The sequence below is a fragment of the Nocardioides lianchengensis genome (assembly GCF_900101465.1).
GTDB classification, from domain to species: Bacteria; Actinomycetota; Actinomycetes; order Propionibacteriales; family Nocardioidaceae; genus Nocardioides; species Nocardioides lianchengensis.
Map to the genome: position 1 here is coordinate 182,957 of NZ_FMZM01000007.1, position 91,214 is coordinate 274,170.

The window sequence follows — 91,214 nt, forward strand, 5'->3', positions numbered from 1 at the left end:
CGTCCGGCGCGTCCTGGAACGTCACCGGGCGCAGCCAGCGGCGGATCGCGGTCGCGCCGACGGAGGTGTGCTGCGCCGAGGTGGTGGACGGCCAGGGACCGCCGTGGGTCTGCGCCCAGCTGACGGCCACGCCGGTCGGCCAGCCGTTGAACAGCACCCGGCCGGCACGCGCGGCGACCAGGCCGACCAGCTCGTCGAGCGGGAGCGAGTCGTCGTCCTCGACGTGCAGGGTCGCGGTCAGGCTGCCCTCGACCGAGCGGAGCGCGACGGCCAGGTCGTCGAGGTCGTCGTACTCGACGACGACGGAGACGGGGCCGAAGACCTCCTCGGCGACGGCCGGGTCGGCGGCGACGGTGGCGGCGGAGGTGACGAAGACCGACGGCGAGGCCCAGGACCCCTCGGCCGGGGCGTCCTCGCCGCCGGCGAGCCGGGTCGCGGCCGCCGACAGCGCGGCGACCCCGTCGTCGAGGGCGGTGCGGATCCGGGCGTTGAGCAGCGGCGCGGGGGCGGCGGCGCCGACCCGGGCGGCCAGGGCGTCGGCCAGACCGTGGCCGCGGGGCAGGAAGAGCAGGCCGGGCTTGGTGCAGAACTGTCCGGTGCCGAGGGTGAAGGAGTCGACGTACCCGTCGACGATCGCGGCGCCGCGGGCGGCCACGGCCGAGGGCGTGACGATCGTGGGGTTGATGCTGCCGAGCTCGCCGAAGAACGGGATCGGGTCGGGCCGCGAGGACGCGGCGTCGAAGAGCATCCGGCCCACGTGCGTCGAGCCGGTGAAGCCGGCCGCCTTGATCCGGGGATCGCGCAGGGCGGTGAGGGCCGCGTCGTTGCCGCGCACCGCGCCGATCACGCCGGCGGGCAGGCCCTGCTCGGCGACGACCGTCGCGGCCAGGTCGAGGACGGTGGCCGACAGGCCCGGGTGCGAGTCGTGCACCTTGGCCAGCACCGGCGAGCCGCACGCGAGCGCGGAGGCGGTGTCGCCGCCGAGGACGCTGAAGGCCAGCGGGAAGTTCGAGGCGCCGAAGACCAGCACCGGGCCGAGGGACACCAGGACCCGGCGCAGGTCGGGCCGCGGCGGCGTCGCGGTGGGGACGGCGGGGTCGAGGGTCGCCTCCAGGTAGGACCCCTCCTCGACCACCGTCGCGAACAGCCGCAGCTGCCCGGACGTCCGGCCGACCTCGCCGGTCAGCCGGCCCAGCGGCAGGCCGGACTCGAGGCTGCCCAGCTCGGCCAGCGCGACGGCGTTCTCGTCCAGCCGGTCGGCCAGCGCGCGCAGCAGCCCGGCGCGCACGCACGGCTCCGAGGCGGCGTACGACGGGGCCGCGGCGGCCGCGGCCGCGAGCAGCGCCTCCAGCTCGTCGGGGGTGGTCGCGGCGTAGGCCTCGCCGACCGGCTCGCCGGTGCGGGGGTCGGTGCCCTGGATGAGCGTCATGAGTCCTTCTGGGTCGGGTCGGGGGTGAGGTGCCAGCGGGCCCCGGCGAGGCCGCGGCGGGCCAGGTCGTCGAGGTGGGCGCGGGCGAGGGAGACGGTCTGCAGGTTGGGCCCGCCGAACGGGCCCAGGTCGCGACCGATGGCGATCGCCAGGTCGCGCACGCCGACCACCTCGTGGCGGGTCAGGTGGTCGTGGACGAAGTCGGTCGCGCGGTCGACGAAGTCCAGGCTCTCCTGGATCCGCGCGCGCCCGGCGGCGGGATCGAGCGGGTCGCCGTGCGAGGGGACCAGCGCGGCGAAGTCGAGGTCGAGCAGCCGCCGCAGGCCGGACCGGTAGCGGTCGACGTCGTGGTAGAGCGGGGCCAGCCACTCGGCCGAGCCGGAGATCGGGACGCCCGCGCCCTGCACGTCGTCGAAGGTGAAGAGCAGCCCGCGGTCCAGGTCGCGCACCGCGATGTGGCCGGGGGAGTGGCCGCTGGTGGTGACCACCTCCAGGCGGCCGAACGAGCCGTCCAGGACGTCGCCGTCGCGCAGCAGCCGGTCGATCCGCACGCGCTCGCCGTACAGGCCGGCGATCTCGGCGCGCTCCTCGGCGCTGAGCCGGTAGGCGTCCGGGTTGGCCTCCCACAGCTCGGTGATCACCCGGTCGTTGTCCTCCAGCCACGCGGCCTCGGCGGCCGGAGCGGCGAACACCGCGTCGCTGACCGCGGCCAGGGCCGCGTTGCCGCCCATGTGGTCGGGGTGCGCGTGGCTGTTGACGACCAGCGAGACGTCCTCGATGCGGTGACCCGCGTCGGCCAGCCGGCCGCGCACCGAGGTCTCCGGCGTGATCGACGTGCCGCTGTCGAGCAGCACCAGCCCGCCCTCGTGCGGCAGCGCGTGCAGCCAGAGCGGGAGCCCGCAGGCCTGGAGGTACTCGGTCTCGATCCGGACCCAGTCCCCGAAGACCGACGCCGGCAGGCTCACGGCCGCCGCGCCGGGTCGGGGGTCAGCCAGGCGAAACGCTCGGCCGACGCGGGCAGGACCGGGTTGCGCAGGGTGCCGACGCCGGCGACCGAGACCTCGACGACGTCGCCGGGGACCAGGTCGAAGTCCAGGTCGGGCACCAGGCCGGTGCCGGTCGAGAGCAGCGCCCCGTCGGGGAACGTCGACTGCCGGCGCAGGTGCTCGACGAGGTCGTCGTACGTGCGGTGCAGCAGCTTGGTGGACGTCTCGCCCTTCCAGCGCACGGTGCCGTCGGCGCCGGTGACGACCAGGGTGACGCCGAGGTCGTAGAGGTCCGGCACCTCCCAGACCGGCCGGATGCCGGGGCCGACCGCGCAGGCGCCGTGGTAAAGCTTGGCCTGCGGCAGGTAGAGCGGGTTCTCGCCCTCGATCGAGCGCGACGACACGTCGTCGCACACGCTGACGCCGACCGTCTCGCCGGCGGCGTTGACCACCACGACGACCTCGGGCTCGGGCACGTTGACCGGCGAGTCCTCGCGGACGCCGATCGGCTCGCCGTCGCCGACGGCCCGCCAGGCGACGGACTTGAAGAACAGCTCGGGGCGGGCGGCGTCGTACACCCGGGAGTAGACGTCGGGCACGCCCGACTCCTCCTGGCGCGCCTCGCTGGAGCGCTGGTAGGTGACGCCGGCGGCCCACACCTCGGTGAGGCCGTCGACGGGCGGCAGCAGCCGCACCTCGTCGAGCGGTACGGCGGGCGCCGTGACCGCCTCGCAGACCGCGCGGAGCTCGGCCAGGGGCAGCCGCAGCAGCTCGGCCAGGGTGGCCACGGGCAGCGCCCGGACCTGCCCGTGGCTCTCGAGGCCGACCAGCACCTGGTCGTCGTGGACGTAGCGGATGATCAGCATTCTCGGGACTCCTTAGCGGCCGGTGAAGACCGGCGGTCGCTTCTCGGCGAAGGCGCGCCGCCCCTCGGCGGCGTCCTGGGTGGCCATGCAGATGGCCTGCATCTCGCGCTCGTACTGGATGGCCGGCTCGAGCGCCATGCTGCGCGCGGCCAGCAGGTTGGCCTTCGCCGACTGCGCGGCGATCGGGGGCCGGGACGCGATGGTGCGGGCCAGCGTGCGGGCGGCGTCGAGCAGCCCGTCCGGCTCGTGCAGCCGGCTGACCAGCCCGGTCCGGAGCGCCTCCGGGGCGTCGACGGGGTCACCCGTCAGCAGCATCAGCGCCGCGTCGCTCGAGGACACGGCGTTGGACAGCAGCGCGGTCACGCCGCCGCCGCCGATCCAGCCCAGCTTGATCTCGGCCGCGCAGAAGCGGGCGGTGGTGCTGGCCAGGCGGACGTCGCAGGAGAGCGCGAGCTCGAGGCCGCCGCCGTACGCGAGGCCGTTGACGGCCGCGATGACCGGCAGGCGCAGGGCGCGCAGCGCGTCGCAGTAGTCGCGGCGGTTCCGGAACTGCCACGGGTCGGGGTAGCCGTCGACCTCGCCGATGTCGCTGCCGACGCAGAAGGAGCGCTCGCCGGCGCCGGTCAGCACCAGCGCCCGCACGTCCTCGCGGTCGTCCATCGTCTCGACGAGCTCCAGCAGCGTGGAGCTCATGTCCTTGGTGACGGCGTTGAGCTTCTCCGGCCGGCGCAGGGTGATCACCCCGACGCCGTCGGCGACCTCGAAGCCGATGTGCTCGCTCATGCGCTGCGGAACCTCTCGTTGATCTCGGTGACGACCGCCGCGGCGCGGGCGCGGCCGTCGACGACCTCGCGCACCAGCTCCGAGGCCTCGTCCTGCAGGGCGACCCAGCCGTCGTACCGGGGACGGACCCAGGCGGTGTCGACCGAGCGGCGGGTGGCGGAGTAGTAGCCGCCCCAGTCACGGTCGACCTCGGGGCTGTCCCAGGCGCCGCGGTGCGCGGGCTGGCCGGAGGTCGAGGGCACCAGGTCGGTCTGGACGTCGTCGGCGAGGAAGGCGGTCACCCAGCGTCGTACGTCGTCCAGGTCGGTGTCGCGGTGGGCGGACAGCGCGAGGCCGGTGCCGCCGAGGACGCTGCCCGGCCGGTCGGTCGCGAACGACGGCGCGCCGGCCCAGGCCAGCGGGCGGGCACCGGTGCGGCCGGCGGCGTACGACGCGTAGCCGTAGGCGAGCGGGCACCAGTCGGCCGCGCCGGCGGCGATCGCCTCGTGCACGGTGATCGGGTCGCCGAGCGAGGTCGTCCGGTCGACGGTCCGCCACAGCCAGGTGAGCAGGTCGAGGGCCTGCTCGGCGACCTGCGGATCGAGCAGGTCGGGGGAGCGGCGGTCGTCGTCGGCGCACATGGCGAGCAGCATCAGGAAGGCGTGCGGGCCGCCCAGGCACAGGGTGGTCGCGATCTCGCGGCTGGCGTCGGGGACGTCGGTCCAGGCGGTGGGCAGCGGCGTCGCCAGGTCGGCGGCGCGCACGCCCACCTGGGTGGCGGCGTCGATCGGGAGCGCCCACTGCTGGTCGTCGAGGGTGTAGCTGGCCCAGGTCGGACCCACGCTCGCCGCGGCCCAGGCGGCCAGCTCGTCGCCCGTGAACACCTTGTCCCACGGCAGCAGCGCGCCGGTGGCGATCGCGTGGCCCAGGCCGGGGTGGTCGACGACCAGGAAGTCGTACGACGGCGCCAGCGTCTCGAGCGGTCGGGCCTCGAAGTCGGCCAGCGACTGCCGGTCCCAGGTGATCCGGGGCGCCGCGAGGCGCTCGGCGAAGGCCTGCAGCGGCAGGTAGGCGCGCGGGTGGTCCCAGGTCATGCCGCGGAGTCCGGTCATCGGCGCACGACCCCCGCCTCCACGAGCGCGCCGACCTCGGCGGCGCTGAGCCCGACCTCGGCCAGCACCTCGTCGGTGTGCTGCCCGACCAGGGGCGCCGGACGGGCCACGGTGGCCGGCGTCGCAGCCATCCTGAACGCGAAGCCCGGCGTGGTGACCTCGCCCTCGGTGGGGTGGTCGTAGGTGACGAACGAGCCGTTGTGCTGCACCTGCGGGTCGTCGAGCAGGTCGTCGTAGGAGTTGACCGGACCGACCCACACCCCACGGCCGCCGAGGTCCTCCAGCCACCACGCGGTGGTCCGGGTGGCCAGGCAGCGGGCCACCAGCGCGGAGATCTCGTCGCGGTGGGTGAACCCGTCGCGCTCGGCGTCGAACGCCTTCAGCTCGGGCTCGTCGAAGGCCTCGGCCAGCACCCCGAGGTCGGCGAACGCGAGCGCGACGTACCCGTCGGAGGTGGCGTAGATGCCGTACGGCGCCCGGATGTAGGTGTGCGCGTGCACCTCGGTGCTGCGGCTCTGCGGGACGCCGCCCACGGTGCGCACCGACAGCTCCTGCATCTGCATGGCGATCAGCGCGTCGAGCATGTTGACCTCGACCAGCTGGCCCTCGCCGGAGCGCTCGCGGTGCAGCAGCGCGGCGAGCACCGCCTCGAAGGCCGAGTAGCCGGTGATCGCGTCGGCCAGGAAGTACGGCGCCGCCTGGGGCGGCTGCTCCGGCGTGCCGGCGCTGTAGAGCGCGCCGCCGAGCGACTGCAGGAGCAGGTCCTGGCCGGGGCGGGCGACGTACGGACCGGACTCGCCGTACCCGCTCATGGAGACGTAGACCAGGTCGGGCTTGATCGCGCGCAGGGTCTCGTAGTCGACGCCGAGCCGGGCCGCGACGCCCGGGCGGTAGTTCTGCAGCACGACGTCGGCGGTCGCGACCAGCCTGGCCAGCAGCGCCTTCCCCGCGTCGCTCTTCAGGTCGACCGCGAGGCTGCGCTTGTTGCGGTTGAGGGAGAGGAACGAGGCGTTGACCTCGTTGCCGACCGCGCCGCCGGCGCTGACGTGGCGCTGCCACTCGCCGGTGGTCGGCTCGATCTTGATGACGTCGGCGCCGAGGTCGCCGAGGCGCATGGTGGCCAGCGGGCCGGCCATGGCGATCGAGAGGTCGAGGACGCGGTAGCCGTCGAGGACGGGCATGGGATCTCCTGGGTTCAGCGGGTACGGCGGTCGCGCCGGATGTCGTGGGCGGCGCCGGTGACGACCTCGCGCATCAGCGCCGACGCCTGGTCGGCGTCCTTGGCGACGATCGCGTCGAGCACGGCGCGGTGGGCGGGCAGCGTGCGCTTGTTGCGGCGCACGTTGCGGGTGTGCACCTGGCGGGCGGCCGCGAGCGCGACCTCCATCACCGAGTGCAGGTGGACGAGCAGGTCGTTGCCGCCGGCCTCGACCACGGCCCGGTGGAAGGCCAGGTCGTGGACGATGAAGGCGTCGGGGTCGTCGAGCGTCTCCTCCATCCGGTGGTAGCTCTCCTGGATGGCGCGCACCACCGTCCGGTCCTTGGTCCGCGCGGCCAGCCGCGCGGCCTCGGGCTCCAGGACGACCCGCATCTCGGCGAGGTGGTCGAGGTGGAGCGCCGTCGGGTCGTTCTCGTAGCGCCAGGCCAGCACGTCCGGGTCGAGCAGGCTCCAGGCGGTCTCGGGCTGCACGATCGTGCCGACCTTGCGCTTGGAGACCACGAGCCCCTTGGCGACCAGCACCTTGGTCGCCTCGCGGACGGCCGAGCGGCCCGAGCCGTAGACCTTCCCGAGCTGCTCCTCGGTCGGCAGCGGCGCGCCGACCGGCAGCTCGCCGGTGACGATCTGGCGGCCGAGGTCGTGGACCAGCTGGCCGTGCAGGCCGTCACGGCGGTACGCCGTCGCGCGCTCGGTCATCGGTCCTCCTCGGGTGGTCTGCGACCGACTGTAGACCTTTCGTCAGACAAAAGCATCAAAAAGTCTGACAAAAGTCTGGACGCGGTCGCCGGACCGGATGACACTGGACGGCGTACGACGTCACGACCCCTTGTGGACCCCTGAGGAGCAGCACGATGAACCGGTTCGACGGCCAGGTAGCACTCATCACCGGAGGGGCGTCGGGCATCGGCCTGGCCACCGCCCGGCGGCTGCTCGACGAGGGGGCGCAGGTGGTCCTGCTCGACCGCGACGAGGCCGCGCTGAGCGCCGCGGTGGCCGAGCTCGGGTCCGGCGCGCACGCCCGGGTCGCCGACGTCGCGGACGCGGCCGGCATCGACGCGCTCGTCGCCGAGGTGGCCACGACGCTCGGGCGGATCGACGTACTCGTCACCGCCGCGGGCGTCGACCGCTGCGACACCGTCGTCAACACCTCGCTGGAGGAGTGGCGCACGATCATGGACGTCGACCTCGACGGCGTCTTCTACATCTGCCGCTCGACCATCCCGGTCTTCGTGCGCCAGGGCGGCGGCGCGATCGTCACCATCTCCTCGGCCATCGGCACGGTGGGCGAGCGCAACCGCTCGGCGTACTGCGCGGCCAAGTCCGGCGTCGAGAACCTCACCCGCGCCATGGCCCTCGACCACGGCGCCGAGGGCGTCCGGGCCAACTGCGTCGCCCCCGGCCTCATCGACACCCCGCTGATCGCCAACGGCAAGGTCGCCGGCGGCAGCGACACCGCCCTGATGGACTCGATGATCGCCGCCCACCACGCCATCCCGCGGATCGGCCAGCCGTCCGAGGTCGCCAGCGCCATCGCCTTCCTCGCCAGCGCCGACGCCTCCTTCGTCACCGGCGCGATCCTCGCCGTCGACGCCGGCTGGACCGCCGCCTGAGCCGACCCGTCACTCAGATACCTGTTCTGTCGGCGTGTCGGTCGCCGATCGACGGGTCGTCGTACGGCGTCCGTCGGGCCGACCCGTCGATCGCTGACCGACACGCCGCGAAAAGTGGTCATCCAGTGACGGGTCGGCGGGGGTGGGCGGCCTGGTCGCGGAGTGCGGCGAGCAGTGCCCGGGCGGCGGCGCCCGGCGGCGGCGTGCGTCGTACGGCGACGTGCAGCTCCCAGTCGTCCGGTCCGTCGACGACCGGCACCCGGGCGCAGCCGTCCATCGGGACGGCGTCCGGCAGCACCGCGACGCCGAGCCCGGCCCGCACGAACCGCGCGGCCGAGGGCAGGTCGCCCGCCTCGACGACCAGGCGCCGGGTCAGGCCGCGCTGACGCAGGGTCTCGTCGAGGACCACCCGGTTGCCGAAGCCCGGCGGGGTGTCGACCCAGTCCTCGTCGGTGAGGTCGGCGAGCCGCAGCCGGCGGCGCCCGGCGAGCCGGTGCCGCTCGGGCAGCACGGCGACGAACGGGAAGGACCGCAGCGGGTACGACGCCAGCTCGGTCTCGCCGTGCGGGCTGACGAGCGCGACGTCGAGCCGACCGCGCAGCAGGTCCTCACGGAGGCCGGTCGAGCCCCGCGGGGAGACGCCCAGCGTCAGCTCGACCCCCGGGTGCTGGCGGCGGAACCCGGCGATCACGGCGGGCAGGTCGATCAGGTCCATCGCGCTGAACGTGCCGAGCCGGACCTTCCCGCGCAGCCCGGCCGACGACTCCCGGGCCAGGTCGCGGGCCTCCTCGACGGCGGCGACGGCGGCCCGGGCGGCCGGCAGGACGCGCTCGCCGGCCGGGGTGAGCCGGACGCTGCGCGTCGTCCGCTCCAGCAGCGTGGCGCCGAGCTCGCGCTCCAGGCTGCGCAGCGCGGCCGAGACCGTCGACTGGGCCGCGTGGACGCGCGCCGCTGCCCGGGTCACGTTGAGCTCCTCGGCCACGGCCACGAACTGCTCCAGCGAGCGGATGTCCATGCATCGATCCTATCGATGAGTGAGTCCATGATTCTGCGTTGGACTCGCACGATCTCGACGCGCACGCTGGAGCCATGACCAGCACCCTCGCCGCGCCGTCCGTCCCCGATGCCCCCTGGCGACTGCGCCACGGCCTCGGGTTCTGGGTCGTCGCCGCGGCCTTCCTCGCCGTGATGGCCTTCGCGACCGTCCCCACCCCGCTCTACGCGATCTACCAGCAGGTCGACGGCCTGGAGCCGCTCGCGATCACCGCCGTCTTCGCCGCCTTCGCGGTCGGGGTGATGGCCAGCCTCTACCTCGCCGGCCACCTCAGCGACGTGCTCGGGCGCCGGCCGATGATCCTGGTCTCGGTGCTGGTCGAGGTGGTCTCCGCGATCGTCTTCCTGCAGTCCACCGCCCTGCCGGTCCTGCTGGCCGCCCGGCTGCTCTGCGGGCTCGGCGTCGGCACCCTGGCCGCCACCGCCACGGCCCACCTCAGCGAGCTCCGGCTGGCCGCCCGGCCGGAGGACGGCCCGGGGACGGCCGGCACCGTCGCGGGCGTCGTCAACATCGGCGGGCTGGCGCTGGGCGCCCTCGTCGGCGGGGTGCTGGCCGAGACCGTCGACCGGCCGCTGCACACGCCGTACCTCGTGTTCCTGGTGCTGCTCGTCGTCGCCGCGCTGGCCGTGGCCCTGGTGCCCGAGACCGTGGTCCGGGCCGAGCAGCGGCCGGCGTACCGGCCCCAGCGCGTGGCCGTCCCCGCAGCCGCGCGGTCCACCTTCGCGGCGGCCGGCGCGGCGGCGTTCGCCGCCTTCGCGGTCCTCGGGCTCTTCACCTCCCTCACCCCGACCTTCCTGGTCACCGTCTTCGACCAGCGCGACCACCTGGTCGCCGGGGCCGTGGTCTTCGGCGTCTTCGGCTCCGCGTCGGCCGCCCAGGTCGTCGCCGCCCGCTGGCCCCTGGCCCGCCAGCTCGGGTACGGCGCCGCCGCGACCGCGGTCGGGCTCGCCGGCGTGGTGGCCGGCGCCCTGCTGCCGGCGCTCCCGCTGTTCGTCGTGGGCGGTGTGGTGGCCGGTGCCGGGGTCGGCCTGGTGTTCAAGGCGTCGGTCGCCCTGGCCGCGGGCCTGGCGCCGGCCGAGAGCCGCGGCGAGGTGCTGGCTGCCGTCTTCCTGGTCGCCTACGCCGGCATCACCCTCCCGGTGCTCGCCGTCGGCGCCGCGCTGCTGGCGGTGTCGCCCGAGCCGGTCCTGGTCGTCTTCGCCGCCCTGGTCGCCGCCGCCGTCGCGGCCACGACCACCCGCCTGCGCCGTACCCTCGCCGCCTGACCTGTGGACGATCCCGCCGAGTCGGCGCACAGGTGCGCCGACTCGGCGAGCCCGTCCACAGGCCGGCTATTCGGACGACCCTTGTCCCGAAGGTGGGGCGGGCCTACGTTGCCCGGCATGATCCGCGTCTTCCAGGTCGCCACGGGCAACGTCGGCACCGAGATGGTCAAGCGGCTGCAGACCCACCGGGAGCTGGAGCTGGTGGGGCTGCACTGCTACTCGCCCGAGAAGATCGGCCGCGACGCCGGGGAGATCGCGGGCATCGGCCCGATCGGGGTGCGGGGCACGGGGACGGTCGAGGAGATCCTGGCCGCCGAGCCGGACGTGCTGACCTTCCACGGGGTGTGGCCCGACGTCGACCTCTACGTGCGGGTCCTGGAGGCCGGCATCGACGTCGTGACGACGGCCGACTGGATCACCGGCCACCACCGCGACGCGAACCACCGGCGCCCCGACGGGGCCACCGAGACCGAGCTGATCGCCGCCGCCTGCGAGCGGGGCGGGTCGACGTTCTACGGCACCGGCATGAACCCCGGCCTGGCCCAGATCCTCACCACCGTGCACTCCGCCGACGTCGCCGACATCGAGAACGTCACCTGCCTGGAGTCCGTCGACGTCTCCTGCCACCACTCCGCCGACACCTGGGCCAACTGCGGCTTCGGCCGCCCGGTCGACGACCCGGAGGTGCCGCGGCTGCTGGAGCTCGGCACCCGCGTCTTCGGCGACGGCGTGCACCTGATGGCCGACTGCTTCGGCATCGAGCTCGACGAGGTCACCTTCGACTACCAGCTCGGCGCCTGCACGAAGGACGTCGACCTGGGCTGGTACGTCCTCCCCGAGGGCTCCGTCGGCGGCGCCGCCTTCCAGTACGTCGGCCGAGTCGCCGGCGTACCCCGGGTCGAGCTGCACCTGGAGTGGCAGATGACGCCGCTGACCGAGCCCAAGTGGGACGTCCAGGGCTGCTACGTCACCAGGATCCAGGGCGACCCGGTGATCCACAGCAAGCACCTGATCCTGCCGAAGCCAGGCACCGACTTCTCCTCGGTCGAGGCGTTCGCCGCGATCGGCATGACGGTCACCGGCATGCCCGCCCTGAACGCGATCCCCGCGGTCGTCGCCGCGCCTCCGGGGATCGTCACCAGCGCCGACCTGCCGCTGCGCGCGTTCGGCGGCCGGTTCGTCGAGGCGGCGTACGCCGGGCGTGGCTGACTTCCCGCACCTGCTCCGGCCCGGCCGGATCGGGGAGATGACGACCCGGAACCGGATCGTCATGTCGCCGATGGAGACGATGTACGGCACGCCCGACGGGCTGCCCTCGGAGCGCACGGTCGCCTACTTCGCGGAGCGGGCCGCGGGCGGCGTCGGGCTGGTCACCCTGGGCGCCACGGGGATCGACCACCAGCACCCGGAGACCCCCGGCGGGCTGCACCTCGGCACCGACGAGGCGGTCGCCGCGCACCGCCGGCTGGTCGAGGCGGTGCACGCCCACGGCGCGCGGATCCAGCCGCAGATCGTGCACGCCGGACCCGACGGGCTCGGTCCGGAGATGCACGGCGTGACGTCGCTCGGGCCGAGCGCGATCCCGTCGTACCTCACCGGTCGGCCCTCGACGGAGATGACCAAGGCCGACATCGCGGCGCTGCTCGACCGCTACCGGGCGGCGGTGCGCCGCGTCGCCGAGGCGGGGTACGACGGCCTCGAGCTGCACGCCGCGCACGGCTACATGATGATCGGCTCGTTCCTCGCCCCGCAGCGCAACCGGCGCACCGACCGCTACCGCGGCACCAGCCCGGAGGGCCGGCTGCGGCTGCTGCTGGAGGTGCTCGCGGCGATCCGCGCCGAGGTCGACCTGCCGGTCACGCTGCGCATCTCCGGCTACGAGCGGGTGGCCGGCGGGCGGCCGGTCTGGGAGACCGCCGGGTCGGCGCCGCTGCTGGTCGAGGCCGGTGTCGCCGCGTTCCACATCAGCGGCGGGGTGATCGACCGGCTGGTCACCCGGATGGTCAACGGCGCCGACGACGGCGACGGGCTGAACGTGGGCGCGGCGGCCGCGGTGAAGCAGGTCGTCGACGTGCCGGTGATCGCGGTCGGCCGGCTGCACGACCCGGTGCTGGCCGAGCGGGTGCTGGCCGAGGGGCGGGCCGACTTCGTGGCCCTGGCCCGGCCGCTGCTCGCCGATCCCGACCTGCCCCGCAAGCTCGCCACCGGCCGGCACCAGCGGGTCCGCCGCTGCATCTCCTGCGAGAACTGCATCGACTCCCTGGAGCAGCGCTTCTCGGTCGACTGCGCCGTCAACGCCCGGACCGGCCGCGAGCTCGAGCTGCTCCCGACCCCGACGACCCGGGCCCGGCACGTGGTGGTCGTCGGCGGCGGGCCGGCCGGCCTGGAGGCCGCCCGCGTCGCGGCCGGTCGCGGGCACCGGGTCACGCTCCTCGAGCGGGGCCGGCGGCTGGGCGGGGCGCTGGTCTGGGCGTCGGTCGTGCACCCGGAGAACGAGCCGTTCCTGACCTGGCTGCGTGACGAGGTCGGGCGCGCGGGGGTCGACGTACGCCTGCGGACCGCGGCGACGCCGGACCTGGTCGCCGCGCTGGCGCCCGACGTGGTCGTGGTCGCGACCGGAGGGCGGATCGAGGTGCCGGAGCTGCCCGGCGCCCACCTGCCCCACGTCCGTCGCGGTGTCGAGCTGCGCGAGCGGCTCGCGGGACTCCCGCTCGTCCGGCCGGGACTGGTCCGCGCCGCGAGCCGCGCCTGGCTCCCGCTCGGGAACCGCGTCGCGCTGGTCGGCGGCGACCTGGTGGCGATCGAGCTGGCCGAGCTGCTGGCCACCCGCGGCCGGCTCGTCACGGTGCTGGAGGCCGGCCCCGAGCTCGCGCCCGAGGTCGGCTGGAAGCGCCGGACCGAGCACATGGACCGCCTCGACCGGCTCGGCGTCACCTGCCACGTCGGCGCGGTCGTCGAGCGGATCACGCCGGGCGGGCTGGCCTTCCGCCCCGCCGGCGGTACGACGCGCGCGCTCGCCGCGGACTCGGTCGTGCTGGCCGGCGAGGCCCGCCCCGACCTCGCGCTGCACGACGCCCTGGTGGCGCGGCTGCCCGGCGTACCCGTCACGCCGGTGGGGGACTGCACCGGTCTCGGGCTGATCCGCGGGGCGGTCGAGGACGGCGCCCGCGCGGGTTGTGTGATCTGAGACCCATCCGGGAGGTCGGCGGCTCCGAACAGTGGGCACCAGCTCCCTCTCGAAAGGTCGTCCTCATGCGCCGTCCCACCCCCAGCCTGATCGTGTCCGTGCTCGCCCTCGTGGTGGCCACCGGCGGCACGTCGTACGCCGCTGTGCAGCTCACCGGCAAGGACATCAAGAACGGCTCGATCTACTCGGCCGACATCGCCGACCAGTCGCTGCGCGCGCGCGACTTCCGCGACGGTGTGCTGAAGCCGGGCCCGAAGGGCGACCGCGGGCCCGCGGGCGAGAAGGGCGACGCGGGTCCCGCCGGCACCGGCCGCTGGGCGCTCGTCGCCGCGGACGGCACCATCGAGGCGCAGTCCGGCGGCTTCACCGTCGCCTCGGCGTACGACGCCCCCGGGGCCCCCGCCGGCGCGGTCGGCAACGTCTACATCGACGCCAACGAGGACCTGAGCGACAACGCCGTGATCGCCACCATCGCCCTGCAGAACCAGGTCGACCAGAACGGCGACACCATCACCAACGGCCGCTCGCTGAACCCGGACGCCAACCCGGAGTTCTCCGGTGAGATCACCGCGACCCAGTGTGCGATCGCCGGCGTCGTGGCCTGCGCCCCGACCGGCACCAACACCGCCGAGCACCTCGTCGTCAGCCCCCGCCTCAGCGACGGCCAGGTCACCACGGCCCCGAACCGCAAGCGGTTCTACGTGGTCGTCACCGGCGACTCGACCGACTACGTGGCCCCCGCCGCCTGACCCCACCACGTCGAGGGCCGAGTCAGCACCAGTGGTGCTGACTCGGCCCTCGACTTCTGCTGACTCGGCGAGGGCCGGGGGTCAGCGGGGCTCGTGGCTCTCCAGCTCGTTGTTGAAGGCCGAGTCCTTCCGGGACAGGTGCTCGCGGCGCTCCTCGTGGGTGAGCGCCTCGACCTGGGACCGGACGTCGGAGGGGAAGCCGGTCAGCTCCGGCGCCTCGGCCAGCGGGACGATCGTCTGCACGACGCGGTCGTCGTACACGTGGGTCATCGTGAACGACTGGTGGCCGTCCACCCCCGACACGAACCGCTCCAGCGGCGCCGGGTCGGAGGTGTAGCAGGTCGCCGAGGCCACCGAGACCGGGATGCCGGCGAAGGTGGAGTACGTCGAGTAGTGCAGGTGGCCCGCGAGGATCGTGCGGACGTCGGTGCCGCGCAGTACGTCGGCGAGCCGGTGCTGGTCGGCCAGCTCGATCACCTCGGCCGCCGGCAGCATCGGCGTCGGCACCGGCGGGTGGTGCATCGCCACGATCGTCCCGTGCTCGGCGGGCGTGGCCAGCACGTCGGCCAGCCAGGCCAGCTGGTCGTCGGTCAGCTCGCCGTGGTGGTAGCCCACCACGCTGGTGTCGAGGGCGACGATCCGCAGCCCGGCCACCTCGTGCACCCGGTCCTGGCACGCGTCCGGGTCGTCGGGGTCGACGTCGAAGAGCCCGCGCGAGTACGCCGCCCGCTCGTCGTGGTTGCCCATCGTCCAGATCACCTCGGCGCCCAGCGCCGCGGCGGCCGGCTCGACGACCTCGCGCAGCCGGGCGTACGCCGCCGGCTCGGCCTTGTCGGCGAGGTCGCCGGTGAAGACGAGCGCCTGCGGGGGGACCGGCAGGTGGGCCAGCCGCTCCAGGGCCCGTCGCAGTCCTTGCTCGGTGTCGACGACGCCGTACTGACGGACGCCCTCGGCGAGCAGGTGGGGATCGCTCAGGTGGGCGATCGCGTGGCTGGGGGCGGGATGCTGACCGAACGACACCCGGAGAAACCTACGTCCTCGGGGCCAGCTCGAAGACGGGAATGACCCGGTCCGTGCGCTTCTCGTACGTCGCGAAGTTCGGCCAGGTCCGCAGCATCACCTGCCAGAGCTCGGCCCGCTCGTCACCGGTCACCTCCCGCGCCGTCACGTCGTACGACGTCCGCCCGACGCGGACCGTCGCCTCGCCGGCCGCGCGCAGGTTGTGGACCCAGACCGGCATGTCGGGACCGCCGAAGTAGGACCCCGCGACCAGCCAGCGGCCGTCGTATGGGACGCAGAGCAGCGGGGTCGAGCGGGGCAGGCCGGACTTGCGGCCTACGACGGTGAGCACCAGGTTCGGCAGCCCGGCGATGTCGAGCACGCTGTAGCGCCCGCCGGTCAGCGACTGAAGGCGCCGATCGGTCCACACCACCTGCGGGAGCAGCTTCGGCATCCACGGGAGGGCGCCGATCCGGACGGCGAGCGGGGTGAGCAGACCCATAGCCGGATCGTAGGGGGTTCGTGGTCACCCCGACCGGTGGAGTTCACGCGCGAGAAAGACGCCCTTCCTAGCCTCCGCACATGCTCACTCGTGGTCTGGCCGGCAGCGTGCTGGTCCTGCTCGGCGGCCTGGTGGTCTCCACGCTGCCCCGGTCGACCCAGCTGCTGAGGTCGGAGTCCCTGGTCGCGATCCGCGGCTCCGAGGCCGGGCGGATGGTCGGGCTGACCGTCGTCCTGCTCGGGCTGGGGCTGCTCGCGGCCGCCTGGCTGGCCCTGTGCCGGCACGTCGCGGTGGCGGTCGGCGAGGAGCAGGACGACGCGCTCGCGCTGGTCCGGCACGCCGTCGTCGTCTGGTCCGCGCCGCTGGTGATCGCGCCGCCGCTGTTCTCCCGCGACGGCTGGTCCTACGCCGCGCAGGGGATGATGGCCCACCTCGGGATCTCGCCGTATGACCACGGTCCGTCGGTCCTGCACGGGCCCGTCGTCCAGGCCGTCGACCCGATGTGGCTCGAGACGGTCACGCCGTACGGGCCGCTGCCGCTGGTCGCGGGCGACTTCTTCGCCGACTTCACCGGCAACCCGTGGATCCTGGCCATCGGGCACCGGGCGGTCGCGCTGCTCGGCCTGGTGCTGCTGGCCTGGGCGGTCCCGCGGATGGCCCGCTGGACCGGCCTCAACCCGGCGATGGCCTCGGCGGTCGCGCTGGCCTCCCCGTTGATGCTCGCGAACGGCGTCGGCGGCCTCCACAACGACCTGCTGATGGTCGGCCTGATGGCGGCGGCGCTGGTCGTGGCGGCCGAGCGGGGCTGGGTCGGTGCGGCCGTGCTCGGCGGGTGCGCGGCAGCGGTCAAGGCGCCGGGCGGGCTGGTCTGCCTCGCGGTCGCGCTGGTCTCACTGCCGCTGCTGGCCTCCACCGCCGAGCGGGTACGACGCCTCGCCGCGGTCGCGGCCGTCTCGCTGGGGACCCTGGTCGGGCTGAGCCTGGTGACCGGGCTCGGCCTGGGCTGGCTCGGTGGGCTGACCGTGCCGGCCACCGTCAACACGCCGCTGTCCCTGACCACCCTGGTCGGCGGCGCGTTCGACTGGGTGGCCCGGGTGGCCGGCACCGGGCTCCCGAACGCGCTCTTCCTCGACCTGGTCCGCCAGACCGGCACCCTCACCGCCGTCGGCGTCGCGGTCTGGGTGGCGCTCACCTGGCCCACCGGGCGCCGCGACACGGCCGTCGCCGCGGTCGCCACCGTCATCGGCACCCTCGTCGTGCTGAGCCCGGTGGTGCACCTCTGGTACTTCCTCTGGGTCACCCCGTTCCTGGCCGCGATGCACCTGAGCCGGGTCGCCGCCAGCGGCCTGCTCGCCGCGTCCGTCGTCCTCGGGCTGGTCGCGCCGCTCGACTCCTCGCTGCACGGCGCCTACCTGGCGATCGTGCTCGGCAGCATGACGGTGGCCGTCCTGGTCCCCGTCCTGCTGCTCACCCGCCGCGCCCGCGTGCGCCTCGACAAGATCGTGAGGTCACGGTGGCTCGCCGTCCCCTGACGTGGCTGCTCCTCCTGGTCGCCGCCGTCATCGCCGGCCGGATCGAGCAGTTCCGCGGCTTCATCGACCTCGAGGTCTACCGCTTCGGCGGCGCGACGCTCGCCTCCGGCGCCGACCTGTACGACGGGGGCGCGGTTGAGGCGGCCGGCCTCCCGTTCACCTACCCGCCCTTCGCGGCGGTCCTGATGGCGCCGCTGACCGAGCTGCCGCCGGTGCTGCTGGCCGCCGGCTGGGCGGCCGCCAGCGTGGCCGCACTGCTGGCCGTGCTGCGGCTGCTGCTGCCCGCGTGGCCACCGTCCGGTGTGGTTGCGCTGACCGCCGGCGCGCTGCTGCTGGAGCCGGTCTGGCAGTCGCTCTCCTTCGGCCAGGTCAACCTGTTCCTGCTCCTCCTGGTCTCGTACGACGTGCTGCGGCCGGATCGTCGTACCGCCGGGGTGCTGATCGGCGTCGCCGCCGGCATCAAGCTCACCCCGCTGGTCTTCGTCGCGCTGCTGGTGCTCGCGGGCCGGCGGGTGCCGGCGGTCCGAGCGGTGGCCGCCTTCGCGGGCACCGTCGCGGTCGGCTTCCTGGCCGCCGGGAGCGACTCGGCGACGTACTGGACCCACACGCTGTGGGACCCGACCCGGATCGGCGGCCTGTCCTTCACCAGCAACCAGTCGGTGAACGGGGTGCTGGTGCGGCTGCTTGGCCACGAGCCGCCGACGCTGCTCTGGCTGGCGGCGGCCGGCGCCGCGGCCGGGGGCCTGCTGGTCCTGGGCGGGCTCTGGTGGCGGCGCGGCGAGCCCGGCCTCGCCCTGGTGCTGGGCGCGCTCGCGATGCTGCTCGCCTCACCTGTCTCGTGGAGCCACCACTGGGTCTGGGCGGCGCCGGCGGCGGTGGTGCTGTGGCGGCGCTCCCGCCCGATCGCGGTGGCCTGGACGGCGCTGTTCACGTCGGCCTGCATCTGGTGGCCGCCGCACCGCGAGGACCGCGAGCTGGCCTGGGGCCTGCCCGAGCACCTGGTCGGCGACGCGTACGTCTGGGCCGCGCTCCTGGTCGGGGGCTGGGCCGCGGTGACCTACGTGCGCGCCGGCTCGACCCGGCCGCGCACCTCGCCCAGCGACAGCCGCGCCCCGCTGGTCGAGGGCGCGGTGTAGCGCAGCACCACCTCGGCGCCGTCGGCCAGGAACCGCTCGCCCCACCACAGCTCCAGGAACGACCCGCGCTGGTCCTCCGCCGGCCCGCTGATCGTCCCCGACGCGAACAGGTCGCCGGTGCGCAGCGAGGCGCCGTTGGAGGTCAGGTGGGCCAGCATCTGCGCCGGCCCCCAGTAGGTCGTGCGGTACGGCGGCCGGCTCACCACCTCGCCGTCCAGCTCCACCTCGACCTCGATGTCCAGCCCGCGGGGGGGCCCGACCGCCGGCAGCAGGTGGGGGAGCGGCTCGGGGTCCTGGCCCGGCAGGTCGCACCAGGCCGCGTCGAGCGCCGCGAGGGGCGTCACCCAGGCGCCGACCGAGGTGGCGAAGGACTTGCCGAGGAACGGTCCGAGCGGCACGTACTCCCACGCCTGCACGTCGCGCGCCGACCAGTCGTTGAGCCCGACCACACCGAACACGTGGTCGCCGAAGGCGTCGTACGCCACCGGGGTGCCGAGCGGGCTCGGGGCGCCGACCACGAAGCCCAGCTCGGCCTCGATGTCCAGCCGCTCCGTCGGGCCGTACGACGCGCCGCCGGGCCGCTGTCCCTGCGGGCGTACGACGGGCGTCCCGCTGACCACCACCGTGCCGGCGCGGCCGTGGTAGGCCACCGGCAGGTGCTTCCAGTTCGGCAGCAGCGGCTCCTGGTCGGGGCGGAACATCCGCCCGACGTTCGTCGCGTGGTGCTCGGAGGCGTAGAAGTCGACGTAGTCGGCGACCTCGAACGGCAGGTGCAGGACGACGTCGTCGACCGGGACCGACGGGGCGTCGGGCACCCGCTCGGTCAGCTCCTCGCGGGTCTGCCGCCAGACCTCCGGGCCCAGGCCCAGGAAGGCGTTCAGCGACGGCTGCGCGAACTCCGGTCGCCCGGTCAGCTCAGACAGGTCGACGACCGCGTCGTCCAGACGTACGCCGACGCGCCGCTCACCGCCCGCCACCGAGAAGACGCCGTAGGGGAGGTGGTCGATCCCGAAGCCGCTCATGCGAGGCCCAGTACCCGCAGGTCGGCCAGCGGCTCGTCGACCGAGCAGGACCCGAACGAGGTGAACCAGCGCCGCCCGCGGGCCAGCTCGTCGGCGTCGAGGTCCGGTGCCCGGTCCTCGAGGGTCGCGACCACCTCGTCGGCGCTCGCGCCGTCGAAGGCACGCACCGTCGCGAGCAGCACGTTGAGGAAGCCGTGGCCGGCGTCGTGTCGACCCGGGTCGTGGCGCAGCGCGCGGTGCAGGCCGGCGGTGCACTTGAACGGCGTCTCGCGGTCCAGGGCCGCGTCGATCCAGGCCGCGAGGTCGCGGGCCGGCGCCTCGTTGGTGCGGTACTTCAGCCGCAGCTCGGCCCCGGCCACCTCGTCGGCGGCCGCGAGCCAGCCGTACGACGGCGCGGTCGGCGGCAGCTCGACGTACACCGGAGCGTCCTCGGCGAGCGCGCCCTCCGCGCGGGCGGCGTCGACCGCGGCGACGACCCGGCGCGCGTTGCCGGGCAGGTCGTCGGGGTCGCGCAAGGCGACCTCCAGGCCGGCCAGTCGGATGCCGTTCCGGGTGCACAGTGCGGCGGGCCCGGCGACCTGGCCGGCACCGCCGGTGAGGACGACGGAGACCGGGAGGTCGGTCCCGATCGCCGCGGCCACGACGGGCAGGTCGGTGTCGCGGAGCACGAAGCTGCCGACGAGCGGCTCGTCGCGGACGGCGTAGGCGTGGGCGGCCTCGACGAGGTCCGCGTCGCCGGGCGGGAAGATCGCTGCGTCGTCGACCAGCGCGGTCCAGAAGGGTTCCGTGGTGGGAGGCACGCGACTACCCTACCGGCACATATCGGCACCAAATGTCCGATAAACGGACACACCCGGAGGGTGGATCGTGGCGTACTACCGGCAGGTCGGCGAGGTCCCGCGGCAGCGGCACACCCAGCAGCGCGGCCCCGACGGGCGGCTGCACCGCGAGGAGCTGGTGGGGGAGGAGGGCTTCTCGTCCGACTCCTCGCTGCTCTACCACCGCGGCGTCCCCTCGGCGATCACGGCCAGCGAGGTCTGGGAGCTGCCGTCGCAGCGGACGGTTCCCAACCACCCCCTGAAGCCCCGCCACCTGCGCCTCCACGCGCTCTTCCCCCCGGTGGTGGAGGAGGTTGCGCAGCAACCGTCTCGACACCCCGACGCGGTGGTCGACCGCCGGCTGGTGCTCGGCAACGCCGACGTCCGGATCTCGTACGTCGTCACCGGGGACGCGCCCTCGGCGTACTACCGCAACGCCACCGGTGACGAGTGCGTCTTCGTCGAGTCCGGCAGCGGGGCGGTCGAGACGGTCTTCGGCGTGGTGCCCTACCGCTCCGGCGACTACGTCGTGATCCCGCGGGCGACCACGCACCGGTGGGTGCCGGCGTCGTCCTCCCGTCTCTACGCGATCGAGTCGAACAGCCACGTCGCCCCGCCGAAGCGCTACCTCTCCCGCTACGGCCAGCTGCTGGAGCACGCGCCGTACTGCGAACGCGACCTGCACGGCCCCTCCGCACCCCTGCTGGTCGAGGGCGCCGACGTCGAGGTGCTGGTCAAGCACCGCACCAGCGCCGGCGTGGTCGGCACCCGGCTCACCTGCGCGACCCACCCCTTCGACGTGGTCGGCTGGGGCGGCTGCCTCTACCCCTACACGCTGAACATCGAGGACTACATGCCGATCACCGGCAAGGTCCACCAGCCGCCGCCGGTGCACCAGGTCTTCGAGGGCCGCAACTTCGTGGTCTGCAACTTCCTGCCCCGCAAGGTCGACTACCACCCGCTCGCGATCCCGGTGCCCTACTACCACTCGAACGTCGACAGCGACGAGGTGATGTTCTACGTCGCCGGCGACTACGAGGCCCGCAAGGGCTCCGGCATCGGCCTCGGCTCGATCTCCCTGCACCCCGGCGGCCACGCCCACGGCCCCCAGCCCTCGGCCATCGAGGCCTCCCTCGGCGCCGAGTTCTTCGAGGAGTCCGCCGTCATGGTCGACACCTTCGCCCCGCTCGAGCTCGGCGAGGGCGGCCTCGCCGTCGAGGACGACGCCTACCCCTGGACCTGGGCCGCCGACACCGGTGGTTGAGCAGCGACGAGGTCCCGGTGGTTGAGCAGCGAAGGACGACGTCCTGAGCGTGTCGAAACCCCCGCAGCCCACAAGTGACGTCCACCCCGACCCACCCCCGCGCGTGACACCCGCATGCCCCTGCGCCGCCGTACGACGACCGCGCCGCGGGTCCAGGGGCAGCGGTGAGCAGTCCACCGATCCGGGCAGGCGATCGGTGGCTGGCGCACCGCCGCAGCGGCGGGTCCGTGCGACACGCCCGATCCGCGGTGGCCGGCCCACCTGCTGCGCGATCACAACTTTGGACAGCTCACCGCCGCCACCGCCCCCTACGCCCCCAGCGGTACGACGAGCCGCCCGGCGTGCACGCCGAGCATCCGGTCGACGGTCGCCGACCAGGGGAAGAGCGACGCTCGCGCCCGGGCCGCCGCCCGGCGGACCGGGACCGGTCGGGCCGCGACCTCCAGCACCGCGTCGGCCAGCGAGGTCGCGTTCGGAGCCCCCCAGCCGCCCGAGGTCGCGTCGACCAGCTCGCGGGCACCGCCCCGGTCCGCGGTGACGACCGGGGTGCCGCAGGCCAGCGCCTCCAGCACGGCCAGGCCGAAGGTCTCGCCGGGGCAGACCGACAGCGCGACGTCGGCGGCGGCGAGCCGGCGGGCCAGGTCGGCGCGGCCGTCGACGAACCCGTGGAAGACGACCGGCGCGGCGCCGGCCAGGGCGAGCAGCTCGTCGCGGTGCGGGCCCTCGCCGTACACGTCGAGGCGCAGCGGCACCCCGCGCCGGTGCAGCTCGACGGCGGTCGCGACGGCCAGGTGGGGCGACTTCTCGCGCGACAGCCGCCCGGCGTGGACCAGCCGCAGCACCCCGTCGACGGGGCGCGACGCAGCCGCGAGCGGCGGGCGGAAGGTGTCCAGGTCGACCCCGAGCGGCACCTGCTCGACCGGGCACCCGGCGGAGTCGGCGAGCGCCTGGAACTCCCGGCGGGCGTACGCCGACGTCACGACCACGGTGTCGAAGCTGCGCACCAGCAGCCGGTTGAGCAGCGCGATGGACACCTTCGAGGTGGCGTCGAGGCCGGTGCGCATCGCGAGCATGTCGCCCAGCCGCTCGTGCGAGAACAGCACCGTCCGGACCCCGTGCCGCCGGGCCCAGCGTGCGACCGGCAGCAGGGTCAGCTTGTCGCTCGACTCGACCGACGTCGGCCCGAACTCCTCCAGCACGTCGATCACCCGCCACGGCTCCACGATCAGCCGGTAGCCGCCCCCGACCCGCGGCGCCCGCAGCTGCACGACGAGGCCCTCGGGTGTGCGGGTGCGCGCGTCGACGGGACCCGGTACGACGAGCAGACGCTCGGCCCCGGCGCCGGCGTACCCCCGTCCGAGGGCGGCGACGGCGGTCTTCATCCCCCCGGAGGCGGGGCCGATGAAGTTGGCCAGCTGGGCGATGCGCACGCCCGCACCCTCTCGGCGAGCGGTGAACGGACGGCGACCACGACACGTGCGGGCGTGAAATGCCGGACGCCGTACCCGCCGAGGTGGCGGGTACGGCGTCCGAGCGGATGCGCGTGGCTCAGGCCACGACCTGCTGGCCGGTGAGCTTCTTGTAGGTGTACGCCGTGCCGATCAGCACCAGCGGGTAGGTCACCAGGACACCCACACCGCAGGCGATGGCGCCGGCGCCGGCGACCAGGTAGCCGACGATCGCCCAGACCAGGGCGTTGCCGAGGTTGTCCTTGACGAGGTTGATGCTCGCCTTGATCGCGTCGACCGGGGCGAGCCCCTTGTCGATCACGAAGTAGAGGCTGTAGCTGCTCGCGATGGCGAACGCGATGCCCGGGAGGAAGCAGAGGAGGTAGCCGACGAAGGTGCCCGCCGCGATCAGCAGGCTGGTGACGACGACCGGGCCCAGGTTGTCGAGCTTGAAGATCGAGGCGGCCTGGAAGGGCCGTCCCTCGGTCACGCCGAGCGCGCCGCGGATGAGGCCGGCGCCGATCACCAGGCTGGCGAAGAGGATCAGGGCGATCAGGATCGCGGTGGCGATCATGGTGACGATGAAGCCGGAGCCGTCGGTGCAGGTGGACGAGAACGTCTCGGGGTCGTAGGTGCACTCGGCGGGGCTGGTCAGCAGCATCATGATCACGAAGCCGATGCCGTAGGCGATGCCGACGCCGACGAAGAGCACCAGGCCGGCGATGATCCACTGGGCGGCGCCCTCCTGGAACTTCTTCCAGCCGTAGGACAGAGCCGCGCCCAGCTCCCAGGAGGCCGGACCGGTCGGGGGCGCGCCGTACGGGGTTCCGGCCGGAGGCGGAGGCGGGGGCGGCGGCGTCGCGCCGTACGGCTGGTAGCCCCCGGCGGGCGGCTCCTGCGGCGGCGGTGCGGGCGGGTCGACGGGGGGCTCGTTCGCGGACATGCGGGCTCCTCGGGGGACGGGCCGGGCAGGGGCCGGCACTCAACAGGAAGGTAGTGGTGACCCCAGGGCCGGGAAATGACCCGTTCGGGGGGTGGCGCGACGCTGCTGCCAGGGGGTGCTCATACCGGTACGGCGGTCCGGGTAAACATGGGTCATGGCCCGACGTTCACGACAGCGCGAGATCGACGAGGCCGACGTCGAGGTCGGCGCCCCGCAGGACCACGCGGCGGGGCCGACGGCGGTGGCCGTGAGCATGAAGCGGGCGATCGGCCACATGGGGGTCAAGCGCACCGCCCAGACCCTGCTGCGGCTCAACCAGGCCGACGGCTTCGACTGTCAGGGCTGCGCCTGGCCGGACCCGAGCCCGGACCACCGGCACACGGCCGAGTTCTGCGAGAACGGCGCCAAGGCGGTCGCCGATGAGGCGACCCGCGACCTGATCGGACGGGAGTTCTTCGCGCAGCACCCGGTGGCCGAGCTGGCCGAGCACACCGACTACTGGCTCAACCAGCAGGGCCGGATCACCGAGCCGATGGTGCTGCGCGCCGGCGGCACCCACTACGAGCCGATCACCTGGGGCGACGCGTTCGCGACGATCGGTCGCCACCTCACCGCGATCGAGCCCGACCAGGCCGTCTTCTACACCTCGGGCAAGACCTCCAACGAGGCCGCGTTCCTCTACCAGCTCTTCGCCCGCGCCTACGGCACCAACAACCTCCCGGACTGCTCCAACATGTGCCACGAGTCGACCTCGGTGGGTCTCGCCGAGGTGATCGGCATCGGCAAGGGGTCGGTCTCGCTCGAGGACGTCCATCGGGCCGAGCTGATCGTGATCCTGGGCCAGAACCCCGGCACCAACCACCCGCGGATGCTCTCCGCGCTCGAGGAGGCCAAGGGCAATGGCGCCAGGATCGTGGCCGTCAACCCGCTCAAGGAGGCGGGCCTGGTCCGGTTCAAGAACCCCCAGAACGTACGCGGCGTCGTCGGCCACGGCACCGGCCTCGCCGACCGCTACCTGCAGATCCGCAGCAACGGCGACCTGGCCCTCCTGCAGGCGCTCGGGGCTCTGCTGATCGAGCGCGGCGCGGTCGACCGCGACTTCGTCGAGCGCCACACCACCGGCTTCGAGGAGTACGCCGCCGCGCTGGCCGACCTCGACTGGGACAAGGTGCTCCGCTCGACGGGCCTGACCCGCGCCGAGATCGAGGACACCGCCGACCTGCTGGCCGCGTCCGAGCGGACCGTCTTCTGCTGGGCGATGGGCATTACCCAGCACCACAACGCCGTCGCCACCGTGAAGGAGATCGCCAACCTGGCCTTCCTCCAGGGCAACATCGGCAAGCCCGGCGCCGGCCTCTGCCCGGTCCGCGGCCACTCCAACGTGCAGGGCGACCGCACCATGGGCATCTGGGAGCGCCCGCCGGGTCACTTCCTCGACAGCCTCCAGCGCGAGCTGGGCTTCGACCCCCCGCGCGAGCACGGGTACGACGCCGTCGCCGCGATCCGGGCGCTGCGCGACGGCGACGCGAAGGTCTTCATCGGCATGGGCGGCAACTTCGTCTCGGCCGCGCCGGACACCTCCGTCACCGAGGAGGCGATGCGCGCGGCCGACCTGACCGTGCACGTCTCGACCAAGCTCAACCGCTCCCACGTCGTCCACGGCCGCGAGGCGCTGATCCTGCCCGCCCTCGGGCGCAGCGAGCGCGACCTCACCGGCGGGCGGGTGCAGCGGGTCAGCGTCGAGGACTCGATGTCGGCGGTGCACACCTCGCACGGCCCGCTGAAGCCGGCGTCGCCGTACCTCCGCTCCGAGGTCGACATCGTCTGCTCGATCGCCGAGGCCACCCTCGGGCAGGGGCACCACCTGCCGTGGGCGGCGTACCGCGCCGACTACGCCGAGGTACGGCGCACGATCGCCAAGGTCGTCCCCGGCTGCGCGTCGTACGACGAGAAGGCCTCGCAGCCCGGCGGCTTCGTGCTGCCCCACCCGCCGCGCGACACCCGGACCTTCCCGACCAAGCTGGACAAGGCGATCTTCACCGTGAGCCCCGTCGAGGTGCTGGAGGTGCCGCCCGGCAAGCTGGTGCTGCAGACGATCCGCTCGCACGACCAGTTCAACACCACGATCTACGGGCTCTCGGACCGCTACCGCGGCATCGAGAACGGCCGCCGCGTCATCTTCCTGCACCCCGACGACATCACCGCCCTGGGCTTCGCCGAGGGCGACCTCGTCGACATCATCAGCGAGTGGGAGGACGGCTCGGTCCGTCAGGTGCCGACGTTCCGGGTGGTGTCCTACGACCAGCCCCGCGGCTGCGCGGCGGCGTACTACCCCGAGACCAACCCGCTGATCGCCCTCGACCACACCGCCGAGGGCAGCAACCAGCCGGCGTACAAGTCGATCATCGTCCGCCTCACCCCCTCCGACGGCGGCTCGACCGGGGTCGTCTCCACCCTGGCCAGCACCTACACCCGCGGCGACGAGGCCAAGCGGACCGTCGAGCCCGACCAGCTCTCCTGACCCGTCTCGGCGGTGGTCGCGGGGGCCGGCGAGAGTTTCATCGGCTGGCCGACGAACCTCACGCCGGGACGACGAACGTTCATCGTCCCGGCGTGAGTTTTATCGGCTAGCCGATAAACCTTTGCGGCCCGCCCAGCCACGAACGAGGCGGCGTATCGAGACCCGGTGCGAGAATCACCCCATGCTGGAGCTGCGACCCAACTGCGAGTGCTGCGACAAGGACCTGCCGCCCGACGCACCGGACGCGATGATCTGCACCTTCGAGTGCACCTGGTGCCGCGACTGCGCCGAGAACGTGCTGCTCGGGGTGTGCCCGAACTGCCAGGGCGGCTTCGCGCCCCGGCCGATTCGCCCGGCGGCCGCGCTCGAGCGCCACCCCGCCTCGACGGTCCGCGTGCTCGCCCAGGACTGCGGGGCGCGCGCATGACCAACCCCGAGCGCGACCCCGACGTCCTGACCTGCGAGGCGCACGTGGTGCCCGGCGTCGAGATCATGACGCCGCGCGACGTACCCCTGGGCGGTCCCCGCGCCATGGGCGTACGACGCACGCTGCCCCAGCGCGGTCGCTCGCTGATCGGCGCCTGGTGCTTCCTCGACCACTACGGCCCCGACGACGTCGCCGACACCGGCGGGATGAAGGTCGCCCCGCACCCGCACACCGGGCTGCAGACGGTCAGCTGGCTGTTCACCGGCGAGATCGAGCACCGCGACAGCGCCGGCCACCACGCGATGGTCCGGCCGGGCGAGGTCAACCTGATGACCGCCGGGCACGGCATCAGCCACTCCGAGGTGTCGCCGCCCACCACGACGACCCTGCACGGCGCCCAGCTCTGGGTCGCCCTCCCCGACGCCGCCCGCGACACCGCGCCGACCTTCGCCCACCACGCGCCGGCGCCGATCACCCGCGACGGCCTCGAGGCCCGGGTGTTCCTCGGCTCGCTGCTGGGGGAGACCTCGCCGGTCGCGACGTTCACCCCGCTGCTCGGCGCCGAGCTGCTGCTCGACCCCGGCACCGAGCTGGTCCTCGACGTCGACCCGTCGTACGAGCACGGCGTCCTGGTCGACGCCGGGACGGTCACCGCGGCCGGCACCGTCGTGGCCAAGGACGAGCTCGCCTACGTCCCGCCCGGCTCCGCCACCCTCGCGCTGCGGGCCGGCGCCGACCCGGTCCGGCTGCTGCTCCTCGGCGGCCCGCCGTTCGGCGAGGCCATCGTGATGTGGTGGAACTTCGTCGGCCGCAGCCACGACGAGGTGGTCGCCTTCCGGAAGGAGTGGCAGGCCCAGATCACCCCCGACGGGCTGGTCGACGGCCGGTTCGGCATCCCCGTCGACGACCCGCTCCCGCCGATCCCGGCCCCGGCGCTGCCCAACGCGAGGCTGCGCGAGCGCCGCTAGCGACGCGCGTACTCGTTCACCACGACCCCCGAGCGGTACGGCGTGCTGCGCTCCAGCCGGTAGTCCGGCGCGACCACCGGGTCGCGGAACAGCGGCGTCCCGTCGCCGAGCACGACCGGGTTGACCTTCAGCACCAGCCGGTCGATCTCTCCGGCGAGCCGCCCCGCGAGCGCCCCGCCCCCGCACAGCCAGATGCCGGTGCCGGGCTCGCTCTTGAGCCGTCGTACGACGGCGACCGGGTCCTCGTCGGTGACGGTGATCGAGTCCGGCGCGTCCGCCGCGGTGCGGGTGCGCGAGAAGACGACCTGTCGGGTGTGGGGGTAGGGGTCGCGGGTGTGCTCGAAGCCGGCGGCGTAGGTCCGCCACCCCATCAGCGTGGTGTCGAAGCGCTCACCGGTCGCGACCAGGCCCAGGGCCTGCAGGCCGACGTCGGGCAGGGTGTCGACGTACTCGCGGAGGATCATCTCGATGTGGTCGCCCTCGACCGGGAAGCGGCTCACGTCCCCGTCCGGGCCGTCGATGAAGCCGTCGAGGGAGACGGCGACGTAGTAGGTGAGCTCGCGCACGGCAGGTCCTTTCCACGACAGATGTAGTGGTGGGGAGAGTAGGACACCTGTAGTGGTTGCGTCTACTCTGGGCGGATGGCGCGCAACAGCTCACGGCGGACCGAGCTGGCCGATGCCGCGATCACCGTGCTCGCCGCCGAAGGGGCGCGCGGTCTGACCCACCGCGCGGTCGACCGGCAGGCCGGCGTGCCGGCGGGCACGACCTCCAACTACTTCCGCTCGCGGGCGGCGCTGCTCGAAGGGCTGGTCGGACGCATCGGCGAGCGGCTGGCGCCCGAGCCCGAGGTGCTGGCCTCCCTGGCCGCGGACCCGCCGGACCGGGCGTCGTACCTGCGTCACCTGCGCGACATCGCCCGGCGGCTGCTGCGGGACCGGGACGTGACCCTGGCCTGGTTCGAGCTGCGGTTGGAGGCGGCCCGTCGACCGGAGGTGGGTGCGCTCATGGAGCGGGTGCTGGTGGCCGGCTTCGCCGGGGACGTCGCCTACAACGAGGCCGCCGGCCTGCCGGGCGGGGCTCGCGAGATCGCGCTGTTCCACTACGCGATGGATGGGCTGGTGCTCGACCGCCTGACCGTCTCGATCGACCCCGCGACCGACGTGGACGACGTGGTCGCGACCCTGGTCGACCGGCTGCTGCCCTGACCGGCCGCCGCGGACTGTCGGCGGCGTACGTCAGGATGCCCTCATGGGACCCGTGACCGGCGAGGACGGCATCGCCCGCTGCCCGTGGGGCAGCGGGCCCGGGGTGATGCGCGACTACCACGACACCGAGTGGGGCAACCGCGTCCACGGGGAGTCGGCCTACCTGGAGCGGCTCACCCTGGAGGCGTTCCAGTCGGGGCTGTCGTGGTCGACGATCCTCAACAAGCGCGAGAACTTCCGCGCCGCGTTCGCCGGCTTCGACGCCGAGGTCGTGGCGGCCTACGACGACGCCGACCGCGCGCGGCTGATGGCCGACGCCGGCATCGTCCGCAACCGGCTGAAGGTCGACGCCGCCATCATCAACGCCGCGGCCACCGTCGCGCTGCGCGAGCGGGAGGGCCTCGAGGCGTTCGTGCTCTCCTTCGCGCCCGACGAGCCGCCGGCCTGGGCCGACACCGCCGAGATGGCGACCACCTCGCCCGAGTCGAAGGCCCTGTCGAAGGCCCTGAAGAAGGTCGGCTTCGCCTTCGTCGGCCCGACCACGATGTACGCGCTGATGGAGGCGATCGGGGTCTTCGACCCGCACCTCGTCGGCTGCCACCGGCGGGGTGCCAGCGGGGCTCAGCCCAGCTGAGCCGCCTCCGCGGCGAGCGCGCTGACCCGGTCCCAGTCGCCCGCGGCCAGCGCCGACGCCGGGGTGATCCAGGAGCCGCCCACGCAGCCCACGTTCGCCAGCGAGAGGTACGACGGCGCGGACGCGGCCGTGATCCCGCCGGTCGGGCAGAACCGCGCGGCCGGGACGACGGAGGCGAGCGACCCGAGGTACGCCGCCCCGCCCGAGGCCTCGGCCGGGAAGAACTTCAGCTCGGTGCAGCCGGCCTCCAGCGCGGCCAGCGCCTCGGACACGGTCGCGGTGCCGGGCAGGAACGGCAGCCCGGTGTCGCGCATCCCGGCCAGCAGAGCCGGGGTCGCGCCGGGGGAGACCAGGAACTGTGCGCCGGCCTCGGCCGCGGCGGCGGCGAGGGCAGGCGAGGTGACCGTGCCGGCGCCGACCGTGATGTCCGGGACCTCGGACGCGATCGCCCGGATCGCGTCGAGGGCGACCGGCGTGCGCAGGGTGAGCTCGATGACCGGCAGGCCACCGGCCACCAGGGCGCGCGCGACCGGGACGGCGTGCGCGAGGTCGCTCACGACCACCACCGGCACGACCGGGGCGAGGGTGAGGAGCGAGGACTCAGACGGGCTGGACAACGGGGGCCTCCTGGAAGGGCGTGGGCACGCCGGGGAAGATACTGGCACCCGCGTCGGCCGGGCCCACGCTCGCCCGGAACATGGCGAACAGCTCGCGGCCGGTGCCGGCCCACTCGTCGCCGAGCGGCGCGCGCCCGGTCGACTCGCGGTGGGCCAGGTCCTCGGCGGAGACGTCGATCGACAGCAGGCCGCCGTCGGCGTCGACGGTGATCAGGTCGCCCTCGCGCACCCGCGCCAGCGGGCCGCCGAGCGCGGCCTCGGGGGTGACGTGGATGGCGGCCGGCACCTTGCCCGACGCCCCGGACATCCGGCCGTCGGTCACGATCGCCACCCGCCGCCCGCGGTCCTGGAGGACGCCGAGGGCGGGCGTGAGCTTGTGCAGCTCGGGCATGCCGTTGGCCGCCGGGCCCTGGTAGCGCACCACCGCGACCAGGTCGCGGCCGTCGAGCTCGCCCGCGCCGAACGCGGTGAGGAAGTCGTCCTGGTGGTCGAAGACCATCGCCGGCGCGGTGACCAGCCGGTGCTCCGGCTTCACCGCCGAGGTCTTGATGACCGCGCGGCCGAGCGGTCCGGAGAGCACCCGGACGCCGCCGTCGGGCGCGAACGGGTCGGACGCCGGCCGCAGGACGTCGAGGTCGCCGCTGACCTTGGCGCCCTCCTCCCAGCTGACGGAGTCGCCGGAGAGCTTGGCCTCGGCGGTGTGCCGCCACAGGCCGCGACCCGAGACGGTGAGCACGTCCTCGTGGAGCAGCCCGTGGCGCAGCAGCGTCTGGACCAGGAACGGCACCCCGCCGGCGGCGTGGAAGTGGTTCACGTCGGCCGACCCGTTCGGGTAGACCCGGGTCAGCGACGGCACCACGGCCGACAGGTCGGACAGGTCGTCCCAGGTCAGCTCGATGCCGGCGGCCTTGGCGATGGCCACCAGGTGCAGGGTGTGGTTGGTCGAGCCGCCGCTGGCCAGCAGCGCGATGCAGGCGTTGACGACGGCCTTCTCGTCGACGACCTCGCCGATCGGGGTGTACTCGCCGCCCTGTCGGGTGATCTCGACCGCGCGGGTCGCGGCCGCCCGGGTGAGGGCGTCGCGCAGCGGGTTGTCGGGGTTCACGAAGGACGAGCCGGGCAGGTGCAGCCCCAGCACCTCCATGATCAGCTGGTTGGAGTTGGCCGTGCCGTAGAACGTGCACGTCCCGCGCGAGTGGTACGACGCCGACTCGGCCTCGAGGAGCTCCTCGCGGGTGGCCTTGCCCTCGGCGTACAGCTGGCGGATCCGCGCCTTCTCGCCGTTCGGCAGCCCGGAGGCCATCGGGCCGGCCGGCACGAACACGGTCGGCAGGTGGCCGAAGGAGAGCGCCCCGATCAGCAGGCCGGGGACGATCTTGTCGCAGACGCCGAGCATCAGCGCGCCGTCGAACATGTCGTGCGAGAGCGCGATCGCCGTCGACATCGCGATCACGTCGCGCGAGAACAGCGACAGCTGCATGCCGTCGCGGCCCTGGGTGACGCCGTCGCACATCGCCGGCACGCCGCCGGCGACCTGGGCGATGCCGCCCGCCTTCACGACCGCCTTCTTCAGCGCCCGCGGGTAGGTCTCGAACGGCTGGTGCGCCGAGAGCATGTCGTTGTAGCTGGTGACGATGGCCAGGTTGGGCTTCACCGACCCGATCAGCGCCCGCTTCTCGGCGGGCTCGGAGGCGGCGAAGCCGTGGGCCAGGTTGGCGCAGGCCAGCCGCCCGCGGGCGGGGCCGCGCTCAGAGGCGGCGCGGATCCGCGCGAGGTACGCCGTACGCGTCGGCTCGCTGCGAGCGACGAGCCGGGCGGTGACGGCGGCGATCTCCGGGTGGAGGGGAGTGGTCACGAGTCGAGCTCCTGCCAGGTACGGCCGTCGCGCTCCAGGAGCGCCGCGGCGGCGGTGGGGCCGGCGGTTCCGGCGGGGTAGCCCAGGGGCTGCTCGGGCGTCGAGGCCCAGCGGTGCAGGACCGGCTCGGCCCAGGCCCAGGCGGCCTCGACCTCGTCGCGCCGCATGAAGAGGGTCGGGTTGCCCTTCATCACGTCCATCAGCAGCCGCTCGTAGGCGTCGGGCAGGCGCTGGTCGAACGCCGTCGCGTAGGCGAGGTCCAGGGAGACGGGCCGGAGGCGGTAGCCCCCGGGACCCGGCTCCTTGGCGGTGAGGTGCAGGCGCATGCCCTCGTCGGGCTGGACCAGGATGTGCAGCCGGTTCGGCGTGGTCACGCCCTCGGCCTGCGGGAACATCGAGTGCGGCGGCCGCTTGAAGACCACCACGATCTCGGACGCCCGCCGGTCCATCCTCTTGCCGGTGCGCAGGTAGAACGGCACCCCGGCCCAACGCCAGTTCTGCACCTCGGTCTTCAGGGCGACGAAGGTCTCCGTGCGCGAGCCCGCGCCGACCTCGTCGTCGTACGACGCCACGACCTCGCCGTCGACCTGCCCGGCGTCGTAGCGGCCGCGGACGGTGTCGCGGTCGATGACCTCCGGCGTCATCGGCTTCAGCGCCTGGAGGACCTTCAGCTTCTCGTCGCGCACGGTCTCGCGGTCGACGTACGTCGGGGGCTCCATCGCGACCAGGCAGAGCAGCTGCAGCAGGTGGTTCTGCACCATGTCGCGCAGCGCGCCGGCCTGGTCGTAGTAGCCGCCGCGGGAGCCGACGCCCAGCGACTCGGCCACGGTGATCTGCACGTGGTCGACCCAGCTGGAGTTCCACAGCGGCTCGAGGAAGGTGTTGGCGAAGCGCGTGACCAGCAGGTTCTGGACGCTCTCCTTGCCGAGGTAGTGGTCGATCCGGAAGATCTGCCGCTCCTCGAAGACCCGCCCGACCGACTCGTTGACCGCGCGGGCCGACTCCAGGTCGTGGCCGATCGGCTTCTCCATGACGACGCGGGCGTGCTCGTCGACGGCGCCGATCTCGTCCAGCCGCTCGCAGACCTGCCCGAACATCCGCGGCGCGACGGCCAGGTAGTAGACGCGGACCGTCTCGTCGTACGACGGCCGGTCCTTCAGCAGCCCGTGGAAGAGGTGCCAGCCGTCGGGGTCGGAGAAGTCCAGCGTGACGTGGTGCAGCCGCGCGAGCAGCCGCTCCAGCACGTCCTCGCGCAGCACCCCGGGGGCGAGGTGCTCGGCGAGCGCGGCCCGGACCTGCAGGCGGTACGCCGCGTCGTCGAGGTCGCTGTGCGACACGGCGATGATCCGGGTGTCGGGCGGCAGCTGGCCCTCGTGGTCGCGCATGTAGAGCGCCGGCAGCAGCTTGCGGAGCGCCAGGTCGCCCGTGCCTCCGAAGACGGTGAAGTCGCAGGTCTCGGGCATCTCCATGCCTCCACGGTACGGAGACTTAGGTACGCCGCGCAACCGAACTTAGGACTTTCCTAGATCGAAGGGTCCCGGACTTGGGTTCCGGCGTGATTCAATCCCGGCCATGAACGCGCCGCTGGACCCGACGACCGGGAGTCTCGTGCTGCCCGGCTCGTCGGCCGCGGACCTGTTGCAGCTGGTCCGGACCGGCCAGGCCACCACCCGCGCCGAGCTGCGCCGGCTGACGGGGCTCTCGCGGACCGCGATCGTCACCCGGGTCTCCGCCCTGGTGGACTCGGGCCTGCTCCAGCTCGGGGAGGAGCTGCCGTCCACCGGCGGTCGTCCCCCCGGGGCGCTGGTCTTCAACCAGGACGCCGCCGTGGTCGTGGCGGCCGCGATCGGCCGCTCCCGCAGTCAGCTCGGGATCTTCGACCTGGACGGCCGCGAGCTGGTGGGGGACACCCGCGACCACGAGGTCGGGATCGGTCCCGACGAGCTGATGCCCGCGGTCGTCGAGCGGCTCGGCAAGCTGCTGGTCGGGATCGAGCCCCCGGTCGCCGGCATCGGGATGAGCCTGCCGGGCTCGGTCGACCCGGTCCGGGGCGCGAGCGTCGACTCGCCGATCATGGGTCGCTGGGAGGGCATCGAGCTGGCGCCGTACCTCGCCGACGTCTGTCCCGCGCCGCTGCTGGTCGCCAACGACACCGAGGCGCTGGCCCGCTCCGAGCTGTTCCCGAGCTCGTCGGTCCGCGACCTGCTGGTGGTCAAGGCCTCCACCGGGCTGGGGATGAGCACGGTGTCCGGCGGCCGGATCGTCACCGGCCGGGTCGGCACCACCGGCGAGATCGGGCACACCCGGGTGCCGGACGCCGACGGGCTGGTCTGCCGCTGTGGGGCGACCGGCTGCCTGGAGACCCTCGCGGGCGGCTGGGCCCTCGCCCAGCGACTCACCGCCTCGGGCCGGCCGGCCACCCACGTCCGCGACCTGGTCGCCCTCGCGCTGGAGGGCGACGCGGTCGCCCGTGGTCTGATGCGCGACGCCGGCCGCCACGTCGGCGAGGTCCTCGCCGTCGCGGTCAACCTGCTCAACCCCCAGGCCATCGTCATCGGCGGCGACCTGGCCTCCGCCTTCGACCTCTTCGTCGCCGGCATCCGCGAGAGCGTCTACGCCCTGGCCACCGCGACCGCCGTCCGCGACCTGCAGTTCCTCCCCGCCGCCCACGGCGACTCCGCCGGCCTGGTCGGCTGCGCCGCCCTGGCCATCGAGCACTCCCTCCGTCCCGCCGCCGTCGAGGCCCGCATCAACCCCTGACCCACCCCCCCCCGGGCCTGGGCCGAGTCAGCACCACTGGTGCTGACTCGGCCCACCACTTCTGCTGACTCGGCGCGGGGCGGCCAGGATGGGGGCGTGATCACCGGACTGACGTGGCTGCTGGGGTGCCAGCTGGTGGGGGAGGTCCTGGTCCGGCTGACCGACGCGCCGGTGCCGGGGCCGGTGGTGGGGATGGTGGTGCTCTTCGTCGTCCTCCAGGTACGGCGGGCCGCGGATGACGTACCCGTCGTGCGGGTGAGCGACGCCCTGCTGCGCCACCTCCAGCTGCTGTTCGTGCCGGCCGGAGCCGGGGTGGTCGGCTACCTGTCCGTGCTGCGCGAGGACGCCCTGCCGGTCACCGTCGCGCTGGTCGGCTCGTGGGTGCTCGGCCTGGCCGTCGTGGGCTGGACGGTCTCCCTGCTGGGCGGGAGGGAGCGATGAGCTGGCTGACCGACTCGCCGCTGTTCCCGCTGGTGCTGACCCTGCTGGCCTACCAGGCCGGCCGGTCCCTGCAGGCCCGGACCGGCCACGCCCTCGCCCAGCCGGTCCTGGTCGCGGTGGTGTTGGTCGGCGCGGTGCTGCTGGTCCTCGACGTGGACGTGGCCGACTACCGCGACGGGACCGCGCTGCTGACCTTCCTGCTCGGTCCGGCGACGGTCGCGCTGGCCGTCCCGCTGCACCGCCAGGCCCACCGGCTGCGCGGGCTGCTGGTCCCGCTGCTGGTCGCCGTACCGCTGGGGGCGCTGGTCAGCGTCGGGTCGGCGGTCCTGGTCGCGCGCGGCCTCGGCGGCGACGAGCTGCTCCAGCGCACCCTGGCGCCGAAGGCGGCGACCGCGCCGGTCTCGATCGCGCTGTCGGGCGAGAACGGCGGCATCCCCCAGCTCACCGCGGCCCTCACGATCGTCGCCGGCATCCTCGGTGCCGTGGCCGGCCCGGCCGTGCTCACCCTGCTGCGCGTCCGCTCGCGCACCGCCCGCGGCATCGCGATGGGCTCGGTCTCACACGGCATCGGGACCTCCCGGGCCCTCGCCGAGGACCGCACCGAGGGCGCCTTCTCCGGCCTGGCCATGGGGCTCATCGCCCTCGCCACCAGCCTGGTCCTGCCGATCCTGCTGGCCCTACTCCTGTAGCCCCGCCCCGATCCGCTCGATGATGCGTCGCCGGGCCTGCTCGCCCTCCGGCACCGGCAGCAGCGGTACGACGTGCAGCCCGCCGGGCAGCTCGTGGAAGTCGACCGGCACCACGCCGGCCAGCCGGTCGCGCAGGATCCGGGCGTCCGGCAGCGTGATGTCGCGGGTGCCGACCCACAGGTCGACCGGCGGCAGCCCGTCGACCGGGCCGAGGAGCGGGCTGACCCGCGGGTCGTCCAGCGACAGGCCGGCCGCCCAAGCGTCGGCGATCGGGCGCAGCGCGGCCCGCGCGAGCCACGGGTCGTGCGGCTCCAGCGCGTCCACCTCGGGGTTGCGCATGCCGAGGTCGAGCCACGGGGCGATCAGGGTCAGGCCGCGGACGGTCGAGCGGCCGCGGGCGACCGCTCGCTGGGCGGCCGCGAGGGCCAGCCCGCCGCCGGCCGAGTCCCCGGCGAGCCAGCAGTCGCGGCCCGCGTCGTACAGCTCCTCGAGGAGGGCGGCGACCAGGTCGTGGGCCTGCTGCGCGTAGTGGTCCGGGGCCAGCCCGTAGACGGGCACCCAGACCTCGACGTCGAGCTCGGCGGCCAATCGCCGCACGAGCGCCCAGTGCTGGCTGACGATCTCGTTCACGTAGGCGCCACCGTGCAGGTAGACGACGACCGGCCGCGACCCGGCGGAGTCCGGGCGACGGACCTGGTGGACGTCGAAGCAGCCCACTGTCCGGGACTCGACCGACATCCGACGGGTCACCGAGCGCGGCGGGTCCGAGGGACCCTTCGCGCGGGCCAGCATGTCGTGGCCGCCCTCGGTCGTCAGGAACCGTCGCTTGCGGGTGCTGCGCATCAGCGCCGCCACACCCCTCATCTGCCAGGACACCACGTGCGGAGCGTAGTTGGATGAGGGACATGACTCGCGTGCACGCCTTCCGTGACGACGCCCTCGGCGACCTCGACGCCGTCGGCCTGGTGACCGCCCTCCACGCCGGCGAGGTGTCGGTCCGCGAGGCCGTCGAGGCCGCCGTCGCCCGGACCGAGGAGGTCGACCCCGCATTGGGCGCGGTCGCCTACCGCGCCTACGACCGGGCCCGCGCGGAGAGCCTCGACCCGCGCGGCGGGTTCTTCTCGGGCGTGCCGACCTTCGTCAAGGACAACGTCGACGTCCAGCACCTGCCGACCCAGCACGGCACCGACGCCTTCGAGGGGCGACCGCGGCGGGCCGACGGCGACCTGGCCAGGATGTACCTCGCCACCGGGCTGGTCCCGCTGGGCAAGACCCGGCTCTCGGAGTACGGCTTCAGTGCCGCCGCCGAGCACCCGCGGCAGGGCCCGGTCCGCTCGCCCTGGTCGACCGACCACAGCGCGGGGGCGTCGTCCGCGGGCTCGGCCGCCCTGGTCGCCGCTGGCGCCGTCCCGATCGCCCACGCCAACGACGGCGGCGGCTCGATCCGGATCCCGGCCGCGGTCAACGGCCTGGTCGGGCTGAAGCCGACCCGCGACCGGCTGGCCCAGGACGCGCTGACCCGCCAGATGCCGCTGCGGATCGTCGCCGACGGCGTGGTGACCCGATCGGTCCGCGACACCGCGGCGTTCCTCCGCGAGGCGGAGAAGGTCTACCGCGCCCTGCACCTGCCGCCGGTCGGCGACATCACCCGCCCGGGTCGCGGCCGGCTCCGGATCGCCGTCAACACCGCCGGCATCGGCCGCGGCGCGAGCCCCGAGGTCACGACCCTCACCCTGAAGGTGGCCGAGCAGCTGGAGGAGCTCGGCCACGCCGTCGAGGAGGCGCCCGCCCCGGCCGACCCCGGGTTCCCCGACGACTTCGTCCTCTACTGGGCGTTCCTGGCCCTGGTCATCGTCCGCACCGGCCGCCGCGTCAACGGCCGCAGCTGGGACCCCGACCGCCTCGACAACCTCACCCGCGGGCTGGCCCGGCACGCCCTCCGCAACCTGCACCGGGTCCCCGGGGCGATCCGTCGGCTCACCCGTGCGCGGCACGCCGCGGCCGCCTTCCACGAGCGGTACGACGTCGTGCTGACCCCCACGCTCGCGCACGAGACGCCGCGTGTCGGTCACCTCGACCCCACCCAGGAGTACGACGCGATCATGGACCGCCTGCTCGACTGGGTGGCCTTCACGCCGTGGCAGAACGTGACCGGCGACCCGGCCGTCTCGCTGCCCCTCGCGACCACGGCCGCGGGCCTCCCGCAGGGGATGATGCTCGGCGCCGGAGCGGGCCGCGAGGCCACCCTCCTGGAGCTCGCCTACGAGCTCGAGGAGGCCTTCCCGTTCGCCCGGATCGTGGCTCCGTAGGGCGAGGATCGAGCCGATTTCTCGTTCCCGGGAGGGCTGTGTATCGTTCTCCGTCGTTGCCCCTTTAGCTCAGTCGGCAGAGCGTCTCCATGGTAAGGAGAAGGTCTACGGTTCGATTCCGTAAAGGGGCTCTGGGTGAGGGTTGTGCGGCCGGTTAACCTGGCCGTACTCCCATGCCCTCGTGGCGGGGTAGCTCAGGTGGTTAGAGCACACGGCTCATAATCGTGGTGTCGCGGGTTCGAGTCCCGCCCCCGCTACTCACCACCGAGCAGCACCGCACCACCCTCGACCCCAAGGACTTCCCGTGGCCAGCAAGAGCTCCGACGTTCGCCCCAAGATCACTCTCGCGTGCGTTGAGTGCAAGGAGCGCAACTACATCACCAAGAAGAACCGCCGCAACGACCCCGATCGTCTCGAGCTGGCGAAGTTCTGCCCGCGGTGCCGCAAGCACCAGGCGCACCGCGAGACCCGCTGACCCGTCAGCGTCTCCGCTTCCCCGACGACCCGTCCGAGCCTGGCTCGGGCGGGTCGTCGGCGTTCCCGCCCCGTCGATAGGCTGACCGGCATGCCAGTCGATGCCTCGCTCGTCGGACGGGTCTTCCCGCCGACCGCCCCGCTCACCGTCTCCGAGGAGCGGGTCCGCGCCTTCGCCGCGGCCACCGGCTCCTCGTACGACGGGGGCCCGGCGCCGGCCACCTTCCCGATCGTGCTGGCCTTCGACGCGATGAACGCCTTCCTCGAGGCCGAGGCCATCGACCTGTTCCGCATCGTCCACGGCGAGCAGCGGTTCGCCTACGAGCGGCCGGTCGTCCCCGGCGACGTGCTGACCGCGACGCTCACCGTCGCGTCGCTGCGCCAGATCGCCGGCAACGACATCATCGGCACCACCTCCGAGGTCACCGACGCCGACGGCACCCTGGTCTGCGCGACCAGCGCGACCCTGGTCCACCGGGGGGCCGCGGCATGACGCTCGACACCCAGACCTACGCCGTCACCCGCGCCGACCTCGTGGCGTACGCCGAGGCCAGCGGCGACCACAACCCGATCCACCAGGACGAGGACGTCGCCCGCAGCGTCGGCCTGCCCGGCGTGATCGCTCACGGCATGTACACGATGGCGCTGGCCGCCCGCGCGGTCGCGACCTGGTTCCCGGGTGCCGAGGTGGTCAGCCTCGGCTGCAAGTTCACCAGCCCGGTCGTGGTGCCTGCCGAGGGCGCCGTCGACGTCGTCGTCGCGGGCGAGGTGAAGAGCAGCGAGGACGGGCTCACCACCGTGGCCCTCACCGTCACGAGCGCCGGCCAGAAGGTCCTCGGCATGCCCAAGGCGGTCGTGCGCGCCGATGGCTGAACTGCTCGCCGACCACACCACGCTGCGCGTCGGGGGAGCGGCCGGCAGCTACGTCCGGGCCACCACCGAGGACGAGCTCACCGAGGCCGTCACGGCCGCGGAGATGGCCGGCGAGCCGGTGCTGGTGCTCGGGGGCGGCAGCAACCTCCTGGTCGCCGACGAGGGCTTCCCCGGCACCGTGGTGGAGGTCGCGACCACCGGGCTCGAGCTCGACGTCGAGGACGACGACCCGACCTGCGGCGGGGTGCTCGCGACGGTCGCCGCCGGCGAGACCTGGGACGACCTGGTGGCGCTCGCCGTCGAACGCGGCTGGGTGGGCGTGGAGGCCCTCTCCGGCATCCCCGGGTCGGTCGGCGCCACCCCGATCCAGAACGTCGGCGCCTACGGCCAGGAGGTCGCCCAGACCATCGCCTCCGTGCGGGTCTGGGACCGCCGCCTGCGGGGCGTGCGCACCTTCGCGGCCGCCGACTGCGGCTTCGGCTACCGGTACAGCCGGTTCAAGGCCGACCCCGGCCGGCACGTCGTCCTGAGCGTCACCTTCCAGCTCCGCCAGGGCAGCCTCGGCGCACCCGTCGCGTACGCCGAGCTCGCCCGGACCCTCGGCGTCGAGGTCGGTGCCCGGGCGCCGCTGGCCGACGTCCGCGCGGCGGTCCTCGGCCTGCGCCGGGGCAAGGGCATGGTGCTCGACCCGGCGGACCACGACACCTGGAGCGCGGGCTCCTTCTTCACCAACCCGGTCGTCGCGGCGGGCGCCGTACCCGAGGGGGCGCCGGCGTGGCCCCAGCCCGACGGGTCGGTGAAGACCAGCGCCGCCTGGCTGATCGACCACGCCGGCTTCGCCAAGGGGTACGGCGAGGGCCCGGCCCGGCTCTCCACCAAGCACCCGCTGGCCCTGACCAACCGCGGCTCGGCGAGCGCCGACGACCTGCTCGCCCTGGCCCGCGAGGTCCGCGACGGGGTCGAGGCGCGGTTCGGCATCCGGCTCGTCAACGAGCCGGTGCTGGTCGGCTGCGTGCTCTAGCCGGAGCTCTAGGTCCCGGAGTAGTCGGTCGAGTAGTCCGGCGATGAGTCGACGGCGAGCACCAGCACCACGAACGCGATGATCGCCAGGATCGCCAGCACGAGCAGCACCGTCGTGACGATCCCGAGGATCATGCCGGTGTTGGCCTCGCTCTCGCCGCGGTAGGCCCCGCCGCTCGCGGCGATCTCACGCTTGACCTTCGCGCCCATCGACCAGGCGAACGGCCCGAGGACGACCAGGACGCCGCACAGGAACGTGCCGGCGAGGCCGACGATGCCGAGGATCAGCGCGGTGTTGGCCTGCGGGTGGACCGGCGCCGCCATCGGCGGGGTGTAGCCGTAGGCGTAGCCGGGCTGCTGCTGGCTGTACTGGGGCCACTGCGGCTGGCCGGGCTGGCCGGGCTGCTGCGGGGCGGGCTCGTCGGGACGGCGCTGGTACCCGGGGTGGTCGGGGTGCTCGGGACCGATGGTCATGGGGACATCGTGCCCGAGGGAGCGGCGACCCAGGCATCGATCTCGCGGAGCACGCCGGCGCGGACGTCGTCGGGGGCCCGCGAGGCCCGCACCGACATCCGGGCCAGTTCGGCCAGGGTCGTATCGGAGAGGTCGTGCGCGGCCCGCATGGTGGCGTACTGGCCGGCCAGCCGGGAGCCGAACAGCAGCGGGTCGTCGGCGCCGAGCGCGACCGTGGCCCCGGCGGCCAGCAGGGTAGGCAGCGGCACCGAGGTCAGGTCGGAGTAGACGCCCAGCGCGACGTTGGAGACCGGGCAGACCTCGAGCGCCACGCCGGCCGCGACGATCCGGTCGAGGAGCGCCGGGTCCTCGGCCGAGCGGACGCCGTGGCCGAGCCGGTCGGCGTGCAGGGTGTCCAGGCAGGTGCTGACGTGCTCGGGGCCGCGCAGCTCGCCGCCGTGCGGCACCAGGGCCAGCCCGGCCCGCTCGGCGATCGCGAAGGCGCCCGCGAAGTCGGCCGTGGTGCCCCGGCGCTCGTCGTTGGACAGCCCGAAGCCCACCACGCCCCGCCCGGCGTACTGGACGGCGAGCCGGGCGAGGGTGCGGGCGTCGAGCGGGTGCCGGGTGCGGTTGGCGGCGATCACGACCGCCATCCCGAGCCCGGTCGTCGCCGACGCCTCCCGGACGGCGTCGAGCACCAGGTCGGTGAAGGCGGTGATCCCGCCGAAGCGGGCGCCGTACCCGCTCGGGTCGACCTGGATCTCCAGCCACCGCCCGCCGTCGCGCACGTCGTCCTCGGCGGCCTCGAGCACCAGCCGTCGTACGTCGTCCTCGGTGCGCAGCACTGAGCGCGCGACGTCGTAGAGCCGCTGGAAGCGGAACCAGCCCTTCTCGTCGGCCGCCGAGAGGGTCGGCGGCCACTCGGACACCAGCTGGTCGGGCAGCGAGATGCCGTCCCGCTCGGCGAGCTCGAGCAGGGTCTGGTGCCGCATCGACCCCGTGAAGTGCAGGTGCAGGTGCGCCTTGGGCAGTGCGTGCAGGTCCCTCACTCAGCCGAAGAGCTTCTGCAGCCGGGTGATCCCCTCGACGATGTCGTCGTCCCCGAGGGCGTAGGACAGTCGCAGGTAGCCCGGCGACCCGAACGCCTCGCCCGGCACGATCGCCACCTCGGCCTCGTCGAGGATGTACTCGGACAGCTCGGCGGAGGTCTCGATCACGCGGCCGCCGTACTCCTTGCCGAGCAGGCCCTTGACCGACGGGTAGGCGTAGAACGCGCCGCCGGGCAGCGGGCAGACGACGCCGTCGATCTCGTTGAGCATCGACACGATCGTGCGCCGGCGCCGGTCGAAGGCGACCTTCATCTCGTCGACCGCGGACAGGTCGCCCTCGAGCGCGGCGATGGCGGCGCGCTGGGAGACGTTGGCGACGTTGGACGTGGCGTGCGACTGCAGGTTGGTGGCGGCCTTGACGATGTCCTTCGGGCCGATGACCCAGCCGACCCGCCAGCCGGTCATCGCGTAGGTCTTGGCGACGCCGTTGACGATCACGGTGTGGTCGGCCAGCTCGGGGCAGAGCACCGGCAGCGAGCCGGTCTCGATGCCGTCGTAGACGAGGTGCTCGTAGATCTCGTCGGTCAGCACCCACAGCTGGTGCTCCTCGACCCAGGCGCCGATGGCCCGGATCTCGTCGGCGGTGTAGACCGCGCCGGTCGGGTTCGACGGCGAGACGAACAGCAGCACCTTGGTCTTCTCGGTGCGCGCGGCCTCGAGCTGCTCGACGGTGACCTTGTAGTCCTGGGTCTCGTCGGCCAGCACCTCGACCGGGACGCCGCCGGCCAGCGCGATCGACTCGGGGTAGGTGGTCCAGTACGGCGCGGGCACGATCACCTCGTCGCCCGGGTCGAGCATCGCGGCGAAGGCGCCGTAGATGGCCTGCTTGCCGCCGTTCGTGACCAGCACCTGGGCCGGCTCGATCACGAGGCCGCTGTCACGGCGGGTCTTCTCGACGATGGCCTTCTTCAGCTCGGGCAGCCCGCCGGCCGGGGTGTAGCGGTGGTTCTTGGCGTCGCGGGCCGCCTCGACGGCCGCCTCGACGATGTAGCCGGGCGTCGGGAAGTCGGGCTCGCCGGCGCCGAACCCGACGACCGGGCGGCCCTCCGCCTTCAGCGCCTTGGCCTTGGCATCCACCTTGAGCGTCGCGGACTCGGCGATGGCGCCGATCCGCTGGGACACGCGACGGTCACGAGGGCTTCCGGGAGAGGTCATGGCGCCCATCGTAGAGGCCGCCCTCGTCACCGACGCATCACCTTTCGCGCCAGGCCGTTGCCGGCGAACTGGGCGATCTGGACGAGCGCCACGATGATCAGCACGGTCGTCCAGGTGACCACCGTGTCGAACTGCCGCCAGCCGTACTGGAGGGCGAAGGCGCCCAGTCCGCCGGCCCCGATCGCCCCGGCGATCGCGGACATGTCGATGATCGCGACCACGACGAAGGTGTAGCCCAGGATGAGCGGGCCGAGCGCCTCGGGCAGCAGCACGGTGAGCACGATCCGCAGCCGCCCGGCCCCCATCGAGCGGGCAGCCTCGATCACGCCGGGGTCGACGCTGACCAGGTTCTGCTCGACGATCCGGCTGATGCCGAACGTCGCGGCCAGGGTCATCGCGAAGATGATCGCCTTCTCGCCGATGCCCGTGCCGACCACGACGCGGGCGAAGGGCTGCACGGCGCCGATGAAGATGACGAACGGGATCGGCCGGAAGAAGTTGACCAGCAGGTTCAGCACCACGAAGACCGGCCGGTTGGCCAGCAGCCCGCCGCGCCGGGTCGTCGAGAGCGCCAGCCCCAGCGCCAGGCCGAGCAGGCCGCCGACCAGCAGCGTCAGTCCGACGATGTAGAGGGTGGTGAAGAACTCCTCGCGGAGCAGGTCGGTGAGGTCGAGGAGACGGGTGTCGTCGAACATCAGGCCGCCACCTCCCGCACGTCGACCAGGGCCCGTACGGCGCCCAGCGCCGCCTCGACCTGCGTCGGGTCGCCGGTCAGCGACAGCGTGAGGTTGCCGAAGGTCTCGCCCTGGATGTCCTCGATGCCGCCGTAGACGAGCTCGAACGCCACGTCGCGGGAGATCAGCTCGGCGAACACCTGAGACTGGCGGACGGCGGGGTCGCGGAAGGCGAGCGTCACGAACCGGCCGTCGTGCCGCTCCCGCAGCACCTGCAGGGCCCGCTCGGGCGGCTGGTCGGCGACGAGGGTGGAGACGAAGCGGCGGGTCGCGGGGTGCTGCGGACGGGAGAAGAGGTCGAAGACCGGTCCCTGCTCGATGACCTTGCCGTCCTCCATCACCGCGACCTTGTCGGCGATCGTCTTGATCACCTCCATCTCGTGGGTGATCAGCACGATGGTGATGCCGAGCTCGGTGTTGACCTGCTTCAGCAGGGCCAGCACCTCCTGGGTGGTCTCCGGGTCGAGGGCGCTGGTCGCCTCGTCGGCCAGCAGCAGCTTCGGCGAGGTGGCCAGTGCGCGGGCGATGCCGACCCGCTGCTTCTGGCCGCCGGAGAGCTGGTCGGGGTAGGCGAGCGCCTTGTCGGCGAGACCGACGAAGTGCAGCAGCTCGGAGATCCGCTTGCGGTGCTCCGACTTCGGGACGCCGGCGACCTGGAGCGGGAAGGCGATGTTGCCGTAGACGGTGCGCGAGTTCATCAGGTTGAACTGCTGGAAGATCATGCCGATGTCGCGGCGGACCCGCTGCAGGCTGCGCTCGCCCAGCCCGACGATCTCGGTGCCGTCGACCCGGATCGAGCCCGACGTCGCGGGCTCGAGCGCGTTCACCAGCCGCACGAGCGTCGACTTGCCGGCGCCGGAGTAGCCGACGATGCCGAAGATCTCACCCGCCTCGACGTCGAGGTCGACGCCGTCGACGGCGACCGTCGGCGAGCCTCCTCGGGAGCGGGCGGGGAACTCTTTGCGGACGTCGCGGATCTCGACGAGGGGCATGCTGCGGGTCCTTCGGGTGGGGCGGTGGATGGTCCGGGAGCGGTACGACGGGGGCAGGGTGCGCCCCACCCCCGTCGTACCCGGTGTCCTGCGGTCAGCGCATCACTGCTGGGCGCGGGTGTCCTCCTCGACCTGCGCCAGCGACTCCTCGAGGTCGGCGACGGGGGTCTTCAGCAGCACGGCCGTGTTGCCGGAGGCCTCCTGCACGCCCGCCTGGACCTTCTCGTTGGTCTGGTAGATCTCGACCAGCTTGCGGTAGGTCTCGTTGTCCTGGTCCTCCGCGCGGGCGGCGAAGATGTTGACGTAGGGCAGCGCGTTCGGGTCCTCGGGGTCGTCCTGGGCGATGGCGTCCTCGAACGTCAGGCCGGCGTCCTCGACGAAGTCGTTGTTGATGATCGCCGCGGCGACGTCCGGCAGCGAGGTCGGCGTGAGGTTGGCGTCGAGGGCGGTGACCTTGACGCGCGAGGCTTCCTCGTCGATCTCGTCGAGGGTGGAGTAGATCGAGCCGCCACCCTCGAGGGTGATCAGGCCGGCCGACTGCAGCACGAGCAGGCCGCGGGCCAGGTTGCTGTCGTCGTTGGGCACGGCGACGGTCGAGCCGTCCGGGATGTCCTCGACGGAGTCGAACTGGGTCGAGTAGAGCGCCAGTGGGTAGATCGCGGTCGCGCCGATCGGCACCAGGTCCTCGTCGGCGTCGACGTTGTAGCCGGCCAGGTAGACGATGTGCTGGAACTGGTTGAGGTCGAGGTCGCCCTCGCTCAGCGCGGGGTTGGGCTGGGTGTAGTCGGCGAAGTTCTTCAGCTCGACCGTGATGCCCTCGTCGGCCGCGGCGTCGACGTAGGTGTCCCAGTACGGCTCGCTGGCGTCGACGACGCCGATCACGACGGTGTCCTCGTCGTCACCGCCCCGGAGGGCGAAGAACGCGACGGCCGCGACGACCGCGAGGACGACGACCCCGACGACGACGTAGAGGCCGGTGCGCGAGCGGGGTGCTTCGACGAGCTGGTCAGACATGGTGGATCCTTTCCGTTCCGGCTGGTGGCCGGATGACTCACGTGCGGGCGGTGGCCCGCGTCGTGAGAGATTAGTACCTAAAGTCGATCAACTAACAATTGATTCGACAGGAGGGGCCGGACGGTCGGTCCGGTGCACCCGCCCCAACGGCGGGCCACCCGACGGGATTCCCGGGTGGTTTGGACTGTGTCGAGGTCCACCCCGTAGACTTCCGTGCTGGTGGATTTCCCACATGCTTCGGCGTGCCCGGAAAGCCCATCGGAGGGCACTAGCTCAACTGGCAGAGCATCGGTCTCCAAAACCGAAGGTTGGGGGTTCAAGTCCCTCGTGCCCTGCAGGACAACTGGTCAACCGGCCGGACGGAAACGAACGAGGAGAGGTGGCGTCGGTGTCGGACAGCACGCCGGACAGCAAGGCGGTCCGCGGTCCACGCGACAGCAAGGCCGACAAGCGCACCAGCCTCCCCACGTTCTACCGACAGGTCGTCGCGGAGCTCCGCAAGGTCGTGTACCCGACCCAGGAACAGCTGGTCACGTACTTCTTCGTGGTCATGGTGTTCGTGGTCGTGATGATCGCGCTGGTCTCGGTGCTCGACCTGGCCTTCGGAAAGCTCGTGTTCTCGATCTTCACGGGGCCCGGCCAGACGTGATCGAGCCGCCCGCGGGCTGACCGCGGGCCTCGGTCCACCGGTACCGGCGACCTGCCGGACCGACGAGCACAGCGAAGTGATGGAGCAGCACGTGTCGGAGCAGCAGGAGCCCGAGGTCACCCTCGAGGACCAGTACGGCGAGCCGAACGACGGCCCGGAGATCCTCGACGACGACCCGCGCCTGGACGCCGAGGTCACCGACGAGGACACCGACGAGGCCCTGGGTCTCGACGACACCGACGCCGAGGGTGCGACCAGCCACGACCTCAGCCTCGCCGAGGGTGACGAGGAGCCGGAGGCCGCCGACGAGGAGGCCGCCGACGAGGAGGCCGCCGACGAGGACCCGCTGGAGGCGTTCCGCCGCGAGCTGTGGGCCAAGCCGGGCGACTGGTTCGTCGTGCACACCTACTCCGGCATGGAGAACCGGGTGAAGTCGAACCTGGAGAACCGCATCATCTCCCTCAACATGGAGGACTACATCCACGAGATCGTGGTCCCCACCGAGGAGGTCGCGGAGATCAAGAACGGTCAGCGCAAGATGGTCAAGCGCACCGTGCTCCCCGGCTACGTCCTGGTCCGCATGGACCTCACCGACGAGTCCTGGTCCGCCGTGCGCCACACGCCGTCGGTGACCGGCTTCGTCGGCCACAGTCACCAGCCGGTGCCGCTGAGCATGAGCGAGGTCGAGAGCATGCTCGCGCCCGCCGTGGTCGCGCAGGCCGAGGCCGAGGCCGCTGCGGCCGCCTCCGCCGCCGGCACCCCGGCGCCCGCCGGCACGACGACCAAGCGTCCGGTCGAGGTCGCCGACTTCGACGTGTCCGACTCGGTCATGGTCGTCGACGGTCCGTTCGCCACGCTGCACGCCACGATCACCGAGATCAACGCGGAGTCGCAGCGGGTCAAGGCGCTCGTCGAGATCTTCGGCCGCGAGACCCCGGTCGAGCTCTCGTTCTCGCAAATTCAGCGAGTCTGAGAGGTCCGAGGCCCTGCCCCGAGCTTGCGAGGGGCAGGACAGCCGAGGAGGTCGAGTAGCGCCGACGCGGACCTGAGCGAAGCGAAGGAACGGGTGGCGCGTATCGAGACCATGATCCAGTTCGCGCAAGCACCTCCGGCTCGATTCGCCACCACGCGACTCGGGCTCGCACAATAGACCGGTTGCCCGGCGCGACCGAGCAACAGCAGGTGGCAGAGGCCGTCGTACGACGTCCTCGTCATGACCACGGAACAGAAAGAGAAGCAACATGCCTCCCAAGAAGAAGATCGCTGCGCTGGTCAAGGTGCAGCTGCAGGCCGGTGCCGCGACGCCGGCCCCGCCGGTCGGTACCGCCCTCGGTCCGCACGGCGTGAACATCATGGACTTCTGCAAGGCGTACAACGCCCAGACCGAGGCCATGCGCGGCAACGTGATCCCCGTCGAGATCACCATCTACGAGGACCGGTCCTTCACCTTCATCACGAAGACCCCGCCGGCCGCCGAGCTGATCAAGAAGGCCGCCGGCCTCCAGAAGGGCTCGGGCGTCCCGCACAAGGACAAGGTCGGCAAGCTGACCAAGGACCAGATCCGCGAGATCGCGCAGACCAAGCTGCCCGACCTCAACGCCAACGACATCGACGCCGCGATGAAGATCGTCGAGGGCACCGCCCGCTCCATGGGCGTCACCACCGACTGAGAGCCCCGGGCTCACCCATCCGGCCCCCTGTGGCAGAGCCGCGCTGGCTCACCTAGACCACGACTGGCACTGAAGAAACGAGAGAACCAGACATGCAGCGCAGCAAGACCTACCGCGCGGCCGCGGAGCAGTTCGACAAGGACGAGCTCTACGCCCCGCTGTCCGCGATCAAGATCGCCAAGACCGCCAGCAAGAAGAAGTTCGACGAGACCGTCGACGTCGTCATGCGCCTCGGTGTCGACCCGCGCAAGGCCGACCAGATGGTCCGCGGCACGGTCAACCTCCCGCACGGCACGGGCAAGACCGCCCGCGTCCTCGTGTTCGCCGTCGGCGACAAGGCGCAGGCCGCCCTCGACGCCGGTGCCGACGAGGTCGGTGGCGACGAGCTCATCGACAAGGTGGCCGGTGGCTACCTCGACTTCGACGCCGTCGTCGCGACCCCGGACCTGATGGGCAAGGTCGGCCGCCTCGGCCGCGTGCTCGGTCCCCGTGGCCTGATGCCGAACCCGAAGACCGGCACCGTCACCCCGGACCCGGCCAAGGCCGTGACCGACATCAAGGGCGGCAAGATCGAGTTCCGGGTCGACCGGCACGCGAACCTGCACTTCATCATCGGCAAGGCCTCGTTCGCCGAGGTCCAGCTCGCGGAGAACTACGCCGCGGCGCTCGAGGAGGTGCTGCGGCTCAAGCCCGCCAGCTCCAAGGGCCGCTACATCAAGAAGGTCACCGTCTCCACGACCATGGGCCCCGGCGTCCAGGTCGACCCCAACCGCACCAAGAACGTCGCGGTCGAGGACGAGGCCTGATCGCAGCCGCGCAGCGGATGCGATCGTCGGTGGTCGAGTAGCGGAGCGCATCGAGACCCGGCGAGCTCAACCAGAACATCAGTCGAAGGCCCGCCACCCGTCAGGGTGGCGGGCCTTCGTCGTTCCCGAGCAGCCCCAGCCGGCCGGCCCGGGCGAGCGCCTCGGGACGGGACGAGGCGCCGAGCTTCGCGTAGAGGCTGCGCAGGTGGGTCTTCAGGGTGTTGCGGCTGACGTAGAGCCGCTCCGCGACCTCCGGCAGGGAGGCGGGTCCGTCGAGCGCCGCGAGCACCCGCGCCTCCGCCGGCGTGAGCCGGACCACGGGCTCCGTCGACACCGGCACCGCGCGCGCCTCCGGCACCCCGTCGTACGACGACCGCAGCCGGTCGTTCAGCGCGGGCGTGAGCAGTGCGGCGGTCCGTCGCAGCTCGTCCGGCAGGACGGGGCGGTCGGCGGGAGGCGGCTCGTCCGCGAGCGCCAGCCCGACCAGCCGGCTCTCCCGGCGTACCCGCTGGTCGGATGCTCCGTGCTCGGCCTCCGCGGCCAGTCGGCGCGCCGAGGGCCGGTCGTCGCCCAGCAGGGCGAGGTGGACCGGCTGCAGGGCGCCCAGGGCGGGCATCGGGGTCTCGGCGAGCAGCCGGGACAGCGGGCCGGACCGGCCCCGCGCCCGGGCGATCTCGGCGCGGGCGAGCGCGGTGAACGACGTGTGGATCGACCCGTCGACCGCCGGTGTCGGGTGCCGCCCGGTCGTGGTGGCGACCAGGTCGGCGGCCCGCTCGGTCGCGTCGGTGTCGACCAGGTGCCGCACGATCGCGACCAGGGTGATCGGCCACAGCTCGTCGAAGGCCAGCTGGGGGACCAGGGCTTCGGCGAGCGGCGCCGCGGTGGTGACGTCGAGCCGGTCGACGGCGCTCAGCAGGGCCGCGACCAGGGCCGGGCGCTCCATGGTCTCCCACTCGATGAGGGTGCGGCCGCGCTCGGCGAGCGCGTCGACCTCGCGCTGCCAGCGGGCCTGCCCGGCGGCGTCTCCCGCCAGGGCCGCGAGCAGGACGCCGAACGGGGCGCCCGAGGTGGCGGCGTACCCCGTCACGTCGTCGGCGCGGAAGGCCCAGCACTGCTCGACGTGCCGGCGGGCCTGGTCGAGCTCCCCGGCGTGCAGGGCGGCCTGGGCCGCCTGCAGGTGCCAGTACGACGCCAGGTCGGCCGCCGGCGAGAACCGGGTGCGGGTGGTCGCCCGCAGCAGCGGGAGCGAGGCCTGCGCGAGCTCCAGGGCCTCCTGGGGGAGACCGGCCGCGCGGCGGGCGACCATGCCGAGGATCGCCAGCTCGACGTGCTCGCGCGCGCGGCCGGCGCGCACGGTCGCGTCCACCTGGGCGTCGTCGGGCAGCAGCACCCGGGCGGCGCCGGGTGCGAGGCGGCCGATGCTCTCGGCCATCAGCGTGGCCCGCGGGTGCCGGCGTACCTCGTCCTCCGGCGCCTCGGCGAGCAGCGCGAACACCGCGCGGTAGGTGTCCTCCGCGAAGACCAGCCGGGTCCAGCCCTGGTCGACCAGCGTGAGCGCCCGCGGCCAGTCCTGCGCGGCGCAGGCCGCCAGGAACTCGTCCTCGGCCATCGGTCGCTCCGGGTCCTTCCCGCGGCTGGTGGGGTGAGGCCGGGGTGAGACGCGGTCCGGCGGGGGTGAAATCTACCGTCCGCGGGCGTTCGGGCCGACCGGGTCGGGAAACCTGGGCCCCGCGCTGGGTCCTGGCCCGTGTCCCGTGGGGAGGAGCACGTGCGAGGCGCCGGCGGCTCGGTCGACCCGGGTGGCGCCGTACTCGCTCATGGGGGCGGGTGCGGCACCCGCTCAGCGGCGGACCCGCCACGGGCGGACGGCCGGTGGCCCGGCGAGGACCCGCGCCCTGGTAGCTCGACGGGGGAGGATGGCGTCATGCTGTGCGTCATCCTCGACGACTACCAGGGCGTGGCCGCGTCGTACGCCGACTGGTCGACGCTGCCCGTGACGGTCCAGGTGGTGCGCGAGCACCTCGATCCCGACGCCACCGCCGCCGCGCTCGCGGGGGCCGAGGTGGTCGTGCTGATGCGCGAGCGGACCCCGCTCGGCCGCGACCTGCTCGACCGGCTGCCCGACCTGCGGTTGGTCGTCACGACCGGGATGCGCAACGCCTCGATCGACCTCGACGCCTGCCGCGAGCGGGGGATCCCCGTGTGCGGCACCGCCTCGTCGAAGACCTCGACCGCCGAGCTGACCTGGGCGCTGCTGCTCGGCCTGCTCCGCCAGGTCGGACCCGAGAGCCGCTCGCTCGCCGCCGGCGGCTGGCAGACCACCGTCGGCGCCGACCTCGCCGGCCGCACCCTCGGCCTGCTCGGACTGGGCGCCATCGGCTCCCGGGTGGCGCGCGTCGCGACCGCCTTCGAGATGGACGTCGTGGCCTGGAGCCCGCACCTCACCGGGGAGCGGGCCACCGCCGGGGGCGCCCGACTGGTGGGGCGCGACGAGCTGTTCGCGACGGCCGACGTCCTGTCGATCCACCTGGTGCTCGCCGGGGCCACCCGCGGGATCGTCGGCGCGCGCGAGCTCGGGCTGCTGCGGGCGTCGGCGTACCTCGTGAACACGTCGCGGGCCGGGCTGGTCGACACCGCCGCGCTGCGGCGGGCCCTCGACGCCGGGACGCTCGCCGGCGCCGCCCTCGACGTGTACGACGTCGAGCCGCTGCCGGCCGGCGACCCCTTCCGGGACCATCCGCGCGTGCTGGCCACCCCGCACCTCGGCTACGTGACGCAGGACAACTACCGCCGCTTCTTCACGCAGGCCGTCGAGGACGTGGCCGCGTGGCTGGGCGGCGAGCCGGTCCGGCTGCTGACCTGAGCGTCCGGCGGATTTGGCCGATCGTCCGCGACCGCCGTACAGTTCCCTGTTGAAACCAGAGACCGCCGGTGGTCGGCCTGTGCATGCAGGGTGACCGAAGGTTCCGCGAGACGCGGACGGCCTGCGCAGGGGACAGAGCAAGCTTCACGATCCGTCGTGTCCACGCCCTGAGCCTGCGCTCGGGGCGTTCGTCATTTCTCAGGCGCTGTGCGGTGGTCTCCCAGTCCGGAAGGAGACCCATGGCGCGGGCAGACAGGAACGCCGCCGTCGCGGAGATCGTTGAGTCCTTCAACGACGCCGCTGGCGCCGTGCTGACCGAGTACCGCGGTCTCACCGTCAAGGAGCTGCAGGACCTCCGACGCTCCCTCGGTGAGAACGCCAACTACGCCGTGGTCAAGAACACGCTGGCCAAGATCGCCGCCAACCAGGTGGGCATCTCCGGCTTCGACGACCTGCTGACCGGCCCGACCGCGATCGCCTTCATCCAGGGCGACGTCGTCGAGGCGGCCAAGGGTCTGCGTGACTTTGCCAAGGCCAACCCCACCCTGGTCATCAAGGGTGGAGTCCTGGACGGCAACATCCTCGACGCCTCGCAGATCGCCAAGCTGGCCGATCTGGAGTCGCGCGAGGTACTCCTGGGCAAGCTGGCGGGCGCCATGCTCGCCTCGCTGAGCCAGGCCGTCTACCTCCTCAACGCCCCGCTCGCACAGGCTGCCCGGCTCGCCGGCGCCCTGCAGGCGAAGGCCGAGGAGGACCCCTCGATCCTCGCAGGTGGTGCTGGTACGCCGGCCGCCGCTGACGAGGCTCCCGCCGAGGAGGAGGCTCCCGCCGAGGAGCCCGCCGCCGAGGCCGCCTCTGACGAGGAGACCGCCGAGGCGTGAGCCTCGGTGTCCACACCACCACCTGAAACCCGGCCGGACCGCGACCGCGGCCCCGGCCACCGAATGGAAGGAACGCCACCATGGCGAAGCTCAGCACCGACGAGCTCCTTGACGCCTTCAAGGAGATGACCCTGATCGAGCTCTCCGAGTTCGTGAAGCAGTTCGAGGAGACCTTCGGCGTCACCGCCGCCGCCCCGGTCGCCGTGGCCGCCGCTCCCGCCGCCGGCGGTGCCGCTGGCGGTGCCGACGAGGCCGCCGCGCAGGACGAGTTCGACGTCGTCCTCGAGGCCGCTGGTGACAAGAAGATCAACGTCATCAAGGAGGTGCGCGCGCTCACGTCCCTCGGCCTGAAGGAGGCCAAGGACCTCGTCGAGTCCGCCCCCAAGGCGATCCTCGAGAAGGTCGACAAGGCCACCGCGGACAAGGCCAAGGAGGCCCTCGAGGGCGCCGGGGCCAGCGTCACCCTGAAGTGACCTTGCACCACTGAGCACCACCTGATCGGCTGATCCAGCCGCATCGCCGCCAGGGGCGGCCACCCGTTCGACCGGGTGGCCGCCCCTGCTGCGTTCCAGCCCTCGACCGCCCGAGTTTGAGACCTACGCCACGCGGGCACACACGCATCGTTGGTCCGGTCCCAGCGGAAGTTTTCGCAGGTCGTGATGGGTGCCGACCGAGATCTCGGCTCGTGTCAAGCCCGTGACGTCCGGCACAGGGCGGCGTAACCTCGCCGCCGTACTTCCGTTGTTACCGGTCAGTGGGACGTGCGTTCACCGAACGTGCGTCGGGAGCAGTGGCCGGTTTTCTCGGACCGACGGTCGCAGAAGGGTGTCACGGGCATGGGTGTGGAGATCAAGGTCGACGACCTGAGCAAGTCGTTCGGCAAGCAGCTGATCTGGGGGGACGTCACCCTCACCGTCCCGGCGGGCGAGATCTGCGTGATGCTCGGTCCCTCGGGCACGGGCAAGTCGGTCTTCCTGAAGACGCTGATCGGCCTGCTGAAGCCCGACAAGGGCTCGATCATCATCGAGGGCACCGACATCGCGACCTGCTCCGAGAAGGACCTCTACGAGATCCGCAAGCTGTTCGGCGTGCTGTTCCAGGACGGTGCCATGTTCGGCTCGATGAACCTCTACGACAACGTCGCCTTCCCGCTGCGTGAGCACACCAAGAAGTCCGAGTCCGAGGTCCGCGACATCGTCATGGAGAAGATGGACCTGGTCGGCCTCGTCGGCGCCGAGGACAAGCTCCCCGGCGAGATCTCGGGCGGCATGCGCAAGCGCGCCGGCCTGGCCCGGGCCCTGGTCCTCGACCCCGAGATCGTGCTCTTCGACGAGCCCGACTCCGGCCTCGACCCCGTCCGCACGGCCTTCCTCAACCAGCTGATCGTCGACCTGAACGCCCAGATCGACGCGACGTTCCTGATCGTCACCCACGACATCAACACCGCGCGCACCGTGCCCGACAACATCGGGCTGCTCTACCACCGGCACCTGGCCATGTTCGGCCCGCGCGAGATGCTGCTCAGCTCCGAGGAGCCGGTCGTGCGCCAGTTCCTCAACGCCCAGCGGGTCGGCCCGATCGGCATGTCGGAGGAGAAGGACGCCGACGAGCTCGCGGCCGAGGAGGGGCAGGAGCTCCCGCCGCTGCCGCCGATCCCGATGCAGCTGGAGCCGTCCAACGGCATCGCCCGGCGCTCGCAGCGCGAGCCCGGCTCGTGGTGCCGGGAGAACGGCATCACCCCGCCGCCCGGCTCGTTCGAGGAGAACATGTCCATGGTCACGGGCAGCTGATCCGCTCGATGGCATCGATCACCGCGACCCGGTTCCTCGCGCCGGTCGGGACGGCAGGCAAGCTCTTCGCCTTCGCCCTCGACGTCGGCCGCGCCCTGTTCCGGCGTCCGTTCCAGCTGCGGGAGTTCCTGCAGCAGGCCTGGTTCATCGCCTCGGTCACGATCATCCCGACGGCGTTGGTCGCGATCCCGTTCGGCGCGGTCATCGCGCTACAGGTCGGCGGCCTGATCCGGCAGTTCGGGGCCCAGTCGTTCACCGGCTCGGCCTCGGTCCTCGCGGTGATCCAGCAGGCCGGCCCGATCGCGACCGCCCTGCTAATCGCCGGTGCCGGCGGCTCGGCCATCGCCGCCGACCTCGGTGCGCGCCGGATCCGCGAGGAGCTCGACGCGATGATGGTGCTGGGCATCGACCCGATCCAGCGGCTCGTCGTCCCGCGCGTGCTGGCGTGCATGCTCGTCGCGTTCTTCCTCAACGGCATGGTCAGCGTGGTCGGCGTGTCCGGCGGCTACGTCTTCAACGTGATCCTCCAGGACGGCACCCCGGGCGCCTACATCGCGAGCTTCACCGCGCTCGCCCAGCTCCCCGACCTGTGGATCGGCCTGCTGAAGGCGCTGATCTTCGGGATGATCGCCGCCGTCGTGGCGGCCTACAAGGGCATGAACGCGGCCGGCGGACCGAAGGGCGTCGGCGACGCCGTCAACGAGTCGGTGGTCATCACCTTCCTGTTGCTGTTCGTCGTCAACTTCGTGCTGAGCGCGCTCTACCTCCAAATCGTCCCCCCGAAGACAGGCTGACGCGATGGCCAACATCCGCAGCGTCTACCAGCGGCCGCTGGGCGCCCTCGACACCCTCGGGGAGCAGCTCCGGTTCTACCTGCGCGTCCTGCGCGCCCTGCCGCGCTCGGTCGCCCGCTACCCGCGCGAGATCCTCCGGATCCTCGCCGAGGTCACTCTGGGCTCCGGCGCGCTCGCCGTCATCGGCGGCACCATCGGCGTCATCATCGGCATGACCTTCTTCACCGGCGCCCAGGTCGGCCTGTCCGGGTACGCCGCGCTCAACCAGCTCGGCACGGCCGCGTTCTCCGGCTTCGTGTCGGCCTACTTCAACACCCGCGAGATCGCCCCGCTGGTCGCCGGCATCGCCCTGGCCGCCACGGTCGGCTGCGGCTTCACCGCCCAGCTCGGCGCGATGCGGATCTCCGAGGAGGTCGACGCCCTCGAGGTGATGGCCATCCCCTCGATGCCCTTCCTGGTCGCGACCCGGGTCATCGGCGGGCTGATCGCGATCATCCCGCTGTACGTCGTGGGGCTGCTGTCGTCGTACTTCGCCAGCCGACTGGTGGTCACCCAGTTCTACGGCCAGTCGTCGGGCACCTACGACCACTACTTCAACCAGTTCCTGCCACCCGGCGACGTGCTGTGGTCGTTCGGCAAGGTGCTGGTCTTCGCGGTCGTGGTGATCCTGATCCACTGCTACCACGGCTACACCGCCTCCGGCGGTCCTGCGGGAGTCGGCGTCGCCGTCGGTCGCGCGGTGCGCACCAGCATCGTCGCCATCAACGTCATCGACCTGTTCCTGTCCATGGCGATCTGGGGCACGTCCACCACCGTGCGATTGGCGGGGTGAGGGCGATGGTGCGCACCAAGCTGCTCGGCGTCGCCTTCCTCGCCCTGGTCGTGCTGGCGGTCTACCTCACCTACGGCGTGTTCACGCAGAAGTTCACCGACTACGACCGGGTCACCCTGGAGACCTCGAAGATCGGCCTGCAGCTGCCGCGCCGCGCGGACGTCAAGGTCCGCGGCGTGATCGTCGGCGAGGTGCTCGACGTGCGCTCCGACACCGACGGGGCCGAGATCGAGCTCGGCATCTTCCCGGACAAGCGCGACATCATCCCCGCCGGAGTCACCGGCTCGATCGTGCCCAAGACCCTCTTCGGCGAGAAGTACGTCTCGCTGGTCGTCCCCGACGAGGCCACCGAGGGCTCGCTCCGGGCGGGCGCGACCATCCGTCGTACCCAGCTGCCGACGGAGGTGGAGGACGTCCTCTCCGACCTCTACCCGCTGCTGCGCACCGTCCAGCCCGCCGACCTCAACCTCACGCTGACCGCCCTGGCGACCGCGCTGGAGGGTCGGGGCGACCGGCTCGGCGACAACCTCGAGACCGTCGACAGCTACCTCAAGCGGCTCAACCCGCAGATCCCCGCCCTGGTCGAGGACCTCCGGCTCACCGCCCAGGTCGCCGACGTGTACGACGAGATCCTGCCCGAGGTGGGCGAGATCCTGGAGGACACCATCACCACCACCAGCACGCTGGAGGAGCGCGAGAAGGACCTGAACGGGCTGTTCACCGACGTCACCGCCTTCTCCGGCACCGCCCGCGGGTTCCTCTCGGACAACGAGGCCAACCTGATCCGCCTCGGCGAGGTGAGCGAGCCGTTCGTCGGCCTGCTGGCCAAGTACGCCCCGGAGTACCCCTGCCTCCTCAAGGGCATCGTCGGCGCCGGCGAGCTGCAGGCCGAGGCGTTCCGCGACTACACCCTCCACATCGTGCTGGAGACGCTGCCGAACCAGCCGCGCGCCTACGGCCCCCAGGACAAGCCGCGCTTCGGCGAGGACCGCGGGCCGACCTGCCTGCACCTGCCCAAGCCCAACTCCAGCCAGGAGAACCCCCTGCGTCGTCAGCCGAACATGAACGACGGCGTCGACGAGCCGACCGGCAAGGGCACCTCCCGGGTCGCGACCGGCTACGGCCAGCGCGACGCGCACGCCGGCACCACGGCCGAGGCCGACCTGCTCCGCTCCCTGGTCGCCGACGGGACCGGCCAGCAGGCCGGCGACGTCAGCGACCTCGGGGTGCTGCTGGTCGGCCCGATGGCCCGGGGCGCGGAGGTGTCGCTGCGATGAGCGTCCTCGACAAGCGCACCGCCGGCGACCTGGCCAAGCTCCTGGTCTTCATCGTCGTCACGACCCTGGCCACCGGGGTCCTGGTCATCACCATCGGCAACCTGACCTTCGGCGCCTCCCGCGAGTACCGCGCCGAGTTCGTCGACGCCACCGGCGTCGTCAAGGGCGACGACGTCCGGATCGCCGGCGTCAAGGTCGGCACGGTCAAGGACATCGAGATCCGCGACCGGACCCGGGCCCTGGTCACCTTCAGCGTGGCCGAGGGGTCCGCGGTCCGAGAGTCGACGACCGCGTCGATCCGCTACCGCAACCTCGTCGGGCAGCGCTACATCTCGCTGGCCGAGGGGGTCGGCGACACGGAGCCGCTCGACGAGGGGGACACCATCCCGGTGGGGCGGACCAAGCCGGCGCTCGACCTGACGGTCCTGTTCAACGGCTTCAAGCCGCTCTTCCAGGCGCTGTCGCCGTCCGACATCAACCAGCTCTCCTACGAGATCGTCCAGGTGTTCCAGGGCGAGGGCGGCACGCTGGAGAGCCTGCTCGGCCACACCGCCTCGGTCACCAGCACCCTCGCCGATCGCGACGAGGTGATCTCGTCGCTGATCACCAACCTCAACGACGTGCTCGACCACCTCGGCGACCGCGACGACCAGCTGTCCCAGCTGATCGTCAACTTCAAGACGCTGGTCGGCGGGCTGAAGGACGACCGCGAGGCGATCCTCTCCTCGCTCGACCAGATCTCCCTGCTCTCCGAGCAGACCGCCGACCTCGTGACCGGCATCAAGGAGCCGTTCGTCGACGACGTGAAGCAGCTGCGCCGCCTGGCCACCAACATCGACGACAACAAGGGCGAGCTCGACCGGGCCCTGCAGGTGCTCCCGATCAAGCTGGAGAAGGTCGGCCGCACCGCCATCTACGGCTCCTGGTTCAACTTCTACCTCTGCCACTTCGAGGGCAAGGTCAAGCTGCCGGCCGGCATCGAGGTGCCGCTCGACGACGCCTTCAAGACCGGCGGCAAGAGGTGTGATCTCGGATGATGGTTCCCTTCCGCGAGCGCAACCCCGTGATCATCGGCGCGGTCAGCCTGGCCGTGCTGCTCGGCCTGCTGCTGGCCGCCTTCCGGGCCCAGGACCTGCCGCTGATCGGCGGCGGCGACACCTACACCGCCGCCTTCGCCGAGTCCGGAGGCCTCAAGGCCAACGACGAGGTCCGGATCGCCGGCGTCCGGGTCGGCAAGGTCGAGTCCGTCGAGCTCGACGGCGACCACGTCCAGGTGACCTTCAAGGTCAAGACCGACTCCGGCTTCGGCGCCGACACCCGGGCGGCGATCCGGGTCAAGACCCTGCTCGGCGCCATGTACCTCGCCCTGGAGCCGGCCGGCTCGGGCCAGCTCGCCGAGGACAGCGAGATCCCGGTCGAGCGGACCAGCTCGCCGTACGACGTCGTCGAGGCCTTCGAGGGGCTCGCGACGACGTCGGAGGAGATCGACACCGACCAGCTGGCCGACTCGCTCTCCACGCTCGCCGACCTGACCCGCAACACCCCGGAGGAGTTCCGCGACGCGCTGACCGGCGTCTCCGCCCTCTCGACGAACATCGCCGCGAAGAACGAGCAGATCGGCACCCTGCTGCAGAACCTCACCCGGGTCACCAAGGTCCTCGACGAGCGTGACACCGACATCGTCCAGCTGATGAAGGACTCCGACGTCCTCTTCCGCTCGCTGGTGGCGCGGCGTGATGCCGTGCACCGGCTGCTGGTGTCGACCTCCACGCTGTCGAAGTCGCTCACCGCGCTGGTCCGCGAGTCCCGCGACGACCTGAAGCCCGCCCTCGCCGAGCTGGAGAACGTGCTGCGCGTGCTCAACAAGAACGAGGACAACCTCGACAACAGCCTGCGGCTGATGGCGCCGTTCTACCGCGTCTTCGCCAGCACGCTCGGTGGCGGCCCCTGGTTCGACACCTACATCCAGAACCTGCCGCCGGTGCCCGACCTGGCCAACGGCGGCGGCGTCGGAGGTCTCGGATGAACGCCACCCTGAAGCGGGTCCTCCCGCTGCTCGTCGTCGCGGCCCTGGTGGTGGCGGCCGCGCTGACCATGTTCGGCTCCGATGAGCCCAAGAAGCTCACGGCCCACTTCCCGCGCACCGTCTCGATCTACGAGGGCAGCGACGTCCGGGTCCTCGGCGTCCCGATCGGCAAGGTGGTCAGCGTGACCCCCACCGGCACCGACGTCGCCGTCGAGATGGAGTACGACGCCGAGGTGAAGGTCCCCGCGGACGCGCAGGCGGTCATCGTCGCTCCGTCCATCGTCGGCGACCGGTTCATCCAGCTGACCCCGGTCTACGAGCAGGGCCAGAAGGTGCTCGCGACCTCCGCGACGCTGCCGGTGGAGCGCACGTCCGTGCCGCTCGAGCTCGACCAGATCTACTCCAGCATCGACGACCTCACCGTCGCCCTCGGCCCGAACGGGGCCAACAAGGAGGGGGCGCTCACCGACCTGCTGGAGACGACCGCCAAGAACTTCGGCGGCCAGGGCGCACAGCTCAACCGGACGATCAAGGACTTCGGCAAGCTCAGCGCCACCCTCGACGACAACAAGGACGAGCTGTTCGGATCGGCGCGCCAGCTGGAGGCCTTCATCAGCACGCTGGCCGAGAACGACACGACCGTGCGCCAGTTCAACCAGTCGCTGGCCGGGGTGTCCACGATGCTGGCGGGGGAGCGGGAGGAGCTCTCGGCCTCCCTGGAGAACCTGTCGGTCGCCCTCGGCGAGGTCTCGACCTTCGTGAAGGACAACCGCGAGGTCCTCGGCCGCGACATCGCCGGCCTCAACCGGGTCGCCAAGGTGCTGGTCAAGCAGCGCGGTGCGCTCGACGAGATCCTGAAGGCCGGCCCGCTCGCGCTGAACAACCTGTTCCTGGCCTACAACCCGGAGGCCGGGACGCTCGACACCAACGCCAACATCGGCAACCTCGCCCACGAGATCACCTCGGACCCGAGCGTCGTCGTCTGCAGCATCCTGGCCCAGAACGACCCCACCGGCGCCCTGTGCCAGCTCGTGCAGGGCATCCTCCCGCGGGCGGGGGCGCTCTCCGGTCCGGCGGCCGACCGGTCGACCGTCCTCGACCCGACGCTCGGCGGACTCGTGGAGGCGAAGCGATGAGCCGCCTGCGCAGGGGTACGACGGCGCTGCTCGGCGTACTGCTCGGCTCGGTCGGGCTGGCCGGCTGCGACTTCGACGTCTACCAGCTGCCGCTGCCCGGCGGCACCGACGCCGGAAGCGACGCGATCGAGCTCACCGTGGAGTTCCGCGACGTCCTCGACCTGGTGCCGAAGTCGACGGTGAAGGTCAACGACGTCTCGGTCGGACAGGTCACCGCGGTCGACCTCGACGGCTACACCGCCCGGGTCACCGTCGAGCTCCGGTCCGACACCAAGCTGCCCGAGAACACCACGGCCGAGATCCGCCAGACCAGTCTGCTCGGGGAGAAGTTCGTCTCCCTGAGTGCGCCCGAGACCGGGGCGACAGGCGAGCTGAGCGACGGCGAGACCATCCCGCTCGACCGCACGGGTCGCAACCCGGAGGTCGAGGAGGTGCTCGGTGCCCTGAGCCTGGTGCTCAACGGCGGCGGCATCGCCCAGCTCAAGACCATCGCGAGCGAGCTCAACCAGGCCCTCGAGGGTCGCGAGGGTGCTGCGAAGTCGGTGCTCACCCAGGTCGACACGCTGATGTCGAACCTCGACGACGGCAAGGCCGACATCGTCAACGCCATCGAGTCCCTCGACCGCCTCGCCAAGACCGCCCGCGGTCAGCAGGACACCATCGACGCCGCCCTGGCCGAGCTGCCCACGGCCCTGGAGTCCCTGGACCGCCAGCGCGAGGACCTGGTCACGATGCTGCAGAGCCTCAACCGGCTCGGGGACGTCGGGGTCCGGGTCATCAAGGCGACCAAGGACGCCACCATCTCGACGGTCACCCAGCTGGAGCCGGTGCTCCGTCAGCTGGCCAACTCCGGCGACTCCTTCGTCAAGGCGTTCCACGTCTTCCTGACCTACCCGTTCGTCGACGAGGTCGTCGGCCGCGACCCCCAGGTGGCGCGCAACCTGCACATGGGCGACTACACCAACCTCTCGATCAGCCTGGACCTCGACCTCTCGGGTGGCCTCACCCCGGGCGCGACGCCGACCCTGCTGCCGAGCCCCGCCGACCCCGGGGTGATCGTCGGTCTGGTGACCCGCTGCCTGCAGAGCGGCCGGCTCGACAGCCAGGCCTGCAAGGACGTGCTCAAGAACGTGGAGGCACTGCTGAAGCTGAAGGCCGAGTGCCAGAAGCCGGCCAACCGCGACACGGTGGTCTGCAAGCTGCTCAACCAGGTGCCAGGCCTCCCGTCGCTGCCCGTGCCGGGTCTCGGCGACGTCCTGGGCGACATCACCGGTGAGCTCGGCCTGAGCCGCCCGGCGACCGGCGGGACCACGGCCACTGCCGGGCGAGGGCCGACCCTCGGCCAGCTCGCGGAGGCCTACGACCCGGGTCTGGTCAGCCTGCTCGTCCCGGGGATGGTGAGCCGATGATCACCCGTCGTACCAAGGTCCAGCTGCTGATCTTCGTGGTCATCACGCTCGTCGGCGTCAGCTTCGTCGGCGCCCGCTACGCCCGCCTCGACCGGATCTTCGTCGACGACAGCTACACCGTCGTCGCCCACTTCGCCGACTCCGGCGGCATCTTCGCCGGCGGCGAGGTGTCCTACCGCGGGGTCAAGATCGGCGAGGTCAGCGAGCTGGAGCTCACCGAGGACGGCGTCGACGTCCACCTGTCCATCGACAAGGACCAGGACGAGATCCCGGCCAAGACCCTCGCCGTCGTCGGCAACCGCTCCGCCGTCGGCGAGCAGTACGTCGAGCTGCAGCCGCAGGTCGACGACGGTCCCTACCTCGCCGAGAGCTCCGAGATCGCCCAGGACGACACCCGGATCCCGATCGCCACCGACAAGTTCCTCACCGACCTGTCGACGACCGTGGGGTCTGTGGACCAGGAGGCGCTGCGCACGACCGTCGCCGAGCTCGGTGACGCCTTCGAGGGCACCGGGCCGGACCTGCAGCGCATCATCGACACCGGCAACTCGTTCATCGAGACCGCCAACGACAACTTCGACGTCACCCGGGCGCTGATCCGCGACAGCAACACCGTGCTGCAGGGGCAGGTCGACAGCGCCAGCTCGCTGCGGACCTTCGCCAGTCAGCTGAAGCTGTTCAGCGGCACCCTCGCCGCGTCCGACCCCGACCTGCGTCGCCTCATCGACACCGGGTCGCTCGCGGCCACGGAGCTGCGCACCTTCCTGGAGCAGAACGGCGTCGAGCTCGGCGACCTGATCAACAACCTGGTCACCACCGGCGAGGTCACCGTCAAGAACCTGCCCGGCATCGAGCAGCTGCTGGTGATCTACCCCTACATCGTCGAGGGCGGCTTCACCGTCGTCTCGAAGTCCAGCGACGGCAACTACGACGCCCACTTCGGCCTGGTCCTCACCACTCAGGCCGCGTGCACCGGCGGCTACGAGAGCACCGACAAGCGGATCCCGCAGGACGGCTCCAACCGGCCGATGAACACCAAGGCCGGCTGCACCGAGCCCGCGTCGAAGAGCAACGCCCGCGGCCCCCAGAACCTCGCGCCCCGCGCCCCCGCCGACTACGACGCGCCCGTGGTGGCGTCGTACGACGAGGACAGCGGCGAAGTGACCTGGTTGCCGGGGAGCGGGGCCGACCTGGGCGGCACCGGTAGCGTGGCCCCGCCGTCCCTCGGAGAGGAGTCGTGGAAGTGGCTGTACCTCCAGCCCCTGCAGCGCCAGGAGTGACGAGCAGCCCGCCCGACCCGGACCCCAGCACCACCCCGCGCTCCGCGCGGTTCCGGCTCGCCCTGCTGCTCGTCCTCGTCGTGGTGCTGCTCGGTGCCGCCGGCACCGTCGTCTGGTTGCTCGTCGACGGTCGCGCGAGCGGCGACGACGCCGACGACCTCGGGCCCGAGCGTGACACGGTGATGAGCCAGACCCGGCAGTTCGTGCTGCGCAGCCAGACCTACGGCCCCGACGACCTCGACGCGGACAAGAAGCTCACCGAGCACCGCGAGTCCGTCGAGGAGGTCACCTCGGACAAGTTCGACGCCGCCTACGACGAGTCGCTCCCGTTCCTCGAGCAGGCGGTCGCGGAGCGGGGGGTCGGGCAGACGACGAAGGTCCTCGGCATCGGGGTCCAGTACCTCGACGACGACTCGGCCCGGGTGCTCGTCGGCGGCGAGTCGACGTTCACCCTCGCCGACGACCAGGGCGAGGAGCAGGCGCCCCGGACCCAGACCTTCCGCCAGGTCATCGACCTGGTCAAGGTCGACGGCGACTGGCTGGTCGACGAGGCCAACATCGCCGACCAGGCGTCCGGCCAGCCGTCCGCGTCGACCTCCCCGAGCCCGTCCACCGAGCCGTCGCCGAGCAGCACCGGAGGCGGCCGATGACCCCCACCTGGTACGACGTCCTCGACGTCGAGCCCGACGCCACCGCGGACGAGATCCGCGCGGCCTGGAAGTCGTCGATCGCCGACCTGGACCCGGGCGACCGACGGTTCCGCACCCTCAACCAGGCCGCCGAGGTGCTCCTCGACCCCACCCGGCGGGCGGCGTACGACCGCGACCTGGTTGAGCAGGCCGAGCCGGTCGACGAGCCGGTCAACGAGCCGGTCGACGAGCCGGTCGACGAGCCGGTCGACGAGTCGGATCTCGAAGCGGATCCCGCGCCGGTCGGGTCCGACGAGACGGACCCCGCGCCCGTGTCCCCGTCCACGCGCGCTCCGCGAGTGGTCCCCGCCTGGGTCCTCGCCCCGGTGGCCCTCCTGGCCGCGGCGCTGGTCGTCGCGGCCGTCCTGCTGGCGGGCCAGTCCTCCGACGAGACCGCCGCCGACGACGTCCGGGCCGCGCAGGCGGCGGCCGAGCGGGCCGTCACCCCGGTCCTCTCCTACGACGCGGCGGACCTGGAGGGCTCGCGGTCCGCAGCGGCGTCGTACCTCACCTCGTCGTACGAGAAGGAGCGCGACAAGCTGTTCGACGACGTCATCGACCCCAACGCCCCCAACACCGGGACCAAGGTCGTCACGTCCGTCAACGAGTCCTCCGTGCGCGCGACCGGTGACGGACGGGTCGAGGTCTTCCTCTTCGTCGACCAGGCCACCACGAACAAGGAGCAGCCGGAGCCGCAGATCCTCAGGACCTGGGTCACCATGACGATGGAGAAGGTCGACGACGAGTGGTTGGTCGGCGACATGCGGGTCATCGACTGACTGCTCCCCGGTGCGACACGCGGGGTCCGGTTGGGGAGATCCGCTTGACCTGGGGCCCGGGGCACCGCATGATCGACGCCAAGCTCGTCAGTTCTGGCGCACGCAGAGATTGTGTTGCGCCCTGCCGCGGGGTATCGTAGCGCTTTGCGTCTGCCCTCAAATGCGAGTCTCCTGCCCGGTGGTTGACTTTGTGGTGGGCCTGGACGCGATCCAGTGCGAACTGTCGAAGGACAACTCTTGGCCGCGCGCAGCACCTCCGGACATGCCAACACTCAGGGCAACCGCCGCATCTCGTTCAACAAGATCCAGGACCCGATCGAGGTCCCCCAGCTCCTCTCTCTCCAGACCGACAGCTTCGACTGGCTGGTCGGCAACGAGAAGTGGGACGCCGCCGTCGAGCGGCGCCGCTCCGAGGGTGAGGACGTCTCCAGCAAGTCCGGTCTGCAGGAGATCTTCGAGGAGATCTCCCCGATCGAGGACTTCTCCGAGACGATGTCGCTCTCGTTCGAGAACCCGGTCTTCTACGACCCGAAGTACACCGTGGACGAGTGCAAGGAGAAGGACTTCACCTACTCCGCTCCGCTCTACGTCTCGGCGGAGTTCACCAACAACGACACCGGTGAGATCAAGGGCCAGACGGTCTTCATGGGCGACTTCCCCCTGATGACCCCCAAGGGCACCTTCGTCATCAACGGCACCGAGCGCGTCGTCGTCTCGCAGCTCGTCCGCTCGCCCGGCGTCTACTTCGAGCGCACCGCCGACAAGACGTCCGACAAGGACATCTACACCGCGAAGCTCATCCCCTCGCGTGGCGCCTGGCTCGAGTTCGAGATCGACAAGCGCGACCTGGTCGGCGTGCGCCTCGACCGCAAGCGCAAGCAGAACGTCACCGTGCTGCTCAAGGCCCTCGGCTGGACCAACGAGCAGATCCGCGAGGAGTTCGGCGAGTACGAGTCCGTGATGCTGACCCTCGAGAAGGATCACACGGAGACGCAGAAGGACGCGCTGCTCGACATCTACCGCAAGCTCCGTCCGGGCGAGCCGCCCACGGAGGAGGCCGCGCAGACGCTGCTGAACAACTACTACTTCAACCCCAAGCGCTACGACCTGGCCAAGGTCGGTCGCTACAAGATCAACAAGAAGCTGGGGCTGACCGAGGCGTTCGACCAGCAGACGCTGACCGTCGACGACATCGTCGCCGCGATCAAGTACATCGTCGCGCTGCACGACGGCCGCGAGCAGACCGAGGCGCCCCAGGGCGAGCTCGTCATCGCGCCCGACGACATCGACCACTTCGGCAACCGCCGCATGCGCACCGTGGGCGAGCTGATCCAGAACCAGCTCCGCACCGGCCTGGCGCGCATGGAGCGGGTGGTCCGCGAGCGGATGACGACCCAGGACGTCGAGGCCATCACGCCGCAGTCGCTGATCAACATCCGTCCCGTGGTCGCGGCGCTGAAGGAGTTCTTCGGCACCTCGCAGCTCTCGCAGTTCATGGACCAGACCAACCCGATCGCCGGCCTGACGCACAAGCGTCGCCTGTCCGCGCTCGGCCCCGGTGGTCTGTCCCGTGACCGCGCCGGCATGGAGGTCCGCGACGTCCACCCGTCGCACTACGGCCGCATGTGCCCGATCGAGACGCCGGAAGGCCCGAACATCGGTCTGATCGGCTCGCTGGCCTCCTTCGGTCGGATCAACCCGTTCGGCTTCGTCGAGACGCCGTACCGCAAGGTCGAGGCCGGTCGGGTCACCGACCAGATCGACTACCTCACCGCCGACGACGAGGACCGCTACGTCATCGCGCAAGCCAACGCCGTCATCGACGAGCAGGGCCGGTTCACCGAGGAGCGCGTGCTGGTCCGCCAGCGCGACGGCGAGGTGTCCGAGATCCTGGCCGACGAGGTCGACTACATGGACGTCTCGCCGCGCCAGATGGTGTCGGTCGCGACCGCCCTGATCCCGTTCCTCGAGCACGACGACGCCAACCGCGCGCTCATGGGCGCCAACATGCAGCGTCAGGCCGTGCCGCTCATCCGCAGCGACTCGCCGATCGTCGGCACCGGCATCGAGTTCCGCGCCGCCGTCGACGCCGGTGACGTGGTCGTGGCCGAGAAGGCCGGTGTGGTCAAGGACGTCTCCGCCGACCTGGTCGAGACCATGAACGACGACGGCACGTACTCCACGTACAAGCTGGCCAAGTTCAAGCGCTCCAACCAGGGCACCTGCATCAACCAGCGCCCGCTGGTCAGCGAGGGCGACCGGCTCGAGGTCGGCAGCCCCGTCGCCGACGGTCCGTGCACCGACGACGCGGAGATGGCGCTCGGCACCAACCTGCTCGTGGCGTTCATGCCGTGGCAGGGCCACAACTACGAGGACGCGATCATCCTCAGCCAGCGCCTGGTGCAGGAGGACGTCCTCACCTCGATCCACATCGAGGAGCACGAGGTCGACGCCCGCGACACCAAGCTGGGTCCGGAGGAGATCACCCGGGACATCCCGAACGTCTCCGAAGAGATGCTGGCCGACCTCGACGAGCGGGGCATCATCCGCATCGGCGCCGAGGTCACCACCGGTGACATCCTCGTCGGCAAGGTCACGCCCAAGGGCGAGACCGAGCTGACCCCCGAGGAGCGGCTGCTCCGCGCGATCTTCGGTGAGAAGGCGCGCGAGGTGCGCGACACCTCGATGAAGGTGCCGCACGGTGAGTCCGGCACGGTCATCGGCGTCCGCGTCTTCGACCGCGAGGAGGGCGACGAGCTGCCCCCGGGCGTGAACCAGCTGGTCCGCGTCTACGTCGCGCAGAAGCGCAAGATCTCCGTCGGTGACAAGCTCGCCGGCCGCCACGGCAACAAGGGCGTCATCGCGAAGATCCTGCCGATCGAGGACATGCCGTTCATGGAGGACGGCACCCCGGTCGACGTCGTGCTGAACCCGCTGGGTGTGCCGCGCCGGATGAACATCGGCCAGATCCTCGAGCTCCACCTGGGCTGGCTCGCCAAGCAGGGCTGGGACATCAAGCTGGCCGAGGACGAGTCCGACGCCGAGTGGAAGCAGCGCCTGATCAAGATCCACGCCGACAAGGCCGACCCGAACACCAAGGTCGCGACCCCGGTGTTCGACGGCGCGCGCGAGGACGAGATCACCGGCCTGCTCGGCTCGACGATCCCGAACCGCGACGGCGTGCGGACCGTGAAGTCCAACGGCAAGGCGTCGCTCTTCGACGGCCGCTCCGGCGAGCCGTTCCCCGAGCCCGTGTCGGTCGGCTACATGTACATCCTCAAGCTGCACCACCTCGTGGACGACAAGATCCACGCGCGCAGCACCGGCCCCTACTCGATGATCACGCAGCAGCCCCTGGGCGGTAAGGCCCAGTTCGGCGGCCAGCGGTTCGGCGAGATGGAGGTCTGGGCGATGGAGGCGTACGGCGCCGCCTACGCCCTGCAGGAGCTGCTCACGATCAAGTCCGACGACGTCCCCGGACGCGTCAAGGTCTACGAGGCCATCGTGAAGGGCGAGAACATCCCGGACTCCGGCATCCCGGAGTCGTTCAAGGTGCTCGTCAAGGAGATGCAGTCGCTCTGCCTGAACGTCGAGGTCCTCTCGCAGGACGGTTCGAGCATCGAGCTGCGCGACGCGGAGGAGGACGTCTTCCGCGCCGCCGAGGAGCTCGGCATCGACCTGTCCCGCCGCGAGCCCAGCTCGGTCGAAGAGGTGTGAGTAGCGGGGCCGGCTCCGGTCGGCCCCGCCTCCGCCCCCTACGTCATTTCTTAGAACTACCGAAGGGTTGCAGCCATCGTGCTCGACGTGAACTTCTTCGACCAGCTTCAGATCGGCCTGGCCACCGCGGACGACATCCGCACGTGGAGCCACGGCGAGGTGAAGAAGCCGGAGACCATCAACTACCGCACGCTCAAGCCGGAGCGTGACGGCCTCTTCTGCGAGAAGATCTTCGGTCCCACCCGGGACTGGGAGTGCTACTGCGGCAAGTACAAGCGCGTGCGCTTCAAGGGCATCATCTGCGAGCGCTGCGGCGTCGAGGTGACCCGTTCCAAGGTCCGCCGCGAGCGGATGGGCCACATCGAGCTCGCCGCGCCGGTGACCCACATCTGGTACTTCAAGGGTGTCCCGAGCCGCCTCGGCTACCTGCTCGACCTGGCCCCGAAGGACCTCGAGAAGGTCATCTACTTCGCGGCCTACATGATCACCTCCGTCGACGAGGACGCGCGGCACCGCGACCTGTCCTCGCTCGAGGGCAAGGTCGGCCTGGAGCGCGAGCGCCTCGAGAACCGGATGAACCTCGCCCTGGACGACCGGTCCAAGAAGGAGGAGACGGACCTCGCCGAGCTGGAGGCCGAGGGCGCCAAGGCCGACGCCAAGCGCAAGGTCCGCGACGGCGCGGAGCGTGAGAAGACCCAGATCCGCCGCCGCGGCGAGGCCGAGATCGCTCGCCTCGACGAGGTGTGGAACACCTTCAAGTCCCTCAAGGTCCAGGACCTGATGGGCGACGAGATGCTCTACCGCGAGATGAAGAACTGGTTCGGCAAGTACTTCGAGGGCCACATGGGCGCCACGGCGATCCAGAAGCGCCTCGAGGACTTCGACATCCCCGCCGAGGTCGAGTCGCTGCGCGACACGATCGCCAACGGCAAGGGCCAGAAGAAGGTCCGGGCGCTCAAGCGGCTCAAGGTCGTCGACGCGTTCCGCAAGACCGGCAACAAGCCCCAGGGCATGGTCCTCGACGCCGTCCCGGTCATCCCGCCGGACCTGCGCCCGATGGTGCAGCTCGACGGTGGCCGGTTCGCGACCTCGGACCTCAACGACCTGTACCGCCGCGTGATCAACCGGAACAACCGGCTCAAGCGGCTGCTCGACCTCGGCGCGCCCGAGATCATCGTCAACAACGAGAAGCGGATGCTGCAGGAGGCCGTCGACTCGCTGTTCGACAACGGCCGCCGCGGTCGTCCCGTCACCGGCCCGGGCAACCGGCCGCTGAAGTCGCTGTCCGACATGCTCAAGGGCAAGCAGGGTCGCTTCCGGCAGAACCTGCTCGGCAAGCGCGTCGACTACTCGGGCCGTTCGGTCATCGTCTCCGGCCCCCAGCTGAAGCTGCACCAGTGCGGTCTGCCCAAGCAGATGGCGCTGGAGCTCTTCAAGCCGTTCGTGATGAAGCGCCTCGTCGACCTGTCGCACGCGCAGAACATCAAGTCCGCCAAGCGGATGGTCGAGCGGGCGCGCCCGGTCGTGTGGGACGTCCTCGAAGAGGTCATCACCGAGCACCCCGTGCTGCTCAACCGTGCGCCCACCCTGCACCGCCTCGGCATCCAGGCCTTCGAGCCGCAGCTGATCGAGGGCAAGGCCATCCAGATCCACCCGCTCGTCTGCTCGGCGTTCAACGCCGACTTCGACGGTGACCAGATGGCGGTGCACCTGCCGCTGTCCGCCGAGGCCCAGGCCGAGGCGCGGATCCTGATGCTGTCGACCAACAACATCCTCAAGCCGTCGGACGGCCGTCCGGTGACCATGCCGACCCAGGACATGATCATCGGCCTGTTCTTCCTGACCACCGACCGGCCGAACCAGCCGGGCGAGGGTCGCGCGTTCGCGTCGCAGGCCGAGGCGATCATGGCCTTCGACCGCGGCGAGATCTCGATGCAGTCCCCGATCAAGATCCGCTTCGACGACATCGTGCCCCCGCTGGAGGCCGAGGTCGCCGACTGGGAGCAGGGTCGCTCGCTGATCCTGGACACCACGCTGGGCCGCTCGATCTTCAACGACACCCTGCCGGCCGACTACCCCTTCGTGAACTACGAAGTGGGCAAGAAGGCCCTGGGCGCGATCGTCAACGACCTGGCCGAGCGCTACACCAAGGTCGAGGTCGCGGCGTCGCTGGACGCCCTGAAGGACACCGGCTTCCACTGGGCCACCCGCTCGGGCGTCACGGTCTCGATCGACGACGTGACCACCCCCGCCAACAAGATCGAGATCCTCTCGGCCTACGAGGCGCAGGCGGCCAAGGTCCAGAAGCAGTTCGAGCGCGGTCTGGTCACCGACGAGGAGCGCCGTCAGGAGCTCATCGAGATCTGGACCCAGGCGTCGAACGACGTGGCCAAGGCCATGGAGGGCAACTTCGACCGGGCGAACCCGATCTACATGATGGTCGACTCGGGTGCCTCCGGAAACATGATGCAGATCCGTCAGGTGGCGGCCATGCGTGGTCTGGTGGCCAACCCGAAGGGCGACATCATCCCGCGGCCGATCAAGGCCAACTTCCGTGAGGGTCTGTCCGTCCTCGAGTACTTCATCTCCACGCACGGTGCCCGCAAGGGTCTCGCCGACACCGCCCTGCGCACGGCCGACTCGGGCTACCTGACCCGTCGTCTGGTCGACGTGTCGCAGGACGTCATCATCCGCGAGGACGACTGCGGCACCGAGCGCGGTCTGCCCAAGCGGATCGGCGAGCGTCGCGAGGACGGCTCGGTCGTCAAGCACGAGAACGCCGAGACCGCGGCGTACGCCCGGTCGGCGGCCGTCGAGGTCACCCACCCCGAGACCGGCGAGACGCTGGTCGAGGCGGGCGGCGACCTCGGTGACGTCAAGATCGGCGAGCTGGTCGCGGCCGGGATCGAGGAGGTCAAGGTCCGCTCGGTGCTGACCTGCGACGCCCGCACCGGCACCTGCGCCAAGTGCTACGGCCGCTCGCTGGCCACCGGCAAGCTCGTCGACATCGGCGAGGCCGTCGGCATCATCGCGGCCCAGTCGATCGGTGAGCCCGGCACGCAGCTGACCATGCGTACCTTCCACACCGGTGGTGTGGCCTCCGCGGACGACATCACGCAGGGTCTGCCCCGCGTGGTCGAGCTCTTCGAGGCCCGCTCGCCCAAGGGCCGTACGCCGATCTCCGAGGCCGCCGGCCGCGTGGAGATCGACGAGACCGACAAGGCCCGCAAGGTCCTGGTCACGCCCGACGACGGCTCCGAGGTCCAGGAGTACCCGGTCTCGAAGCGCTCGCGCCTCAACGTCGCCGACGGTGAGCACATCGAGGTCGGTCACCACCTGACGTCCGGTACGCCGGACCCGCAGGACGTCCTCCGCATCCTCGGCGTGCGCCGGGCCCAGGAGCACCTGGTGGACGAGGTCCAGCAGGTCTACCGCTCGCAGGGCGTGTCGATCCACGACAAGCACATCGAGATCATCGTGCGGCAGATGCTGCGCCGGGTCACGGTGATCGAGTCCGGTGAGACCAACCTGCTGCCGTCCGACCTGGTCGACCGGGTGCTGTTCGAGGAGGAGAACCGCCGCGTGGTCTCCGAGGGCGGCAAGCCGGCCTCGGGTCGCCCGGTCCTCATGGGCATCACCAAGGCATCGCTGGCGACCGAGTCGTGGCTGTCGGCCGCCTCCTTCCAGGAGACGACCCGCGTCCTCACCGACGCTGCCATCCACGGCCGCTCGGACTCGCTGCGCGGTCTGAAGGAGAACGTGATCATCGGCAAGCTGATCCCGGCGGGCACCGGCCTCGAGCGGTACCGCAACATCCGGGTGGAGCCCACCGAGGAGGCCCGCGCCGCGGCGTACTCCGTCACTGGCTACGACTCCTACGACTACGAGTTCGGCAACGCCGCGAGTGGTCAGGCCGTAGCCCTGGACGACTTCGACTTTGGGTCGTACCAGTCCTGAACGAAGTGAAGGTCTGGTAGAGCACGACCCAGATCGAGTAGACAACGCCCGCCCTCGCTTGCGAGGGCGGGCGTTGTCGTATCGAAATCCATCCAGATCTCGCAAGCACCAGACCCGAAACGGCCGGATACGGCTCAGGGCAGCAGCACCGTCACCCGCGTTCCCGGCCGAGTGGGCTCGATGCTGAAGGTGCCCCCGAGCTCGGCGGCCCGCTCCTGCATCGAGCGCAGGCCGATGCCCGGCCGGGTGCCGGTGCTGACCCCGGCGCCGTCGTCCTCGACGACCAGGCGGGCGCCGTCCGGATCCAGGGCGAGAGCGACCCGGCAGCGGGTGGCACCGGCGTGCCGGTAGGCGTTCAGGAGGGCCTCGGCGGCGACGTGGTAGAGCGCGATCTGGCGCCGGCTGTCGATCCGGTCGGCGTCGGCGGCCTGCACGGTCACCGCGAACCGGCCCTGGTCGAAGCGCTCGACCAGCTGGCCGAGCGCCTCGGCCAGCCGGCCGTCCTCCAGGGGTGGCGGGAGCAGGTGCCGCGACATCTGGCGGATGTCCTCGGAGCGCTGGGCGAGCTCGGCCTGGAGCTCGGTGATCATCGCGGCCGGGCCCGGCTCGAGGCCGGCGGAGCGGCTGATCGCGGCGAGGGCCAGTGACGTGCCGGCCAGCGAGGGACCGAGACTGTCGTGCAGCTCGCGGCGCAGCAGCCGCCGCTCCTCCTGGCGTACGTCGACCAGCCGCGTGCGCGCGGACTCCAGCTCGGTGTTGACCAGGGCCAGGTCGAGCGCGACGGCCACCAGCGCCGCCAGCTGCTCGACCAGCTCCAGGGTCCGCAGGTCCAGCCGTTCGCCGAGCGGGGCCTCCAGGACCAGCCGGCCGACATCCTGACCCCGGCTGCGCAGCGGTACCTCGACCGGAACCGACAGGCTGGCCGGACCGGCCCCGACGCGGAGGGTGCCGGTGACGTCCTCGACCACGACGGCCCGCAGGCGCAGGCCCCGGCGCAGGCCGTCGACCAGGCCCTCGAGGATCGACATCTCGCCGTGCCCGCGCTCGATGTCGGCGCCGAGCCGGTCCAGCAGCCGGCCGGCGTCCGCGCTGGAGCCGAAGACCAGCCGGTCGACCCGGGTCTGGAGCCAGGTGCGCAGCGGCATCACCGCGAGGGCCAGCCCGGCGACTGCGACCAGTCCGGCGGACTCGCGACTCCAGGGCAGGTAGCGGCCGCCGAGCCAGACCAGCACCAGGTAGGCGCCGACGACCAGGATGGTGAGCAGCGCGCCGACCAGCGCGCGGGACACCGCCAGGTCGACCCGGTACGACGGCTCGCGCAGGACCAGCACGAACACCGCGGCGGGCAGCGCCACCATGGCCGCGGACAGCAGGGAGGCGCCGACCGCGACCGCCGGACCGTCGGAGGCGAGCCCGGCCTCGAAGGCCAGGTACGACAGCGACAGGCCGAGCAGGCTGGCCATCACCCAGCGCAGGGCCCGGCGCTCGGACGACGCGGCCCGGCGGGCCCGCAGCGCGAGGTGCAGGGCGCCCACCAGGCCGGCCAGCACGTAGACCGGGACGATCCAGTCGTCGTACCGGGCTGCGATGTCGGAGACCCTCCCGGTCACGAGCGGGAGATCGGGGGCGCCGTCGAGCTGGACCAGGTAGCGGCTCACCCCGGCCCCGAGCGCCAGCACGGCGCCGGCCACGGCCGCGGAGAGCCGCAGCCCGGTGGGCGGGTCGCGCTCGACCAGCCACGGCAGGACCAGGAGGCCGGACAGGGTGCCGGCGACCCAGCCGGCGACCACCAGCTGGGAGAGCACGGCGTAGGCCGGCGGGTCGGGGTGGGCGACGCCGAGGACGGCGTACTGGATGGCGAAGCTGGTCAGCGCGAAGCCGGTTCCGACGCCCAGCAGCGCCCACCCGATGACGTGGCCGCGGGCGACGACCAGGGCCCCGAGCGCGCTGTAGAGCAGGGCGAGGAGGACGTCGGAGACGAAGAACTCGCGGTGCACCTCGAACGGCGGGTCCGGCGTACCGACGTTGGCCAGGGCCAGCACGACCGCGGCCACGGAGACGGCGGTGGAGAGTCCGCCGAGGACCACCGCGCCGCCGCGCACCACGCCGGGGGAGCGGGCAGCGGCGGGCACGGTCCATCATCCTGCCGCAGGAGTCCCGGTGGTGAGGGCCGGATGACCCGAACGACCGGGCCGGTGGGAGAATCAAGGGGTGAGCACTCCCGCGAGGACCGACGTCCTGGTCGTCGGCGCCGGCCCCGCCGGATCCGCGGCCGCGGCCTGGGCGGCCCGCGGTGGCGCCGACGTCGTCCTCGCCGACGCGGCGGTCTTCCCGCGCGACAAGACCTGCGGTGACGGACTGACCCCGCGCGCCATCGGCGAGCTGCAGCGCCTCGGCCTCGAGGACTGGCTGCGGGCCCACACGGTCAACCAGGGTCTGCGGGCGCACGGCTTCGGCCAGACCCTGCTGCTGCCCTGGCCGGGCGGCACCCTGCCCGACTGGGGCTCGGCGGTCGCCCGCACCGAGCTCGACGACCACCTGCGCACCACCGCGCTGAAGTCCGGTGCCACCGGGATCGACGGGGCCCGGGCGGTCGACGTACGACGTGACGGCGAGCGGGTCGCCGCCGTCGTGTTCAAGGACGGCGCCGAGACCTACGAGATCGCCTGCGACACCCTCGTGGTGGCCGACGGTGTCCGCTCCCCGCTCGGCAAGGTGCTGGGCCGCGAGTGGCACCGCGACACCGTGTACGGCGTGGCGGGTCGCTCCTACGTGACGTCCGGGATGAGCGACGACCCGTGGATCAGCTCGCACCTCGAGCTGCGCGGCCAGGACGGCGACATCCTCAGCGGCTACGGCTGGATCTTCCCGCTCGGGACCGGCGAGGTGAACCTCGGCGTCGGCACTCTCGCGACCGCCAAGCGGCCCACCGACATCGCCGTCCGGCCGCTGATGGCCCACTACGCCGAGCAGCGGCGCAGCGAGTTCCAGCTGGGCGACGACCTGCGCGCGCCGACCTCGGCGCTGCTGCCCATGGGCGGCGCGGTCTCCCACGTCGCCGGCGCCAACTGGGCGCTGATCGGCGACGCGGCGGGCTGCGTGAACCCGCTCAACGGCGAAGGCATCGACTACGGCCTGGAGACCGGCCGGCTGGTCGCCGAGCTGATCGCGGACGGGGCCGCGCTCGACCGGGCCTGGCCCGCGCTGCTGAGCGAGCACTACGGCGAGTCGTTCTCGATCGCCCGCCGGCTCGCCGGCCTGGTGACCGTTCCGCGGCTGCTGCCGGCGCTCGGTCCCGTGGGCATGCGCTCGGACTGGCTGATGACCCTGGCCCTGCGCTGGATGGGCAACCTGGTGACCGACGAGGACCGCGACCGGGCGGCCCGGGTCTGGCGCTGGGCCGGTCGCCGCTCGATCGCCCGCGACCACCGACCGCCGTTCTCCTGATGCGCTCGCTGCCACGCGAGCGGCGGCTCGCGGCGTACGCCGTCGTGCTGCGGGACGACCGGATCCTGCTGAGCCGGCTCGCCCCGCGGGTCAGCGAGAGCGAGGTCTGGACGCTGCCCGGCGGCGGGGTCGAGCACGGTGAGGACCCGCGCGACGCCGTGGTCCGCGAGCTGCACGAGGAGACCGGGCTCGACGTCCGGGTGGGGGAGGAGATCCGGGTCGACTCCTTCCACCAGGGCTCGGCCTGGCGCGAGGGCCGGCGGGTCGACGTGCACTCCGTGCGCCTGGTCTACGAGGGCTGGGTGCCGCGTGACGCCCCGGCCCCGCGGGTCGTCGAGGTCGACGGCTCGACGGTCGACGCCGCCTGGCACCCGGTCTCCGCGGTGCTGGACGGCACGCTGCCGACCGTACCGCTGGTCCGCCAGGCGCTGCACCGCCATGAGCCGTTCCGGCTGCAGCGGCTGGCGGCGTACGCCGTGGTCCTGCGCGGCGACGACGTGCTGCTGACCCGGATCTCCGCCCGGGGCTTCCACTCCGGCCGCTGGACGCTCCCCGGCGGCGGCGTCGACCACGGCGAGGCGCCCCGCGACGCGCTGGTCCGCGAGGTCGGCGAGGAGTGCGGCGTCGCGTGCACGGTCGGCGAGGTGCTGGACGTCCACGACGAGCACTTCGAGGGGACGGCGCCCTCTGGGCGGCACGAGGACTTTCACGCGGTCCACCTGGTCTTCGCCGCCACGGTCCCCGTGGACGCCGAGCCCCGGGTCACCGAGGCCGACGGCACCACCGACGCGGTCGCCTGGGTGCCGGTCGCCGACGTCTCGTCGGGCGCGGTCGACGCGCTCGACGTGGTGCGGGCCGGGCTCGCGGCCGCGGCGCGCCGTACCGCCTGAGCCGGGTCAGCTGGCGGCGATCGCCGTCTCGCAGACGTTGAGCTCGGGGCGGATCCGGTCGTTGGTGAGCAGGTACGACGAGACGATGAAGCTGCGCTTCACGCCGCCGACGGTGAAGAAGAGCCGCAGCATGCCGTTGCGGGGCAGGTCGATCGGCCCGACCAGCTTGGTCTCCGGGTCGTAGTCGACCGTCTCGCCGTCGACGTGGTCCTCGACCTGGCCCTCGCCCGAGATCGTCTCGACCCACACCCGCGAGCTGCGGCCTCGCACCGCCGGGGCCAGCGACAGGGTGCGCCGTCCGTCGTCGTTGCCGACGTCGGGCTCGCAGCGCAGCTGCAGGGTGCCGAGGCCGGCCACGGCGTACTGCGCGAGCTGAGTGGTCGGGGAGTCGGCGACACCGTGCCAGTTGACGCCCATCCGCTGGTTCAGCCGGGTCGTGAGGACCGCGTCGATCTTGCAGGAGCGCCACGACATCGGGTTGCGGAAGCCGGTCCACCACCAGTTGAGCTTCAGCGAGGTCACCGGGACGGGAGCGGTGCCGGTGACCGGCCGGTTGCGGCCCGGTCGCTGGCTGATGATGCCGTCGAGGTAGCCGCTGGAGTAGTTCTCGATCTGGGAGCGCTGGTTGAGGCCCTCGGTCGTGGACTTCCCGGTGCCGCCGGTGCCGTCGTCGAGGGCGTGCGCGTAGCGGTAGACCCGGGCGGTCTTGGTGGCCACGACCGCGCGGTTGTTCTTGGTCTCGTACTTCGCCATCCACATCTGGGTCTCGGCGGAGCGGTCGGAGACGGTGAGCCGGACGTAGGTGGCGTTGGGGCGACAGGTCAGGGTGAGCCGGCCGATGCCAGGGACCACGGCCGACTTGCTGTAGACCCGCTTGCGCTTGGTGCCCTTCCAGGAGACGGTCACCTTGCGGACGACCCGGGTGGTGTCCTTCTTGCGCGCGACCCGCATCGTCGCGGGCGCGCTCGTGCTGGTGCCGACGCGCGCGGAGTCGAGCGTGACGACCCGTGCGCCGTCGGCGGCGCCCGCCGCGGACAGGGGGACGACGCCCCCGCCGACCGCGAGCGCCAGGAGCAGGGGAGTGACGAGCCAGCGGCCCCGAGAACCCGCGTGCATCACTGGGCCGGCTCGTCGACCGGCTCGGCGTCCTTCGTGGACTCGACCGCGGCCTTGTCCTCCTCGGGCACGACCAGCGTCGGCGCCTGCTCGCCGCGGACCACCGCGAGCTGCTGGTTCACCTGGGCGTCCGGGAGCGGGACCAGACGGGCGTCCTCGGCCTCCTGGACCGCGTGGGAGAGCGTGAACTCCAGCAGGCCCGAGACGTCGTCGCGGTCGAGCGAGCGGGTGGTCGTGGTGAGCAGCAGCTGCTGCGAGAGCGGGTACTGCCCCGAGACGATGGTCCGCTGGCTCGGGAACACGCAGTTGCGCTGGCCGTCGGGCAGGGTGATCTCGAACGGCCGGAGCTGCTCCTCGAAGAGCTCGTAGTAGCTGAACCGGAAGTACGACAGGTGACCGCGGGTGGCCTCGTAGCGCTTCAGCGCCGCGGCGGAGCCGTCGGCGGCCCGCTTGGCCCGGGTCCAGCTCGCCTTCAGGGTGACCAGCTTGGTCCGAGCCGCCTGGTAGGCGGCGTTCGCCTTGTCGAGGCGCTGCTGGTCGCGGGCCTGGTCGGCGGCCGGCCGCTGGTCGCGGACGCCCTTGGTGACCTCGGCGGTGGCGGCCTCGACCTCGTCGCGGGCGTCGTCGACGACCTGGCGCTGCGCGGCGACCTCGCTGCGCAGCTGCTCGCGGACCCGCTGGCGGTCGGCGTTGGTGCCGGCGATCCGCTCGTCGCGGGCGCTGCCGACGACGAAAGTCCGCGAGCCGCGGTCGCTGTCGAGGGCGCGGTAGTCGGAGCGGAGGTTGACCAGCGAGGGCTGCTGCGCGTCGAGGACGGTACGGCCGAAGAAGTCGAACGCCTTGTTCTGGGTGTCGGGCCCGGCGACGCTGAGCGGCACCTCGTCCAGGCCGACCTGGGCCCAGTTGGTGACGGGCGAGCCGGCCCGGTAGATGTCCTGGACCTGCTGGGTGGTCAGGCAGTCGCCGCCCACGTCGGACTCGGACTTGATGGCGACCACGACCGCGTCGGCCGCGACCTGGAACTGCACGACGTCGAGGCCGACGGCGCGGCAGGCCTCCCACTCCGAGCGGCTGATCGCGCGGCTCGAGTCGACCAGGTCGATCTCGCCGGCGCAGAGCCGCTGGAAGGCCTCGTCCTCGCCGCTGTGGCCGACGTCGACGGTGGTGACCGTGCCGTCGGCGACGTACGCCGAGGTGAGGTCGCGGGTCAGCGAGCTGTCGGTGTTGCCGTCGATGACGACGGTGCCGGCGGGCCGGGTCGGCAGGTTGGCCGCGCGGCGCTCGATCTCCTGCTGCTGGGCCAGCTCGGTGCGGTACTGCACCTCCTGGGCCTGGGCCACCAGGTCGGTGCCGTCACCCTCGTCGGAGCTGCACGAGGTGAGCAGGCCGGCGGCGAGCAGGAGGCCCGCACCGATGGCCAGTCCGCGGCGGGCGGCGCTCGGGGTGGGCATCAGGAGGCTCCCTGGGTCGGGGTGGCGGTGGCGGACGGGTCCGAGGACGGCGTGGAGGCGTCGCCCGCGTCCACCTCGTCCGGCGGGTACTCGTAGCGCTTGCCGAGCTTGACGACCTCGAAGTCCTCGAGGTGCAGGCCCTGCAGCTCGTTGCCGCGGAGCATGTCGCCGGTGACGTCGCGCTGGGCGTAGAGCGTAGGGACCGCGGCGCGGTCGACGACGATCGCGCCGTAGGTGCGCAGCGCGAGGGTGATCGCGTCGGCGTACCGGCGCTGCTGGGCGGTCATCGGGATCGGCTTGCCGGTGACCGGGTCCACCGGCTCGGACAGGGTGACGTCGGCCTTGAGGCGGATCCGCGCGCCCTCGGGGAGCGACTTCGGCTGGCCGTTGCCGTCGGTCGACGAGGCGGGCTGGACGAAGCTGCTCTGGGCGGGTCCGGGGACGCTGATCGCCAGCGCGTGGTCGATCCTGCCGGCGTTGAGCTCGCCCGGCCGGATCAGCCCGGCGAAGAGCGGGAGGCCGGAGCCGCGGGCGCCGACGACCTGGGGGGCGCTGAAGCCCGGTCCGTCGAGCTCCCAGATCCGCATGAAGTGGTAGGAGATGCTGCCGTCGTCCTCGCGGCGCGCGCGCCACAGGTCGTAGGCGATCGACTTGCTGGTGTCGAAGATGGTGTACCAGCCGTCGTAGCGCGGGTCCGGGTCGATGTCGGTCGGGACGTTGAGGACCATGCTGTCCGCGCCGTCGCCGCAGATGATCTGCCGGCACACGACCTTGGTCGGCTCACCGCCGGCGACGACGGGCGTCGTCCAGGCCTCGGTGTTGATGTAGACCGGGTCGGTGATCTGGCGGGGCTCGACCGTGATGTCGTTGCCGTCCTCGACGACGCCGACCCGCTCGCGGGCCAGCCTCATCATCGAGTTCGACGCCGGGTCGACGTCGAGGTCGTCCGCGCGGGTGTTCCACGGCGAGGAGTCGGAGAAGAAGCGGGTCTCCGCGGAGTCGAGGGTGTCGGCGGCGTCGGCGCCGGACGCGGCGATCTGCAGGTCCGGGTCGGCCTTCGCCTCGTCGTCCCCACCCCCGCAGCCGGCAAGGACGAGGACGGTGGCGGTGGCCAGGGCGACGAGGCCGTGGCGGCGGCGGGCGATCACGGCCGGTACCGGTGGTCGGGGGCCGAGGACGACTCGATGCTGGACTCCAGGGACTCGGCGAAGCGGGAGAACGACCCGCCGACGTCGGCGAGCCGGCGCTCGGCGCGGGTGGCGCCACCGGCGGAGCCGGTGCGGGTGCGGGCGGCGGTGATGATGGCGTGCGCCTCGCGGCGCGCGTGCAGGCGGATCAGCTCGGCGTCGAGCTCGGCCTGGGCCGTGAGCAGCTCCAGGCGCCGGGCGGCCTCGTTCTCGATGGCCTCCAGGTGGCGCAGGTGCGCGACCTCGGCGGCCCGCATCCGGGCGCGGGCCGAGTCGGCGACCTCCTCGACCGACAGGCCGAGGTAGGCGACGTCGTCCTGGGGCACCGCCGACGGCGCCGTCATGCTCGGCAGCTCGCGGGGCGCGCTGACGCGGCCGGCGTACGGGTCGGCGAACGAGGTGGCGTAGGGGTCGACGTAGGAGTGCCCGAACGGCGGCTCGTCGGGCTCCTCGTCGAGGAACGACTGCGGCGCGACGGTGGGCTCGTCGTCGAGCTCCATCTCGATCTCGACCTCGTCAGGCTCCTCCTCCACGACCGGGGCGAGCACCGGCGCCTCGGCGACCGGCTCCTCGGTGACCCTCTTCAGGGCCGGGCGCAGGGTGGCCCGGGCGCTGCCGCGGGGCTTGGCCTTCGACTTCGGGGTACGGCCGGGCTTCGCGGTCGGCTCAGCCTCTGCCTCGGCCTCGGGGGCGGGCGTCTCGGCGGGCTTCGGGGCCTCGGGGGCCTTCGGGGCCGGCTTGGGGGCGGGCTTCGCGGCGACCTGGGGCGTGCGGGTCCGGGTGGCCGTGGCGGTGCCACCGGTGCCATCGGTGCTGTCGGCCGCGTCGTCGCGGGCCTCGGGGACCAGGCGGGAGCCGAAGTCGACGCGACCGATCAGGTCCTCACCACCCGACAGGATGTCGGCGAGCGACGGCGGCGGGGCGATGCTGTCGTGGTCGATCACTGGACCGAACCTCCAGAGGTGGTGTCGTCGAGGGCCGGGGTCGGGGCGGCGGGGCTGCTGGAGTCGGGCCGCTGGTAGTCCGGCGTGACCCCGACGAGCGTGTAGCGCGGCGTGGAGAAGACCTCGGGCAGGAGCGTGTCGGTCCCGTCGACCGCGTCGCTGTAGAGCTGGCTGAGCAGGTCCTCGCTGGTGTCGGTCGACAACAGCAGGTAGCGGACGTCGTACCCGGCCGGGTCCTTCGCGGCCTCCTGCCACGGCCCGTCCGAGCGGTCGACCCGGTCGAAGAACAGCGCCGGGTCGCCGGTCAGCAGCATCACGGCGTAGGTCTGGGCGTTGTCGGTGAGGATCGTGCTCTTGCCGGAGATGTTGGCGCGGATGAAGTCGGCCATCGCCTGCTCCGACGCCGTGCCGACGGTGCCGCCGGTGGGCGTGCGCGCCCCCTCCTGGCTCTCCCGCGTGCTGATCGCGGCGGCGAAGGAGGACTCCAGGTTCTGGTAGCGGTAGGTCTTCATCGCGTGGAACGTCCACGGGATGCTGCCGATGAGCAGGGCGACCAGGATCGCGCTCACCACGGCGTTCTGGGTGCCGGAGGAGCGGGCGACCCAGATCGCGCCGATCACGGCGAAGAGCAGGATCAGCAGGGCGTTGCGCATCAGCATCGGCGCGTCGGTCAGGCCGAGCGCCACCGACGCGGCCGGGGCCAGGATCGACGCGGCCAGCATCACCGCGAGCCACAGCGCGAAGCCGTTGCTGCGGAAGCCGGTGAAGATCAGGGCGGGCAGCACGACGATCGCCAGCGGCGCGCCGTACAGGACCAGCTGGCCGGTGTACTGGGCGAGCTCGAGGAACGTGAAGTGCTCCACGCCGATCGAGGAGGCCGCGTCGCTGCTGTCGGTGATCCAGGCGAACGGGTTCGAGAGCAGGATCAGGTTGAACGCCGTCCACAGGGCGATGACGTACGCCGTGGGCGCGGCGAAGCCGACGGTGGTGCCCTCGATCTCCTCGCCGCGGGCGCCGAGGCGGCTGAGCACCGAGCCGATCATCAGCGCGCCGATGGCGAACCAGATCAGGCTGGAGTAGCCGGCGAGCGTCGCGACCGAGAAGGCCAGGCCGGAGATCATGATGAAGCGGATGTCGGCGGTGACGTACCAGGCGAAGAGCGCGCCCACGGCCACCATGACCAGCGAGATCCAGATGAACTGGCGCGAGCCGCCGGCGCCGTACAGGAGCACGAGCGGGTTGGCGCCGACCGCGAGCAGCACGGCGTAGCGCAGGGCCGTGAGGACCTGGGCCCGGCGCAGCATGCTGTTGAGGATCACCATCGTCCCTGCGGCGAACAGCGCCGAGGCGACCGGCACGATGGCCAGGGAGCGGGCCAGCGCGGGCACCAGGGTCAGCGGCGAGATCAGCAGCGTGGTCAGCGGCGGGTAGTCGAAGCCGATGGCCGAGAGCTTGGCGGGGTCGTTGTGCCAGACCATGAGCGACCGGTTCAGCCGGTCGAGGGTCTCGAAGCTCACGACGTGCATCTCGACGACGAGCCAGTAGCCGAACCAGATGTAGGCGACGGCGAAGAACGCGAAGATCGCGAGGCTCTCCCACCGACGGCGCGGGATGTCGTGCGGCCGGTGGCCGACTGCCTGGACGGTCCCGGCCAGGCGCTCCCGGGTGCGCTTGATGACCGGCTCGGAGGGAGCCGGGGTCGGCTCGATGACAGGGGCGCTCATCAGTGCTCCTCGTCCAGGCCGTGCTCGGTCTTCTCCCAGTAGAACGGGTTGGTGAAGAGCTGGATGAAGCCCTTCCAGGCCGCCAGGCTCATCAGGCCCCAGTAGAGCGGGGAGAGCAGGGCGGTGCCGGTGATCCCGAACTCGCCGCGTTGCAGGCTGCCCGCGACGTTGAGGTAGATGAAGATGAAGTTGCCGACGAACAGCATCGCGCTGGCGACGTAGAAGACGATGCCCGGGAAGAGCTGCTCGATGAAGCCGGCCTGGGTGAAGACGTAGAGCGTGGTGAGGGCCCAGAAGATCGGGTTGAGCAGCAGCACGAAGGCGCTGCCCATGGTCAGGTTGAAGCTCAGGAAGCCCTTCAGGCCGACCTGCGAGAGCAGCTGGAACGGGTTGCGCATGTGCACGAGCCAGGTCTGGTAGTAGCCCTTGTTCCAACGGCTGCGCTGCCGGATCCAGTTCGGGACGACCGAGTTGGCCTCCTCCAGCGTGGTGGAGTCGATCATCGCGGTGCGGTAGCCCTCGCGGTGCAGGCGGATGCCGAGGTCGGCGTCCTCCGTGACGTTGAACGGGTCCCAGGCGCCGAGCTCGCGCAGCGTCGAGGTGACGAAGTGGTTCGAGGTGCCGCCGAGCGGGATCGGGGACTCCGAGGCGCCCATGGCGGGCAGGATCAGCTCGAAGTGCATGGAGTACTCGTTGGCGAACCAGGCCGTCAGCATGTTCTGGTCCTGGTTGAAGTGGTTCAGCTTGGCCTGGACGCAGGCGACGTTGCGGTCGACGCGGGTGAAGGTGACGAACGCCTTCTTCAGCTGGTCCGGGTCCGGGCGGTCCTCGGCGTCGAAGATGACGCAGTACTTGCCCTTGGACAGCTGCAGGCCGTAGTTGCAGGCCTTCGGCTTGGTCTTCGGCAGGCTGTCCGGCACGACCACGAGGTGGAAGTGCGGGGGCAGGTTCATCGACTGGATCTTGGCGATCGTCTCGACGTCGTCCTCCTCGCAGAGGAGCTTCACGTCGAGGCGGGTCTTCGGGTAGTCCAGCGCGTTCATGTCGCGGACCAGCCGCGGGACGATGCCGGCCTCCTTGTAGAGCGGGACCAGGATCGTGTAGATCGGCAGGATCCGCTCGTCGAGGTCGGCGAGCTCCTCGTCGGTGACGTCGTACTCGAGGTGGGTGCCGAGGGCCCGCAGGGTCAGCCGGAACTTGTAGATCGAGACCGACAGGTACGCCAGGCTGCACAGCGCGACCAGGCCGATCATGGTCTTGGTCGGCCAGACCACGCCGACCAGCACGGTGACGATGAGGGCGCAGACGAAGAAGGCCTTCTGGGTCGGCGAGACGACCACGTGGGCCGACTCCTCCGGACGGGTCTCCATGACCAGGCGGGTGGCGATCTCGGCGTAGTGGTGCGCGTGCACGCGCTGGACCAGCTGGTCGAGGTCGGTGCGGTTCGCGAGCAGCTGGCGCACCGGCTTGCCGAGGGCCGACTCGACCCGGGCGAGGTCCTCGCGGCCCAGCGGACGGGCGACGGCCAGGAGGAACTCCGTGCCGGTGCGGGCGACCGGGACGACCTGCAGCTCCTGGGCGAGTGCCTCGGGCAGCGCCCGGGCGACGTCGGTGTCGGGCTCGAAGTCGGTCAGGCCGACCCGCTGCAGCTGGTGCAGCTCGGAGAGGGCCGCGACCAGCACGTCCTCGGAGATGGCGCCGTGGGAGACCAGGATGTCGCCCAGCGGGTCGCCGGTGCGGGAGTACTCCAGGGTGGCGGTCCGCAGCTGGTCCTCGGTGACCAGGCCGCTGCGGGTCAGCATCTGGGCCATCTGGGTCCGGGCCCGACGGGCCTCGGGCGACTCCAGGTTCTCCTCGAGCGGCGGGTAGACCGCGTCGATGGCGCCGTTGATCTCGTTGACGGTGTGCCGGACGAGCACGAACGGCCGGGTGATCAACTCGTCGACAACCCGCTCCACGATCGGGTCGGCGACGTCGGCGGCGGCGACGAGCAGCTGCCCGTCGACCTCGGCGTACGGCATCACCCGGAAGGTCCGGCAGAAGCCCTCCGGCAGGAGCAGGCCGAGCTCGGGGTCGATGCCGTCGGTGAGCCGGGTCGCGGACGCGACGATCGTGGCGGTCACCGGGCGCCCGAGCCGAAGCCGAAGGCGGGACCCTCGGTGGTCGAGCCGGCCGCGGGGCGGCTGGCCTCGCCGCGACCGCGCATCACCGTGTAGACCAGGAACGCGACGGCGAGGGCGAGGAGCGGCGCCACCAGGAAGGTGACGACGACGACCACGAACACACCGAGCTGCAGCAAGGCACCGAGGCCCGCGGCACCCGAGGTCTTCCCGACCGGGCGCGACGCAGCTGCTTGGACCGTCATGACTCATCCCCCCACTGATGACCCCCGGCCCGTCTCAGGACCCCAGGGATAACAGGGTCAATCCTGTCGGGCGGGCTCCCACTGAACTTCCTCAGGCCAGTAACAGCTTGTAAAAATTCGGGGTCGTCGCCTGTGGTCGCCGTCACGCGGGCACACCCGCGCTCATCCGGAGGGCGTCTCCGGGGTGATCTCGGGGGTGATTCCGGCCGTGGCCCCGACCGCCGGGACCGGCGCGCCCGAGAGCCAGGCCCGGGTGCGGACGCCGTACTCGGTGGGCGTTCCGCCCTGCTCGACCAGAAGGGACATCGGGTCGCTGGCGTGCGCGGCCCAGACCCAGAAGACGGCTCCGATCCCGCGGTCGTCGGCCCACTCGAGGTAGCGGTCGACGTACCCGTCGAGGGGGTCCTCGGCACCGAGCTCGGAGGTCAGGACCGGCACGCTGTCGGCCAGCGGGCCGAGGACGGAGTCCCAGCACGCGAGGGTCGAGCAGGCCTTGAAGTCGTAGCTGTGGAAGGCCGCGACCAGCTGGTCGTCGTCGGGGGCGAACTCGAGCCACCGGCTGAGGTCGTTGGCGTAGTCGAGGCCACCCAGGAGGATCGGCTGCTCGGCCCCGCTGTCCCGGATCTCGCCGACGACCGCCGCCATCCCCTGGACGGGGTAGGTGCGGGTCCCGTCGGTGGCCGTCTGGTCGTCCTCGGCCGGGGCCTCGCAGCCGCCGTCGCGCCAGCACGCCCAGGTCAGGTCGAAGACCAGCTCGTCGGTGGCGTCGTAGCGGGAGTAGGGCTCGTTGAAGGCGTCGAACATCACCGAGGGGCGGTGCCGGTACGCCGTCGCCACGCTGCGCCAGAAGACCAGCGACTCGGCGTCCGGCATGGCCAGGTTGCCGAACTCGGGCGCCTCGGCGCGCTTGCGACTGTGCAGGTCGAGGATGACGACCAGGCCGTGCCGGTTCAGGGCGGTGACGAAGCGCGCGACCTCGTCCCGGTAGGCCTCGTAGGTGCGCTCCTCGTACTGATCGCTCACCGGCGCACCGCGGCTCCCGAGCCAGCAGTCCTGGTTGAGCGGGAGCCGGACGGTGTTCGCGCCCCACGAGGCGATCGCGGCCGCCTGGGCGTCGTGCGGGTCGGCCGCGCCGGCCGTGGTGTCGAGGGCGCTGAGGCCCCAGCCCTGGGCGCAGGCGTACTCGAAGCTCGACCAGTTCACGCCTCGGGGGACGAAGTCGCGGCCGGTGCGGGCGTCGACCAGGCGGTTCTCCTCGACCCGGGGCTGCGCGGCGCCGGTCGTCTCGGCCGCCGGGCCCGTCCCGTCGTCGAGGACGCCGGACTGCCGGACGGCGAGGACGCCGGCCGTCGTCAGCAGCAGGGCGATCGCCACGATCAGCAGGACACGCACGCGTCGGTGCACGAAGGCCCCCTCTCCGTCGGGCACGAATCGTACGGGGGCGCGCGCCCGTCCGTGGTGCCCGCTCCTAGACTCGTCAGGTGAACCCTCGCTATCGCCGCCTGATCATCCCGGCCGCCCTGGTGGCGCTGCTGGTGATCGTGGTGATCGCCGCGGTGGTGAGCTGAGATGGCCGAGCCGCTGTCGCAGGTGCTGGCCCAGGTGCGCGGGCACCTGCTCGACCCGGACGCGCTGGTCCGGGCGGTGGCCAGCGGCCGTCAGCGCGGCAACCAGCCGCCGTGGCGACGGGTCGAGCTGCGCTACGTCGACCTGAAGGCCGGTCGGCACCTCCAGGTGACGTCGTACGACGAGACCCAGGCGCACACCGCCAACCACGCCGTCGGCGACGGCGCCCGCGCCGCCGTCGACGACCTGCTCGGCCTGCCCTTCGGCAACTGGCACGTGGACACCACGACCCAGAGCCACCAGGTCCGGGTGACCAAGAAGCTCGAGGCGGTCCGGCACACGACCGACCGCACGGCACCGCTGGCCGCCGAGCGCGGTCACGACCGGGCCAAGGACCGGCTGCTGTCGGAGGACGACCCGGTGTTCCGGGCGCTCGGGCTGAGCGACGCCCAGGGGCGGCTCAAGCCGAGCCGGCAGGCGAAGTACCGGCAGGTGGAGGAGTTCCTCCGGCTGCTCGACGGGACCCTCACCGAGGCGCTGGAGAAGGGCCACCTGCGGCGGCCGACCGCCGAGGAGCCGCTGCGGATCGTCGACCTGGGCTGCGGGAACGCCTACCTGACCTTCGCTGCGCAGCGCTACCTGACCGCGGTGCGCGGCCTGCCGGTCGTGGTCACCGGCGTCGACGTCAAGGAGCAGTCGCGCGAGCACAACAGCGCGGTCGCCGCCTCGTTGGGCGTCGACGCCGAGTTCGTCGTCGGCACCATCGGCGGGGTCTCGCTCGACCCGGCCCCGGAGGTGGTGCTGGCGCTGCACGCCTGTGACACCGCCACCGACGAGGCGCTGGCCCAGGCGGTCGGCTGGGGCGCGCAGGTGGTGCTGGCCGCGCCCTGCTGCCACCACGACGTCGCCGCGCAGCTGCGGAAGGCGCCCACCCCGGCGCCGTACGCGCTGCTGACCCGGCACGGCATCCTCCGCGAGCGGCTCGCCGACACCCTCACCGACGGCCTGCGCGCCGGGCTGCTGCGCATCGAGGGCTACCGCGTCGACGTCGTGCAGTTCGTCGAGAGCCAGCACACGCCGCGCAACACGATGCTCCGCGCGATCCGCACCGGAGGTCCGGTCGCCGGCGACGTCCGCGCGGAGTACGACGACCTGGTGGCCGCCTGGGCGGTCCGCCCCCGGCTGGCCGAGCTGCTGGATGCCACGCGTGCCTGACCGGGCGCTGGCCGTCCTGGTCGCCGTCCCGTTCCTGCTCGGCGCCGCCGCCGCGCCGGCAACGCTCGACGGGCAGGTGGCCTTCACCTTCCGCGACCCCGAGATCGTCGAGTCCAGCGGGCTGGTCGCCCGGGGCGGGCTGGTCGTGACCGTGAACGACTCGGGCGACTCCGGCCGGGTCCTCGTCGTGGACCCGGCCAGCGGCGAGACCGTCGGCGTGACCCGCTGGGACGACGACCCGCGCGACGTCGAGGCGCTCGCGCCGGCCGGGCCGGGCGAGGTGTGGGTCGGCGACATCGGCGACAACCGGGCCGTGCGCGACTCGGTCGAGGTGCTGCGGGTGCCGGTGGGCCGCGAGGACCGGACCGTGGCGCCGGAGCGGTTCGAGCTCGTCTACCCCGACGGCGCCACCGACGCCGAGACCCTGATGACCGAGCCCGGCTCCGGTCGCCTGGTCGTCGTCAGCAAGGGGATCCTCGGCGGCGTCGTCTACCGGGCCCCGGCCCGGCTCCACGCCGATCGTCCCAACCGGCTGGAGGCCGTGGGCACCGCGCTCCCGATCGCCACCGACGGCTCGTTCCTGCCCGACGGCCGGCACGTCCTGCTCCGCAACTACGGCGCCGCCGAGGTGCTGACCTGGCCCGGGCTGGAGGAGGTCGGCTCGTTCGAGCTCCCCGACCAGGACCAGGGTGAGGGGCTCGCGGTCGACGAGGAGGGGCGGATCCTGATCAGCACCGAGGGCGCCTCCTCGGACGTGCTGCGGGTGCGCCTGCCGCGGGAGGTCCGGGCGGCCCTGGCGCCCCCGACGCCCACGCCGACCCCCGCCGCACCGTCGGGCTCTGGCTCGGCCTCGCCCGACCCGGAGGGCGACCCCGCGCCCGCCGAGGAGGTCGTCGTCGACCGATCGGTCTGGCCGTGGCTGCTGGGCACCGGTGCCGGTCTGGGCCTGCTGGTGCTCCTGCTGCGCTGGACCTGGCGCCGCCCGGGCGGGTGAGTTTGCCTGCCCCGGCTCGCGGCAACTGAGCACTCATGCCGCGGCTGCGTCGTACCTCTCCGGACCAACCGGGCTGGACCCGGCGGCGCGCCGGGAAGGGCTTCGTCTACCTCGACGAGACCGGTGCTCGGCTGCCCGACGCGGACGCCCAGCGGGTGCGCGAGCTGGTGATCCCGCCGGCCTGGCAGGACGTGTGGGTGACGCCGTACGAGAACGGTCACCTGCAGGCGGTCGGGACCGACGACGCGGGACGGCGGCAGTACCTCTACCACCCCGACTGGCGGGTCCGGCGCGACGCCGAGAAGTTCGACCGGATGCTGGAGTTCGGCAAGGCGCTCACCCGGGCCCGCGAGCTGGTGCTGACCGACCTCGGGCGCGAGGGGATGCCGCTGGAGCGGGCCTGCGCGGCCGCCGTACGGCTGCTGGACCTGGGGTACTTCCGGATCGGCAACGACATCTACGCCGACACCAACGGCAGCTTCGGGCTGACGACCCTGGAGCGTCGACACGTACGACGGCGCCAGGACCGGCTGGTCTTCGCCTTCGTCGGCAAGTCCGGCGTGGAGCACGAGATCGAGATCGACGACGTGGTCGTGATCGAGGCGATCGAGGTGATGCGTCGACGCCGCGGGGGCGACCTGCGGCTGCTGTCCTACAAGGACGGCCGGTCGTGGCGCTCGATGCTGCCCGACCTGGTCAACGCCTACGTGCGCGAGTCGACTGGGATCGAGGCCACGGCCAAGGACTTCCGGACCTGGCACGCGACCGTGCTCGCGGCCGCCGCGCTCGCGGAGTCACCCGAGCCGGGGGAGTCGCAGGCCTCGCAGAAGCGCGCGGTGGCCCGCGCGATGAAGGAGGTCTCGTCGTTCCTGGGGAACACGCCGACGCTCGCGCGGTCGTCGTACGTCGACCCGCGGGTGGTCGAGGCCTACGAGGACGGCCGGACGATCCGCGGCACCACCCGGCGCACCTACGACACCCCGGACCTGCGGCAGGCGGCGCTGGAGCGTGCGACGCTGAGGTTGATCAAGGAGGCCTGATGGAGATCACCGCGGTGCAGGGTGACATCACCGCCCAGGAGGTCGACGCGGTCGTGAACGCCGCCAACCGGGCGATGCGGGGCGGCGCGGGCGTGGACGGCGCGATCCACCGTGCGGGCGGTCCGGCGGTGCTGGAGGACTGCCGGCGGCGCTTCCCCCGCGGCCTGGCCACCGGCGACGCCGGATGGACGACGGCAGGCCTGCTCCCGGCGCGGTGGGTGGTCCACGTGGTCGGGCCCAACCGCACCCGGGGCGAGACCGACCGCGCGCTTCTCACGTCCTGCTACGCCCGGGCGCTGGAGGTGGCCGACGAGCTGGGCGCCCGGTCGATCGCGTTCCCGCTGATCAGCGCCGGCGCCTACGGCTGGCCCAAGGACGACGCGATCGCCTGCGCGTTGGAGGTCCTCCGCTCGGCCTCGACGTCGGTCGCCGAGGCGCGGATCGTCGCGTTCGACCGGGCGTCGTACGACCTGGTGCGTCGGTCGCTCGTCGAGTAGCGAGCGTATCGAGACTCCCCGCAGGTGGTCTCGATACGCCCACTCGTTCCTCGTGGGCTACTCGACC

The 91,214-nt window shown here is 72.2% G+C and carries 82 protein-coding genes and 3 tRNA genes (1 of these 85 cut by a window edge); 50 read left to right on the forward strand and 35 right to left on the reverse strand.

Annotated elements, in window-relative coordinates; genetic code table 11:
- The 7 genes in view from BLT76_RS14115 to BLT76_RS14145 are tightly spaced (at most 14 nt apart) and all read right to left on the reverse strand, a layout consistent with a single transcriptional unit that may run on beyond the window.
- Positions 1-1,429, reverse strand: partial view of an aldehyde dehydrogenase (NADP(+)) gene (locus BLT76_RS14115; protein WP_090857099.1) — the 5' portion only. 80 nt of this gene lie to the left of the window's left edge; only the first 1,429 of its 1,509 coding nucleotides appear in the window; its start codon is at positions 1,427-1,429; the stop codon falls past the left edge of the window.
- Entirely contained in the window at positions 1,426-2,394 is a 969-nt protein-coding gene (locus tag BLT76_RS14120; RefSeq protein WP_170867064.1) for an MBL fold metallo-hydrolase, read from the reverse strand. Before BLT76_RS14120 ends, BLT76_RS14115 begins: the two co-directional genes overlap by 4 nt.
- Entirely contained in the window at positions 2,391-3,281 is an 891-nt protein-coding gene (locus BLT76_RS14125) for a fumarylacetoacetate hydrolase family protein (RefSeq protein WP_090857105.1), read from the reverse strand. Before BLT76_RS14125 ends, BLT76_RS14120 begins: the two co-directional genes overlap by 4 nt.
- A gap of 12 nt (positions 3,282-3,293) precedes the next feature.
- Positions 3,294-4,064 (reverse strand): enoyl-CoA hydratase/isomerase family protein, encoded by a 771-nt coding sequence (locus tag BLT76_RS14130; protein WP_090857108.1) that lies wholly within the window; start codon positions 4,062-4,064, stop codon positions 3,294-3,296.
- On the reverse strand, positions 4,061-5,155 hold the full coding sequence (locus BLT76_RS14135) for a type 2 periplasmic-binding domain-containing protein (RefSeq protein WP_090857111.1): 1,095 nt from the start codon (positions 5,153-5,155) through the stop codon (positions 4,061-4,063). The genes BLT76_RS14130 and BLT76_RS14135 overlap by 4 nt, the downstream gene beginning before the upstream one ends.
- Positions 5,152-6,336, reverse strand: a complete 1,185-nt coding sequence (locus BLT76_RS14140) for a CaiB/BaiF CoA transferase family protein (protein ID WP_090857114.1) — start codon at positions 6,334-6,336, stop codon at positions 5,152-5,154. Before BLT76_RS14140 ends, BLT76_RS14135 begins: the two co-directional genes overlap by 4 nt.
- A 14-nt stretch (positions 6,337-6,350) precedes the next feature.
- Positions 6,351-7,070, reverse strand: a complete 720-nt coding sequence (locus tag BLT76_RS14145; RefSeq protein WP_090857117.1) for a FadR/GntR family transcriptional regulator — start codon at positions 7,068-7,070, stop codon at positions 6,351-6,353.
- Positions 7,071-7,225: 155 nt separating this feature from the next.
- Between BLT76_RS14145 and BLT76_RS14150 the strand changes: the two genes are divergently transcribed.
- The gene (locus BLT76_RS14150; RefSeq protein ID WP_090857119.1) at positions 7,226-7,984 is read left to right on the forward strand and encodes an SDR family NAD(P)-dependent oxidoreductase; all 759 of its coding nucleotides are present in this window, start codon (positions 7,226-7,228) and stop codon (positions 7,982-7,984) included.
- 118 nt (positions 7,985-8,102) lie between these two features.
- On the opposite strand, the gene BLT76_RS14155 is transcribed toward BLT76_RS14150, so the two are convergent.
- Positions 8,103-8,999, reverse strand: coding sequence for a LysR family transcriptional regulator (locus tag BLT76_RS14155; RefSeq protein WP_090857122.1), 897 nt, complete (start codon positions 8,997-8,999; stop codon positions 8,103-8,105).
- Positions 9,000-9,073: 74 nt separating this feature from the next.
- On the opposite strand from BLT76_RS14155, the gene BLT76_RS14160 reads away from it, so the two are divergent.
- The 4 genes from BLT76_RS14160 to BLT76_RS14175 all read left to right on the forward strand — a co-directional run bounded on the left by BLT76_RS14160 (position 9,074) and on the right by BLT76_RS14175 (position 14,239).
- Entirely contained in the window at positions 9,074-10,303 is a 1,230-nt protein-coding gene (locus BLT76_RS14160) for an MFS transporter (RefSeq protein ID WP_090857125.1), read from the forward strand.
- Between the two features lie 117 nt (positions 10,304-10,420).
- Entirely contained in the window at positions 10,421-11,512 is a 1,092-nt protein-coding gene (locus BLT76_RS14165) for an NAD(P)H-dependent amine dehydrogenase family protein (protein ID WP_090857128.1), read from the forward strand.
- On the forward strand, positions 11,505-13,490 hold the full coding sequence (locus BLT76_RS14170; protein ID WP_090857131.1) for an oxidoreductase: 1,986 nt from the start codon (positions 11,505-11,507) through the stop codon (positions 13,488-13,490). Before BLT76_RS14165 ends, BLT76_RS14170 begins: the two co-directional genes overlap by 8 nt.
- A gap of 65 nt (positions 13,491-13,555) precedes the next feature.
- Positions 13,556-14,239 (forward strand): hypothetical protein, encoded by a 684-nt coding sequence (locus BLT76_RS14175; RefSeq protein ID WP_090857134.1) that lies wholly within the window; start codon positions 13,556-13,558, stop codon positions 14,237-14,239.
- Between the two features lie 81 nt (positions 14,240-14,320).
- Here BLT76_RS14175 and BLT76_RS14180 read toward each other — a convergent pair whose 3' ends face one another.
- Together BLT76_RS14180 and BLT76_RS14185 are read right to left on the reverse strand one after the other, a co-directional pair.
- Positions 14,321-15,259: a phosphodiesterase gene (locus BLT76_RS14180; RefSeq protein ID WP_090857137.1), complete on the reverse strand. Its 939-nt coding sequence runs from the start codon at positions 15,257-15,259 to the stop codon at positions 14,321-14,323.
- A gap of 10 nt (positions 15,260-15,269) precedes the next feature.
- Positions 15,270-15,740 (reverse strand): nitroreductase family deazaflavin-dependent oxidoreductase, encoded by a 471-nt coding sequence (locus tag BLT76_RS14185; RefSeq protein ID WP_090857140.1) that lies wholly within the window; start codon positions 15,738-15,740, stop codon positions 15,270-15,272.
- A gap of 80 nt (positions 15,741-15,820) precedes the next feature.
- On the opposite strand from BLT76_RS14185, the gene mptB reads away from it, so the two are divergent.
- Both mptB and BLT76_RS14195 read left to right on the forward strand, forming a co-directional pair.
- A complete protein-coding gene (mptB, locus tag BLT76_RS14190) occupies positions 15,821-17,272 on the forward strand; it encodes a polyprenol phosphomannose-dependent alpha 1,6 mannosyltransferase MptB (RefSeq protein ID WP_090857143.1) in 1,452 nt (483 codons plus the stop codon).
- Complete coding sequence (locus BLT76_RS14195) at positions 17,254-18,408, forward strand: glycosyltransferase 87 family protein (RefSeq protein WP_090857145.1); 1,155 nt, start codon at positions 17,254-17,256, stop codon at positions 18,406-18,408. The genes mptB and BLT76_RS14195 overlap by 19 nt, the downstream gene beginning before the upstream one ends.
- Here the strand turns inward: BLT76_RS14195 and BLT76_RS14200 are convergent.
- Both BLT76_RS14200 and BLT76_RS14205 read right to left on the reverse strand, forming a co-directional pair.
- Complete coding sequence (locus BLT76_RS14200; RefSeq protein WP_090857148.1) at positions 18,330-19,430, reverse strand: fumarylacetoacetate hydrolase family protein; 1,101 nt, start codon at positions 19,428-19,430, stop codon at positions 18,330-18,332. The two genes, BLT76_RS14195 and BLT76_RS14200, sit on opposite strands and share 79 nt — an antisense overlap.
- Positions 19,427-20,230 carry a hypothetical protein gene (locus BLT76_RS14205; RefSeq protein WP_244509411.1) on the reverse strand — a complete coding sequence of 268 codons (804 nt, stop codon included), beginning with the start codon at positions 20,228-20,230 and terminating at the stop codon, positions 19,427-19,429. The genes BLT76_RS14200 and BLT76_RS14205 overlap by 4 nt, the downstream gene beginning before the upstream one ends.
- 67 nt (positions 20,231-20,297) lie before the next feature.
- Here BLT76_RS14205 and BLT76_RS14210 point away from each other — a divergent pair, with 67 nt between their 5' ends.
- Positions 20,298-21,512 (forward strand): homogentisate 1,2-dioxygenase, encoded by a 1,215-nt coding sequence (locus BLT76_RS14210; RefSeq protein WP_090857151.1) that lies wholly within the window; start codon positions 20,298-20,300, stop codon positions 21,510-21,512.
- 308 nt (positions 21,513-21,820) lie between these two features.
- Here BLT76_RS14210 and BLT76_RS14215 read toward each other — a convergent pair whose 3' ends face one another.
- A complete protein-coding gene (locus BLT76_RS14215) occupies positions 21,821-22,894 on the reverse strand; it encodes a glycosyltransferase (RefSeq protein ID WP_090857557.1) in 1,074 nt (357 codons plus the stop codon).
- A gap of 166 nt (positions 22,895-23,060) precedes the next feature.
- Entirely contained in the window at positions 23,061-23,903 is an 843-nt protein-coding gene (locus BLT76_RS14220; RefSeq protein WP_170867065.1) for a DUF2189 domain-containing protein, read from the reverse strand.
- Between the two features lie 154 nt (positions 23,904-24,057).
- Between BLT76_RS14220 and BLT76_RS14225 the strand changes: the two genes are divergently transcribed.
- The 3 genes from BLT76_RS14225 (at position 24,058) to BLT76_RS14235 (ending at position 27,819) form a co-directional block, all read left to right on the forward strand.
- Positions 24,058-26,424 carry an FdhF/YdeP family oxidoreductase gene (locus BLT76_RS14225; RefSeq protein WP_090857157.1) on the forward strand — a complete coding sequence of 789 codons (2,367 nt, stop codon included), beginning with the start codon at positions 24,058-24,060 and terminating at the stop codon, positions 26,422-26,424.
- Between the two features lie 181 nt (positions 26,425-26,605).
- Positions 26,606-26,851: a DUF1272 domain-containing protein gene (locus tag BLT76_RS14230; RefSeq protein WP_090857160.1), complete on the forward strand. Its 246-nt coding sequence runs from the start codon at positions 26,606-26,608 to the stop codon at positions 26,849-26,851.
- Positions 26,848-27,819: a pirin family protein gene (locus BLT76_RS14235; RefSeq protein ID WP_090857162.1), complete on the forward strand. Its 972-nt coding sequence runs from the start codon at positions 26,848-26,850 to the stop codon at positions 27,817-27,819. The genes BLT76_RS14230 and BLT76_RS14235 overlap by 4 nt, the downstream gene beginning before the upstream one ends.
- Here the strand turns inward: BLT76_RS14235 and BLT76_RS14240 are convergent.
- On the reverse strand, positions 27,816-28,385 hold the full coding sequence (locus BLT76_RS14240) for a dihydrofolate reductase family protein (protein ID WP_090857165.1): 570 nt from the start codon (positions 28,383-28,385) through the stop codon (positions 27,816-27,818). The genes BLT76_RS14235 and BLT76_RS14240 overlap by 4 nt on opposite strands.
- A gap of 75 nt (positions 28,386-28,460) precedes the next feature.
- On the opposite strand from BLT76_RS14240, the gene BLT76_RS14245 reads away from it, so the two are divergent.
- A complete protein-coding gene (locus BLT76_RS14245) occupies positions 28,461-29,027 on the forward strand; it encodes a TetR/AcrR family transcriptional regulator (RefSeq protein ID WP_090857169.1) in 567 nt (188 codons plus the stop codon).
- Positions 29,028-29,070: 43 nt separating this feature from the next.
- On the forward strand, positions 29,071-29,661 hold the full coding sequence (locus BLT76_RS14250; protein WP_090857172.1) for a DNA-3-methyladenine glycosylase I: 591 nt from the start codon (positions 29,071-29,073) through the stop codon (positions 29,659-29,661).
- On the opposite strand, the gene eda is transcribed toward BLT76_RS14250, so the two are convergent.
- From eda to zwf, 3 genes are read right to left on the reverse strand one after another with little or no spacing between them, the layout of a single operon-like run.
- Complete coding sequence (gene eda, locus BLT76_RS14255; protein ID WP_090857175.1) at positions 29,649-30,278, reverse strand: bifunctional 4-hydroxy-2-oxoglutarate aldolase/2-dehydro-3-deoxy-phosphogluconate aldolase; 630 nt, start codon at positions 30,276-30,278, stop codon at positions 29,649-29,651. The genes BLT76_RS14250 and eda overlap by 13 nt on opposite strands.
- Positions 30,262-32,133 (reverse strand): phosphogluconate dehydratase, encoded by a 1,872-nt coding sequence (edd, locus tag BLT76_RS14260; RefSeq protein WP_090857180.1) that lies wholly within the window; start codon positions 32,131-32,133, stop codon positions 30,262-30,264. The genes eda and edd overlap by 17 nt, the downstream gene beginning before the upstream one ends.
- The gene (gene zwf / locus BLT76_RS14265) at positions 32,130-33,602 is read right to left on the reverse strand and encodes a glucose-6-phosphate dehydrogenase (RefSeq protein ID WP_090857183.1); all 1,473 of its coding nucleotides are present in this window, start codon (positions 33,600-33,602) and stop codon (positions 32,130-32,132) included. The genes edd and zwf overlap by 4 nt, the downstream gene beginning before the upstream one ends.
- A 103-nt stretch (positions 33,603-33,705) precedes the next feature.
- Here zwf and BLT76_RS14270 point away from each other — a divergent pair, with 103 nt between their 5' ends.
- The 3 genes from BLT76_RS14270 to BLT76_RS14280 all read left to right on the forward strand — a co-directional run bounded on the left by BLT76_RS14270 (position 33,706) and on the right by BLT76_RS14280 (position 36,023).
- On the forward strand, positions 33,706-34,893 hold the full coding sequence (locus BLT76_RS14270; RefSeq protein ID WP_090857186.1) for an ROK family transcriptional regulator: 1,188 nt from the start codon (positions 33,706-33,708) through the stop codon (positions 34,891-34,893).
- A gap of 96 nt (positions 34,894-34,989) precedes the next feature.
- On the forward strand, positions 34,990-35,334 hold the full coding sequence (locus BLT76_RS14275) for a CidA/LrgA family protein (RefSeq protein WP_090857188.1): 345 nt from the start codon (positions 34,990-34,992) through the stop codon (positions 35,332-35,334).
- On the forward strand, positions 35,331-36,023 hold the full coding sequence (locus BLT76_RS14280; protein ID WP_090857191.1) for an LrgB family protein: 693 nt from the start codon (positions 35,331-35,333) through the stop codon (positions 36,021-36,023). The genes BLT76_RS14275 and BLT76_RS14280 overlap by 4 nt, the downstream gene beginning before the upstream one ends.
- On the opposite strand, the gene BLT76_RS14285 is transcribed toward BLT76_RS14280, so the two are convergent.
- A complete protein-coding gene (locus tag BLT76_RS14285; RefSeq protein ID WP_211752958.1) occupies positions 36,012-36,902 on the reverse strand; it encodes an alpha/beta hydrolase fold domain-containing protein in 891 nt (296 codons plus the stop codon). The genes BLT76_RS14280 and BLT76_RS14285 overlap by 12 nt on opposite strands.
- Positions 36,903-36,919: 17 nt before the next feature.
- On the opposite strand from BLT76_RS14285, the gene BLT76_RS14290 reads away from it, so the two are divergent.
- The 7 genes from BLT76_RS14290 to BLT76_RS14320 all read left to right on the forward strand — a co-directional run bounded on the left by BLT76_RS14290 (position 36,920) and on the right by BLT76_RS14320 (position 40,700).
- Positions 36,920-38,332, forward strand: a complete 1,413-nt coding sequence (locus BLT76_RS14290) for an amidase (protein ID WP_244509412.1) — start codon at positions 36,920-36,922, stop codon at positions 38,330-38,332.
- 58 nt (positions 38,333-38,390) lie between these two features.
- Positions 38,391-38,463, forward strand: a tRNA-Thr gene (locus BLT76_RS14295).
- 52 nt (positions 38,464-38,515) lie between these two features.
- Positions 38,516-38,589 (forward strand) — tRNA-Met (locus BLT76_RS14300).
- Between the two features lie 47 nt (positions 38,590-38,636).
- Complete coding sequence (rpmG, locus tag BLT76_RS14305; protein WP_017932999.1) at positions 38,637-38,807, forward strand: 50S ribosomal protein L33; 171 nt, start codon at positions 38,637-38,639, stop codon at positions 38,805-38,807.
- A gap of 90 nt (positions 38,808-38,897) precedes the next feature.
- Positions 38,898-39,299, forward strand: coding sequence for an FAS1-like dehydratase domain-containing protein (locus tag BLT76_RS14310; protein WP_090857197.1), 402 nt, complete (start codon positions 38,898-38,900; stop codon positions 39,297-39,299).
- Positions 39,296-39,679, forward strand: a complete 384-nt coding sequence (locus BLT76_RS14315) for a MaoC/PaaZ C-terminal domain-containing protein (RefSeq protein ID WP_090857200.1) — start codon at positions 39,296-39,298, stop codon at positions 39,677-39,679. The genes BLT76_RS14310 and BLT76_RS14315 overlap by 4 nt, the downstream gene beginning before the upstream one ends.
- Positions 39,672-40,700, forward strand: coding sequence for a UDP-N-acetylmuramate dehydrogenase (locus BLT76_RS14320; protein ID WP_090857202.1), 1,029 nt, complete (start codon positions 39,672-39,674; stop codon positions 40,698-40,700). The genes BLT76_RS14315 and BLT76_RS14320 overlap by 8 nt, the downstream gene beginning before the upstream one ends.
- 8 nt (positions 40,701-40,708) lie before the next feature.
- Here the strand turns inward: BLT76_RS14320 and BLT76_RS26180 are convergent, their stop codons facing one another.
- The 6 genes from BLT76_RS26180 to BLT76_RS14350 form a co-directional block, all read right to left on the reverse strand.
- The gene (locus BLT76_RS26180; RefSeq protein ID WP_090857205.1) at positions 40,709-41,173 is read right to left on the reverse strand and encodes a DUF4190 domain-containing protein; all 465 of its coding nucleotides are present in this window, start codon (positions 41,171-41,173) and stop codon (positions 40,709-40,711) included.
- Entirely contained in the window at positions 41,170-42,201 is a 1,032-nt protein-coding gene (locus BLT76_RS14330; RefSeq protein ID WP_090857209.1) for an adenosine deaminase, read from the reverse strand. Before BLT76_RS14330 ends, BLT76_RS26180 begins: the two co-directional genes overlap by 4 nt.
- Positions 42,202-43,416 (reverse strand): pyridoxal phosphate-dependent aminotransferase, encoded by a 1,215-nt coding sequence (locus BLT76_RS14335; RefSeq protein ID WP_090857564.1) that lies wholly within the window; start codon positions 43,414-43,416, stop codon positions 42,202-42,204.
- A 26-nt stretch (positions 43,417-43,442) separates the two neighbouring features.
- A complete protein-coding gene (locus BLT76_RS14340; RefSeq protein ID WP_090857212.1) occupies positions 43,443-44,111 on the reverse strand; it encodes a methionine ABC transporter permease in 669 nt (222 codons plus the stop codon).
- Positions 44,111-45,142, reverse strand: a complete 1,032-nt coding sequence (locus tag BLT76_RS14345) for a methionine ABC transporter ATP-binding protein (protein WP_090857216.1) — start codon at positions 45,140-45,142, stop codon at positions 44,111-44,113. Before BLT76_RS14345 ends, BLT76_RS14340 begins: the two co-directional genes overlap by 1 nt.
- A 102-nt stretch (positions 45,143-45,244) precedes the next feature.
- The gene (locus BLT76_RS14350) at positions 45,245-46,156 is read right to left on the reverse strand and encodes a MetQ/NlpA family ABC transporter substrate-binding protein (RefSeq protein WP_090857219.1); all 912 of its coding nucleotides are present in this window, start codon (positions 46,154-46,156) and stop codon (positions 45,245-45,247) included.
- Positions 46,157-46,418: 262 nt separating this feature from the next.
- On the opposite strand from BLT76_RS14350, the gene BLT76_RS14355 reads away from it, so the two are divergent.
- The 5 genes from BLT76_RS14355 (at position 46,419) to rplA (ending at position 49,281) form a co-directional block, all read left to right on the forward strand.
- A tRNA-Trp gene (locus tag BLT76_RS14355) sits at positions 46,419-46,491 on the forward strand.
- 53 nt (positions 46,492-46,544) lie between these two features.
- Entirely contained in the window at positions 46,545-46,805 is a 261-nt protein-coding gene (gene secE, locus BLT76_RS14360; protein ID WP_170867066.1) for a preprotein translocase subunit SecE, read from the forward strand.
- A 79-nt stretch (positions 46,806-46,884) separates the two neighbouring features.
- Positions 46,885-47,778: a transcription termination/antitermination protein NusG gene (gene nusG, locus BLT76_RS14365; RefSeq protein WP_244509413.1), complete on the forward strand. Its 894-nt coding sequence runs from the start codon at positions 46,885-46,887 to the stop codon at positions 47,776-47,778.
- Positions 47,779-48,046: 268 nt separating this feature from the next.
- The gene (rplK, locus tag BLT76_RS14370) at positions 48,047-48,475 is read left to right on the forward strand and encodes a 50S ribosomal protein L11 (protein ID WP_090857225.1); all 429 of its coding nucleotides are present in this window, start codon (positions 48,047-48,049) and stop codon (positions 48,473-48,475) included.
- A 92-nt stretch (positions 48,476-48,567) separates the two neighbouring features.
- Positions 48,568-49,281, forward strand: a complete 714-nt coding sequence (gene rplA / locus BLT76_RS14375; RefSeq protein WP_090857228.1) for a 50S ribosomal protein L1 — start codon at positions 48,568-48,570, stop codon at positions 49,279-49,281.
- Positions 49,282-49,381: 100 nt separating this feature from the next.
- On the opposite strand, the gene BLT76_RS26370 is transcribed toward rplA, so the two are convergent.
- Complete coding sequence (locus tag BLT76_RS26370; protein WP_090857231.1) at positions 49,382-50,890, reverse strand: helix-turn-helix domain-containing protein; 1,509 nt, start codon at positions 50,888-50,890, stop codon at positions 49,382-49,384.
- Positions 50,891-51,205: 315 nt separating this feature from the next.
- Between BLT76_RS26370 and BLT76_RS14385 the strand changes: the two genes are divergently transcribed.
- The 16 genes from BLT76_RS14385 to BLT76_RS14460 all read left to right on the forward strand — a co-directional run bounded on the left by BLT76_RS14385 (position 51,206) and on the right by BLT76_RS14460 (position 72,711).
- Positions 51,206-52,144: a D-2-hydroxyacid dehydrogenase family protein gene (locus BLT76_RS14385; protein ID WP_170867068.1), complete on the forward strand. Its 939-nt coding sequence runs from the start codon at positions 51,206-51,208 to the stop codon at positions 52,142-52,144.
- A 239-nt stretch (positions 52,145-52,383) separates the two neighbouring features.
- Complete coding sequence (rplJ, locus tag BLT76_RS14390) at positions 52,384-53,025, forward strand: 50S ribosomal protein L10 (protein ID WP_090857234.1); 642 nt, start codon at positions 52,384-52,386, stop codon at positions 53,023-53,025.
- Between the two features lie 80 nt (positions 53,026-53,105).
- Positions 53,106-53,498 carry a 50S ribosomal protein L7/L12 gene (gene rplL, locus BLT76_RS14395; RefSeq protein WP_090857237.1) on the forward strand — a complete coding sequence of 131 codons (393 nt, stop codon included), beginning with the start codon at positions 53,106-53,108 and terminating at the stop codon, positions 53,496-53,498.
- A 363-nt stretch (positions 53,499-53,861) separates the two neighbouring features.
- Entirely contained in the window at positions 53,862-54,815 is a 954-nt protein-coding gene (locus tag BLT76_RS14400) for an ABC transporter ATP-binding protein (protein WP_090857239.1), read from the forward strand.
- 8 nt (positions 54,816-54,823) lie between these two features.
- Positions 54,824-55,609 (forward strand): MlaE family ABC transporter permease, encoded by a 786-nt coding sequence (locus BLT76_RS14405; RefSeq protein ID WP_090857242.1) that lies wholly within the window; start codon positions 54,824-54,826, stop codon positions 55,607-55,609.
- A 4-nt stretch (positions 55,610-55,613) separates the two neighbouring features.
- Entirely contained in the window at positions 55,614-56,441 is an 828-nt protein-coding gene (locus tag BLT76_RS14410; protein WP_090857245.1) for an MlaE family ABC transporter permease, read from the forward strand.
- Positions 56,442-56,446: 5 nt separating this feature from the next.
- Positions 56,447-57,718, forward strand: coding sequence for an MCE family protein (locus BLT76_RS14415; protein ID WP_090857248.1), 1,272 nt, complete (start codon positions 56,447-56,449; stop codon positions 57,716-57,718).
- Positions 57,715-58,755: an MCE family protein gene (locus tag BLT76_RS14420; protein ID WP_090857251.1), complete on the forward strand. Its 1,041-nt coding sequence runs from the start codon at positions 57,715-57,717 to the stop codon at positions 58,753-58,755. The genes BLT76_RS14415 and BLT76_RS14420 overlap by 4 nt, the downstream gene beginning before the upstream one ends.
- A complete protein-coding gene (locus tag BLT76_RS14425) occupies positions 58,752-59,744 on the forward strand; it encodes an MCE family protein (protein ID WP_306457652.1) in 993 nt (330 codons plus the stop codon). Before BLT76_RS14420 ends, BLT76_RS14425 begins: the two co-directional genes overlap by 4 nt.
- Complete coding sequence (locus tag BLT76_RS14430; protein ID WP_090857255.1) at positions 59,741-60,880, forward strand: MCE family protein; 1,140 nt, start codon at positions 59,741-59,743, stop codon at positions 60,878-60,880. Before BLT76_RS14425 ends, BLT76_RS14430 begins: the two co-directional genes overlap by 4 nt.
- Entirely contained in the window at positions 60,877-62,289 is a 1,413-nt protein-coding gene (locus BLT76_RS14435) for an MCE family protein (RefSeq protein WP_090857258.1), read from the forward strand. The genes BLT76_RS14430 and BLT76_RS14435 overlap by 4 nt, the downstream gene beginning before the upstream one ends.
- Positions 62,286-63,569, forward strand: coding sequence for an MCE family protein (locus BLT76_RS14440; protein ID WP_090857261.1), 1,284 nt, complete (start codon positions 62,286-62,288; stop codon positions 63,567-63,569). The genes BLT76_RS14435 and BLT76_RS14440 overlap by 4 nt, the downstream gene beginning before the upstream one ends.
- Positions 63,566-64,219 carry a hypothetical protein gene (locus BLT76_RS14445; RefSeq protein WP_090857264.1) on the forward strand — a complete coding sequence of 218 codons (654 nt, stop codon included), beginning with the start codon at positions 63,566-63,568 and terminating at the stop codon, positions 64,217-64,219. The genes BLT76_RS14440 and BLT76_RS14445 overlap by 4 nt, the downstream gene beginning before the upstream one ends.
- Entirely contained in the window at positions 64,216-65,037 is an 822-nt protein-coding gene (locus BLT76_RS14450; protein ID WP_090857267.1) for a J domain-containing protein, read from the forward strand. Before BLT76_RS14445 ends, BLT76_RS14450 begins: the two co-directional genes overlap by 4 nt.
- 237 nt (positions 65,038-65,274) lie before the next feature.
- Positions 65,275-68,754 (forward strand): DNA-directed RNA polymerase subunit beta, encoded by a 3,480-nt coding sequence (gene rpoB / locus BLT76_RS14455; RefSeq protein WP_090857269.1) that lies wholly within the window; start codon positions 65,275-65,277, stop codon positions 68,752-68,754.
- 78 nt (positions 68,755-68,832) lie between these two features.
- Complete coding sequence (locus BLT76_RS14460; RefSeq protein ID WP_090857271.1) at positions 68,833-72,711, forward strand: DNA-directed RNA polymerase subunit beta'; 3,879 nt, start codon at positions 68,833-68,835, stop codon at positions 72,709-72,711.
- 134 nt (positions 72,712-72,845) lie between these two features.
- Here BLT76_RS14460 and BLT76_RS14465 read toward each other — a convergent pair whose 3' ends face one another.
- The gene (locus BLT76_RS14465; RefSeq protein ID WP_090857275.1) at positions 72,846-74,843 is read right to left on the reverse strand and encodes a sensor histidine kinase; all 1,998 of its coding nucleotides are present in this window, start codon (positions 74,841-74,843) and stop codon (positions 72,846-72,848) included.
- 79 nt (positions 74,844-74,922) lie between these two features.
- On the opposite strand from BLT76_RS14465, the gene BLT76_RS14470 reads away from it, so the two are divergent.
- Both BLT76_RS14470 and BLT76_RS14475 read left to right on the forward strand, forming a co-directional pair.
- Positions 74,923-76,158 (forward strand): geranylgeranyl reductase family protein, encoded by a 1,236-nt coding sequence (locus BLT76_RS14470; RefSeq protein WP_090857278.1) that lies wholly within the window; start codon positions 74,923-74,925, stop codon positions 76,156-76,158.
- Positions 76,158-77,048: an NUDIX hydrolase gene (locus BLT76_RS14475; RefSeq protein ID WP_090857281.1), complete on the forward strand. Its 891-nt coding sequence runs from the start codon at positions 76,158-76,160 to the stop codon at positions 77,046-77,048. The genes BLT76_RS14470 and BLT76_RS14475 overlap by 1 nt, the downstream gene beginning before the upstream one ends.
- Before the next feature lie 6 nt (positions 77,049-77,054).
- Here the strand turns inward: BLT76_RS14475 and BLT76_RS14480 are convergent, their stop codons facing one another.
- The 8 genes from BLT76_RS14480 to BLT76_RS14510 form a co-directional block, all read right to left on the reverse strand.
- Positions 77,055-78,164: a hypothetical protein gene (locus BLT76_RS14480; protein ID WP_090857284.1), complete on the reverse strand. Its 1,110-nt coding sequence runs from the start codon at positions 78,162-78,164 to the stop codon at positions 77,055-77,057.
- Entirely contained in the window at positions 78,164-79,615 is a 1,452-nt protein-coding gene (locus tag BLT76_RS14485; RefSeq protein ID WP_090857287.1) for a substrate-binding domain-containing protein, read from the reverse strand. Before BLT76_RS14485 ends, BLT76_RS14480 begins: the two co-directional genes overlap by 1 nt.
- Positions 79,615-80,763 carry a hypothetical protein gene (locus tag BLT76_RS14490; RefSeq protein WP_090857290.1) on the reverse strand — a complete coding sequence of 383 codons (1,149 nt, stop codon included), beginning with the start codon at positions 80,761-80,763 and terminating at the stop codon, positions 79,615-79,617. The genes BLT76_RS14485 and BLT76_RS14490 overlap by 1 nt, the downstream gene beginning before the upstream one ends.
- Entirely contained in the window at positions 80,760-81,746 is a 987-nt protein-coding gene (locus tag BLT76_RS14495) for a hypothetical protein (protein ID WP_090857293.1), read from the reverse strand. Before BLT76_RS14495 ends, BLT76_RS14490 begins: the two co-directional genes overlap by 4 nt.
- Positions 81,743-83,470: a hypothetical protein gene (locus BLT76_RS14500; protein WP_090857297.1), complete on the reverse strand. Its 1,728-nt coding sequence runs from the start codon at positions 83,468-83,470 to the stop codon at positions 81,743-81,745. The genes BLT76_RS14495 and BLT76_RS14500 overlap by 4 nt, the downstream gene beginning before the upstream one ends.
- The gene (locus BLT76_RS14505; protein WP_170867069.1) at positions 83,470-85,593 is read right to left on the reverse strand and encodes a glycosyltransferase; all 2,124 of its coding nucleotides are present in this window, start codon (positions 85,591-85,593) and stop codon (positions 83,470-83,472) included. Before BLT76_RS14505 ends, BLT76_RS14500 begins: the two co-directional genes overlap by 1 nt.
- Positions 85,590-85,835, reverse strand: coding sequence for a hypothetical protein (locus BLT76_RS25740; RefSeq protein ID WP_170867070.1), 246 nt, complete (start codon positions 85,833-85,835; stop codon positions 85,590-85,592). Before BLT76_RS25740 ends, BLT76_RS14505 begins: the two co-directional genes overlap by 4 nt.
- A gap of 162 nt (positions 85,836-85,997) precedes the next feature.
- Positions 85,998-87,239: a glycoside hydrolase family 5 protein gene (locus tag BLT76_RS14510; RefSeq protein WP_170867071.1), complete on the reverse strand. Its 1,242-nt coding sequence runs from the start codon at positions 87,237-87,239 to the stop codon at positions 85,998-86,000.
- Between the two features lie 165 nt (positions 87,240-87,404).
- Here BLT76_RS14510 and BLT76_RS14515 point away from each other — a divergent pair, with 165 nt between their 5' ends.
- The 4 genes from BLT76_RS14515 to BLT76_RS14530 are packed head-to-tail and all read left to right on the forward strand — an operon-like array spanning position 87,405 to position 91,147.
- Positions 87,405-88,616, forward strand: a complete 1,212-nt coding sequence (locus BLT76_RS14515; protein WP_090857307.1) for a class I SAM-dependent methyltransferase — start codon at positions 87,405-87,407, stop codon at positions 88,614-88,616.
- Positions 88,609-89,610 carry a YncE family protein gene (locus BLT76_RS14520; RefSeq protein WP_090857310.1) on the forward strand — a complete coding sequence of 334 codons (1,002 nt, stop codon included), beginning with the start codon at positions 88,609-88,611 and terminating at the stop codon, positions 89,608-89,610. The genes BLT76_RS14515 and BLT76_RS14520 overlap by 8 nt, the downstream gene beginning before the upstream one ends.
- 35 nt (positions 89,611-89,645) lie before the next feature.
- Positions 89,646-90,650: a DNA topoisomerase IB gene (locus BLT76_RS14525; RefSeq protein ID WP_090857314.1), complete on the forward strand. Its 1,005-nt coding sequence runs from the start codon at positions 89,646-89,648 to the stop codon at positions 90,648-90,650.
- Positions 90,650-91,147 (forward strand): O-acetyl-ADP-ribose deacetylase, encoded by a 498-nt coding sequence (locus BLT76_RS14530; protein WP_211752960.1) that lies wholly within the window; start codon positions 90,650-90,652, stop codon positions 91,145-91,147. The genes BLT76_RS14525 and BLT76_RS14530 overlap by 1 nt, the downstream gene beginning before the upstream one ends.
- Positions 91,148-91,214 lie beyond the last annotated feature (67 nt).

Excerpts from the sequence above, each read along its gene's own strand:
- BLT76_RS14140 (WP_090857114.1), bottom strand. The coding sequence starts at position 6,336 with ATGCCCGTCCTCGACGGCTACCGCGTCCTCGACCTCTCGATCGCCATG.
- BLT76_RS14175 (WP_090857134.1), top strand. The coding sequence starts at position 13,556 with ATGCGCCGTCCCACCCCCAGCCTGATCGTGTCCGTGCTCGCCCTCGTG.
- BLT76_RS14515 (WP_090857307.1), top strand. The coding sequence starts at position 87,405 with ATGGCCGAGCCGCTGTCGCAGGTGCTGGCCCAGGTGCGCGGGCACCTG.
- BLT76_RS14345 (WP_090857216.1), bottom strand. The coding sequence starts at position 45,142 with ATGCCCCTCGTCGAGATCCGCGACGTCCGCAAAGAGTTCCCCGCCCGC.
- BLT76_RS14310 (WP_090857197.1), top strand. The coding sequence starts at position 38,898 with ATGCCAGTCGATGCCTCGCTCGTCGGACGGGTCTTCCCGCCGACCGCC.
- rplK (WP_090857225.1), top strand. The coding sequence starts at position 48,047 with ATGCCTCCCAAGAAGAAGATCGCTGCGCTGGTCAAGGTGCAGCTGCAG.
- BLT76_RS14135 (WP_090857111.1), bottom strand. The coding sequence starts at position 5,155 with ATGACCGGACTCCGCGGCATGACCTGGGACCACCCGCGCGCCTACCTG.
- BLT76_RS14415 (WP_090857248.1), top strand. The coding sequence starts at position 56,447 with ATGGTGCGCACCAAGCTGCTCGGCGTCGCCTTCCTCGCCCTGGTCGTG.
- BLT76_RS14145 (WP_090857117.1), bottom strand. The coding sequence starts at position 7,070 with ATGACCGAGCGCGCGACGGCGTACCGCCGTGACGGCCTGCACGGCCAG.
- BLT76_RS14185 (WP_090857140.1), bottom strand. The coding sequence starts at position 15,740 with ATGGGTCTGCTCACCCCGCTCGCCGTCCGGATCGGCGCCCTCCCGTGG.
- BLT76_RS14405 (WP_090857242.1), top strand. The coding sequence starts at position 54,824 with ATGGCATCGATCACCGCGACCCGGTTCCTCGCGCCGGTCGGGACGGCA.
- BLT76_RS14245 (WP_090857169.1), top strand. The coding sequence starts at position 28,461 with ATGGCGCGCAACAGCTCACGGCGGACCGAGCTGGCCGATGCCGCGATC.
- BLT76_RS14475 (WP_090857281.1), top strand. The coding sequence starts at position 76,158 with ATGCGCTCGCTGCCACGCGAGCGGCGGCTCGCGGCGTACGCCGTCGTG.
- BLT76_RS14485 (WP_090857287.1), bottom strand. The coding sequence starts at position 79,615 with ATGCCCACCCCGAGCGCCGCCCGCCGCGGACTGGCCATCGGTGCGGGC.
- BLT76_RS14250 (WP_090857172.1), top strand. The coding sequence starts at position 29,071 with ATGGGACCCGTGACCGGCGAGGACGGCATCGCCCGCTGCCCGTGGGGC.
- BLT76_RS14480 (WP_090857284.1), bottom strand. The coding sequence starts at position 78,164 with ATGCACGCGGGTTCTCGGGGCCGCTGGCTCGTCACTCCCCTGCTCCTG.
- zwf (WP_090857183.1), bottom strand. The coding sequence starts at position 33,602 with ATGGAGATGCCCGAGACCTGCGACTTCACCGTCTTCGGAGGCACGGGC.
- BLT76_RS14430 (WP_090857255.1), top strand. The coding sequence starts at position 59,741 with ATGAACGCCACCCTGAAGCGGGTCCTCCCGCTGCTCGTCGTCGCGGCC.
- BLT76_RS14200 (WP_090857148.1), bottom strand. The coding sequence starts at position 19,430 with ATGAGCGGCTTCGGGATCGACCACCTCCCCTACGGCGTCTTCTCGGTG.
- BLT76_RS14440 (WP_090857261.1), top strand. The coding sequence starts at position 62,286 with ATGATCACCCGTCGTACCAAGGTCCAGCTGCTGATCTTCGTGGTCATC.
- BLT76_RS14385 (WP_170867068.1), top strand. The coding sequence starts at position 51,206 with ATGCTGTGCGTCATCCTCGACGACTACCAGGGCGTGGCCGCGTCGTAC.
- nusG (WP_244509413.1), top strand. The coding sequence starts at position 46,885 with ATGGAGCAGCACGTGTCGGAGCAGCAGGAGCCCGAGGTCACCCTCGAG.
- BLT76_RS14230 (WP_090857160.1), top strand. The coding sequence starts at position 26,606 with ATGCTGGAGCTGCGACCCAACTGCGAGTGCTGCGACAAGGACCTGCCG.
- BLT76_RS14150 (WP_090857119.1), top strand. The coding sequence starts at position 7,226 with ATGAACCGGTTCGACGGCCAGGTAGCACTCATCACCGGAGGGGCGTCG.
- BLT76_RS14425 (WP_306457652.1), top strand. The coding sequence starts at position 58,752 with ATGATGGTTCCCTTCCGCGAGCGCAACCCCGTGATCATCGGCGCGGTC.
- BLT76_RS14450 (WP_090857267.1), top strand. The coding sequence starts at position 64,216 with ATGACCCCCACCTGGTACGACGTCCTCGACGTCGAGCCCGACGCCACC.
- BLT76_RS14125 (WP_090857105.1), bottom strand. The coding sequence starts at position 3,281 with ATGCTGATCATCCGCTACGTCCACGACGACCAGGTGCTGGTCGGCCTC.
- rplL (WP_090857237.1), top strand. The coding sequence starts at position 53,106 with ATGGCGAAGCTCAGCACCGACGAGCTCCTTGACGCCTTCAAGGAGATG.
- BLT76_RS14500 (WP_090857297.1), bottom strand. The coding sequence starts at position 83,470 with ATGAGCGCCCCTGTCATCGAGCCGACCCCGGCTCCCTCCGAGCCGGTC.
- rplA (WP_090857228.1), top strand. The coding sequence starts at position 48,568 with ATGCAGCGCAGCAAGACCTACCGCGCGGCCGCGGAGCAGTTCGACAAG.
- BLT76_RS14160 (WP_090857125.1), top strand. The coding sequence starts at position 9,074 with ATGACCAGCACCCTCGCCGCGCCGTCCGTCCCCGATGCCCCCTGGCGA.
- BLT76_RS14420 (WP_090857251.1), top strand. The coding sequence starts at position 57,715 with ATGAGCGTCCTCGACAAGCGCACCGCCGGCGACCTGGCCAAGCTCCTG.
- BLT76_RS14280 (WP_090857191.1), top strand. The coding sequence starts at position 35,331 with ATGAGCTGGCTGACCGACTCGCCGCTGTTCCCGCTGGTGCTGACCCTG.
- BLT76_RS14525 (WP_090857314.1), top strand. The coding sequence starts at position 89,646 with ATGCCGCGGCTGCGTCGTACCTCTCCGGACCAACCGGGCTGGACCCGG.
- BLT76_RS14530 (WP_211752960.1), top strand. The coding sequence starts at position 90,650 with ATGGAGATCACCGCGGTGCAGGGTGACATCACCGCCCAGGAGGTCGAC.
- BLT76_RS14155 (WP_090857122.1), bottom strand. The coding sequence starts at position 8,999 with ATGGACATCCGCTCGCTGGAGCAGTTCGTGGCCGTGGCCGAGGAGCTC.
- BLT76_RS14335 (WP_090857564.1), bottom strand. The coding sequence starts at position 43,416 with ATGACCTCTCCCGGAAGCCCTCGTGACCGTCGCGTGTCCCAGCGGATC.
- BLT76_RS14225 (WP_090857157.1), top strand. The coding sequence starts at position 24,058 with ATGGCCCGACGTTCACGACAGCGCGAGATCGACGAGGCCGACGTCGAG.
- BLT76_RS14350 (WP_090857219.1), bottom strand. The coding sequence starts at position 46,156 with ATGTCTGACCAGCTCGTCGAAGCACCCCGCTCGCGCACCGGCCTCTAC.
- BLT76_RS26370 (WP_090857231.1), bottom strand. The coding sequence starts at position 50,890 with ATGGCCGAGGACGAGTTCCTGGCGGCCTGCGCCGCGCAGGACTGGCCG.
- BLT76_RS26180 (WP_090857205.1), bottom strand. The coding sequence starts at position 41,173 with ATGACCATCGGTCCCGAGCACCCCGACCACCCCGGGTACCAGCGCCGT.
- BLT76_RS14340 (WP_090857212.1), bottom strand. The coding sequence starts at position 44,111 with ATGTTCGACGACACCCGTCTCCTCGACCTCACCGACCTGCTCCGCGAG.
- BLT76_RS14410 (WP_090857245.1), top strand. The coding sequence starts at position 55,614 with ATGGCCAACATCCGCAGCGTCTACCAGCGGCCGCTGGGCGCCCTCGAC.
- BLT76_RS14270 (WP_090857186.1), top strand. The coding sequence starts at position 33,706 with ATGAACGCGCCGCTGGACCCGACGACCGGGAGTCTCGTGCTGCCCGGC.
- BLT76_RS14165 (WP_090857128.1), top strand. The coding sequence starts at position 10,421 with ATGATCCGCGTCTTCCAGGTCGCCACGGGCAACGTCGGCACCGAGATG.
- BLT76_RS14315 (WP_090857200.1), top strand. The coding sequence starts at position 39,296 with ATGACGCTCGACACCCAGACCTACGCCGTCACCCGCGCCGACCTCGTG.
- BLT76_RS14320 (WP_090857202.1), top strand. The coding sequence starts at position 39,672 with ATGGCTGAACTGCTCGCCGACCACACCACGCTGCGCGTCGGGGGAGCG.
- BLT76_RS14220 (WP_170867065.1), bottom strand. The coding sequence starts at position 23,903 with ATGTCCGCGAACGAGCCCCCCGTCGACCCGCCCGCACCGCCGCCGCAG.
- BLT76_RS14215 (WP_090857557.1), bottom strand. The coding sequence starts at position 22,894 with ATGAAGACCGCCGTCGCCGCCCTCGGACGGGGGTACGCCGGCGCCGGG.
- BLT76_RS14435 (WP_090857258.1), top strand. The coding sequence starts at position 60,877 with ATGAGCCGCCTGCGCAGGGGTACGACGGCGCTGCTCGGCGTACTGCTC.
- BLT76_RS14235 (WP_090857162.1), top strand. The coding sequence starts at position 26,848 with ATGACCAACCCCGAGCGCGACCCCGACGTCCTGACCTGCGAGGCGCAC.
- mptB (WP_090857143.1), top strand. The coding sequence starts at position 15,821 with ATGCTCACTCGTGGTCTGGCCGGCAGCGTGCTGGTCCTGCTCGGCGGC.
- rplJ (WP_090857234.1), top strand. The coding sequence starts at position 52,384 with ATGGCGCGGGCAGACAGGAACGCCGCCGTCGCGGAGATCGTTGAGTCC.
- BLT76_RS25740 (WP_170867070.1), bottom strand. The coding sequence starts at position 85,835 with ATGACGGTCCAAGCAGCTGCGTCGCGCCCGGTCGGGAAGACCTCGGGT.
- BLT76_RS14400 (WP_090857239.1), top strand. The coding sequence starts at position 53,862 with ATGGGTGTGGAGATCAAGGTCGACGACCTGAGCAAGTCGTTCGGCAAG.
- BLT76_RS14290 (WP_244509412.1), top strand. The coding sequence starts at position 36,920 with ATGAGGGACATGACTCGCGTGCACGCCTTCCGTGACGACGCCCTCGGC.
- BLT76_RS14130 (WP_090857108.1), bottom strand. The coding sequence starts at position 4,064 with ATGAGCGAGCACATCGGCTTCGAGGTCGCCGACGGCGTCGGGGTGATC.